This is a genomic window from Neorhizobium sp. R1-B, from assembly GCF_004368875.1.
GTDB lineage: Bacteria > Pseudomonadota > Alphaproteobacteria > Rhizobiales > Rhizobiaceae > Neorhizobium > Neorhizobium huautlense.
The window spans coordinates 1-115246 of record NZ_SOEM01000015.1 but is presented as its reverse complement, the minus strand read 5'-3'; the positions used below and the strand labels follow the sequence as shown (position 1 = coordinate 115246).

The following is a 115246-nucleotide window of genomic DNA, read 5'->3' as shown; positions in this document are numbered from 1 at the left end:
GTCGCCCTTCCGCAGTTGCGCTTCACTTCGCTCGCCATGACCAGCTTACGGTGGGACTTCCACCCACAAGAATGCGCCCATGCTGGGCGCACAACAGCAAAAAGCTCCGGGATCGCCGGAGCTTCTCCTTAGGAATCGCTAAAAAATATTAGCGCGTCAGACGCTTGTAGGTCACGCGCCGAGGGTTGACCGAATCTGCTCCGAGCCGGCGAATCTTATCCTGCTCGTAATCCTCGAAATTGCCTTCGAACCACTCGACATGGCTGTCCCCTTCGAAAGCCAGGATATGGGTGGCCAGACGGTCGAGGAACATGCGGTCGTGGCTGATGATAACCGCGCATCCGGCAAAGTTTTCGAGCGCGTCTTCGAGGGCCGCCAGCGTTTCCGTGTCGAGGTCGTTGGTCGGTTCGTCGAGTAGCAGCACGTTGCCACCTGCCTTCAACATCTTGGCGAGATGCACGCGGTTGCGCTGGCCGCCCGAGAGATTGCCGACCTTCTGCTGCTGGTCGCCACCCTTGAAATTGAACGCGCCGCAATAAGCCCGCGAGTTCATGTCGTACTTGCCGAGCTTGATAATGTCGTTGCCGCCTGAGATCTCCTCCCAGACGGTCTTGTTGCCGTCGAGCGAATCGCGGCTCTGGTCAACGTACCCGAGATGTACGGTGTCGCCGATGCGGACGGTGCCCTCATCCGGCTTTTCCTGGCCGGTGATCAGGCGAAAGAGTGTCGTTTTACCCGCACCGTTCGGACCGATGACGCCGACGATACCGCCAGGCGGCAGCTTGAAGGTCAGGCCTTCGAAGAGAACGCGATCGCCATAGCTCTTCGAGATGTTCTCGGCCTCGATCACGACCTGCCCGAGGCGCTCGCCGATCGGGATGATGATCTGCGCGTCGCCGGGACGGCGGTCCTCGGCGGCTGCGACCAGTTCGTCATAGGCGCGGATACGCGCCTTCGACTTCGCCTGGCGCGCCTTGGGGCTGGCGGAAATCCATTCCTGCTCGCGGGAGATCGCCTTCTGACGGGAGGCCTCTTCGCGGCCTTCCTGCGCCATGCGCTTGGCCTTGGCCTGCAGATAGGCCGTATAGTTACCCTCATAGGGAATGCCGCGGCCGCGATCGAGTTCGAGAATCCAGCCCGTGACGTTGTCGAGGAAATAGCGGTCGTGGGTGATCATCAGCACCGAGCCCGGATATTCTCGCAGGTGTTTTTCCAGCCAGGCGATCGTCTCGGCATCGAGGTGGTTGGTCGGCTCGTCGAGCAGCAGCAGGTCCGGCTGGGACAACAGCAGCTTGCAGAGCGCCACGCGGCGCTTTTCACCGCCGGACAGATTGTCAACGGGGGAATCGCCCGGCGGGCAGCGCAGTGCATCCATGGCCATCTCGACCTGACTTTCGAGATCCCACAGATTCTGGCTGTCGATGATATCCTGCAGCTTGGCGCCCTCTTCCGCCGTCTCGTCGGAATAGTTCATCATCAGCTCGTTGTAGCGGTCGAGGATCGCCTTCTTGTCGGCGACGCCCTCCATCACATTGCCCATGACATCCTTGGAGGGATCGAGTTGCGGCTCCTGCGGCAGATAACCGAGCGTCGCGCCCTCTGCGAGCCAAGCCTCGCCGGTATATTCCTTGTCGAGCCCGGCCATGATCTTCAGCACAGTGGATTTACCAGCGCCGTTCGGGCCGAGGATGCCGATCTTCGCATCCGGATAGAAAGAAAGATGGATGTTTTCCAATACCTTCTTGTTGCCGTAGGCCTTGTTGAGGCCGGCCATGTGATAAATGAACTGACGTGCCATAGGATGAACTGCTCCGGGAGGGGGATCTGTTTTGCCGCTATGTAGTGCATCCAACCGAAGAGTGTGAAGCACTTTTCGGAAAAAACCGATGCACAAGCTGGAAAATCGCGCATAAACGGTGAGGCAGACGGGAGGATCCGCATGTTCGACGAAACCAGACAGCTCGCAAGCGCCACGGGAGCGAGCCTTGCCTATCACCATCAGCCGGGCGCCGAGCCGGTGACGGCAATCCTCCTCATCTGTCATGGCCTTGCCGAGCACTCGAAGCGCTACGGACCATTTGCCGAAGCCATGGCCGGCCACGGCTTTCATGTCTACGCGTTCGATCATCGCGGCCACGGAGAAACGACGGCACCGGATGCGCCACTCGGACGTTTCGGCAGACGAGACGGCGTTCGGCTCGTTTCGGAGGATGTTAAAGCCATGCGCGACATGGCGGCTCAAAATCATCCCGGTTTGCCCGTCCTGCTCTTCGGCCATTCCATGGGAGGTCTGATCGCGCTCAACGCAGCGGTCGATCGTCCCGATAGTTATGATGCCGTCGCTGTCTGGAATTCGAATTTTAATCCCGGCATAGCCGGGCGTGCGGCGCAGGCAATCCTTCTTACGGAAAAAGCGCTCAAGGGCTCCGACGTGCCGAGCGGCCTCTTGCCCAAACTGACCTTCGAGGCCTGGGGCCGTTCAATTCCCGGCCATCGAACCGCCTTCGACTGGCTGAGCCACGATCGGGAGATCGTCGATGCCTATATCGCCGATCCTCTTTGCGGTTTCGATGCCAGCGTCTCGCTCTGGCTCGACCTCTTCGAAATGACTTTTCGGGCTCCGAAGCTCATCGGCAGGCTGCGGAAGGATCTGCCGATTCACCTGATCGGCGGAGCCGAGGACCCGGCCACCAACAGGGGACGCGAGGTCCTCTGGCTCTCTGGGCATTTGAAGAAGAACGGGCTTTCCAACGTCACGACGAAAATCTGGCCGGCGACCCGCCACGAGACGCTGAACGATACGGTCCGCGTTCGCGCTGCCGCCGAATTCGCCGCCTGGGCAAAAGCCGTGCTTCCCCTCCCGACGATGGCGAAATTGGAATGAGTTCATGACATTTCATCAAGTGCTTCCGATGCCTCCCCCCGCTATAGGAAGAACATGAGTTCGCAGCCCAGAAGCCTCGCCGGATCGATACCCGAGAGCCGCACCGTTCACGGCCTCGGTCTGATGATCCTTGCAATGCTGCTCGCGCCGCTCATCGACATCTTCTCCAAGCTCGCGACCGAGGCCGCCTCGCCAACCTTCATCACCGCAGCCCGGTTCGTTTTCCAGGCACTCTTTATGCTGCCGATCGTCCTCTGGAATGGGTCCTGGCGCACATTCTCCTGGCGGCTCAGTGGCTACCACGCCATCCGCGCCGGCCTGATCACCCTAGCCATGATCTGCTTCGTCGCAACCCTCGCCGTCATGGAGGTGGCCGATGCGGTCGCCATCTTCTTCGTTGAGCCGATCATCCTGACGGTGCTGTCCAGTATCTTCCTCAAGGAGATTATCGGCTGGCGCCGTTATACTGCCTGCACCATCGGCTTTCTCGGCGCAATGATCGTCATTCGCCCGAGCTTCGAGGAAATCGGCTTCGTTGCCATGCTGCCGATCGTCACCGCTTTCTGCATAGCGATCTTCGCCCTGATGACCCGCGCTCTTTCGCATCGCGAGGACCCCTGGTCGATGCAGTTCCAGATGGCGCTTTGGGGAATCCCAATCTCCGCCGTCCTGCTGCTTGTCGGCGCCCAGACAGACATCACCTTCCTCGCGCCATCGATACCGGATTGGCTAACCCTCACATGGCTGATCGGGGTCGGCGCCTTCGCGGCACTTTCCGGCATCCTGGCCGTTTATGCCTACCGGGCGGCGCCCGCCTCCGTCATCGCGCCGCTGCAATATTTCGAGATCGTCTCCGCCACCCTGTTCGGCTGGCTGGTCTTCGGCGATTTTCCTGATCCTATGAAATGGCTCGGCATTTCCATCATCATCGGCTCCGGCCTCTACATCATCTGGCGCGAACGGCGGGTCGCCTCCACGAAACCCGTGACCCGCACAGCAAAGACATCCGTGACCCCATGACCGAGACGAAAAAGAAGCCGCCGCTGGACGGTATACGCGTCATCGAACTGGCCCGCGTGCTCGCCGGCCCCTGGGCGGGCCAGATGCTGGCCGATATGGGCGCCGATGTCATCAAGGTCGAAAATCCCGACGGCGGCGACGATACGCGTGCCTGGGGACCGCCCTTCGTCGAAGGCACGAACGGCGAGAACCTTTCCGCCGCCTATTATCATTCGACAAACCGCGGCAAGCGCTCGATTGCCGTCGACCTGAAGAGCGAGGAGGGCCAGGACATCGTCCGCCGTCTCGCGGCGACGGCGGACGTGCTGATCGAAAACTTCAAGCTCGGTGGCTTGGCGAAATATGGCCTCGACTACGAGAGCCTGCGGAAAATCAATCCGAAACTGGTCTATTGCTCGATTACCGGGTTCGGCCAGAATGGGCCTTATGCAAACCTGGCGGGCTACGACTACATCGTCCAGGGCATGTCGGGCTTCATGTCGATCACCGGCGCACCGGACGGCGAACCGATGAAGGCAGGTGTCGCGATCGCCGACATCTTTACCGGCGTCTACGCCGTGACGGCAATCCAGGCAGCACTGATCCACGCCATGAGGAGCGGCGAAGGCCAGCTCATCGACATGGCCCTGCTCGACGTGCAGGCCGGCGTACTCGCCAACCAGAATATGAATTACCTGGTTTCGGGCAAGGCGCCGAAGCGGTTGGGCAACGCCCATCCCAACATTTCTCCTTACGAGGTCGTGCCGACCGAGGATGGCCATCTCATCCTTGCCATTGGAAACGACGGCCAGTTCCGTCGCCTCTGCCGCATCCTCGCCATCGAAGCCGTCGCCGACGACGAGCGTTTCTCCACCAACAAGGCGCGCGTCGCCAACCGCGACGAGGTCCGGCGCCTGGTTTTGGCGCAGACGGGTAAATGGAAAAAGGCGGATCTGTTGGCCGCTTGCGGCGAGAATGCCGTGCCGGCAGGTCCGATCAATTCTATCCAGGAAATGTTCGACGACCCACAGATCAAGGCGCGCGGGCTTCGGATCGATCTCGAAGCAGCCGACGGCACGGTCATCCCGGGTGTCCGCAGCCCGATTGTATTGTCCGAGACGCCGCTCGCCTATCACCGTCCAAGCCCGGCACTTGGGGAGCATACAGCCGAGATCCTCGGCGAACTGGAAGAAATGCAAAAAAGGGGGAAACAGAAATGAAGACCGGCGGCCAGCTTATCGTCGAGGCGCTCAAGGCGAACGGCGTCAAACGCGTCTCCTGCGTGCCGGGCGAAAGCTATCTCGCCGTCCTCGACGCGCTCTATGACAGCGGCATCGACGTGCTCGTATGCCGCCAGGAAGGCGGCGCGGCGATGATGGCCGACAGTTGGGGCCGGCTGACGGGAGAGCCCGGCATCTGCATGGTGACCCGCGGCCCTGGCGCCACCAATGCCTCCGCCGGCCTGCACATCGCAAGGCAGGATTCAGTCCCGATGATCCTGTTCATCGGCCAGGTTCAGCGCGAAGCGCGCGAGCGCGAGGCTTTCCAGGAGGTCGAGTACCGCCGCGCCTTCACCGAATTCGCCAAATGGGTCGGCGAAATCGATGATGCCCGACGCATTCCCGAATTCGTCACCCGTGCTTTTGCCGTCGCCACCTCCGGCCGCCCCGGCCCGGTGGTGCTGACGCTGCCGGAAGACATGCTGGTCGAGGAAGTCGAGGCGCCGAAAGCCCGCGCTTACATGCCGGTCGAGAGTCATCCGGGCAAAAGCCAGATCGCCGCCTTCGAAACCATGCTGAAGAGTGCTCAGCGTCCGATGTTCATCCTTGGCGGCACCCGCTGGAGCGAACAGGCGGTGGCCGATTTCCAGGCTTTCGCCAGCCGTTTCAAAATCCCGGTCGGCTGCTCCTTCCGCCGCCAGATGCTCTTCGATCACCTGCACCCCTCTTATGCAGGCGATGTCGGCATCGGCATCAATCCAGCACTGGCCAAGGAAATCCGGGAATCGGACCTGCTGGTGCTGCTCGGCAGCCGCATGTCGGAAATGCCCTCCTCCAGCTACACGCTGATCGACATTCCCTATCCCAAGCAGAAGCTCGTCCATATCTTCCCCGATCCGGAGGAACTCGGCCGCATGTACCGCCCCGACCTGGCGATCTGTGCCGCTCCCACGGAATTTGTCGCGGCGCTCAACGACCTCGAACCGCCGGCCTTGCCCCTCTGGGCCGAACGGAAATCGGCGATGCACGACGCCTATCTCAAGTGGTCGACGCCGCCGGAAGCCGGCCCGGGTGCCGTCAAGATGGGTCCGATCATGCAGTGGATCGAAAAGAACGTACCGGACGACGCGATCTTTACCAATGGCGCGGGCAACTACGCCACCTGGCTGCACCGCTTCCACCGCTTCCGGAAATACAACACCCAGTCCGCCCCGACCTCAGGCTCCATGGGTTATGGCCTGCCGGCGGCGGTCGCGGCAAAACAGCTCTTTCCGGAGCGTGAGGTGGTTTGCTTTGCGGGAGACGGCTGCTTCATGATGCATGGACAGGAGTTCATCACCGCCGTCCGTTATGGGCTGCCGATCATCACGGTGCTGGTCAACAACGGCATCTACGGCACGATCCGTATGCATCAGGAGCGCGAATATCCCGGCCGCGTCAGCGCCACCGACCTCGTCAATCCGGACTTCGTCGCTTACGCCGAAGCCTTCGGCGGTCACGGTGAACTGGTGGAGAAGACCGAAGAGTTCGGCCCCGCCTATTTGCGGGCCCGCGCCAGCGGCAAGCCGGCGATTATTGAAGTGAAACTCGATCCGGAAGCAATTACACCGAGCAGAACGCTCACCCAGATCCGCCAGGGCTCCTAGTCCGAATGCTACAATAGCGGCTTGCCGGAACCGATCATTTGATCCGTCGTTGATGGGCTATGGCAAAGGATACGAAACGCAAGGCACTCGGCGGAATGACGACCTTCGTCGTCGTCATCTTCCTGATCGCGATTGCGCTGGCCGCCTTTTATTTCTTCGGCCTCACCCCGGGTGAAGCCTGAATCACTGAAGAAGAATCGGGACCGGCTTATGCCGATCCCGATTCCTCGATTAAATCGCGGCCGTGACGATGAATTCAACTTTATACTTCGGAGCGGCAAGCTTGGCTTCGCTAGTGGCGCGGGCCGGCGGATTGGCCGGATCGATCCAGGCCTCCCAGACGGCATTCATCTCGCCGAAGGTAGCCATATCCGACAGGTAGATAATCGTCTGCAGGATCTTGGACTTGTCGCTACCGGCGGCAGCGAGCAGGCGATCGACTTCTGCGAGTGCCGATTTGCACTGGTCGGTGACGCTTTCGCCTTCTCCCACCTGACCGGCGAGATAGACCGTATTGCCGTGGGTCACGGCGCCGCTCATGCGGGCGCCCGGCTCGATGCGCTTGATGCTCATGGAACTACTCCTGAAATTTGAGCTGGGGAAGGTCTCGCGCTCCAGGCACGAGACACGATGAAATCTCAGCCGCGGATATGCTGGCTCTTTTCGTAGATTGCCGTCGAACGGGCGCCGGACCGGCAGAAGCCGAGCATCGGGCGCGGGAATTCGTCGAGCGCGTCGACCATGGCGCGGACGCCCTCCGCATCGACGCCCATACGACCGACCGGAATGTGGCGGATATCGAGACCAAGCTCCTTGGCGCGTGCCGCGATATCCGCAAAACGCGGTTGACCAGGCTCTTCGTCATCGGGACGGTGGCAAACGAGGGATTTGAAGCCCATCGCCTTGATCTGATCGAGCTCTTCGACGGTGATCTGACCGGTGACGGAATATTCGTCGTTGATCTGGCGGATATCCAAGGCTGAGCCCTCCGTTTTCAATGAGGCGCAAGCATTACGACGGTGCCGCGGAGGCGTCAATCACGGAACGGCTGCGCCTCAGCCGAAGCTGAGGCGCAATCCATACTCGATGCTTTCCCCCGGCTTCAGCAACCCCAGCTCCCCCTTTTCCGCCAGCTCGTATCGGCTTACCCAGCGATGCGAAACCGGTTCTATGCCAAGGACATGCGCCGGCGCCTTCTGGTTCCGCCAGATCTGCAGGTGCGGCAGCGTCTCCGTCTTGAACTTGACCTTGAGAGTGAGGCCGCCGATTGCGGCTATGGGTCCAAGGGCAATCTCTGCCCATTGTTCGCCACCGTCTTTCGCAGGCACGCAGAAGACACCTCCGGGGTCTGCACCGAACCTCCAGGGAAACCCTCCCCCCTCCAGCATTTTCCCTTTAAGGCGGACATGATCGTCGAGCAGCCATGCTCCAATATTCATGTGATACATGTGCACAGGGGCAAAAGCCTTCGTGCCGCTATTTGTGATCTTGTCCGAAAGCGTCACTTCGCCCGTGGCGCCGTCGATCCTCCAGTGGCGTTCGAGCAACGCGGGCTCGCCGGTCGCCATGGTGACTCGCACCCGGCCTCGGCATTCGGCATCGCCACCCTGGTTATCCCAGAAGACTATCTCCGCAGGGTGGGAAGAGAAGGAACCGTGGAGCGGATATTTCCGTCCGTCGGCCGCACCTTCGATCGGTTCGGGGTGGCGAATATGGTCGGGTCCACATGTAAAGAGGAAACCCTCCAGCGAATGGTCGATTCGCGGATCGCCGTCATCGGGAATGGCGCGGCCGGGAGACAGATCGATATCGCCGATCACGCACCCCCCGATGTCGAGCATGGATGTCTCGTCGAGGAAAAGCGTCGGACCTCTGGCAGTGGAAAACGCCTTCATAATCATTCCCTTCACGGTTTTGTCAAAAGTTCTACCCGATCGTGATACGATTTTAACGGGACATTCATGACGAATTCACTTTTTCCACACTACGGTCAAATTTACCTTGTCTGTGGCGACGGGTGCGGGCTGGGAACGAACACGCGAGTTCCCGATTTTACATATATTAGGAAACCAGGAAGTCGGTGACACAGTGAAGCGGCTATTTTTTGCAGGCATCAGCCTCGTCGTTTTGACAGCTGCCCAAGGCATTCCATTTGCAGAGGCGCAGAGCCGGTATCGTTACCCGGCGGAAACGATCCTCGTTTCCCCCGATGGTGCGATCCTGGACTATGTCCCAGATCGCGGGGATGTCGTCATCAGCCGTGACGGCATGGGGCGGCGCGTATTTATCGACCGCTACGGTAATGTCCTCGCCACCGAAATACGCCAGGAGACCTACCGCCCCGCCCGCGCCGACGACTATCCGCCGGCACCCGGCGGGTATCGCAACTCCCGCAATTCCGGGGGCTATCAGGACGGTTACGGCTATCGCGATTTCCGCGAATACCGGCCGGGCGAGCCGGGAGACGTGACCGGCACCGTTCCCGATCGCGGCACGATCACCCGGCTGCCACTGGAGGACCAGCCGTTGCCGGGTGCCGACAGCGACTACCCGCAAGAAGCCTCCATCGAGCCGGACCAGCAAGCCATCGAGGCCCTGCATCCGCAGAAACCGATCATTACCGTGACCAAGAAGCCGCAGGCGGAAATCGCCGCCCTTCAGGTCTTTCTTGATCGCGAGGGCATCTCTCCGGGCGTGATCGACGGGCATCTCGGCGACAACGTCAACAAGGCCATAGCCGCCTGGCAGGAAATGACGGGCGAAACGCTCGATCCGAACAATTCCGAAGATATCATGCAGCGCCTGACCTATTCAGGCGGCCTGCCGATCATCGATTACACGATCACGCCGGCGGACGCCGCCGGCCCCTATGTTGCGTCGATCCCGGACGACTACGCGCACAAGGCGCAGCTCCCCGCCATGTCTTATATGTCGGTGACGGAAAAGCTCGCCGAGCAGTTCCATATGGACGAGAACTACCTGAAGGCGCTCAATCCCGGAGTCGATTTCACGATCCCCGGCTCCACCATAAAGGTCATCAACCCCGGTCAGCCAAAGGTCGGCCAGGTGACGCGGATCGTCGCCGACAAGGGCAGAAAGCAAGTCTTCGCCTACGGCGAAGACGGACGACTGGTTTCGGCTTATCCGGCAACCATCGGCTCCACCGACACGCCGTCCCCAACCGGTACCCACACGGTCCAGCGCATAGCCCTGGATCCGGGTTATACTTACAATCCGAAAATTAACTTCCAGCAGGGCAAGAACGATCAGATCCTGCAGATTCCACCAGGCCCCAATGGACCGGTCGGGACAGTCTGGATCGCATTGTCAAAGCCCACCTACGGCATACACGGCACACCGGATCCCTCCAAGATCGGCAAGACCAACAGCCACGGTTGCGTCCGCCTGACCAATTGGGATGCGACCGAACTTGCCAAGATGGTGAAGCCCGGAACGACGGTGGAATTCGTCGAATAGCCCGCACCGATAGCTGAGCTGTGTTTCTGAATTGTCGGAGCTTCTACCGACACTTCAGTGCCAAGATCGCTCAGAAAGAAGGCCGGTTCGTTGGAACCGGCCCTTTTTCACAACAAGTCGTGAGCTGGACGCGCCCGGATTCCGATCAGGCGGCGTAGCGGTTCAATCCGAAGAGGCGCGACGCGACGGACCGGGTAACCTTGACGGGCATCAGACGCATCACTTCTTGCGCAAAAGACCGCGCGTTTTCCTTCGCCTTGTCGACATTGCTGACCTTCGCCGGATCCAGCGTGTGGAGCGTACCACCGATCTCGAACAGTTCCTTGAAGGCGATGCGCTCGCCGATCGGCGTATCCAGCACATGCACGCCGCGTGCAGCGAGCAGACCCTTGATGGTCAATAGCGCCTTGGTGGTGACCATCGAGGTGACGCGGGTCAGCACGACCGAATGCGCGATGTCGAGGTTTGCCTTTTCCTTGAGGAAGGAGAGAAGATCAAGGATCTGCGCAGCACCCTTGGCGTCCATGGCCGATCCTTGGACCGGGATCATCACGTGATCGGAAAGGCCGATCGCGGTGGTGACCAGCGCATCGCGGGCGCCGGCGAGGTCGATGATGAAATAGTCGGTCTGCGGTCCCATCTCCCGAAGATGACACTGCAACGAGGCGATAGTCACTTCCGAGATGACCTCGATATTGCGGACTTTCCCGGACGTCTCGGCCCATTGGCTTATCCAGCGCTGCGGATCGGCATCGATGACTGTGACGCGAAAGCCCTGGTGGGCGAGTTCGGTAGCGAGCAGCAGCGCGGCAGTCGTTTTTCCGGCGCCACCCTTGGCATTTGCAAATGATATTACAGGCATTTTCGGTCCTCGAAGAAGTCCTGAGCCGCATCGCTCACGAGGACACCGGGAAGCATGGTGTCATGAAGCCATCCTTTCCAAACATGGTTAACGAATTGTAAAATTAGACCTCATGAAAATAAACCGAAAGATTTAGCTCGACTTGCTAAAACGCAGAAAAGCCCGGAGATTTTGCCCTCCGGGCTTTGTTTAAGCCGATCCTGCCAAGGCGAAAAAGTATTAAAAGCAGTCGAGGAAAAGCGCCCTGGTGTTCTCCATCGTCATCGTGACGGGATTGCCGCCGCAACTCGGGTCCTCCATCGCCATGGCTGTCAGTTCATCGATTCGGTCGGACTTGATTCCCATGGCCGTAAGATTTTCCGGCACGCCGAGCTCGGAGCGCAGTGAAAGCACATAGTCGTAAAAACCGTCGAACCCGCCGGCAATCCCCAGATAGGCGGCAGCGCGGGCGATCTTTTCCTCGATCGCCGGCCGGTTGAAACGCAGCACCGGCGGCATGACGACAGCATTCGTCATGCCGTGATGGGTATTGTAGACGGCGCCGATCGGGTGGGAGAGCGAGTGGATCGCGCCGAGCCCCTTCTGGAAGGCAACGGCGCCCATCGCGGCGGCCGACATCATATTGGTGCGCGCCTCGATATCAGTGCCATCCTTGTAGGCGCGCGGCAGGAATTCCTTGACGAGCCGCATCCCTTCGAGTGCTATGCCCCCGGACATCGGATGGTAGAAAGGCGACGAATAGGCTTCCAGGCAATGGGCAAAGGCGTCCATTCCGGTGCCGGCCGTGATCGCCTTCGGCATTCCCATCGTCAATTCCGGATCGCAGATGACGACGCCCGGCAGCAGTTTCGGGTGGAAAATGATCTTCTTCACATGGGTGACCGAGTTGGTGAGAACCCCTGCCCGCCCGACTTCGGAACCGGTCCCTGCCGTGGTCGGCACGGCAACGATCGGCGCGATCTTCGAGGCATCGGCGCGCGTCCACCAGTCGCCGATATCCTCAAAATCCCAGACGGGCCGGGTCTGGCCGGCCATGAAGGCAATCAGCTTGCCGAGATCGAGGCCCGAGCCGCCGCCGAATGCCACCACGCCATCATGGCCGCCATCCTTGTATGCCTTGATACCGGCTTCGAGGTTTTTCTCGTTCGGGTTCGGATCGACATCGGCAAAGATCGCCCGGCTAAGACCTGCCTCTTCGAGAACGTCGAGGGCATGGCCGGTGATCGCCATCGGAGCGAGTCCGCGGTCGGTGACGAGCAGCGGCTTCCTCAGACCCAGCGTCTTGCAGGCGTCCGCCAGTTCCTTGATGCGGCCGCGGCCGAGCTTGATGGCGGTCGGATAACTCCAGTTCGCGACGATATTCATTTCGTGACCTTTTTCAGGTGATAGGATTTGGGACGGGTCAGGTTGTGGAAACCGAGGACGGAAAGCGAGCCACCCCGGCCGGTTTCCTTGACGCCTGTCCAGACGAGCGCCGGATCGAGATAGTCGGCGCGGTTCATGAACACAGTGCCGGTTTCAAGCTCCTGCCCGAGCCGGCCGGCGCGTTCGGCATCCTTTGTCCAGAGCGACGCGGTCAAACCATACTGGCTGTCGTTCATCAGGCCGAGCGCCTCTTCGTCGCTCTTGACCTTCATGATGCCGACTGCCGGACCAAAGGTTTCCTCCCGCATGAACGGCATGGAATGATCGACATCGACGAGGATCTGTGGAGCGAGATAGGCGCCGCCATCATCGGCCGGAAAGAGTTTCGGATCGATCAGTGCCTTGGCCCCCTTGGAGACGGCGTCGGCGATCTGTTCGCGCACCACCTTGGCGAAACGTTTGTTCGCCATCGGACCCAACGTCGTTTCCGTGTCCAGAGGATTGCCGAGCTTGTAGTTGGAAACCCAGGCGACCGACTTCTCGACGAACCGGTCGTAAAGCGATTCGTGCACATAGATACGCTCGATGCCGCAGCAGCACTGGCCGGAATTGTAGGTGGCGCCATCCATCAACACGTCGACGGCCGCATCGAGATCGGCATCCTCCATGACGTAACCGGGATCCTTGCCACCAAGTTCGAGGCCGAGGCCGGTGAACGTGCCGGCGGCGGCGCGCTCGATCGATCGACCGCCTTCGACGGAGCCGGTGAAGTTGATGAAGTTGAAGAGTCCCTGCGAAATCAGTTTCGCCGTCGTATCGTGATCCAGGAAGAGGTTCTGGAAGACGTCTTCCGGCACACCCGCTTCGATGAAAGCGCGCACCAGGCGTTCACCGACCAGCAGCGTTTGGGAGGCATGTTTGATGACGACGGTATTGCCGGCCATCAACGCCGGCGCGACAGTGTTGATCGCCGTCATATAGGGATAGTTCCACGGCGCGATGACGAAGACGACGCCATGGGGCTCGCGCTCGATGCGCCGTTCGAATGTCGCGCTATCTTCGATCACCATCGGCTTTAGCGCATCGGCGGCGATCGACGCGACATAGTTCGAGCGTTCGTTGAAGCCCTTGAATTCGCCGCCATAACGGACCGGCCGACCCATCATCCAGGCAAGCTCCGGAACCACCTCGTCGGCCATCTCGTTCAGCCGCGCGACGCCTTTCAGCACCAATTGCACGCGCTCTTCGAGCGGCCGTTTCGCCCAGGCCTTCTGTGCATGCCGAGCCCGGCCGATCGCTTCCGCCGCCGCCTGCAGCGACATGGCCTCGCGCTCGGCATAAACCGAGCCATCCACCGGCGAGATACATTGGATCATCGTCATGATCTCACTTCCCATTACGTTTTTGATTTGTGCGGAGAGGTCTACACCCTCTCGAATCCGCGCGCCACTTCCCAATCTGTCACACGGCGGTCATATTCCTCCTGCTCCCAGTGAGCCGCCCGCACATAGTGGTCGATCACTTCGTCGCCGAAGGCGGTGCGAAGCAACTCGGAACCGTGCAGCAGATGGGTCGCGTCGCGCAGGGTTTTCGGGATTTCCCTGATGTCCTTGCCGGCATAGGCATCCCCGACAAAGGCCGGCTCGAGCTCCATCTTCTTCTCTATTCCGTCGATGCCGGCCGCAAGCAGCGCCGCCATGGCGAGATAGGGATTGAGGTCGGAGCCGCCGACGCGGCATTCGACCCGGATCCCGCGGGTAGCCTCGCCGCAGAGCCGGTAGCCAGCGGTGCGATTGTCTTTCGACCAGACGGCCTTGGTCGGCGCGAAGGTTCCCGCCATGAAACGCTTGTAGGAATTGATATAGGGCGCCAGGAAATAGGTGATCTCGCTTGCATGGTTCAGCAGACCGGCCACGTAATGCTTCATGACCGAAGACATGCCGTATTCACCGTCCTTGTCGTGGAACAGCGATGTCTTGCCGTCGGCGCTCCACAGGGATTGGTGAATATGGGAGGAACTGCCGGCTGCGCTGTAATTCCATTTTGCGAGAAAGGTAATGGCTTTGCCCTTCGCCCAGGCGATCTCCTTGGCCGCATTCTTGATGATCACGTGCCGGTCGGCCATGGTCAGAGCATCGGCGTAACGCACGTTGATTTCTTCCTGGCCGGGAGACGCTTCGCCTTTGGAATTTTCGACGGGAATGCCGGCCCCTTGCAGGCCGGTGCGGATCGCCCGCATCACCTCCTCCTCCTTGGTCGTCTGGAAGATGTGATAATCCTCGTTATAGGCGCTTGCCAGCTTGAGATTGCGGTAGCCGCTCTCGCGTGCGCTGTCATAGGTCTGGTCGAACAGGAAGAACTCCAATTCGGTTGCCATGAAGGCCTTCATGCCCATGGCTTCCAGGCGCTTTACCTGCTTCTTCAGGATGGCGCGCGGCGAATGCGGCACCTCCTCATGGGTATGATGATCAAGCACGTCGCAGAGGACCAGCGCGGTGCCTTCCAGCCAGGGCAGTTTCCTCAGCGTCGAAAGATCCGGCTTCATGGTGTAGTCGCCGTACCCCTTTTCCCAGCTGGACGCCTTGTAGCCTGGGACAGTCTCCATCTCGATGTCAGTGGCGAGCAGATAATTGCAGCTGTGGGTCTCTTCGTAAGCGCTCGCGACGAAATATTCTGCCTGGAACCGCTTGCCCATCAGGCGGCCCTGCATGTCGACCAAAGCAGCGATAACGGTGTCGATACGGCCTTCGGCTACATCGCGCTTCAAATCGTCGAAAGAATAGTTGGCGGTCATGCCCTGCATCCGTTCCTATTAAAAACTGGGAGGCGTGGCCAGCGGAGTGCGGGCCACGCCGATAAGTGGATTAATCAGGCGAGCGAAGCCGCTTGCTTGTGTTCCATCGCAAACTCCTCTTCCGGGGAGAGGATCAGGCGGTGGCGGCCGACGAATGCGAAATAGGCAATCGCGATCGCAAACCAGATGACGACCCAGAGCACGCCCTTGGTGAAGTTCGGATCCTGGATCTGGTAGAGCAGCGTGACGATGGCAATGATGATCGTCAACACCGCCCCCGGGATACCCAGCGGCGAGCGGAAAGGCCGTTCGATATTCGGGAGCTTCTTGCGCAGGATGATGAACGAGATCGCCTGCATGATGTAGGAGAACATCGCCCCGAACACTGCCATGTTGAGAAGCACGCTGCCAATGATGCTGCCGCCCTGCTCCGCACCGAGCGCGAACCAGATCACGAGCATCACAGCAAGGCCGACGACGGAACCGGTGATCATCGCCACATACGGTGTCTTGTAGACCGAATGGGTGACGGACAGTACCGTCGGGAAATAGCCGGCGCGAGACAGCGAATAAACCTGCCGCCCCTGCGCGTAAAGGATCGTGTGGAAGCTCGCGATGAGGCCGGTCAGCGCCACGAGGCCGAGGATCACCACGCCGCTATCGCCGTATACTGCCTTGAACCCGTCGAGCAGCGGTTCCAGCGACGAGCCGAGATGGAACGAGCCGACGCCCGGCACGGACGGATTGAGCAGGACGATCATGAAGGCGGAGACCATTAATGTCACCATGCCGAGGATAATACCCTTCGGCATGTCCCGCTTGGGATCGACGGATTCTTCGGCCGCCAGCGGCAATTGCTCAATGGCGAGGAAGAGCCAGACGGCGAAGGGAAGCGTGGCAAGCACGCCGGAAAAGCCGAAGGGGAACCATTCGCCGTTGCCTTCCGGCAGTTCGACGGCTGCCCCGTCCGGTCCCACGCCGATATTCAGCGCCCAGCGCGAGAAATCCATGCTCGGAATTGCGCTGATCCAGAAGAACACCAGAACCGCCAGCGAAAGAACGGTGATGACCAATGTCACCTTGAACGACAGTTCCAGCCCGAAGACATTGAGAGCGAGAAAGATCGCGTAGAAGATCATCCACACGAGCGGCGAATAGGCCGGATCAAGTCCGAGGATCGAATTCACATAGGCCGTGATGAATGTCACGATAACCGCTGGCGTCAGCACATATTCGACATTTTCGCAGAGCCCGGTGATGAAGCCCCCCCAGGGCCCCATGGCCGTGCGGGCGAAGGAATAGGCCGCGCCCGTGTGTGGCAGCGCCGGGCTCATCTCGGCAATCGAGAACGTGAGGCCGAGATACATCACCGCGATGATGATGCCCGCAACCAGCATGCCACCCCAACCGCCGGTCGCAAAACCGAAGTTCCAGCCGGAAAAGTGTCCGGAAATGACCGCTCCGACGCCGAGCGCCCAGAGCGACCATACGCCCGCATAGCGGGAGAGCCCGCGCTTTTCGAAATAGGAAGCGTCTGCCTTCTTGTAGCTGACGCCCGCAGATGAATTTTCCATGCCCTTCTCTCCTGATCAAAGAATCGGGCGGCCGATCATCATGATCAACCCCCACCCCAGTCGACATATGTTGACGCCGCCCGTTCTTTTCCGGTGTCGGCGCCTGCAGCTTTCACTGCTCCCCCGGGTCTTATCTTGGGATGTCTGCGAGACTTTCCCGCAGCAGTCCTGTCAAGAAATCGGCCGCGACCCCCTGGCCGGTTTCGTCTGCAATCAAATCGTTTCTCACCTCGATCATCACATTGAGCAGCCCCGCGGGCAAAGCGTGAACTTCAAGCGTGTGGGTGACGCCATCGGCTGGTCCATAGGGCTCGTTGCGCTCGACCCGATAGAGATGAGTATCGGAGGCTGCCTTGAGCATCCGATCCGCAAGACGGCTGTCCGCATCGTGCAGAATGCCGATCTCGACCGGACGCGCCTTGCCGAAATAGACGGGCGTGAAACTGTGGACCGTGACCAGCACGCTCGCCTGACCCCTTGCCCGCCTGGCGGCGATCTCTTCCCGAATGCGGCCGTGGAACGGCATGTAGAGCGCCGTGGTGCGCCGGGACTTTTCGGCATCGGAAAGGTTTTCGTTGCCCGGAATGCGAAAGACTTCCGAAACATCGCGCATCGCCGCAGGCGAGTCCGGCGGACGGTTGCAGTCATAAATGAGGCGGGAGAAGCGCTGGTGGATGAGCGTGGCATCAAGCCCCTTTGACATCAATCGCGCAACGGCAAGCGCGCCCGGATCCCACGCGATGTGGGAAGCGAGCGCCTCCTCCGGCAGACCGAGATTGCCGTAACTTTCAGGCAAACGCCGCGAGGCATGCTCGCAGATCAATAAGACCTCACCCTTGCCGCCGGCATTTTCCACGGCAACGGGTTCACCGTCCGCCGCCGTGAAAAATTCCGATTGGACCAGCATGGAAGGCTTCCCGCGAAATTTGAGTAAAATCGACCCAAGAAGAGAATTCTTCACTTTTTGATGATCGTCAACGTGAAACTGAAAAATTCTCTTCAAACGAGCCGTTGACTTCTCTCCAGAAACAATCGTTAATCCTGTCATAAACCGGCGAAGACCGGAGGGAACAGCTTTCGTGCCACCAACAGCACGCACCGTATCGGATGTCATTCGTCGTCGTTACGACGGGCTGACGCGTGCGGAAAAACAGTTGGCGGACAGCTTATTGGAGAATTATCCCGTGTCGGGGCTGGGCAGCATCACGACGATCGCGGAAAACGCCGGCGTCTCGACGCCGACTGTTGCACGCATGGTGCAGAAACTCGGTTACAAGGGTTATCCGGAATTCCAATCCCACCTTCACCAGGAGCTGGAAGAGACGATCTCCAATCCGATCGCCAAGCACGACCGCTGGGCCTCCAATGTGCCCGGAACCCATATCCTGAACCGCTTTGCCGAGGCCATCACCGCAAACCTGCGTGATACCCTTTCGGATTTGGATACCCGGACGTTTGAGGGGGCCGCCGCGCTGCTCAAAGATCGGGAGCGAAGCATCTACTTCGTCGGCGGCCGCATCACCGGTTCGCTGGCGGAATATTTCTTCACCCACATGCAGGTCATCCGCCCGAAAACGACGTTGATCACCAACAATTCCAGCTCCTGGCCGCAGCACGTGCTCAACATGAACGCGGGCGACATCCTGGTGATTTTCGATATCCGCCGTTACGAGCAGGAGATGGCGACGCTGGCAGAGGCCGCCAGGGCCAATGGCGTCGTCATCATCTTGTTTACCGATGTCTGGGCCTCGCCGGTCGCCCAGCAGGCACAGCACATATTCAAGGTGCGTACCGAGGCTCCTTCCGCGTGGGATTCGTCCGTCGTCACGCTCTTTGTTGTCGAAGCTCTGATCGAGGCGGTTCAAAACGCCACATGGGAGGAAACCCGCGAACGCATGAATTCTCTTGAGGGCCTTTTCGAACGGAGCCGCCTCTTCCGCAGACCGGGCCGTCAGAGCTTTTCTTGAACGAGGACAATGAGGCTGAAAACTGCAGGCAGATCAGGAGCTTCATAAGCGGATGCTGATGCGCCCGAGCTGTCATAGACGATACATAAACTGACTCTACGAGTCGCGCCCGACACGACCTGAACCCTAGGAGGATACCGTGCTCAACAAGACCCAACGTCTTCTTTCGATGACGACCGCGATCGTCGTCGCTTCGGCCAGCCTTGCAGCCGCCGAGCCGAGCGCCGAACTGATTGCTGCCGCAAAGAAGGAAGGAACGCTCACCACGATCGCGCTGCCCCACAGCTGGTGCGGTTACGGCGACGTGATCGCCGCGTTCAAGACCAAATACGGGATCGAGGTCAACGAACTGAACCCCGACGCCGGTTCCGGGGACGAAATCGAAGCCATCAAGGCCAACAAGGGCAACAAAGGCCCGCAGGCTCCCGACGTGATCGACGTCGGCCTTTCCTTCGGACCGTCGGCAAAGGCTGAAGGCCTGCTCATGCCCTATAAGGTCTCGACCTGGGACAGCATCCCCGATAGCGCCAAGGATGCCGAAGGCTACTGGTACGGCGATTATTACGGCGTCCTCTCCTTCGTCGTGAACACGGACATCGTCAAGGACGTGCCCAAGGACTGGGCCGACCTGAAGAAGTCGGAGCTGGCAAATTCCGTAGCGCTTGCCGGTGACCCGCGCGCCTCCAACCAGGCCGTCCAGGCCGTTTATGCGGCTGGATTGGCAGCAGGCGAAAAAGACGCGGCCAAGGCTGGGGAAGCCGGTCTCTCCTTCTTCGCGGAAGTCAACAAGGCCGGCAACTTCGTGCCCGTTATCGGCAAGTCCGCCTCGCTCGCCCAGGGATCGACCCCGATCGTGATTGCCTGGGATTACAACGGTCTTTCCTGGCGCGACAGCCTCAAGGGCAACCCGCCGGTCGAGGTCGTGGTCCCGGCTTCGGGCGTCGTGGCCGGCGTTTACGTGCAGGCGATTTCGGCTTTCGCTCCGCATCCAAACGCGGCAAAGCTCTGGATGGAGCATCTTTATTCGGACGAAGGTCAGCTTGGCTGGCTGAAGGGTTACTGCCACCCGATCCGCTTCAACGATCTTGCCAAGAACAACAAGATCCCGAAGGCGCTTCTCGACGCGCTGCCGCCGGCTGCAGCCTATGAAAAGGCTGTTTTCCCGACGCTCGATGAACAGGCCGCAGGCAAGGCCGCCATCACCACCAAGTGGGACAGCGTTGTCGGCGCCAACGTCAAGTAATCTTGCGATCCTCGGTCTTCCCGCCTATGCGGGAAGACCTCCCTTCCTGCGAAAGACCTCCGCATCATGAGCGCCGCAACGACGTCCTTCATCGACCGCCGCACTGTCGTCGACTGGCTCGGCATCGTTCCGTTCATGATCTTCGCATTGATGTTCCTGATCATTCCGACGCTTTATCTGGTGATGGGGGCATTCTTTACCCCTGACGGCCAGTTCACCTTCAGGAACATCGCCGACCTCTTCACGCCGTCCATCATCAGCGCCTACTGGATCAGCATCAAGGTCTCCGTCGCCTCTTCGCTCGGAGGCGCGCTGATCGGCTTCTTTCTTGCCTGGGCAATCGTGCTCGGCGGCGTCCCCTCCTGGGTGCGCTCCGGGCTTTTGACCTTTTCCGGCGTTGCGTCCAATTTTGCGGGGGTTCCCCTTGCCTTCGCCTTTCTCGCCACCCTCGGGCGAACCGGCCTTGTCACGGTCCTGTTGCGGGACTGGCTGGGCTTCAATCTCTATTCCACCGGCTTCAATATCCTGTCCTTCTTCGGGCTGACCATCACCTACATGTTCTTCCAGATCCCGTTGATGGTGCTGATCCTGACGCCGGCCCTCGATGGCATGAAAAAGGAATGGCGCGAGGCTTCGGAAATACTCGGAGCTTCCACATGGCAATATTGGCGCATGGTGGCGCTGCCCATCCTCTGGCCGAGCCTGATGGGTACGACGCTTCTTCTTTTTGCAAACGCGTTTGGAGCGATCGCGACCGCCTACGCCCTCACCGGCTCCTCGCTCAATATCGTGCCGATCCTGCTCTACGCGCAGATCCGCGGCGACGTCTTGCACAATGCCAATCTCGGTTATGCGCTGGCGCTCGGCATGATCGTCATCACCGGCATCTCCAATCTCCTCTACATCCTGCTGCGCATGCGCGCTGAACGGTGGCAGAAATGAAGACGCAGAAGATACTGGCCTGGATCGCCATCGCCATCGGCGTCATCTACTTCTTCGTTCCGCTGATCGGCACCTTCGAATTTTCGCTGCGCATGCGGCGCGGCGAATATTCCGCCGACGCTTACCAGTCCGTCTTTTCGGACATGCAGTTCCGGGAGACCTTCGGCTTTTCGATGGTGATGGCGCTGCTCACCATCATCTTCGGAATGTTGCTCGTCGTGCCGACCGCCTACTGGGTGCGGCTACGTCTGCCGCAAATCCGCCCGGTTATCGAATTCATTACGCTGCTGCCGCTCGTCATCCCTGCGATTGTCATCGTCTTCGGTTACCTGAGGCTCTACAATTCATCCTCCTGGATACCCTTCACGGGCTCCACGTCCGGCACCAATGCGCTGCTGGTATTGTCCTATATAACGCTCTCCCTGCCCTACATGTACCGTGCGGTGGATACCGCCATGCGCGCCATCGATGTGAGGACGCTGACCGAGGCAGCGGAAATTCTGGGGGCCAAGTGGCCGACCATCATGCTTCGCTGCATATTCCCCAACGTGATGTCGGGTGTGCTCTCGGGGGCCTTCATCACCTTTGCGATCGTCATGGGCGAATTCACGATGGCCGCCCTTCTCAATCGCCCGGCCTTTGGACCTTACCTGCAGCTCGTCGGCGCCAACAAGGCTTATGAGCCTGCGGCCCTCGCCGTTATCGCATTTGCGATCACCTGGCTATCGATGGGGCTCCTTCAGCTCGTTTCCCGTTTCAGCAAGATGGCACCCTCCCGGCCATAAGGAATTCCTCGCATGTCTTTCCTCGTCCTTGACAACATCAAGAAGAGTTTCGGTCAGACGCAGGTCGTCAAGGACTTCAACATGTCCATCGAGAAAGGCGAATTCGTTTCCTTTCTCGGACCGTCCGGCTGCGGAAAGACGACGGTGCTGCGCATGATCGCGGGTTTCGAAAACCCGAGCGACGGCACGATTTCCATCAACGGCAAGAACCAGAACCGCCTCAAGACCAATCAGCGCAACATCGGCATGGTTTTCCAGGCCTATGCACTTTTCCCCAACATGAACGTCTTCGACAACGTCGCCTTCGGCCTCAAGGTCGCCGGCAAGCCGAAAGAGGAAATCGAAACCCGCGTGAAGGAGATGCTTGCCCTGATCCGGCTGGACCATCTTGCGGACCGGTATCCCTATCAGATGTCGGGCGGCCAGCAGCAGCGTGTTGCCCTCGCCCGCGCGCTTGCCCCCAAACCACAGGTCCTCCTGCTCGACGAACCCCTGTCCGCGCTCGACGCAAAGATCCGCGTTTCCCTGCGCGAGGAAATCCGCCAGATCCAGCGGCAGCTCGGCATCACCACGGTATTCGTCACCCACGACCAGGAAGAAGCCCTGTCGATCTCGGACCGCATCGTTGTGATGAACGCCGGCCGCGCCGAACAGATCGGCACGCCGTCGGAAATCTACAACCGACCGAACACCCGTTTCGTCGCCTCCTTCGTGGGTACGCTTAACATCATCGAGGCGACCGTCGCCGATCCGTCCGCCAATACCGTCAAGGTGGGCGACAATACGGTGAGACTGCGCGAACCGATCGGCGCATTGAACGTAGACGACAAGATTTCGATCGCGCTTCGTCCAGAAGCCGGTTCTCTCTCGGAAAGCGCCAAGGGAGACACTGCGATCGTCGGCAAAGTCATCTCTTCGCATTTCCTGGGGTCGGTGATCCGCACAAAAATGGATGTTGGCGGCAACCAGATTTCCTTCGACATGTTCAATGCCCCGGACGCCGTATTGCCGCAACCGGGCGAAGTACTGACCCTTCGCTTCTCGTCAGGAGATTTCCTGATCGTCAGGGACTGATCCAGCCGCCTGGAGAAAAGGTGATCGAATTCGCCGATCACCTTTCAGGTAACGTCGTCGATTTCAGGCGGCATCCTCGACCAGCGAGGAAGGCACATAGTTGAGGACCGGGCCGAGCCAGCGCTCGACCTCCTCAACCGACATGCCCTTGCGCTTGGCATAGTCCTCGACCTGGTCGCGCTCGACCTTGGCAACTCCGAAATAATACGAAGCGGGATGGCCGATATAGAGGCCCGAGACCGACGAACCGGGCCACATGGCGTAGCTGTCGGTAAGCGCCACACCGGTTGCGTTCTCGGCGTCCAGCAGCCGGAAAAGCGTCGACTTTTCGGTATGATCCGGCTGTGCCGGATAGCCGGGCGCCGGACGGATGCCGGCATAGGCTTCGGTGACCAGTTCGTCCGAGGAAAAATTCTCGTCCGGCGCATATCCCCAGAATTCCTTGCGCACGCGCTCGTGCATGCATTCCGCAAAGGCTTCCGCGAAACGGTCCGCCAGCGCCTTCACCAGGATGGACGAATAGTCGTCGTTGGCCCGCTCGAAGCGCTCGGCGATGGCGATCTCCTCGATACCCGCGGTAACGACGAAGCCGCCCACATAGTCCTGAACGCCGCTTGCCAGCGGCGCCACGAAGTCAGAAAGCGCCACATTCGGCCGCCCGTCCCGCTTCGACAGTTGCTGACGCAGCGTGAAGAAGGTCGCAAGCTCTTGGCTCCGGCTGTCGTCGGTAAAGAGGCGGATGTCATCCCCTACCGTATTGGCCGGCCAGAAGCCGATCACCGCCCGCGGCCTGAACCACTTTTCCGCGATGATCTTGTCGAGCATCGCCTGTGCATCGGCATAGAGCTGGCGCGCCGCCTCGCCCTGAGCTTCATCCTCCAGGATCGCAGGGAAACGCCCCTTCAGTTCCCAGGTCTGGAAGAATGGGGTCCAGTCGATATACTTCGCAAGTTCGGCAAGATCGTAGGTTTCGAACACTTTTGTGCCGGTGAACTGCGGCCTGACCGGTTTGTAGCCGGTCCAGTCGAGCTTTTCCGGATTGTCGCGGGCACGGGCGATCGGCAAACGGGTCTTCTCCGCTTCCGAGCGTGCATGGGCAGCGGCCACTTTGCTGTATTCCGCCTGAATGGTGCTGATGTAGTTCTGCTTTGCCTCCGGCGACAGCAGCGAAGATACGACTCCCACGGCGCGGCTTGCGTCGGTAACGTAGATCGCCTGGCCCCGATTGTAACGCGGATGGATCTTGACCGCAGTATGGACACGGCTGGTCGTAGCGCCGCCGATCAGCAGTGGAATATCGAAGCCCTGACGCTCCATCTCCGAAGCCACGTGCGCCATCTCGTCAAGCGACGGCGTGATGAGGCCGGAAAGCCCGATGATGTCGACCTTCTCGGCAATCGCCGTTTCCAGGATCTTGGTCGAGGGCACCATGACGCCGAGATCGATGATCTCGTAATTGTTGCAGGCGAGTACGACACCGACGATGTTCTTGCCGATATCGTGGACGTCGCCCTTCACGGTTGCCATCAACACCTTGCCGGCAGACTTCCTCTGGTCGCCACCCTTCAGCCGCTTCTCTTCCTCCATATACGGCAGCAGCACCGCCACCGCCTGCTTCATGACCCGCGCCGACTTCACCACCTGCGGCAGGAACATCTTGCCCGAGCCGAAAAGATCGCCAACCACGTTCATGCCGGCCATCAGCGGCCCTTCGATGACGTCGAGCGGCCTTGCAGCCTGTTGCCTTGCTTCCTCGGTATCCTGTTCGATGAAATCGGTGTTGCCGATAACCAGCGCATGGGAAAGGCGCTTTTCGACAGGCCATTCGCGCCAGGCGAGATCCTGCGCCTTGGCTTCCTTGGTGCCGGTGCCGCGATAGCGCTCGGCGATATCGAGCATCCGCTCCGTCGCATCGTCGCGCCGATTGAGCACGACATCCTCACAGGCTTCGCGGAGCTCCGGGTCTATGTTCTCGTAGATTGCCAGCTGACCGGCATTGACGATGCCCATGTCCATGCCCGCCTGGATGGCATGGTAGAGAAATACGGCATGCATCGCCTCGCGCACCGGCTCGTTGCCGCGGAAGGAAAAGGAGAGGTTCGAAACGCCGCCGGAGATATGTACCAGCGGCATCCGCTCGCGGATCGTTCGGGTCGCCTCGATGAAGGCAAGTCCGTAGCCGTTATGTTCCTCCATCCCCGTGGCGACCGCAAAAATGTTCGGGTCGAAGATGATGTCTTCCGGCGGAAAGTCCGCCTCTTCTGTCAACAGCTTGTAAGCGCGCTCGCTGATTGCCACCTTCCGCTCGTAGGTGTCGGCCTGCCCCTGTTCGTCGAATGCCATGACGACCACGGCAGCACCGTAATTGCGAAGCAGACGCGCCTGGGCCAGGAACTTCTCCTCGCCTTCCTTGAGCGAGATCGAATTGACGACGGGCTTGCCTTGCACACACTTGAGGCCGGCCTCCATAATCTCGAACTTCGAGGAGTCGAGCATTACCGGAACACGGGCGATATCCGGTTCGGCGGCGATGAGGTTCAGGAAATCCACCATCGCCTTTTCAGAATCGATAAGCCCCTCGTCCATGTTGATGTCGATCACGGACGCGCCGTTTTCCACCTGATCCCTCGCAACGGCGAGAGCCGCCGTAAGATCGCCAGCGGTGATCAGCTTGCGGAATTTTGCCGAGCCGGTGACGTTGGTGCGCTCGCCGACGTTCACGAAAGGGATGTCCTTCGTGAAGACGAAGGGTTCGAGGCCGGCAAGCGACATAAAAGGCTTGTGCTCGGGGACTTCACGCGGCCTGTGCGGGGCAACCGCTTCGGCAATCGCGCGTATATGCTCCGGCGTCGAGCCGCAGCAGCCGCCGACCACATTGACGATTCCCTCTTCGGCAAATCCCCGGATCTGCCGCGCCATATCGTCGGGCGTCTCGTCGTAGCGACCGAACTCGTTCGGCAGGCCCGCATTCGGATAGGCGGAGATGAATGTGTCGGCGACCGCTGAAAGCTCTTGCAGATGCGGCCGCATCGCGTCGGCGCCGAGTGCGCAGTTCAGCCCGATCGTGAAAGGCTTGGCGTGGCGGACCGAATACCAGAAGGCCGATGGTGTCTGGCCGGACAGCGTACGCCCCGACAGGTCGGTGATCGTGCCGGAGATCATCACCGGCAGGTGAATACCCTTTTCTGCAAACCGCTCGGCACAGGCGAAAATGGCCGCCTTGGCGTTCAGCGTGTCGAAGATCGTCTCGATCAGGATGATATCGGCACCGCCATCGACGAGCCCGTCGATCTGCTCACCATACGCAATTCGCAGATCATCGAATGTCACCGCGCGGTAACCGGGATTATTGACATCAGGCGAGATCGACGCCGTGCGGTTGGTGGGCCCGATGGCACCGGCGACGAAACGACGGCGGCCGTCCTCCCTCTCTGCACGAAGCGCTGCACGGCGCGCCAGGCGGGCACCGTCACGGTTCAGATCGTAAACCGCATTCTCCATCTGATAATCGGCCTGGGCGATCCGGGTGGAGGAGAAGGTGTTTGTCTCGATGATGTCGGCCCCGGCCTTGGCGTAGCGATAGTGGATCTCTTCGATCGCCTGCGGCTGGGAAAGGATCAGGAGATCGTTGTTGCCCTGCTGATGACAGGCGCATCCGATAAAGCGCTCTCCACGGAACTGCTCCTCGTCGAAGCCAAGGCCTTGAATTTGAGTCCCCATGGCGCCGTCGATAACAAGGATTTTCTCCCTGGCGGCAGCCTGAAGCGCGGCAAGAATTTCGGCGCCATCCCGGCGGGCATCTTCCGGACCAAACAGATCATCCAACATAGGCGCACTCCCAAATCGCAGCAGGTGACTTAATGATATAAAGATGTCTTTATGTGAAGTCCAGCACGGTTGACGCATTCTGTCCAAGTTTTGCCGATGACAGACTATTGCGGGGACGTTATAGCCTCCAGTCAGAAACGACGAGTGCATCAGGGAGACCAGCATGAGCGACGGCGGAGCGACGGCAGAAAAATGGAACAATCTTCCATACCATCGCCGTTGGCTGCTCGATCAGGCCGACGGACTTTTCGATTTCTTCCAGTACCGTGCGGTCAATCCAGCCGGCGGCTTTTTCGACCTCGATGACACCGGCCTTCCCTTGGGCGGAGCCAATCCTACCCGCGGTATCCATGCATCCGCTCGTATGGTGCATTGTTTTTCGATCGGCTACCTGCTCGGCCGTCCAGGCGCAGGTGAGATCATCGATCACGGCATGCGCTACCTCTGGGAGCGGCATCGAGACAGCGAGCACGGCGGCTATTTCTGGCAGGTCAACGACGACGGCGCCGTGGATGCCGCCAAACAGGGTTACGGACACGCCTTCGTCCTGCTCGCCGCATCCTCTGCCAAGGTCGCCGGCCATCCGCTCGCAGACAAGATGCTGGCGGATATCAGCGAAATTCTCGATACGAAATTCTGGGAAGCCTCGCACGGTGCGATTGCGGAAGAATTCAATCGCGATTGGTCGCCGATCGATGGCGGCGGCTATCGCGGGCAAAACTCCAATATGCATCTTACCGAGGCCCTGATGGCGGCCTACGAGGCGACCGGAGAGAAGACCTATCTCGCCAAGGCGGAGAGTATCGCGGATCTTGTCATCTGTCGTCTGGCCGGCAGCGTCGGCTTCCGCGTCGCCGAGCATTTCGACCAGGAATGGACCATCGACAAGTCCTATTACCACCCCGACGAGATGTTCCGCCCGGCCGGCACCACGCCAGGGCACTGGCTGGAATGGGCACGTCTCCTGCTCCAGTTGTGGGTGCTGGGGGACAAACGGCACGGCTGGATGCCGGATGCCGCAAAATCACTCTTCGTCCAGTCCATGTCACTGGGCTGGGACAGGGAGAAAGGCGGCTTTTTCTATACGCTCGACTGGAATGACAATCCGGCCAAGACCAACAAGCTCTGGTGGCCGATGTGCGAAGGTGCCGGCGCGGCCCATTTCCTCAATGAACATCTTCCCGCAGACCGCTTCTACGAAGACAGCTATCGCCTGATCTGGGGCACGATCGCCAACCGCTTCCTCGATCATGAGAACGGCGGCTGGCACGAAGAACTGACGGAAGATCTTATCCCGGCCCACACGCTCTTTCCGGGTAAGGGCGATATCTACCACGCATTGCAGGCATGCCTCATCCCGCTGTTCCCGGCCACCGGCAGCCTGACGAAGGTGATTGCGGAAGCCAAGGGGCCTATCTGACGTCGTCCCGCAAGGTGACGGAACCATCCCCGCCCGGATCAGTTTTTTCGAAAGTCACAAAACCGTAACATTCGGAAGACGATCAACGATGCTGAGCAGCCTTGCCGAGGAGTTTTCCCACGAGGCCCCCGTGGCGATTGAAGTGCTTCTGGCGAGGCTGGTGGGGGCGACAATTCTCTGTGGCCTCATTGGACTGGAGAGAGAATTCAGGAAAAATCCTGCCGGACTGCGAACCAATATGCTGATCGGCTTAGCCGCAGCGGTTTTCGCACTCGTGGGATTGCAGCTGATGCACGATTTCGGCGACCGACCGAACACGGTCCAGTTCGATCCGATCCGCCTCATCGAAGCGATCACCGCCGGCATAGCCTTCCTGGCGGCCGGAGTCGTCATCTACACGCGTGGCGACGTGAAGGGGTTGACGACCGGCGCCAGCATGTGGCTCTCGGGTGCAATCGGCCTTTGTGCAGGCCTCGGCATGTGGCTTGTGGCAGTCGGTGCCACGATCGCCGGCGTCATCATCCTTTGGCTACTGCGCAAGACCGAGGTCGCCGCCGGAATGAAGGAAGATTGACGATGACGGCCTTATCACGGCGCAACCATGCCGCGGATAAGGGAGGCCAGTGCTTCATAGTCGTAGGGCTTGGTGATAAGCGCCGTTTTGCTCAAGCCCTCCGCCTCGGGAACGTCGGAATCGCCCGTTGCAAATACGACGGGAAGATCCGGCAATACCTCGCGTATTTTCAGGACGAGCTGCGGTCCGCTCATTTCTGGCAGATGGACATCGGTCACGGCAATATCGATCCGCACGTCGTCGTCGACGGCAGCGAGCGCCTCCTTCGCTGATCCCGCCTCCACGACGGTCAGGCCCGAGTCCTGAAGAAAATCCGCGGCGGAGATACGGATCAACGCCTCGTCCTCCACAAACAGCACTGTGATCTGCCGACCCTCCGGGACAGGTCCTTCGACAGCCGGATTGGTTGCCGGTGTTGAGCCCGACGGTACTTTTTCACCGCCCTGCATACCGGAAAGATTGCTCAGATCATCCTTGCCGACCGGAGGCAGTTCTCCATCGAGACCCGCAACCGGATAGGATGTCGAGGATGGGAGCTCCACCTCGGGCATCAGTGGATCGTGCGCGAAAGATCGCGGCTTCGGATCGATGTTGAAAAGCTCCGTCAAACGGAACATGGGCCGCCCCCGATGCTGACACGTACCGGGAGGTTATAGAGGTTCGGGGATCGTTGACAATTGAAATCAAATGCCGGCGAACAAAATCACACCTATTATTATGAATATCTAAAAAATATCTGATTTCATCACGTTGTCTTTGGTTCTGGCACAGTCATCGCGCTCGAGGGACGCAAGACGGGTCACCAGATACTCATGCGCTGGTTGGTCGTCGGGCGGGCGATGAGACGGGCAACAGCCTCCGCCGGCATCGCCTTTCCATAACGGAAACCCTGCCCCGCCTCGCATCCCATCAGCCTCAGCGCTTTCTCCTGCTCCAGTGTTTCAATTCCCTCGGCGATCGTCCGCAGTCCAAGCTCGGTGCTGAGCATGATGAGGGCGCGGGTGATGGCTGCGTCCTTCGGCTTGGTCAGGAGGTCGCGGACAAAGCCCCGATCGATCTTCAACGTCGTCAAGGGATAACGCTGCAGCGATCCGAGCGAGGCGTAACCGGTGCCGAAATCGTCAAAGGCAACGCCGACCCCCATTTCCCGCAGGGCCTGGATCGTTTCCAGCGACTGATCGTCATCCTTGAGCGTGACGGTCTCGGTGATCTCGATCTCCAGAAAATGCGGATCGAGATTGTAGCGCGAGATCAGGTTTTCCACGAAACGCGGCAAATCGCCCGCACGCACCTGCGCGGGAAAGAGATTGATGCCCATCTTGATCGGCGGGTAGCCGACCTGTCTCCAGGCAGCCATCTGGCGTGCGGCTTCCTCGAGCACCCAGAAACCGACGTCGAGGGCGATCGAACTTTGTTCCAGGGCAGGCAGGAAGGCCGCCGGCGACAACAGGCCGCGCTCGGGATGCCGCCAACGGATCAGCGCTTCGACGCCGAACACGTCGCCCGTTTCGAGGATCACCTGCGGCTGATAGTGCAAAACGAGCTCCTGCCTGTTCAAGGCGCGAAGCAACCCATCTCTGAGCGTGCGGCGAACCAGCGTCTCGTTCCGCATCGAAGGCTCGAACATTCGCGAAACGCGCCCACCGGCCTGCTTGGCGCGATACAAGGCGAAATCAGCGCCTGCGATAAGCTCATCCGCGTCGGATCCGTGGGACGGAGCAAGCGAGAAGCCCACGCTTGCTCCGACGCGCAGCGTATGACCGCCAACCTCGAAAGGCGCCTTGAACGCCTCGATTACGGTGTTGGCATTTTCCTGTGCGATGCGAGGATCACCGGTGCCCGGCACGAGTATGGCAAATTCGTCGCCGCCGAAACGGGAGACCGTGACGTGGCGGTCGAGAACCGCTGGCAGCCGGACGCCGATCGCCTGCAACAGGGAATCTCCGACGGCATGGCCCAGCCGGTCGTTGACATCCTTGAAGCCGTCCAGGTCGAAGAGCAAAACCGCAAGCGGTCTGCCCTGCCCGAGCTCTTCGCGCAGCAGATCCTCGAAGCGGGGCCTGTTGCAAAGCCCCGTCAGAGTATCCTGGCTGGCGAGCCTCAGAAGCCGCATGTCGCGGTCCCGCCGCTCCGATATGTCCTTGATGATGGCACCGACACCGACCCCTTGTTCGTCGCGCCAGATAGACAGGGCCAGTTCGATCGGAAATTCCTCGCCATCCTTTCGCCGTGCCGAAATCTCGACCGTTTTGCCGCGGAGGTTGGAATTGCCGCCCGAAATGACGCGCGCAAAGCCGGCATTGTGAGCGGCCCGAAAACGTTCCGGAACGATAAGATCGAGCGGATTCCCAATCATCTCGTCGCGTTCATAGCCGAACATGTCGAGCGCAGCCTGGTTCACGAACTCAATGCGGCCCTTCGGATCGGCGGTAATCAGAGAAAGATCGGTGGAATCTGCAAACTTCGCCGCCGTGGCCTGAGGTATTCCCTCGCGGCGCAGCTCGATATGCTCCATCACCATCGATGCCAGGCCGGCCAGTGCCTTTCTCTCGCGTTCCGAGAAGTTTGCTCGGGCCTTGGTATCTGCGATGCAAAGAGCCCCGATCCGCCATCCGTCCGGCGTGGTCAAGGGCGCTCCGGCGTAAAAGCGGATGAATGGCTTGCTCGTCACGATCGGCAGGCCCGAAAAACGCGGATCGAGCCTTGCATCCGGGACGACCAGAACATCATGCGTGGTGATTGTATGCTGGCAGAAGGATTCCGATCGGAGGGTCTGCTCGAACTCGTAGCCGGCGCAGGACTTGAACCACTGCCGATCCTCTTCGATCAGCGTCACAAAGGCCATGCGGGTGGAAAAAAGCTCCGACGCAAAGCGGCATATCCGGTCGAAGCGATTTTCCGAGGCAGTGCCCGCGATCCGGTAGCGATCCAGAACATCGAGCCGTCTGCGCTCCGCAATGTCCATGCTATCGGCGTTAGACATCTCTCCTCCGCAAAAGGGCTGTGGAGCCGCAACATAGGCATTCATGAATTAGAAAAGCGATAACAACGAACCTCGAAAATGCAGGATTTCCGAAGAAGACTCGGATTTTTCTAGCTGCGACCACTTTCATCGATTATTCGGCCGCCGGGCTCGCAATGGCCCGCTGCAAGCACGCCGTCCACTGGCGCAGGAATGCAGGAAAAAGCATGTGTATCACATGTTTGTCCTCGGTTCCGCGGTTGGACGCGCAGCCGTTCGGCGTGCTAATATATGTTCTGGATAACCTGTCAGGTTTCATATGAACGAACAGAGACTTTCTGTGAGAGACCGGCGGCGGGCGGGCGCCGTTGACATGCGAATGGCCGCAGACGGGAAGAATGGCCTCATCCAGTCTTTTTTAAGCCACCGCTTTTCTACCGCAGAAATCTATTTCATCGCGGTCGCCTGTGTGTTGACCGCCTTCGTCTTGCGCCTTGCTCTGCACGGCCTGCTCGATGACCGGGCGACCTTTACTTTCTTCATTCCGCCCATTCTGATTGCCGCGGTCATCGGCGGCATTCCGGCATCGATCTTCTCGGTCGCCCTTTCCGTCCTGGCCGTCTACGTCATCAAGGAATTTACCCCACGCGGACCGACCCTTTCGGAAATGGCCGCCATCGGAATCGTGGGGGTTGCGATCGCGCTTGTCGGCGAGATTCTTCATTCCGCGCGCAAGACCATCGAGAAGGTCCAGGCCAGGGCGGATTCGCGCGAAGCGCATCTGCGCTCCGTGCTCGATACGGTGCTCGACGCCAGCATCGTCAGCACCAAGGACGGGACGATCGTGTCCTTCAATGCGGCGGCCGTCCGACAGTTCGGCTACACCGAAGAGGAGGCGATCGGGCAAAACCTTCGTATATTGATGCCGGAGCCCTATCACCGCGAGCATGACGGATATCTCGCCCGGTATCTGTCGACCGGCGAAAGGCGGATCATCGGAATCGATCGGGTCGTCGTCGGGCGCCGCAAGGACGGCTCCACGTTTCCGATGAAGCTCGCCGTTGCCGAAACCCAGTCCGATGGAGAAGTCTTTTTCACCGGTTTTGTGCGCGATCTGACGGAGCGGGAGGAATATGCCGCCCGCCTTCAGGAAATTCAGGGGGAACTGGCCCGGCTCGCCCGCCTTAACGAAATGGGAGAAATGGCTTCGACGCTCGCCCACGAGCTGAACCAGCCACTCTCGGCAATCTCCAACTACGTGCATGGCTGCGCGCGCCTGCTGCGCGACGTCGACGAGCCGATCGCGATGAGGATGCGCGAAGCCTTGGAGGAAACGGCCAGACAATCGCTCAGGGCCGGCCAGATCATCAAGCACCTCAGAGAGTTCGTCACCAAGGGAGAGACGGAAAAGGCGCCTGAGAACATTCGCCGGCTGGTCGAGGAGGCCGGAGCGCTGGCATTGGTCGGTTCACGCGAGAAAGGCGTCAGGGTGGTCTTCGAATTCGCACCCGGTCCAGAAATAGTGGTGGCCGACCGTATTCAGATCCAGCAGGTTTTGACGAATCTGATGCGCAACGCGATCGAGGCCATGAGCGAGAGTGAACGGCGCGAATTGGTCATCCGCACCGAACCCGAGAGCAACAACCTCATGATGATCACCGTACGCGACACGGGACCAGGCATTCCGGGTGAAATTGCCGAACAGCTATTCAGGCCCTTCGTCACCACCAAACCGGGCGGGATGGGGATAGGCCTCTCTATCTCGAAGCGTATTGTGGAAGCCCATGGCGGCGATATGATCGTATCGAGCAATCCGGCGGGAGGAGCGACGTTCCGCTTCACGCTTCCGATCTACAAGGGGGACAGCGAGAATGCAGACAGGTGACTATACGGTTCATATCGTCGACGACGAGGAGCCGGTCAGGAAATCTCTTGCATTCATGCTGACGATGAACGGCTTTGCCGTGCGTATCCATGAAACGGCGTCGTCCTTCCTGCAGTTCGCACCCAGCATCCGCAACGGCGTCTTGATAACGGATCTGCGCATGCCGGACATGACCGGCGTTGAGCTGATCCGTAAACTCGTGACAGGACGTACAAATGTCCCGGCCATCGTGATCACCGGCCACGGCGACGTACCCCTGGCCGTGGAAGCGATGAAAGCCGGCGCCGTGGATTTCATAGAAAAGCCCTTCGAAGATACGGTCATCATTGAAGCGATAGAACGTGCCGCGGCTCAATTCCGGGAGAAAACCGCCGATCCCGGCGATATGGACGAAGTCAGGAGCCGCCTTAAGAGCTTGAGCGATCGGGAGCGGCAGGTATTGGCGGCAGTGGTCGCCGGCCAGCCGAACAAATCGATCGCATATGATCTCGACATCAGCCCTCGAACGGTCGAGGTGCATCGGGCAAACGTCATGGCAAAGATGAAAGCAAGGAGCCTGCCACAGCTCGTTCGCATGGCCATTGCCGCCGGCTCGCCCCTCGGTGAAGCGGATAATTAATTTTCATTTCTTGATCCAGCGCAAAGCGGACCTGCCCTGAAGGCGCTAGGAACCGGATGTCGGAGGTAATTTGCCATCCAAGCTTGCGGATAGTCTGGTGCACTCATCGTTGAGAAACATCGTCATCATCGAACCGGATCTCGGCCTCCGGCAATCGTTGACGTTTGCGCTCGAGGTGGAGGGATATCGGGTCGAAGCCCTCGATACGTGGCGCAAGGCGTATATTCCGATCACCCCAACCCTCTGCATGATCATCGACGACAACCTGTTGCGGAGCCGCGAGGATGCGAGGCGGTACCTGCGCGATTTGGGCCAGACCGTCATCCTCCTCACCGATGGCGTATATCCTGCCGTAAACGATGACGGTCTCATCCTCACAAAACCCTTCGAGGGCGCCGATCTGCTGCGGCTCGTAAGAAGCCTCGAGACGGTAGACTGATATCCCCAATCCTTTCGTTACCCCGCGGCTACGTACATCCCCCTAGTGAGAGAACCGAATTTTTCACTGGTCCGTCTTGAGGCATCCTGAAACCTCAGAACGGGAGAATGCAGTATGCAAACCGCCGCCGCCCACAATCAAAGGCAACCCGGATCGACGGCAAACTCTCCCAAGACTGCCGGCTTTTGCAGGCCATATCCCGTCGTGGGCTTTACGGCAGGCGCGGAAATCTACGCTCCGGGCAGCAGGGCTGGTACGTTCTATCAGGTCGAATTCGGCGCGGTACGCGTCCACAGGCTGCTGTCGGACGGAAGACGGCAGATCATCGCCTTCTACCTGGCTGGAGAGACCTTCGGCTATGATGCAGACCGGACCCACAGTTTCTTCGCGGAAGCCATCACGCAAACGGGGCTGCGCGCCATGACCCGCCCTGCCAACGACGAAGCCTCGCCCGAACTTCTCAGCCTGGCATTGCGCGGGATGCTGCGTGCCCAGGAACACATCATGATGATCGGTCGACAGACCGCGGTCGAACGGATCGCCAGCTTCCTGATCGACATGGCAAACCGCCAGGGCGACCTCGAACATTTCGATCTGCCGATGAGCCGGCTGGACATCGCCGACCATCTCGGTCTGACGATAGAAACGGTGTCGCGGGTATTCGCGAAGCTTCGTTCGGGCGGGTTCATCAGGCTGAAGAGCACTCGCCGCGTCGAATTCAAGAGGCCCGACGCGCTCCGCAGCCTCTGCGCATAGATTAGGCCTCACTTCCAGACCAGCGGCTCAACCGATCTCGTCCAGCATGGCGCGCATGCTGCGGACGATCCCGCTGTCGGTCGCGTAGGAGGCGGAAGCCTGGAAGCCGAAAGCAATGGCTTTTGGGCTAACGCCGTCAATCGGTCGGCGGCAGGAACTATGAATCTCGCGGGCTCCGGTCTGCCGCACGATCTGCTCGGCATTCATTAGGTTGATGCCGCTGCCTGGCATGATCGACAGACGTCCCTTCGCCTGTTCCACCAGTCTGCCAAGCCGATCGAGGCCATTGGGCGCGCTAACCTCGAGGCCCGATGTCAGGACGCGTTCCACGCCCAGTTCGACGGCCTGCTCAAGCGCCTCGTCGGCATTCGGCACCAGGTCGAAAGCCCGATGCAGGGTGACCCCAAGACCCGTTGCATGATCCGTCAACCGCGTTAGGAGAGCCAGGTCGAGCGTGTCGTCGGGACGGCTTGCTCCGAGCACGACGCCCGCCAGGCCAGCGGCGCGCACTGCATCGATATCGGCCAGCATTGCCGTTTCGTCGTCGGCGCCGAAGACGAAGTCTCCGGCACGCGGTCGTATCATTGCATAGACCGGAATCGGCGCTTTTGCCGCAAGCGTCAGGAGGCCTGGCGTAGGGGTCAATCCGCTGACATCGAGCGCCGAGCAGAGTTCGACCCGGTCCGCGCCTCCGGCGATCGCGGCGGCTAGGCTCTGCGGGCTGTCGACACAGACTTCGAGGAGAATACCCACATCAACCTCCCTGATGGCCGAGCACGGCGGCACCCACCAGTCCGCCGTCATCCTGCCGAAGCGCCGGCGTCACCAGGGGGTGACCGAAGCGATTGAGAATGCGCCTGCGCACGGCCTGATCCAGCGCATCGATTAGCGGTATCACTGATGCAAGGCCGCCCCCGACCGGCACGATCGACGCACCCGTGACGTTGACCGCCAGCGCCAGCGGATCGGCGACAAGTTCGAGATAAACCGCCACCGTTTTGACCGCCCGCGCCTCGCCCGCCTGCCAGCTTCCGAGGATATCGTGGCTGGTCTCTTCGCAGCCATGCAGGAAATCGTGCAGCCGTTCGATGCCGCGAGCCCCACCAATCGTATCGACGCAGCCGGATTGACCGCAGCCACAGGGAAACCGCGGCACATGCAGCGTTTCGCCGTAGAGCTCGACCGTCGTGTTGAGGATCGGGCCATGCCCCCATTCGCCGGTCACGCCGCCGGCACCCCGCACCAGACGGCCATCGATCGCCAGTCCACCACCGATCCCGGTGCCCATGATGGCGCAGAAGACGACCGAATGCCCCCGCCCTGCCCCCTCATTGGCTTCCGCCAATGTCAGGCAGTCGGCGTCGTTGGCCGCCAGCACCCGCCGGCCAAGCATGACCGACAGTTCGTCAACGAGCCGTCTTCCGGTTATGCAGGGAATGTTCGCCGATGTGGCCCTGCCATCACGGGGGTCGACGAGACCGGCGATCGACAATGCCAGAGGCGATTCCGGATCACCTGCACCTTGGTGACGCTCGATCAGCGCCGACAGCGAAGCAGCCAGGTCACCCCAGTTTGCAGCGGGCGTCGCTACCTTCTCCAATGGCACCAACGCACCCGGCGCCGGCGACACGGCAAACTTCATGAACGAACCGCCGACATCGGCGCAGAAGACCGGCTTTCCCGACCCCCGCCTATCCGCCCATTCAGATTCCGCCGCGATCATACTCATTTGCGCGGATCCAGCAGATCGCGCAGTCCGTCACCGAGGATGTTGAAGCCAAGCACCGTGATCATGATTGCGAGGCCGGGAAACAGCGACATGTAGATATTGAGGCCGAGATAATTCCGGCCGTCGCTCATCATCGCGCCCCATTCGGGAAGCGGCGGCTGCGCCCCGAGGCCAAGGAAGGAAAGGCTCGCGGCAGAAAGGATGACGGTTCCGGCCGTCAGCGTCGACTGGACGATGATCGGCCCGATCGCATTGCGCAGGATATAATGGGTCATGATGCGGCGGCGCGAAATCCCGAGCGAGATCGCAGCTTCGACATAGTCCATGCTCTTCAGCCCAAGCGTGAGGTTCCGGCTGAGCCGGGCGTAGACCGGCACGGAGAAGATGGCAATGGCGATCAGAAGGTTGATCAGGCTGCTGCCGAGCACGCTGACGATCAGGATTGCAAGCACGATGCCCGGAAAGGCGAATAGAATGTCCATGACCCACATGACCGCCTGGTCGACATAACGGCCGCTCATGCCCGACAAAATGCCGAGCGGCACGCCAACGATCACCGCCAGGCCGACGCTGAGCACCACCTCGAGCAACGAAATACGCGCTCCATAGAGGACGCGGGCAAATATGTCGCGGCCGTTGTCGTCCGTCCCGAACGGATGTGCCCAGGAGGGTGGCTCCATGGTCGCAAGCAGGTCCTGCGCATAAGGGTCGACGGAAGCGATCAGCGGCGCAAGGATTGCGGCAGGCACGATCAGGCCGACGAGGAAACCGCCGAGAGCGATGCTGCGGTGGACCGCCATCCAGCGCAAAGCCCGCGATAACGCCCGGCGGCGCGGTGCAATCTCCGTTTCGATCGACGCCATCAGTCGAACCTTATCTTCGGGTTGAGAACCGCGATCAGAAGTTCCGCGAGCAGGTTCATGACGACCACGCCGGTCACGGCGACGAGCGTCACGCCCTGGATGACCGGATAATCCCGATAACGGACGGCATCGACAAGGAAACGACCGATACCCGGCCAGTTGAAGACGGATTCGGTGACGACTGCGCCACCGACGAGACTGCCGAAATTGAGGCCGACGATGGTGATGATCGGGATCAGCGCGTTGCGCAGCGCGTGGCTCCAGTAGATCGTCTGGGGAGCGACGCCTTTCGCGTAGGCGGTGCGGATATAGTCCTGAGACATGACCTCGATCATGCTGGAGCGGGTCATGCGGGCAATGACGGCGGTCGGCAGCACGGCGAGCGTGATCGAGGGAAGAATGAAGCTCCTCCATGAAGAGGCGCCGAGCAGCGGCAGCCAGCCGAGCTGGACGGAGAACGTGTTCATCGCCATCAGCGCCAGCCAGAAATTGGCGATCGACGCGCCGGCAATGGCAAGGATCATGACGATCTGATCAGGCCAGCCGTGACGGTAGATCGCGGCAATCATGCCGGCCGGCACGCCGATGCCGATCGCCAGGAGATAAGCGGTGATTGCAAGTCCAAGCGTAAACGGCAAACGCTCGGCAATCTCGTCGACCACCGGCAGCTTGGACTTGATGGAGATCCCGAGATCGCCTCTCACGGCTCCATAGGCAAAGGAGGCATATTGCTCCGGCAGGCTGCGGTCGAGACCGAGCCGGCGAGTCATGTTGTCCACGGCTTCCTGGGTCGCTTCCGGCCCCGCCATCAGCCGTGCAGGATCGCCGGGCAGCGCGCGTATGGCGACAAAGACCAGAAGGGATACCCCGATGAGGATCAACGGCAAGGCCAGCAGCTTCTTGGCGATATAGGCTTTCATCCGCTCGCTCGGTCAATTCATCTAAAGGAGTGGCGGGCGAATCTCCTTGCCCGCCCGCACCTCAGTTATTTCCTGGCGTCTTTGACGATGATCAGGCCGCCCGGAATGACCCAGGTGCCCTTGACGCCTGCCCGCGTCGCAAAAAGATCCTGCTTCGTGAAGAGAAGCACATGCGGTGCCTGTTCATTCACGAGCTTCTGTGCATCCACGTAGATGGCGTTGCGCGCTTTCTCATCGAGGGTCGAAGCCGCCTTGTCGATCAACTCGTCGAGCTTCGGATCGGAGAAGAAACCGAGATTGGCGCCGGCCGGTGACGCGCTCTTCGAGTGGTAGAGAGGACGGAATTGAAGATCCGCACCGTTCACCCCTGAGGACCAGGAGGCGATCGAGGAACCGATAGTGTCTTTTTCCTTGCCAGCCGGGTCGAGAAATGCCGCCTTGGACCAGACGCCGCCTTCCATCTTGCGCACTTCGAGCTTGACCCCGGCTTTCGCCCACATGGCCTGCAGCAGCTCGCCGATGCGGGATTCCTGCTCCTGCACGATGGTCGACATGGAGAAGCCTTCCGGGTAGCCGGCCTCCTTCAACAACTGCTTCGCCTTCTCGACGTCATAGCTATAGGGTGCGAGCGATTTGTCGTAGCCGGGCGTCACCGGCGCCAGCGGCGAGTTGGCCGGCGTCGCAAAACCCTGCATGAAGGCCTTTACGATCCCTTCGCGGTCGGTCGCGTAGTTCAGTGCCTGACGAACGCGCACATCGTCGAGCGGCTTCATCTTGGTGTTCAGCGAAACCCAGAACACCGCCGAACCGTCGGTGGCGCTGAGCGTCATGTCCGGATTGGCCTTGATCTGCTGGGCAAAGGCCGCAGGGAACGGATTGACCACATCGGCATCGCCTGTCTGCAGCGCCATGTTCATGACCGACGGCTCCGGCGTCCAGGTCCACTTGATCTCGTCTTCGCCCTTCGGCGCGCCACCCCACCATTCAGTGTTCTTGGTCTGCAGCACGTATTCGCCGGATTTATATTCGGCGAGTTTATAGGGACCGGTTCCCACCGCTTTGCTGCCGATCGTTCCCGCGGTCTCCGCGGCAGGGCTCACCATCAGGCAGGGACCGGTGGCAAGCAGCGCCAGGAAGGCCGGATACTGGGTCTTCAGCTTGAATTGCACGGTCATCGGATCGACGGCAGTCACGCCTTCGAGAAAGGTGCGCAGACGGCCGCTCGCGGCAAGCCCGCGTTTGGTGTCGAGGTGGCGGGTGAAGTTCTTGACCACGGCATCGGCGTCAAAGGGGGTGCCATCATGGAACTTGACGCCCGGGCGCAGCTTGAAAGTCCACACCAGACCTGCAGCATCCGAGGACCATTCGGTGGCAAGCGCCGGTTTGAGCGAAAGATCCGGATCCCGCTTGGTCAGGCCCTCATACATCGGATCGAGCAAAGCGGCTGTGTAGGTGGCAGTCTGGTCGCCCGGATCCATGGAACGCGGCGCTTCGGTCTGCATCACGTTCAGCGTCGCAGCGCCCGCAACGATCGGAAACATGAGAGCGCCCGCAACCGCCGAGGCGAGTACAAAGCGACGATTTTTCAGAAACATGGCCATGATTGTTCACCCTTGTTTTTTGTTGACGTCAGGGCATGCTGTGCCCCTTAGATCACTTTTATAATTTATTACCGTTGATTTGTTCACTTTCTAAACTTAGTGTCAAGGCACAATCCATAGGGGCCGAAGCCGCTTGACCGCCATGCTCACTTCCTCGCAACGCCAACTGCTGCGCGCCATCAGCGAGTCCGGCCCCCTCAGCCGGACAGAGATGGCTCAGATGCTGGGATTGAGCAAAGCGGCGATGAGCGGCATTGCGCGCGACCTGATCGATCTCGGCGTGCTGCACGAGACAGAAATCATCTACGGCCAGGGCCGGCCTTCGGTACTGCTCGACCTGCATCCCGAATGCGCCTTCTTCGTCGGCATTTCGCTGCTGGAAGACCCGGCGCCGATGATCCTCAGCGACCTCAACGGCAAGATCATCGCCCGTCAAGCAATGCCGCTGTCGCGCGACCCGAAGGTCATTGCCGAGGCGATTTCGGAAGGGCTGCCGAGCCTTCTCGAAGCTCATCCGGACGCGAAGGAAAAACTCTCCGGCATCGGCGTCGCGCTCTCGGGCTTCGTTGATGAGACCCAGGCCCATTGCGTCCAGTCGACGCTTCTGAACTGGCAGGATGTACCGCTCGCGAAAATCATCCGCGAACGCTCCGGCATCGAAACCTTTATCGAGAACGACGCGAAGGCAGTCGCGGTCAGCGAGAAACTGTTCGGCAGCGCCCGCGAAATCCAGAATTTCAGCGTGGTTTCGCTCGGCGACGGCATCGGCTGCGCCCATTTCATCGACGGCAGGCTCTATCGCGGCAATCACGGCGGCGCAGGCGAAATTGCCCATTGCACCATCGAGCCCGGCGGCGCCCCCTGCCGATGCGGCAAACGCGGCTGCCTCGATACTGTCGCCTCGATGAAAGCGATCAAGGAAATGTCGCGCGCCGAGGGGCTCGAATGCGTTTCGCTGTCGGACATCGAAGACGAAGCTTCGACCGGCAATGCAGCGGCAATCCGCATCCTGCACCGCGCCGGCTCGGCGCTCGGGCTTGCGATAGCCAACCTCATCCAGATGAACGACCCCGGCCTCATCCTGATCACGCACACGGAAGGTTCGTTCGAGGGTCTTTTCGGCACCGTGGTCAACCAGGCGATCGAGACCAATGTTCTGCCGCGTTACGCCGGCCAGACGCCCATCCGCATCAAGCGCGTCGACGGCGATGTCTGGGCACGCGGGGCGGCAAGCATTGCCGCCCATAATTTCCTGATCGGTTCCCATACGAGTTGAGGTTTTTCCATGCGTATTGCTGTCGGCGGCATCCATATCGAATGCAGCACCTACAACCCCGTCCTGAACGAGGAGAAGGACTTTCGCGTCGTGCGAGGCGAGGAGCTGACGGCATCGCCCTATTTTGCCTTTCTCAAGGACTATGAAGCCGAATTCCTGCCGACTATCCATTGCCGGGCCATCGCGGGCGGTCCGGTCGCCCGCTCCACATATGAGCGTTTCAAGGCCGAATTCCTGGAGCGCCTGAAGCCGCTGCTGCCTTTGGACGGCCTCTATCTGGCAATGCATGGCGCCATGTATGTCCAGGGCATGGAGGACGCCGAAGGCGACTGGATTACCGCTGCACGCGATCTCGTCGGCCCCGACTGCACGGTTTCTGCAAGCTACGACCTGCACGGCAATGTCAGCCAGCGCATCATCGACGCGCTCGATATGTATTCCACCTATCGCACCGCGCCCCATATCGATGTCGAGGAGACGATGCGCCGGTCGGTGAAGATGCTGGTCGAAAGCCTGAAGACCGGCGTAAAGCCGCTACTGCTCTGGGCACCGATACCGGTTCTGCTGCCAGGCGAGCGCACCAGCACGGTCGACGAGCCGGCAAAGAGCCTTTACGCGATGATGCCTGAAATCGATGCGATCGACGGCGTGTGGGACGCCTCGCTGATGGTCGGCTACGTCTGGGCCGACGAACCGCGCGCCACAGCGGCCGCGATCCTGACCGGCACGGACCGCGCCGTTCTGGAACGCGAGGCCAGGCGCGTCGCAGCGGCCTACTGGAATGCGCGAGGAAAATTCGTCTTCGGCTGCGAAACCGGCTCGATTCAGGAATGCGTCGCAAGGGCCGTGGCCAGCAAGACCGCTCCGGTGGTGCTTGCAGAATCCGGCGACAACCCGACCGGCGGTGGCGTCGGCGACCGGGCCGAGGTGCTCGCCGAACTGATCACCAGGAGCGCCACCGGCGTTGTGTTCGCCGGCATTGCCGACAAGGCCGCGGCCGAGGCCTGCTACGCCGCCGGCGTCGGCGCGGAACTCGATCTTTCCGTCGGCGCCTCGCTCGATACGATCGGCAGCAAACCGGTACAGGCCAGGGTCAAGGTGAAATTCCTGCACGAAACGACCGACCTTGCCGATCGCCAGGCGGTGGTTGCAATCGGCGGCATCGATCTGGTGCTGTCAGCGAAGCGCCGGCCCTATCACAACATTGCCGACTTCACCCGTCTCGGCCTGGATCCGAAGAAGGCCAAGATCATCGTCGTAAAATCCGGTTATCTCTCGCCGGAATTGGCGCCGATCGCCAATCCTAACCTGATGGCACTCTCGCCGGGCGTTGTCGACCAGTTCGTCGAACGGCTGGAGCGCCACCGCAAGCAGCGCCCGACCTATCCCTTCGACAGGGATTTCGCCTACGAGCCGCAGGTGTTTTTGTCGGCGCGTTCGGCGGGACGGTGAGGACTGCACAAGCCAACCGCCGCTCCGGCGGCAGGATTGCCTCCCGAAGACGGACGGCGGGTGAGGAAAAATCTCGTCCCGCTGGAAAGTTTTCATATTTTAATTCAAATACTTAGCAATCTTCTTTTCCCCACTTCGTCCCCGCATCCCGCACCACCCGCATAATCCTTCCCGTCATCGGATGGGAAACCGGGTTCGCGAACCGGTCGCATCCACGGTCTTGCAAAGTCCGGTTCCCGATGATGGTCGATGAAGTGGTCGAAGGGGGCTGGGAAATCCCCGGAAACCACTGAGACGGTCGGGGCAGGTGGAAACCTGAATACCCAATACCCGAATACCCCGCCTGCCCCATTCCCACAAAAACCGAACCGCGCCGGATTTTTATCCGCGCGGCCAAAGGTGCTTGCCGGCAAAGCTGGCTGACGCCGGGGTCAGGAACAAGAGGCCGCTCCCGCGTGTTTCATTGGATCCCATGAGGATGCAGGAGGAAGCAGGATGGGTATCGAACAGGCACCGACCGAAAAGGGTCGTGAATCGGCCCGTGGGCTGAAGCAGAGCACTCGGAAGGAAGAAAAGAAGGTCGAAGCCCAAAAAGGCTCCGATCTCCCAAAGGGTAAGGATCGTTTCGAGGAACGTTCGAAGAGTTCCGACGGCAAGAGCGCCGGCGCCAAACAGCGTTAGGTGACGGTCCGTCGGGCCGGAATACGAAAAGCGGCGACCGGAGGTCGCCGCTTCACATTTTGTCACTAGAAATCAGCTTCTCTTCGTGCGCCAGCTTTCGGCGTAGTTCTCGCGGGCTTCCCGCGCATAAGGCGTCGGGGAGACACGCACGCGGATTTCGGCCTGCTTGTGCCCCTTCTCGATCGAGGTCTTGCCCGTCCCCCCGTTCGGCTCACCCCAGATGAGTGTCAGCACGTCGCCTTCCTGGATGTCCGCATCGACGACACCGAGCGAGAGCATGCAGCGTTCGTTGTAGCTGTAGCCGTTGAACATCGACATGCCGACAACTTTGTCGCCATGCATGATCCTGTCGGCGCTGGAGGATGCGTAGTTCGGCTGCGGCAGGTCGATCCACTTGTAGGCCTGCTCGCCCGGAACGAAGCTCGATGCGATGACTTTCATGACATCTTCGGCGTTCCATTCGAAGGTGACCTTCTTGCGATGCGGCTTGCCCTTCATCTTTTCCAGCGCCTCGCGCCCGACAAAGTCGTGGTCGAACTTGATATAGATGCCGTAGCCGAGTTCGTAAGGGGTGACGTAATAGTCCTCGATGTTATCGGAAACGAGGCTGCCGCCGATCGAACCCATGGCTTCGTAGCTGTCCTCCGTCAGCCAGTCGCGGTATCCCTGCAGTTCAGGCCCGGTATAGATTGCCGGAAGAGGCGACGGGATCCAGCCGGATTCCAGCGTATTGGTGGAATAGGCACGCGCGCCTACAAGATAGAGGTCGACGCCTGCATCTTTCGCGGCCTGAACCACGATCTCGCGTACCTCGTCCTTTTCCGCGTAGGGCCCCCATATCTCGAGACCCGGGGCACCGGCCATGCCGTGGCGCAGCGCCTGAACCTTCCGGTTGCCGACATTGATCCAGTCGACATGAAAGAACTTGATGTCGGGGATCGGACCTCCGTTCATTTTCTCGAAGATCTTCGGCGCATCCGGTCCCTGGATCTGGAAACGGTAGTGAACCCGGTTGACCTCCTTGCCATCGGGACGCGAAGGCGAGCGCGGGTCATGGGTAAGCTTCACATCATGCTTGCCGAGCGAGGCGTTGTAGCGCAACCAGTTGGCGGTCGGCGCCCGGCCGACGAGCACGAACTTGTCTTCCCGCTCCCGAAAGATGATCATGTCGCCGATGACATACCCCGCCGGCGTGACCGGCACGTAGTGCTTGGCGCGATTGGTGCCGAAATTCGCAAAGCTGTTGATCGCGAGGCTTTCGAGAAATTTTGCCGCGTCCGGGCCCTCAACGATCAATTCGTCCATGTGGTGCGACTGATCAAAGAGAACGGCCGACTCGCGCCACGCGACCTGTTCCGTCCGCCAGTTGGAAAACTCGGGCGCGACGACCGGATAGATATACATGCCGATGCGCGAATTGCGCAGCATCTCGACCGGATTTCCCTTTTCCTTCAGGACCTGCGTCAGATTCTTTGTCATAAACCTTTCCCTCTGTTGCTCCCCGATTAGGCCGTCCGCACCGAAGGAAGGAGCGACCGAACAGGTCAAGATTGCCAATGCATGTGAGGGGCCGCGGTTCTCCTCCCGCCATTCTCCTCTCGCCGGCCGGTCTCGCTCCGCGACTGTCGCCAACGGCGAAAGCTTCGTCCGCCCCCCGGTTCCAAGATTCATAGAACAAGGATTCGGCATACACAACAATAAATAGACGACAATGCATACACGAATGAATCAGAAAGCTGACATTCCGCGCGGATTTTTTCCGATAATGACCTTATCAAGCCAATTATGTATACAAAGCAAGGCTGCGACGGACGGCGCTCGTCCTCGTGCAACGCGTCACCGTTCACGGCAGACGAAATCGCGTGGCGTGCCAAAGACGCAGGTCACGGTTGGAGGACCGCTGTCCTCGTATCCATTGATAAGAGAGAGCCTGCTTAGCTGCGGACAGCCCAGGCGGCGTCCGAGGGCGCGGCTACCGTCACCGCACGGCCGATGCCGACATCGGCCAGCGACGGCGTTTCGATATGCAGCGTCTGGTCGGCGGTCTTGACCATGACGGAACGATGGGGCCCGCGAAAAATAGCCTGGCTGATCTCGCCTGCCCAGGAAAGACCGCCATTTGCCGCTCCCGCCTCGCCGAGTTGCAGGTTTTCCGGCCTCACCATAACGGTCACGTCCGCTCCCGCCGGTATCTCGATGGCCGCGTGACATTCGCCCGACCATCCCCTCCCTTCGACGTCCAGCTTGTAATACTGGCCGCCGTTCGGGCGGCAATTCCTGACCTTCGCCTGCAGGAGGTTCGGCGTACCGAAGAATGCCGCAACCTGCCGGCTTTCCGGCCGCCGGTAAATGTCCTCCGGTGCGCCGACCTGCAGGATCTTGCCGCCATGCATCACGACGACCCGATCGGAAAGCGCCATGGCCTCCGACTGGTCATGCGTGACGTAAAGGGTCGTGATCTTGAGGCGCTGCTGGAGCTGGCGGAATTCGTCGCCCATCTGCGTGCGCAGCCGCGCATCGAGGTTCGACAGCGGCTCGTCAAGCAGCAGCACCTCAGGCTCGAACACCAGGGCGCGCGCGATCGCCACGCGCTGTTGCTGACCGCCCGATAGTGCCGGCGACGGGCGTTCGGCATATTGCTCCATCTCGACGAGGCGCAACGCATTCATCACCCGGTCCTGGATCTCCTTGTCGGTCCGGCGACGGATGCGCAACGGATAGGCGACATTGTCGAACACCGTCATATGCGGCCAGATCGCATAGGACTGGAAAACCATGCCGAGCCTGCGCCGTTCGGAGGGAACGAAATAGCCCTTGTCCGCATCCGACACCACATTGTCGCCGATGCTGATGCGCCCACCGGTGTTCTTCTCCAGTCCCGCCACCATGCGCAGCGTCGTCGTCTTGCCGCAGCCGGACGGGCCGAGCAGCGTGACGAATTCACCGCTTTTGACCCTCAGGTTCACCTGATCCACGGCCGTGACTGCGCCGTACATGCGGGTCACATTCTCAAGGGTTACCGAAGCCATACTTTTTCTTCCTTTCGGTGCGGACAGCTCTGTCCGCCAACTGAAAACCGGCCTGCCAAGGGGGCAAAATCCCTGGCCCTAAAGCTTGCTGATGCGCGCCTTGATGAATCGGAGCTGCACCCAGCGGAACAGAATGACGAGCAGCATCATCATCAGGCCGATGACGCTCACCTGCTCGGCGTTGCCGTTCGCCCAGAGCTTGAGGAGCACGACGGCAAGCGTTTCGGAACCGACCGAATAGAGCAGGATCGACGCCGACAGCTCCCTCATGATGCCGAAAAAGGTCAGCACCCAGCCGACCGCAAACGCCGGCCATGCCAGCGCCACCATGATGCGCCACATGGTCTGGAACCAGCTCGCGCCATGGACACGGGAACATTCCTCGAGGTCGTAGGAAAGCTGGTGGTAGGCCCCGGTCATCACGCGCACGGCGACCGGCGTGCCGAGCGCCAGATAGGCGAGCAGGAGCGCCCACACCGTCCCATAGATCGGGATCGGCCCCGGCAGCATGGCGAAGGCCCATAGGAACCCCACGCCGAGCACCATGCCGGGCATCATCCACGGCAGCCAGGCCATGCCGTCGATCAGGCTGCGGCCGCGCCATCGGGTGCGGACCGAGACATAGGCGACCACTGCGCCAAGCGCCATGGTGGCGGTGGCGCCAAGCAGCCCCAGCATCATTGTATTGCGCACCGCCCGCCAGAATTCCGAATTGGAAAAGACCGCTCTGTAATGCTCGAGCGTCAGCATCTCGTAGGTGTAAAAACCGAAGAACCGGAAGAACGAGCCGAGCAGAAGCTGGCCGACCGGCAGGACCACGGTGATGATGAAGAACAGCACGCAGAAGCCGAAGGTCACCCAGCGCCAGGGGCCGAGTTCCATCACGTTCGGCCGAAACCCCTTTCCGGTGACGGTCTGGAAACTCTTGCCGCGCAGCAGCGCCCATTGCCAGATGACCAGCAGGAACATCAGCCCCATGATCGCGAAGGACAGCGACGTGGCATATTGATAGTCAGGCGTGGCGCGGTGGTTGATCGACTCGTAGATGTCGGTGGTGATCACCTTGATGCCGGCGGGAAGTCCGAAAAACAGCGGCGATTCGAAGGATTCGATGCCGCGAATGAAGCTCAGCATAAAAGAGCTCGTCAGCACCGGCAGCATCAGCAGCAGCGTGATCTTGCGGAATGTCGTCCACCGCGAGGCGCCGCACATCCGGCTCGATTCCTCCAGCGAAGGATCCATGGTCCGGAAGGCGTCGACGGTGAAGAGGAACAGGAACGGGATAGAATACTGGCACATGTGCCAGACGACGCCGCCATAGGAATAGACGTTGACGAGCGGATCCGTCGAGCCGCTGATCGAACGCCAGACGAGGTTGATGACGCCAACCTGCGGATTGCCAAGCATGCCCCAGGCCATCGCCGTCAGGATCGGCGGGATGAAGAAGGGCAGCGTGATCAACACTTCTAGGGTGCCGCGGAAGGGCGTGTCGGTGCGAGCGATAATCCAGGCCAGAAACACCGCGATCGTAAGCGAGGGAACGGTCTTGGCCAGCGAGATGCCGACCGTGTTGATCAGGACCAGAAAATTCTGGGTCGTCATGATGGCGCGATAGCCGTTGAGGTTGAACTCACCCGCAAGGCCCGGCGGAGTCGAATGGAGGCTGCCGTAAAGCAGCATGGCCAAGGGATAGATCGTCAGGAAGCCCAGTATGGCGATCAGCGCCAGCATGCCGATCAATCGCCCGATCGAGCCGCCGGAAAAAGCGCGGGTAACGGCGTTGCCGCCAAGCGTGGGGCCGGTCTCGGCAATATCATCGAGCGAGCGATTATGAATTATGGTCATGCGGTCCTCGTGGCTCCACGGCATTGGATATCGCGCCCTTGCCGCTCATATCGCGGCAACGGCGCGACACCGTCACTTGAAGATTTCTTTTGCCTTGGCGAGCATCTCGTTCTGCCGGCGCGAGTCGCTCGTGCCGTAGAGCTTGGCCTCCGAGATCGCCTTGATGTCTGCAGGCAATCCCTCGGTCACTCCGTCGATCACCGGACCGTAACCGAGGCTGGCATAGATCTTCTGCGCAGTCGGCCCCTGAAGGAAATCAAGGTAAAGCTTGGCAGCGTTCGGATGGGGCGCCTTCTTCAAAAGGACGTTGCCGTAAAGGACATAACCGACGCCCTCTTCCGGTATGATGAACTTGACCGGCAGCCCCTTCAAGTCGGACATGTCCGTCAGGATAACGGGCATATAGATCGAATATTCGCCACGCGCCGTACGGCGCTGGGATTCCCGCTGGTCGCGGGTAAAGACGAGCTTCTGTCCGGCGACCTTCTTGAGGTAATCTTCGCCGATCCGGTCATAGGTTGAAAAGAACCACAGGTAACCGGCTCCGATTGCGCGGGGATCGTCGGCGAGAATCTTTCCCTGCCATTTCGGATCGGCGAGATCCTTCCAGCTCTTCGGTTCATCGGCCGGCTTGACGAGCCCGGTATTGACCATGATGCCGTAGGGGATGGTCATGACCGAAGCCATCGGCACCTGTAGCTTGAACTGCGGTTTGATCTTCTGAGAATTCGGCGTCACGGGGAGCGGATCGATGGACTTGTCCTCCGCATCATAGAGCCGCGTCTGCCCTTCGCTGGTGAACATCACGTCCGCGGCAAAGCGACCCGCAGCCTGCTCGACGCGCACGCGCTCACGGATTTCGCTGGCGCGAGCTTCCAGAACCTCGACGGCAATTCCATATTCCTCGGTGAAGGCTTCGGCGATCTTCTTGGTGCTCGGCTGCCCGACAAGCGCGGTGTAAAGGACGACCGTACCTTCTTTTTTGGCCGCCCCGACCACCTTGTCCCACTCGGCATCCTGCGCCTGCACCGGCTGCCACACCGCCGCTGCGACCGCGATTCCGCCTGCGGCCGTCAGAAAACATCGCCTCGACCATTGCCGAATGGCCGCCGCCGTCATCGATCTGTTGCTCGTCACGTGTCTCTCCTCCCTGGAACTGACGACTGAGCGCAATCGCAGGGCCGCGCCCTGCTCTCGACACCGAACTATACGCGGCTCGATCGCCGCCCTCTCCTTCTCCGCTTTGGTGGCGCCGTTTTCCCGACCGGCACCGCCTTATTCTTCCGACATCGACTTTCCCGAGCCATTATCCCGGCGGATACATCGACCGCATAAGAACAGGCTTCCGCTTAACAAACTCCTGCCCCTGGAATCCGCAGGCAAGCCCATGCGTCCGACGACGTATAGCGCTCGCTGGAAGCCAAGTTCCCTCTCCTGCTAGATTGACCTTTTCCCCCGCAGTGGAAAAGCATCATTTTTTTACATTCACTTTTCTCGAAAGCAGAAAGATGAAGCGTGCTAAGCTGGCAGCAGATTTGCACCATAGCGCTGGGTGGGGAGGCCTAAAGCATTGGACACGCTCATCAACATCCGCACCTTTCTCGCGGTCGCCCGCTCCGGAAGCTTCTCCGCAGCCGGCCGTCATCTGGGCGTCGCGCCCTCGGTGGTCACAAAGCGGATCAGCCGGCTCGAGGACCAGATGCGGGTAAAACTGTTTGTTCGTTCGACGCGCCAACTCATTTTGACGGAGGTGGGAGAACGCTACCTGCCGCGCTATCAGTCGCTGGTAAAGGACATCGACGACGCGATCGGCGGCGCCGCAGCGGTCGCGCAGCGGATCGAAGGACATCTGCGCATCAAAGCTCCGACGACGGTGACGATCGCCTTTCTGGCGCGGATCTTGAGCGACTTTCAGCAAGAGAACCCCAACGTGACGATGGATGTTGCTCTGGTCGACCGTTCGGTCAATCCTGCCGAAGAGGGATATGACATCGCGCTTGGCGCACTTCCGGCTTCCTACTCCAACGTGGTCGACGAACCGCTCTGTCCCTACCCCCGCAAACTTTGCGCCGCTCCATCCTATCTGGAGAGCCGCGGCATCCCGAAACACCCGCGCGACCTTGTCGATCACATCTGCCTGACCTTTCATGCCACCGGATCTACCTGGTCGTTCGTGAGCCCCGGCGGACCGGTCGACGTCGAGGTCCGCTCCGCCTTCAGCGCCAACGACACCCAGGTCCTGCACGACTTGGCCTTGCGCGGTCGAGGCGTAGCCATGGTTGCGACCTATGTCGCGGAAGACTCGATCAGAACCGGCAAACTGATCGAACTGCTGCCGGAATATCCTGTCGCCGAACTCTGGCTGAAGGCGCTGATCCCGCAAACCCAGGCCCGTAAGCCGACTGTGAGAGCAGTCATGGAATGGCTTCGGGTTCATATGCACACGGCGCTCGTTCTCGGCGAGAAACCCGCATGAGAAACACTGACCTTTGCCTCCAGGGAAAAGACCAACCCCTTGCAGCTTTCTCGATTCGAGAAAACCGCTAGGACGAAAAAGCGTATTCTCTCCGGCGCCCCTGCCCCTTACCCTTCCACATCGAGGATACGCATCGCCAACGCGTGCTTGCCTTGCGCCGTTCAGCGCATCGCATGGGAGTGAAGTCGGCAACGTCCGGGAAGAGGACGTGTCGACCGGCGAAAACAGGGAGGTCTTGTGTGGTGGATACCGCTGTCGCCCGGCAGCGCTCTGTGCTCTCGCAACTGGGCGCAATCGACTGTGATGTTCATCCCGATGCGCCGCAGCGTTCTGATCTGCTGCCCTACTTCGACGATTATTGGAAGGAGATCGTCACCACTCGAGACGTGGATCGGCTGGAGCTCACCAATTTTCCGACCCGGACAAAGCCGTTCTTCCGCGAAGACTGGAAGGCAGCCGAAGGCAGAGGCGTCGAAAAGCTGCGTCGCAATCTGCTCGATCCGTTCGGCCTCAAATACGCGATCCTGAACTGCGTCACCGGCGTGCATGCGATCTACGATCCGTATCTGGCGGCCGCGGTCTGCCGCGCTACCAACGATTGGCTGAAGGCGGAATGGCTGGACCGGGATCCGCGGTTGCGCGCCTCTCTGGTCCTCCCGATGCAAAATCCGGAAGCCGCCGTCGAAGAGATCGAGCGTTTCGCGAATGACCGGCGCTTTGTCCAGGTCCTTGCGCTCTGCATGGGCGAAATGCCCCTTGGTCGCCGCTATTACTGGCCGATCTACGAGGCCGCCCAACGCCACGGTTTTTCGCTCGGCGTCCATGCCGGCAGCGCCTATCGCCATGCGCCAAGTCAAAGCGGCTTCCTCTCGTATCTCGCCGAAGATTACGTGCACCAGGTTCAGGGTTTTGCGGCCCAGGTCGGCAGCTTCGTCGCCGAAGGCGTGCTCGGCAAATTCCCCGACATGAAGATCGTGCTGATCGAATCCGGCGTCTCCTGGCTGCCCGGCCAGATGTGGCGGATGAGCAAGGACTGGCGCGGCGCACGCATCGAGGTGCCATGGGTCAAGGAGCCGCCGTCGGCGCTGGTCCGGCGTCAGATCCGCATGACGACACAGCCCTTCGACGCGCCTTCCGACCCCGCGGAACTCGAGCGCATCATCGAACATCTCGACGCCGACGACATGCTGCTGTTTTCCACCGACTATCCGCATGCACAGTTTGAAGGCGACGCTGCCATCCCGGACGGCTTCCCTGAGCGGCTGATCGATCGGCTGGCGCGGGAGAACGCGCTTGCCACCTATCCACGACTGGAGGAGCGGCCATGAACCAAGCTGTTCTCGAAAAGGAAACCGGTACAGAAGCCAAACTCGGAATCGTCGACTGCGACATCCATCCGGCGTTCAGCACACCCGACGAGCTTGCGAAATTCCTGCCCCAACGCTGGCGCAACCACCTGGCGGATTACGGCCAGCGAAGCGCCAATCCGCTGGTGGGCACCCTGCCCTATCCGCGCATGACGCCCGGCAACGGCATGCGCCGCGACGCCTGGCCGCCGAATGGCGGGCCGCCGGCCTCGGACCTTTCCTTCCTGCGCGAACAGCTCCTCGATCCGCTCGGCATCGAATACGGGATCCTTCAGCCGCTCGCCGCCGGATCCTCAACGCTCAACCAGGATCTGGGTGCGGCCATGTGCACTGCGGTCAACGACTGGCAGCTCGACAAATGGACCGGTCCGGAACCACGTCTCAAGGCCTCCATTTCCGTTGCCCAGGAAGATGCAACCGCAGCGATCGCCGAGATCGAGGCACGCATCGGCAACAGAAGCTTCGTCCAGATCGCCATCCCGCCCCGCACGATCGAGCCGGCAGGTCGGCGCCGCTACTGGCCGATCTACGAAGTCGCCGAACACTACGACATGCCGATCGGTATGCATTCCGCCGCTTTCGGCTGGCACACCAATAGCGGCGCCGGCTGGCTGAATTTCTATATCGAGGAACACTACGCCTTCTCGCACAGCCTGCAGAGTGTCGTCGCCAGCATGGTTTTCGAAGGTGTCTTCGAGCGTTTTCCCAAACTGAAACTCATTGTCGTCGAGGGTGGTTTTGCCTGGGCGGCACCCTTGATGTGGCGGCTCGACAGACAATGGAATCGGATGCGCTCGGAAGTTCCGCATGTGAAGCGGCCCCCATCCGAATATATCCGGCAAAACGTCTGGTTCACCACCCAGCCGATCGAGGAGCCGGAAAACAACCGCCACCTGCTCGATACGCTGCGCTGGGTCGGGACCGACCGGCTGATGTTCTCGACCGACTATCCGCACTGGGATTTCGACGACCCGCGCTACGCCTTCAAGGTGCCGCTGTCGCCGGCCGAGCGCGAGAAGATCTTTCGCGAAAACGCAAAACAGGTTTACCGCCTGCCTTGATCCTGGGAGTGCCCGCATGAACGAGATGATCCGATCATTGGAAAGCAAGCTGGGGCTTTCGACCGTCGGCGGCATAGACTGCGACCTCCACCCGGCATCGCCAGCAACGAAGACGCTGCTTCCCTACCTTGATGAGTACTGGCGCGAAACCTTCGTCATGCGCGGCGTCGATCGTTTAAGCCTTGCCATGACGTCCTCGCCGCCACGGGCGCCAATCAACGTCCGCTCCGACTGGAAGGCCGAGAGCGGCTTTGCCGGCGATACGCTGGAGGCGGTTCGCGCCCAAGCGCTCGATCCGTTCGGCACGCGACTGGCGATCTGCAATGTCCTGCATGGCGCGATGATCATGCATTCAGACGACATGGCTGCAGCCCTGTGCGGCGCCGCCAACGAATGGCTGGCACGGGAATGGCTCGACAGGGAACCGCGGCTGCGAGGCTCGATCATCGTCTCCGCCCAGAATGCCGAGCTTGCCGTCGCCGAGATCGAGAGACGGGCTGCGGACCACCGTTTCGTGCAGGTCCTGATCCTCGCCCAGAACGACGAGCCGCTCGGTCGCCGCCGTTACTGGCCGATCTACGAGGCGGCCGCCCGCAACCATCTGCCCCTCTGCATCCATGCAGGAGGCAGCAACCGCCATGCGCCCACCGCCACCGGCTGGCCGAGCTATTTCGTCGAATCCTATGTGGCGCAGGCATCGATTTTCGAAAGCCAGTTGTTGAGCCTCGTCGCCGAAGGGGTCTTCCAAAAGGTGCCGGACCTCAAGGTGGTCTTCGCCGAAAGCGGTTTCACATGGCTGCCGTCCTTCTTCTGGCGGGCCGACAAGACCTGGCGTGGCGTGCGTGCCGAAACGCCGTGGCTGACGGAACAGCCGAGCGATATCGTCAAGCGGCATGTCCGCTTCACGCTGCAACCCATCGAAGCTCCGCCGGACCAGGACGCGCTCGCCCGCACGCTCGAACACATCGACTGCGACGACATCCTGCTCTTCTCGACAGATTATCCGCATGCGCAGTTCGAGGGCTTGAACGCCCTGCCGGTCGCCTTTGGCGAGACGCTTGCCAAGAAGATCCTGATCGACAATCCGCTTGCCACCTATCCGCGGATCGCCGCGGATTTTTAACGAGGAGGTCGCGAAATGACGGAAACCGGCACATTGGAACGCCCGGTCGAGACGAAGGCCAAATACAATCTGATCGACTGCGACATCCATCCGTCGATGAAGACGCCGGCGGAAATACAGCCCTATCTGTCGCAGCGTTGGCGGGATCATCTCGCGACCTATGGCGGCCATACGCGCCAGGGATTGTCGGAAACGCTCTCCCATCCGCGCATGGTGCCGGAAGTCTCGCGCGTCGATAGCTGGCCTCCGTCGGGAGGCCCGCCGGGCTCCGACCTGCCCTTCCTGCGCGAACAGCATCTCGACAACCTCGGCATCGATATCGGCGTCCTCGTGCCGCTGCGCTTTAATGCCAGCGGCCAACGCCATCCCGATTTTGCCATCGCCATCGCCACCGCCATCAACGACTGGCAGGTCGGCAAGTTTTTGGATCCAGAACCCCGTCTGCGCGGATCGATCATCGCCACGCAGGAAGATCCGGCCAATGCCGTCGCGGAGATCAATCGGCGCGCTTCGGACAAGCGCTTCGTGCAGGTCCTGCTGCCGCCGCGCTCCATTGAGCCCCTGGGGAAACGCCGCCACTGGCCGATCTTCGAGGCTGCCGTCAGACATAGCCTGCCGTTATCGCTGCATGTCGGCGGCGTCGGCGGACACCAGGCGACCGGCGCCGGCTGGCCTTCCTATTATCTCGAAGAACATCACAGCCAGGTGCAGACCATGCAGGCGGTGATCGCAAGCCTCATCTTCGAAGGCGTCTTCGAACATTTCCCGGAACTGAAAATCTCCTTCGTCGAAGGCGGCTTCTCCTGGGTGCCGTCATTCGGGTGGCGGATGGACAAGGCCTGGCAAACGATGCGCGACGAGGTCCCGCATGTGAAGCGTCCGCCGTCCGGATATCTGCGGCAGAACGTCTGGTTCACCACCCAGCCGATGGAGGAGCCGAACCCGGCGAAGAACCTGGCCGATACACTGAGGTGGATCGGAACCGACCGGCTGATGTTCTCGACCGACTATCCCCATTGGGATTTCGACGATCCCCGCTTTGCCTTCAAGGTGCCGCTCACGGCGATCGAAAAGGCGGCAATCTTCGCCGGAAATGCTGTCAACTTCTATGGATTGAACTGAGAATGGCTCGTCACGTCGTCGCCAAGGTCGATGAACTCGATATCGGCAAGTCCAAGCTGGTGAAAGTCGCCGGCCGCGACATCGCCCTCTTCAACGTCAAGGGCGAATTCTTCGCCATCGCCAATCGCTGCCCGCACGAGGGCGCCGATCTCTGCCGCGGCCAGGTGGTGGGCCTCGCCGAATCCGATGAACCCGGCCACTACCGCATGACGCGGCACGGCGAACTGGTGCGCTGCCCCTGGCACGGTTGGGAATTCGACATTCGCACGGGAAAGTCCTGGTGCGACCCGGCCCGCACCCGTGTCAAGAGCTTCGACGTCTCCGTCGCAAAAGGCGGAGCGCTCGCGGAGGGTCCTTATCAGGCCGAGGTCTTTCCGGTTTCCATCGATGAGGACTACGTCATCGTGGAGATCTGAACACAGACTGCAAGATAGCGAAGATTCTAGGGAGGAGAAAATGTCGCTTATCCGTCAATTGGCAGCCCTTGCGGTTGCCGCGTTGATCGCAAATCCGGCCTTGGCGCAAGATGCCGAATGGGACAAGGTGGTGGAGGCCGCCAAGAAGGAAGGCACCGTCACCGTCTACAATTCGCAGCTCGGCGCCCCGAACTTCGTAGCGGTGACCGAGTCCTTTCAGAAGAAATACGGCATCAAGGTCGAATCCCTCGATGTCCGCGCCAGCGAACTCACCGAGCGCCTGCGCTCCGAGCATGCCGCCGGACGCTATCTGGCCGACATCCAGATGCACTCCGCCAATTCGATCGAAACGGGCAAGACCCAAGGCATCCTGGTCGAGCCTCTGGGCAAGATACCGAACGTCGCCAATATCCGCGACGACATGAAGAAGGAAGTCACCGCCGACCATGTGCCGGGTTTCCTGCAGGCCTACGGCATCCTGGTGAATACCGGACTTGTGAAGCCCGAGGACGAACCGAAGAGCTGGAAGGACCTCGCCGACCCCAGATGGAAGGGCAAGATCCTGTCCGATGACATGCGCCCGCTGGGGTCCGGCGGCACCATGTTCGTGGTCTTCAACAAGACTTACGGACAGGCCTTTAACGAGAAGCTCGCCGAGAACAAGCCGGTCTTCAGCCGCGATCTGCGCAATGACGCGCGGCGCGTCGCCCGCGGCGAATATCCGGTCTATATCCCGCAGATGTTCGCCTTTGCCAATGATCTGAAGGGCCTGCCGATCAAGGTGATCGTGCCGGAGGAAGGCGTACCCTATGTATCGATCCACTTCGCGATCATGAAGAACGCACCGCATCCGAATGCCGCCAAACTCTTCATCAACCACTTCCTCGACATGGAGCAGCAGGTTACCTACGCCAAGGCCTGGATGCTGCCAGTCGCCAAGGGCGTCGAGGATCAACTCGATCCGGAATCGAAACGCTTTGCGAGCGCCAAGCTGCTCGGCACCCGCGAGATGAACGAATACGGTCCGCTGATGGAGCTGGCGAAAAAGATCTATCCCTGACCCTCCTCCCAGGGCACCTGCCCCGGCGGCTCCGGCTGCCGGGGCCTTTTTGCGTTCGCCTCAACATCCGGCGAGAATTTGTTCCCGAATGCGCGGGGGAAGAAATTCCTGTCTGTGCGGGAAGAAAATTCGCTGCCAATATGCTGCCGAAAGACCGCACCGAGGAGCCAACCATGACGATCGCCAACCTATCCCGACGCACTCTTTTGCAGGCAGGCGCTGGCTTGCTCGCCTCGACCGCCTTGCCGACGCTGGCGCGCGCTCAAGATGCTCCCTCGGGCGGCCGGCTGATCGTCGCGGCGGATTCGGAACCGAAGAATCTCAATCCGGCGATCGTCGCCTCGAACGGCGTCTTCTTCATCGCGAGCAAGGTTATCGAGCCGCTGGCGGAGGCCTCTTTCGAGGGCAAGGACGGGCTTTCGCCGCGCCTTGCGACCTCATGGGAAGGATCGGCGGACGGGAAATCGGTGACGTTCAAGCTGCGCGAAGGCGTGAAATGGCACGACGGCAAGCCGTTCACCTCCGCCGATGTCGCCTATTCGGCGCTCAACATCTGGAAGCCGCTGCAAAATCTCGGCCGCCTCGTCTTCGCCAATCTCGAAGCGGTCGACACGCCGGATGCGGCGACCGCCGTTTTCCGCTTCTCAAAGCCGACGCCCTTCCAGCTGATCCGCAATGCCCTCCCGGTAGTCAGCAGCGTCGTACCGAAACACCTCTACGAAGGCACCGACATCGCCACTAATCCTGCCAATGTAAAGCTCGTCGGCACCGGCCCGTTCAAGTTCACGGAATACAAGCCGGGGGAATATTATCGCCTGACGAGGAATGCCGACTACTGGAACAAAGGCGAACCGAAGCTGGACGAGGTGATCTTCCGCGTTCTGCCGGATCGCGCCGGCGCAGGCGCGGCGCTGGAAGCGGAAGAGATCCAGCTCGCCGCCTTCTCGGCCATACCGCTCACCGATCTCGCCCGCATTTCCAAGGTGCCGGGTATCAAGGTCATCTCCAAGGGCTACGAAGCACTGACTTACCAGCTTGTGGTGGAGATCAACCACCGCCGCAAGGAACTCGCCGATCTCAAGGTGCGCCAGGCAATCGCGCATGCCATCGACAAAAAGTTTGTCGTCGACACCATCTTCCTCGGCTATGCGGCTGCCTCGACCGGGCCAGTGCCGAAGAACGCCCCGGAATTCTACGACGCCAGCGTGCCGGCCTATGATTTCGACGTCGCCAAGGCCAATGCCCTGCTTGACGAAGCCGGTTATCCGAAAGGCGCCGACGGCAACCGCCTCTCGCTCAAGCTGCGCCCGGCTCCCTATTTCAACGAGACCAAACAGTTCGGCGCCTATCTTCGCCAGGCGCTCGCCGCAATCGGCATCGATGCGCAACTCGTCAATGCGGATTCCGCTGCTCACCAGAAAGCGGTCTACACGGACCACGATTTCGATCTCGCAGTCGCTCCGCCGGTTTTCCGCGGCGATCCGGCAATCTCGACGACAATTCTCGTGAAGTCCGGCACCCCCGCCGGAGTGCCCTTCTCCAACCAGGGCGGCTACGCCAACAAGGAACTGGACGACGTCATCTCCGAGGCGGCAGAGACGGTCGACACCAAGGCCCGCACCGACCTCTACAAGCAGTTCCAGAGATTGGTCGCCACCGACTTGCCATTGATCAACGTCGCCGAGTGGGGCTTCATCACCGTGGCGCGCGACAGCGTGCTCAACGTCTCCAACAATCCGCGCTGGGCAGTCTCCAACTGGGCGGATACGGCGCTGCAATCGTGATAGGTTCGGATTTCAAAAAACGAGTCCAAAGGCCTTCCGCAGCGTGAACCGTGCCCTTCGATTGATCAGGCGACGCGCGATCAGCAGCATTCCGGTGCTGCTGATCGTCATCGTCCTGACTTTCCTGCTGCTCGAATCCGCCTCCGGCGACGCCGTGGACGCCTATCTGCTGTCTATCGGCGGCGGGGATGCGACAGTGGCGCAATCGCTGCGCCAGGCCTACGGCCTCGACCAGTCCATGCTCGCCCGTCTCTGGCTCTACATCTCTTCGCTCTCACGACTTGACCTCGGCTGGTCCGTCGCCTTCGACCGGCCGGTCCTCCTCCTCGTTCTCGAACGCCTGCCTAATACCCTGCTCCTGATGGGAAGCGCCACCGCGCTTGCCTTTGGGCTCGGTTCCGCACTTGGCATCGTCGCCGGTGCAAAGCCAGAAAGCGCAAGCGACAGAGTGCTTTCCACCGTTTCCCTGATTCTCTACGCGATCCCGAGCTTCTGGCTCGGCCTGGTGCTCAGCATCGTCTTTGCCGTTCAGCTTCGCTGGCTGCCGACTTCCGGGATCGAAACGATCGCCTCCGGCAAGACCGGCCTCACCCGCGCCGCCGATATCGCGTCCCATCTCGTGCTGCCGGTCGGGGCATTGGCGCTAATCTATACGGCGCTTTTCCTGCGGGTGATGCGTGCCGGGATGGCCGATGTCTGGGCGCTGGATTTCGTGCTCTTCGCCCGCTCCAAGGGTCTGTCCCGCAGCCGCATCGTGCTGCGCCACGTTGCCCGCAACGCGCTCCTGCCGCTCGTCACCATGCTCGGCCTTCAGTCGGCAGCCATGCTCGGCGGCAGCGTCGTCATCGAGAGCATTTTTGCGGTACCCGGCTTCGGCAGGCTGGCTCAGGAAGCGGTGAGCGGTCGCGATGCGCCGCTTCTGATGGGTATCATCCTTGTCAGCGCAGTGCTGGTCATCTGCATCAACCTCGTGATCGACCTCCTTTACGCCGCACTCGATCCACGCGTCGGCGCCTCGGAGCCGGCAGCATGAGGCGGATTCGAAATCTCATGAAAACGCCGGAAGGTATGGCCGGGTTTGGCATTTTGGCCACGCTGATACTCGTCGCGCTGTTCGCACCGGTGCTGTCGCCCGGTGATCCTCTGCGCATTGCGGGCGACCCGTTGCTGGCGCCCTTCGTCGATCCCGCCTTCCCGCTCGGCACGGATCGACTCGGCCGGGATGTACTCGCCGGCATCATACATGGAACCCGCACCTCGCTTGCGGTCGGCATTGCGGCGGCCATTGCTGCCATTGCCATCGGCCTCTGTGTCGGGCTGGCGGCCGGCTTTGCCGGCGGGCTCGTCGAAGAGGCGCTGATGCGGGTGGTCGACGCCTTCCAGATCGTGCCGAGCTTCCTCCTGGCGCTTGCCTTCGTCAGCGTCATCGGCGCCTCCGTTCCCGTCGTGGTGCTGGCAATCGCTTTGGGCGCATGGGCCGACCCGGCCCGGCTGACCAGGGCGCAGGTGCTTTCGATCCGGGAAAGGGACTACGTCGCCGCCGCCCGGGTGATCGGCATGCATCCGGTCGAGATCGCCTGGAAGGAAATCCTGCCGAACGCCCTGCCGCCGGTGCTGGCGCTGTCGGCGATCATCGTCGCTGCCGCGATCCTCACGGAGGCCGCACTTTCCTTTCTGGGCCTGGGTGATCCCAATATCGTCACCTGGGGTTCGATGATTGCCGAAGGCCGCAATGTCCTGCGCTCGTCGCCGTCGCTGTCGATCTTTCCGGGCATCGCTCTAGTGGTGACGGTTATCGGCGTCTATCTGCTCAGTGAGGGCTTCGGGAAAACGCTCGCCGGGAGCGAGGCATGAGCGCGCTTTGCGAAATCAGAGAGCTCGAGGTCGCCTATCGAGGCAATTCCGTGCCCGCGCTGACGAATATCGATCTCGATATCCACGCCGGCGAGCGGCTGGCAATCATCGGCGAAAGCGGGTCCGGCAAGAGTACGCTTGCGCGAACAATTGCAAGGCTTCTGCCGGCTGGCGCGAGGGTGCGCGGAGAGATGCGCTGGTCCATCGGCCAGGTGCCGCTTCCCGGCCGGGACTTAGGATTCGTCTTCCAGGACCCCTCCGCAAGCCTCAACCCCGTGCTGACGATCGGCGAACAGGTGGCCGAAGGCGCGCGCCGCCATCTCGGACTGACCTGGAGAACTGCCTATGAGCGGGCTCTCGACATGCTGGAACGAGTCCGGATTCCCGATCCGGCAAAAGTGTTGAAGGCTTTCCCGCATCAGCTTTCCGGTGGACAAAGGCAGCGGGTGGCGATCGCGGCCGCTCTCGCGGCCGGGCCCGGCATTCTGATCGCGGACGAAGTAACCAGCGCGCTCGACATGATCGTCCAGGCCGAAATCGTCTCGCTCCTCGACGAATTGGTTCGCGAAGCCGGGATGACGCTGATCTTCATCACCCACGACATCGCGCTTGCGTCTGGCTTTGCAGACCGGGTGGCAATCTTTAGGGACGGCGGATTGGTCGAGGCCGGACCAACCGGGGCCATCCTCACCTCGCCGAAGGATGTCTATACCAGGGCGCTGCTTGCCAGCCATCGGGATCTCTCCACACCCCCTCTCATCCGCGAGGCGACGTCCTGATGTTGCTCGATATCGCAAACCTCTCGAAACGCTTCTCCTCCGGCGGCCGCGACGTGGCGGCGCTGAACGATGTTTCGTTGACGCTCGACCCCGGAGAGACGCTTGGTCTCGTCGGTGCGTCGGGAAGCGGAAAATCGACGCTCGCCCGCATTCTCCTGCGGCTGACGTCCGCCGATGCAGGCAGTATCCGGTTTGAAGGGAAAGACTGGCTGGCGCTTTCGGGCGCTGAACTGCGCCGCCGTCGCGCAAAAATGCAGATGGTGTTTCAGGACGTGCTCGGCGCCTTCAATCCCCGCGCCACCGTCGCCTCGGTCCTGGGCGACCCGCTGCGGATCCACGATATCGTCCCGAAGGTGGAGAGGCCGAGGGAGATAGCGACCCTGCTCGAACGGGTCGGACTGCCGGCAAGTTACGCTAGCCGCTCGATCCGCGAGGTTTCAGGCGGTCAGCGGCAGCGGATCGCGATAGCCAGAGCGATCGCCACGCGGCCATCCCTGATCGTGCTTGACGAGGCCGTCTCGGCGCTCGATGTCTCCATCCGCGGAAAGATCCTCGAACTCCTGGTCGAACTGCAGCAGGAGCGCGGCATCGCCTGCCTCTTCGTTTCCCACGACCTTGCGGTGCTGCGGGCCGTCTCCCACCGCATCGCAGTCATGGAAGCCGGCCGACTGGTGGAAATCGCCTCCGCTCGCCAGGTGATCGAAAATCCGCAATCGTCCGCCGCGCGGGCGCTGATCGCCGCCGTGCCGCGTCTCGTCACCGGAATGCCAGAGAGACCCCATCATGACGTTTGAATCGTGGAACCCGCTCAACGATCCGCCCGCATTTCCCGCAGCGCGCTATGGCGCCGTCGCCGATCGGTTGAAGAACATCCTGAAGACACGGATGGATGTGCTGCTCATCCAGGCGGAAGCCGTCGTGGCGCTGGAGGCGGCGGCTGCCAGCGTCGCGCGGCCCGGCATGAAGGTCCTCAACATCGTTACGAGCCTTTACGGCGCCTGGATCGGCAACTGGCTGAGACGTGCCGGTGCCGAGGTGATCGAACTCAGGGCCGAACCGGCGCGCCCCATCGATGCGGCGGCCGTCGAAGCGAACCTCAAGGTTCATCCGGACATTGCGGTCCTGTCACTCGTCCATGCGGAATCGGCGAGCGGCATCCGCAATCCGCTCGAGGAGATCATGCTGCTTGCGCGTGCCCGCGGTATAGTGACGATCGTCGATGCGGTCGCTTCCGTCGGCGGCCATGCCTTGAACGTCGATGAGCTCGGCATCGACGTCGCCGTGATCGGCGCTCAGAAATCGCTGGCTGGCCCGGCCGGCATTTCCGCCATGTCGATCAGCCCCGCCGCCTGGAAACTGATTTCTCAAGAAGGCGGACCAAGGGATTCCATTCTTTCGCTTTTCGACCAGAGGGCATGGCTCGAAACCGGCCGCGGCCAATTGCCCGGGACGGCGGCGCCGCTGGAATTCTTCGCGCTCGAGGCGGCGCTGGATCGGGTGGAGGCAGAGGGCCTGGAGCAGATGATCGCCCGGCATGTCCGGGCTGCCCGGGCAACTCGAGCAGCACTGGCCGCCATGGGAGCCGAGCTGTGGGTCCCTCCCGCCGGACGTTCCAATCTGGTCACCACGGCCAGGCTGCCTGCGGGTGCCGATACCTCCGCCTTGCTGGCTGTCGCGCCCGGCGTCATGGAGCTCTCTGCCGGGGTCGGCCCTGGCGCCGAACGGCTCATCCGGCTGAACCATACCGGCCGCCGCGCCCGCTTCGACAGCGTGCTCGGCAATGTCACGGCCTTCGGCATGGGTCTGAGGCGCCTCGGCTTCAAGGCGGATATCGCCGCAGCCGTCGATGCGGTCTCCCTCCACTACGGCGACTGACCGGGCCGACATCTCGTAAGGCACGCGGCCGGACGAAAATTTACATCCCGGCGTCGCTCAGCCAGTTGCGAGCGATCGTCTCGTCCTCCCACCCGATCCCGTGGTTGGCATCGAGTTTCATCGCGGTGACCTCCGCACCGGCAGTCCGCAGCCGCTCCTCCAGTTCCTCCGCGAGAGATCCGTAGAAATCGTCCGTGGCGCTCAATGAAAGAACCTTGCTGCCGGAAAGAACAACGGACGGTTTCTCTTCCAGGCAGTTCATCGAACGCAGCAGCACCGCCTTGCGGATCAGTTTCGGATGAAGCTGCATGACCGCGCCGATCATGTTGCCGCCGTTCGACCAGCCTGCAAAAGCCGTACGGTCGGGATCGACGCCATAGGCCGGCCCCAGTTCCTGCACGAAGGCCGCGAAAGCTTCCGCTTCGGATACGATCTCCCTCTGGTCGAACGTCGTTTGGCTAAAGCGGCGGAAGTAACGGGGATGTCCCTCGTCGGTCGACCGTCCCCGGATCCCGATCAGCATCGCATTCGGCGCAGCGCTGCGGCCGAAGGGAAGCATTGTCGTCTCGTTGCCGCCCGTTCCATGCATCACGATCAGTGTGGAACCGTCCCACGTTTCGGGCATGTGGATACGATGCACGAAAGGCAGGTCGCGATAGATGATGCGCTCCTCTCCCGGCAGGCCGAATTGCGGCAGCATGACCCGGAGCACCTCATGGTCTTCCTTGAAATGCGCCGGAATGAAAAGACGGCTGCCAAGCGTTTCCAGAGGTTCGTCGGCCGTGAAACCCGGCCCGTCGGTTGCCAATTCGATCAGCGTTCCGGCAGGCTCACGCACATAGAGCGAATAGAAATAATGGCGGTCGTGCATGTTCATCTCGCCGCTGCTTTCCGCTTCCAGCGCCGAATACACCGCCTCCACCCGTGCCCGGTCAGGCGCCCGGAAGGCGATATGATCGATCGTTCCTGTGCCCGGAGCCGCGGTCCAGAAGCCGCCCGCATCGCGGACATCGACGATGTCCTGCGCCTCCGAGGTGAGCCGCTGGATAGTGCCCTCCTTCGGTCCAGGCGTAAGTCCCATGTGACGCGCCAGGAAATCCGCCGTCGCCGCCGGCTTTTCCGATAGGATTGTCACGCCGCGCAGTCTGCGGATCGCGTCAGCCTCGGCAATGCCGCCGCCGGCCCACCAGATCCAGGGCGCGGCTTCCTCGACCCCAACCAGTTTCACGATAATGCCGTCAGGATCCGTCAGCCGCAGAACCGGTTCGCCAAACTCCTGTGTGGGGCCGCTGAGCTTGACATTGTACTGCAGTGCCCGCGTCAGCCAGAAACCGATCGCGTCCGGCGCGATCGAAAAGCTGATTTCGCTCGGCGCGCCATGGCCTACCCGGCCGAGCGATCCGTCCTCCCAGGCAAGAAACGTCACCAATGAGCCGGGAGATGCGCCGCCGTCACCGTAGAAGAGGTGAAGCTGACGCGCATCCTCGAAACCCGCCGTCCGCTTTACGAGCCTCAGACCGAGGAAACCCACGTAGAAATCGACATTGGCCTGGATCTTCCGGGTTATCGCCGTGACGTGATGAAGGCCGCTGGTCATGCGTATTCTCCCGCCCTCAGGCCGCCTGGATGGTCTTGATACGGTCGATCCCGCCGACAGTGGCCGCAAACTCCTGCCAAACCCCTTGCGCTCCCTTTTGCCATTCGTCGAGCGCCTCCGGCTTCAAGACCTTGCCGCCGTTCCCCAACGCCTGCTGCACCGACCTGGCTTCGTCTTCGACGATAAGGCGGTCGAAATAACCCGCCGCCTCCTGCGAAGCATCGCGAAAAACCGTCTTCTGCTCGTCCGTCAGCCGGTTCCAGAAGTTCGCTGCGTAGAAAACCACCCCCGAGGCCCAGATATGGCCCGTCTCGGTCATATAGGGCACGACCTCGTAGAGCTTGAATCCGGCATAGGCGGACTTGGTGAGATCCATGGCATCCGCCACGCCGGTCGACAGGGCATTGTAGGTTTCGGTGATCGGGATGCCCACGGGCGTGGTGCCGAAGGCGCTCCAGAGCTTGGTGTGCAGCGGGCTTTGGATGACCCGGATCTTCTTGCCCTTGAGCTGATCGGGGCGCGTTACGGGCTCCTTGGTAAGCAGGTGCCTGGCACCGTAATTTATGAAATCTCCGACGACGAAACCCTGCGCAGCAAGCTTCTCTTTCAGGTTGCCGCCGATCTCCCCATCCACGGTCCGGCGCACATGGTCGCGATCACGGTAGAGGAAGGGAAGATCGAGGATCTGCAATTCCGGCACCCATCCGGAGAGCGAGGAAACTGTCGAGAGGCTTGCTTGCACCGAACCCAGCCGGGCGCCCTCGGCAACTTCCTTCTCGCCTCCAAGTGCGCCGTTCTTGACCACATTGAACCTGAACTGGCCGGGAAGCCTTGCCTCCACCAGTTCGCCGATCTTCACCCAGATCTTGGTCTCAGGCTTGTCGTCGCCCAGAAGCGAGGCGACCGTGATCGCAGTCGCGCGAGCGTTGGCGGTGCGGACATAGGCCGGAGCGGCGAGCGCCAACCCGGTGGCAACCGAAGTCTTCAGAAAGCGGCGGCGGTCCAATTTGTTCATATCCGGATCCTCGGGTTCAAAAACGACGGCACCGGCGGATTGAATTGCCTGGCTCAGCCGACCCGACCTTTTCACCCATGAGATCCGTTTCTTCAAGTTCTCAGATGAGCACCTTTCCAACCATTCACTCGGAAAATGCCGGATCGTCCCATCGAAGTACCTGCATTTTGTCAATTATGTTGACTGGCAATTACGGTTGTGCACGCTAGGTCTTCTACCGAGTCTCATCTCATAGTGGTCTTTCCGGATATTTTAACCGGCCCAGTGATTCATTTTGGAATAAAACCGTGAGCAGCGAAGCAAAACTTCGCGTCGCGAAGCCGTCGGCTTCGTTGGCGTTCGTGAATGCGACAGGCTGGGGCAAGGGCCTCTCGATCCTCACCCGCATCACCGTCATGGCCTTCCGCCATCCCTGGCAATCAAGTCTCGCGATCGGCGCGACCCTGGTCGCCTCGACGTTTCAGCTGATGATCCCGCAGCTGCTCGGCGAGGCGGTGGATCACACGCAGGTCGTGCTCACCGGCGGTGATGCCGGCCGCGCGGCTCAGGATGCACTCCTGACCACGGCACTGCTTCTGCTGGGCGCGAGCGTATTGCGCGGCATCTTCACGCTCGTGCAAAACTACTACAGCGAATCCGTCGGCCACCACATGGGCTATCGGCTGAGGCTCGCGTGTTACGAAAAGATCCAGCGCCTGTCCTTCAGCTTTCACGACAGCATGCATTCCGGAGACCTGATCACCGTCGGGCTTCTCGACCTCGAAGGCGTCCGCATGTATTTCTCGACGGCACTGGTGCGTATGGTGCTTCTCACCATGCTGATCGGCATCGGTGCCTACCTGTTGCTCTCCACCGATGTCGTCCTCGGTCTGCTCGCCTTGAGCTTCGTTCCCTTCGTCGGCTGGCGGTCGTCCGTGACCCAGCTCAGGCTGCGCGCCACCTGGCTGGAACTACAGGAGCGGCTGTCGGTGCTGACCCGCGTCATGGAGGAAAACCTCGGCGGCATTCGCGTCGTCCGGGCATTCGCCGCGCAGAAACATGAACTCGACAAGTTCGAGACAGCCTCGCAGAGCGCCGTGACGCTGGCGCATCAACGCGTCGGCATTCGGGTCGCAAACACCAGCGCCATGACCTTCTCGTTCTTCCTCGCCATGGTGCTCGTTCTCTGGCTCGGCGGAGCCAAGGTGATGGCCGGCGAGATGACGGTCGGCACGCTCACCTCGTTCCTGACCTTCATGACGATCATGCAGATGCCGGTGCGCCAGCTCGGCCTGATGGTCAATGCCTTTGCCCGTGCTTCTACCTGCGGGGCGCGGCTCTTCGAGCTGCTCGATCTCGATATTGCGATCAAGGACGAAAAGGACGCCAAGGACCTTGCCGTTTCTCAAGGCACGCTGCGCTTCGAACACGTCGATTTCGCCTATCCCGGCGCAGAAGAGCACAAAGTGCTGACGGACATCTCCTTTGAAGCAAAACGCGGCGAAACAATCGGCATCGTCGGACCTCCCGGTAGCGGCAAGTCGACCCTGGCTCATCTGATCCCGCGCTTCTATGACGTGACAGCCGGACGCATCACCATGGACGGACAGGACATTCGCAGCGTGACGCTGCAATCCCTGCGCCGCAAGGTCGTCGTGGTGCAGCAGGATTCCTTCCTTTTCACCACTACCATCGAAAACAACATCGCCTACGGCGATCCCTGGGCGAAGGAAGGCCGGATCGAGCGCGCCAGCGAAAGCGCCCAGCTGCATAACTATGTGCTCGGCCTTCCCAGCGGATATGACACTGTCGTCGGTGAACGCGGCGTCTCTCTTTCCGGCGGCCAGCGCCAGCGCCTGTCGATCGCCCGCACCCTGATGCTGCGCCCCGCCGTGATGGTGCTGGACGATTCCACCGCCGCGATCGATGCCGGCACCGAGCAGCGCATCCGCAGCGCCATGCGCAGATACGCTTCGGATCGCGTCACGATCATCGTCGCGCACCGCCTGAGTTCGCTGATGCATGCCGACCGGATCCTCTTCATGGAGGAAGGGCGGATCGTCGAAAGCGGCACGCACGAGGAGTTGCTCGCTTTGGGCGGTCGCTACAAGGCGCTTTACGATCTGCAGATTCGCCCCGACGACGACGCGCTGACCGCTTGATGACGGCCTGAGGAGGAGCCGGGAATGGCCGATGAACTGGAAACCGAACGCGCCGACGTGCGCGACGACGGCAGGCGGCCGCCCCGGGCGGTCGTCGGCTCACACCGGATCGAAGAGGAAATCTTCGGCAAGGTCTTCGACGGCGATATCGTCAAGCGGATATGGGCCTTCGTGCGCCCCTATCGGGTGAAAATCTACTGGGCGGTTGTCGCCGTCCTGATCTTCACCGCCATGCAGTTGGTGATCCCGCTGATCATCCGTTACGCGATCGACAACGGCATGCAGTCCGGCAGCGCCGATCACGGCGTGCTCATCGGGGCCATCGGTGCCTTTCTCGTGGCGATCGTCATCAATTTCGGCGCGAGCTATGCACAGGAAATGCTGGTCGGAAATGCCGCAGAGGACGTTCTCTTCGACATCCGCAAGGCGATGTTCAGCCATCTCCAACGCGTTTCTCTTTCGTGGATGGACAAGACCGAAGTCGGCCGGCTGATGTCGCGGCTGCAGGGCGACGTCAATTCCATGCAGGAATTTCTGGAAACCTCGGTGCTGTCGGTGGGCGATATCGCCCTGCTCTTTGGCATCGTTTTCGTGATGCTCTACCTTGATTTCAAACTGGGCCTGCTGACGCTTTCGGCCTTGCCGGTCCTTTTTGTCGTCCGCATCTTCTGGCTGCCGAGGGCACGCAAGTCCTTCATGGCCGCGCACGAGACCAATTCCGTCGCGAACGGCGCCCTTGCCGAAGCAATCCATGGCGTTCGTGCCATCCAGAGCATGGACCGCGAACGGGTCAACTTCATGCTCTACGACGACAAGGCGCGGGCGAACCTCAGGACCCATCTGACGGCCGCGAAATACGCCCAAGTCATGGTGCCGATCGTCGATACGCTCACCGGCCTCGCCATGGCGCTGGTCATCGTCGTGGGAGGCGCCCGCGTCCTCAACCAGGCGCTGGATGTCGGTGTGATGATCGCCTTCCTGTTCTACATCCAGCGCTTCTTCGACCCGATCCGTTCACTGACGCTGCAATATTCCGTGATGCAGCGCGCCATGGCCTCGGGCCAGAGGCTGACCGAAGTGCTGGACGTGCCAGTCGACATCAAGGACGCGCCAAATGCCAAAGTCCTCTCGCCGGACATGGATGGTTCGGTCGAATTCCGTGACGTTGTCTTCGGCTACAATCCGAAACATCCGGTGCTGAAACATGTGAGTTTCAAGGTCAATCCTGGAGAAACGGTGGCTCTTGTTGGGCCGACAGGCTCAGGCAAATCGAGCTGCATGTCGCTCATTCATCGTTTCTACGATGTCCAGCAGGGCCAGGTCCTGGTCGGCGGCCACGACGTCCGGGACCTGACGCAGGATTCGCTCGGCCGGCAGATCGCCATGGTGCTGCAGGAACCCTTCCTGTTCACCGGCACCGTCTTCGACAACATCCGCTACCACAAGACCGAAGCGACGCGGGAGCAGGTGATCGAGGCGGCCAAGGCCGTGGGCGCCCATGACTTCATCATGCGCATGCCGGGCGGCTACGATGCCGAACTCGGCCAGCGCGGCGGCAACCTTTCGCTCGGTCAGCGGCAATTGATCAGTTTTGCCCGCGCGCTTGTGGCCGATGCCAAGATCCTGGTGCTCGACGAGGCGACCGCCAACATCGACAGCTATACCGAAATGCTGATCCAGAAGGCGCTGGTGAAGCTGCTCGAAGGCCGCACCGGCCTGGTCATTGCCCACCGTCTCGCCACCATCCGCGAGGCAGATCGCATCATCGTGCTGCAGAACGGCGAGCTGATCGAAAGCGGCAACCACGCGGATCTGATGCGCAACCGCAAGCTCTATGCCAAGCTCTACAATCTCAACTACGCGTCCTTCGATGATATCCCCGAGGAGATAATAGAAGACGCGGTGACGGAATCGGCGACCTGATGCGCCGGGACGTTCAGTCCGAGTTGCGAGACGAAACGCGACATTTTCGCCGTGCCGTTCTGCTCCTTCCAACTTATGATATTATGAGTCAGACCAGAACGTGAAGCTCCGACCTACAGGCAGATGTGAAACGTCAACGCGAGCGCTCTCCCGATGCGGCCGAGTTGAGATGGAGAAAGAAATGAGACGTAGGCAATTCATCTGCATGGCAGCGTCCGCGGCATTCCTGCCACGCGCCGCAGCAGCTGAAGGCACGGCGCTGGTTGTGCACAAGGACCCGTACTGCGGCTGCTGCGGTGCTTGGGCATCGGCCTACGAGGCAGCAGGCTTCGTGGTGACTATCCGCAACGAAGACGACATGGATATGATCAAGGCACAACTGAAGGTGCCGAACGAGGTTCATGGCTGCCACACTGCCATCGTCGACGGCTATTACCTGGAAGGGCACGTGCCCCTTGAGGCGGCGGAAAGGCTCCTGAATGAGCGACCGCCGATCGCTGGGCTGGCGGTCGCGGGCATGCCCAAGGGATCGCTGGGAATGGGAACAGATCCCAACGCCTCTTATGACGTGATGGCCGTACCGCGCGACGGATCGAAGCCCTTCGTCTATCTGGCGGTGCGCCCTTCCTGATGCTTTGTCGTCGCGGCCGTGCGGGATTGGTGGACATTGCCGCCGATCCCGCCGTCGCCGGTCCGATGCTTATTGCTGCCAGAACGCCAGCATCTCTTTGGGCGTTACCTTGCTGTCCTTGTTCGCATCCACGCTGTCGAAGATCCGCTTGTGGACTGCCGCCACCTCCTCGAAGGACAGCGCGCCGTCCCCGTCGGTGTCGGCGATCGCGAACATGATCTTCATCATCTGTCCGCGCATGCCCATCTGCGGCATTCCTCCCATCATGCCGGGCTGCATCATCATGCCTCGCCCCATCATTCCGCCCGGCATCATGTCGGAGCCGGGCATGGTCCCCTGGCTTTGTCCGGCCATGCCGTCCGTCCCCGAAGGCGGGGCGGCCTGCGACGACTCCGCCGGGTGATGCGGATCCGCTCCGCTGGTCTGCGCGAGGGCAAAACCTGCACTCCCGAAGGCGATCGCCGCGGCAAGCAGGACAGCGGTTGGAATTGTTGTGGTTCTCATGTCGTTTCTCCTCTAGATTGGTCTGTATCCGCCTGCCCCCTGAAGTGGGACAGGATGAATTCGAATGTCGTGTCCGGCGAACGCGCCGCCGGGCCACCTAGTCGATCGATGAACGGCGCAGTCTGAGCGAGTTGGCGATGACGCTTACCGAGGAGAGCGCCATGGCGGCCGCCGCAATGATCGGCGACAACAGCAGCCCGAAGGCCGGGTAGAGCACGCCCGCCGCGACGGGCACGCCCGCGGCGTTGTAGAAGAAGGCGAAGAACAGGTTCTGGCGGATGTTGCTCATGGTCGCGTGACTGAGCTTGCGCGCCCTAGCGATCCCTTGCAGGTCGCCCTTCAGCAGCGTGACGCCGGCGCTCTCGATCGCAACGTCCGTTCCCGTGCCCATGGCGATGCCGACATCGGCCGCGGCAAGCGCCGGCGCATCGTTGACCCCGTCTCCAGCCATGGCCACGACACGCCCTTCGCTTCGAAGCCGCGCAACCACCCTTCCCTTGTCCTCCGGCAGGATCTCGGCTTCCACCTCGTCAATGCCGAGTCTTCTCGCCACCGCCTGTGCCGTCGTTCTGTTATCGCCAGTCAGCATGACGACCCGGATATTCTCCTCCTTGAGCGAGCGCAGGGCGGCGGGCGTCGTCGCCTTGACGGGATCGGCAATCGCAATAAGGCCGCCGACTTTGCCGTCGACGGCGACGTAGATCACCGTTGCCCCCTCTCCTCGCAACATCTCGGCCTCGCCCATGAGAACCGACAGGTCGATCCCCATTTCCGCCATGATCCGATGGCTGCCGATGACGAGCTTTTTGCCGTCGACGGTCCCGGTGACGCCTTTACCGACCGGGCTGTCGAAGTCGCGCGCCTCGCCCAAAGCGATCTCTCTCTCCTTGGCTGCAGCGACGATGGCCGCGGCAAGCGGATGCTCGCTGGCACGTTCGAGGGTGGCGGCCAGTCTCAGAAGCTCCGTCTCCTTAAAGCCGTCGATGGCCTTCAGCGCCGTGACCTTCGGCCGGCCTTCCGTCAGGGTGCCGGTCTTGTCGACCACCAGCGTGTCGATCTTCTCGAAACGCTCCAGCGCCTCGGCGTTCTTGATGAGGACACCCATCCCCGCGCCGCGCCCGACACCAACCATGATCGACATCGGGGTCGCCAGTCCGAGAGCGCAGGGGCAGGCGATGATCAGCACGGCGACGGCAGCGACGAGGCCGTGGGCGAAGCGAGGTTCCGGTCCCCAGATGCCCCAGGCGACGAAGGCGGCGACCGCGATAAGGATCACCACGGGAACGAACCAGCCCGACACTTGGTCGGCCAGGCGTTGTATCGGTGCGCGGGAGCGCTGGGCATCCGCGACCATGTGCACGATCTGCGCAAGCATGGTATCGCGTCCGACCTTGCCCGCCCGCATAACGAAACCGCCGCTCTGGTTGAGCGTGCCGCCGATCAGCTTTGCGCCGACCTCCTTCGTCACCGGCATGGATTCCCCGGTGATCATGGATTCGTCGACGGAGCTGCGCCCCTCGACCAGTTCCCCGTCAACCGGCACCTTTTCGCCCGGCCGGACCCGCAGGCGGTCGCCGACCTCCACGACGTCGAGGCTGACGTCCTCGTCCGAGCCGTCATTTCCGACACGGCGGGCCGTCTTCGGCGCGAGGTCCAGCAGCGCCCGGATGGCGCCGCCGGTCTGCTCCCGCGCCCTGAGTTCCAGAACCTGCCCCAAGAGCACGAGGATTGTGATGACAGACGCCGCCTCGAAGTAGATCGCAACGGAACCGTCAGCGGCGCGGAAGGTGTCCGGAAAGATGCCGGGTACGGCCGTGGCGACGACGCTGTAGACCCAGGCGACACCCGTTCCCATCGCGATCAGCGTGAACATGTTAAGGCTGCGATTGACGAGCGAGGCCCAGGCTCGCTCGAAGAACGGCCATCCCGCCCAGAGGACGACTGGCGTCGCAAGCGCGAGCTGGATCCAGTTCGAAAGCTGCGCCCCGAGCAGCATGTGAAGGTTGGTGAGATGGCTCCCGATCTCCAGAGCGAGCACCGGCAACGTCAGCACAAGTCCGATCCAGAACCTGCGGGTCATGTCCAAGAGTTCAGGACTTGCTCCCGTCGCTTCGGTCGCGACTTCCGGCTCCAGCGTCATCCCGCAAATCGGGCAGTTGCCGGGGCCAAGCTGCCGGATCTGCGGATGCATCGGGCAGGTGTAGATCACGTCCGCCTCAGGCTCTGGTTTGACGCTCGTCTTCGAGGCGGGCTTCTTCTCTTCGTGGAGGTGGCCGCTTCGGGAAAGGGAATGGCTTGCATGCGTGTGATGATCAGTCATGGATTGCTCCTTCCCGATGAGAACCGGCTGCATCCGTCCCACGGCCGAGCTTTGGAAGGAACCTCGGTACCGCTCTTGCATAGGCGTCCCATGCGGCTCCGAACTCGGCTCGCGAGGCTTCCTCTTCCCGCTTCGCCAGCCGCACATAGACCCAGACGAGGACCGGGAACATGGCGAGCGTTACAAGCGTCGGCCATTGAAGCAGGAATCCTATCATGATCACGACGAAGGCATCGTATTGTGGATGCCGGACGCGGGCATACGGCCCCGAGGTCGCCAGACGGTGATCGCGCTGGGCGGCGTGGAGTACGTGCCAGCTTGACGCAAGCAGCCAGAAGCCTGCGACGATCAGGAGATTGCTCAGGAGATGGAACGGTCCGAAATGCGGGTTGACCCGCCATCCGAACATCATCTCCAGCAGATGGCCGGCGTCATGCGACCAGAAGTCGATGCCGGGGAATTGCCGCCCGAGCCAGCCGGACAGCAGGTATACGGTGAGCGGGAAGCCGTACATCTCCGTGAAGAGCGCGACGACGAAGGCGGAGAAGGCGCCGAGCGAGCGCCAGTCCCGTTTTGTCTCAAGCTTCGTGAAGCTCGCGGCGAAGATGATGAACACCAGGGAATTGATGAACACCAGACTCCAGAACCCGTAGGCCGGAACATCAAACATCGCGGGTCTCCTTCGTCTTCTGTTGGGCCGCGCCCAGTCTGTGGCCGGCATGATCATGGCCGGGATGGCCGCCGTGACCGTGGCCGTGATGCATGACGACGTGCATCAGAGGGCAGATCAGGATGAGGAGCCACGGCAGAACGCCAAGGACGTGCACGCGGTGCTCGTAGGCAACGAGCGCCAGCGCGATCGCGGTGAAGGCGATGAAGACGGTCCGGCTGTAAGTGCTCCAGGCAGATGGGGAGTTTTTGTTGTCCATGAGAATGTCTCGTCGATTTGTTTCGGGAAGGGCTTCGCAGTCATCAACCGCGTCAACCGATGCCGTCATAGGTCACGTAAGCCATCATGCCCGTCGCCATGTGGTAGAGGTGATGGCAGTGAAGCGGCCAGCGGCCGGGATTGTCGGCGTCGAATGCCAGGACGACGCTCGCCATCGGCGGCAGCAGCACGGTATCCCTGACGGCTCCTGCGACCGGCGCTCCATTGACGGCGCGTACCTGGAAATGGTGGCCGTGCAGGTGCATCGGATGCGCCATCATCGAGGTATTGCTGATCACCACTTCGATCCGCTCGCCGCGCTTCACGACAAGACCGTCCGCGCCATCGATTCCCCAGGTGTAGGCTGCCATGTCGCCCGTCAACGAAAGTTCGAAGCGGCGGTCCGCCGCGCGGGCTGCCAGCGGGATGACGGGATGCAGCCGCTGTTCGAGATCGAGCCCGAGGACCGGCCCCCTCGCCTCGCCATCAACGGCGATCCTGCGAATATCCGCACCCGCGGTGGCAAGGATGATGCCCGTCCGTTCCACGGCTCCCTCGCGCAACGCGAGGACGGGAAACGCACCGCCGTTCTTCGGAATGCTGATGCGGATATCGAGACGCTGACCCATGGAGACAGGGAAAGACGTCCCCGTGACCGGCTGCACGCCCTGCCCGTCGACGGCGACCAATTCCGCGGAAAGGCTGCCCGTGTCGATGGTGAAGGCAGTCGCCGTGGCGCCGTTGATGATGCGCAAACGAACCTGGCCGCCTTTCTCGACCCTTACGACATCGGGATCGTCGAGCGTCCGGTCGTTGGCGAGATAGGCGTCATATTCGATGTCGTTGAGGTCCATCGCCGACGTGGCCGCCATCGGCATGCCCATCGTCGACATGCCCGTCATCGGCATCTGATGCCCCTGCATAGTCTTCATTGTCTGCATCATGCCCTGATGGCCAGACCGCATGCCATGCCCGGCGCTCACACCCTTCAGCCCTTCAAGCAGTTCCTCCGGGGATTTGAACGAGAAGTCATGGAGCAGGATCACGACCTCCTGCTCGTCGCGGGCGCGATCTTCGGCAGTCCGCACGATCAGCGGTGCAGCGAGGAGGTTCTGCTCCTGCAGCGTATGGGCATGCATCCAATGCGTGCCACCCGCGCCGACCGGGAAGATGTAGCGGCGGGTCTCGGACGGCTTCAGGAGTGCGGCCGGGTTGTCGGGTACGCCGTCGGCCGCCCAGGGCGGCGTCAGACCGTGCCAGTGGATCAGAGTGGGCTGGTCGATAGCGCTCGACAGCGCGACATCGAATTCCGTTCCGGCATCCAGCGTCAGCCCCGAACTGCTGTCTGGCTGGACGAGGCCGAAGACTCGGGCAGACTTGCCCCTGACGTCTATGGTCCTGTATCCGACGGAGAGGCTGCGAGGCGCTCCCTGTGCAGATGTGGATCTTGCGTCCTGCGAAAAGGCGCGGACGGGACGGAGGGCGGCCGATGTGCCAAGCGCTGCTGCGCCGACCATCAGACCGTTAAGAAAATCACGGCGGTTCATTGCAATTGGTCCTGTTTCCGGATCGGCTGCGCCGATCATTGGTCTTGGGCACCCGTGAGGAAGCCCGTCGAAATGGCCGGATGCCGCAACGGAGCGGCTTCCGGAATCCTCAGACCGGAAAACGGGGGGGACCAAGCGTCGGCGGAAGCGCCAGACCGTGACCGGTCTGGTCGCGCCATGCAAAACGGAGGAAGGAGCCAATGGCTGCCGGCGCCTCCGGCCTGTCCATATTCGTCAGGACGACACAGAAGCCGCATGGAACGGCGCAGCAGCTCTTGTGGTCGGGAATGTGAAGGCCGCCCTTGACCGAGGCGTGGACGGCCTCCTGGATCGAGGAGCGTTCGAAGCCGGAGTGCTCGTGAACGGAATGTTCATGGCACTGCATCGCCTGCACGCCTGCCGTCGGCGCGAAGAGAAGCGCAAGCCCGACCAGCACGGTCAGCACTGCGTTCATCCATGCGAACCTGCGGCGATCGGCTGCCATGCGTGCGGCTCCGTTCCCCTGATCAGCCGAAGCGACGGCTGATGGCGTTGAAGATAGTGCCGATCAACGCTCCCGCATAGCCCCCGAAGACGATACTCTGAACAACGCCCAGCGCCAGGCTCTGCAGATCGAAGCCGGTCAGTCCCAGATAGAACTGCAGCCAAGTCCGGTGCAGACCCCATTCCGGAGCGACGAAGCCGAGCAGCATGCACAGCAGAAACGAGATGGTAGCGAAGGAGGCAAGTGTGGCGGCAAGGACTGGAACGGAGACATGCGCGGACACTGCCGGAGACGCCTCGGAACCAGGGTGCAGGATCGTGTTCACCATTGTAGATCCTCCGATGGGGCTGTTCGCGCAGCCATCACGACCCGACTACTTTGGACCCTTCCGACCGCGCATTCCTTGATTCAAGTCAACAATGCCGGAGCCCGCCGGACAAGAGTTACCACAGCCCTGGATGTAGCCATTCGAAGTGGCGTATCCCCTCAAAAGCAGCATCATGATCGGCATGTCGGCGGCGTCGAACCAATGGGCGCAGCCGGCGCCGAGCTCCGTGCACGACACCAGGACCGGCGCCCGGCGCCCCCGCTACAAAAGGCATGCGTTGGCTTTCCACGGGACAGATTTCGACCTGAACGCGAATAACGGCCGCTCGTCATCCAGATGTATTATTCCGGAAGTACGCCGCTTGTTGCGATTGTTCCGAAAGCAACGATGGAGAACCACCATGACTGACGTCGACACCAGCAAACTGTCTTGGGACGAGTGGGACGAACTGCACAATCCGCCGCCGGCCGAGACCGAATTCGACCGCGTGGTGGAAAGTGCCCTTTCGCGGCGCGGCTTCCTCGGCGGTGTCCTTGCCATCGGCTCCGCCGCGGCTGCGATGGGCACGCTCGGCAACCTGATGTCGTCCACCTCTGCCCAGGCACAGCAGGCAGCCTCGGCCGGCCGCTTCGCGTTCAAGCCGATCCCCGTCTTCACCGACAATACGATCCATGTACCCGAAGGTTACAGCTGGAAGCCGCTCGCCAAGTGGGGGCAGCCGCTGTTTAAGGGCGTGCCGGACGTTGACCCTGTGAAGGGTGTGAGCCTCAAAAACTCCGATAAGGTGTTTGGTGAAAACACCGACGGCATGGAACTCTTCGTCGTCGGCGACCACCAGCTGATCGCCGTCAACCACGAATATGTGAACCCCGAAATCAACCTGCCGCATCGCGAAAAGGGCACTCCGGCCAATCTCGATGAAGTGCGCATCCTGCAGAACATGCAGGGCGTCACCGTCATGGAAGTGGCCGAAGGGGAAAATGGCTGGGAGATCGTGCTCGACAGCCCGTTCAACCGTCGCATCCATCACAACACGCCGATGAAGCTCTCCGGCCCGGCCGCCGGCTCGGATCTCATCAAGACCGCAGCCGACCCGAACGGCACCGACTGTCTTGGGACCTTCAACAATTGCGGCGCCGGCCGCACGCCGTGGGGCACCTACCTCACCTGCGAAGAGAACTTCAACGGCTATTTCGGCACGACCGACGCCGCCTTCAAGCTGCCCGATGACTACAAGCGCTACGGCATCGTCGCCGAGACGCGTTATGCCTACGAGAAGTTCGACGAACGCTTCGACGTCGCCAAGAACCCGAACGAACCCCGCCGCGCCGGCTATATCGTCGAGATCGATCCGTCGGACGCCTCCTCGACCCCGGTCAAGCGCACGGCGCTCGGCCGCATCAAGCATGAGAACGCCGCCGCCGTGGTCGCACGCGACGGCCGTGTGGTCGTCTACATGGGCGACGACGAGCGTGGCGAATTCCTCTACAAGTTCGTCTCCAACGGCATCTACGTACCGGGCGGCGACACCTCGAAGCTGCTCGACGAAGGCACGCTCTTCGTCGCCAAGTTCTCCGACGACGGTACGGGCGAATGGGTCGCGCTGACGCCGGAATCGACCGGCATGAAGATGGACGAGATCTGCGTCTTCACCCGCCAGGCCGCCTCCAAGGTCGGCGCCACGACGATGGACCGTCCGGAATGGGTCGCCGTCAACCCGGTCGCCATCGAGGCCTATTGCGCGCTGACCAACAATTCGAACCGCGCCGTGAGCAAGGACGGCAAGATGAAGTCGAACGCCGGCGGCGACGTCATGGCGCTCAACGCGGCCAATCCGCGCGAGAAGAACGAGTACGGCCAGATCGTGCGCTGGTATCCGGAAAACGACGACCATGCCGACGGCAAGTTCAAGTGGGACCTGTTCGTCATGGCCGGCAATCCGGACGTGCACAAGGAAGGCCCCTATGCCGGTTCGTCCAACATCAACTCCGGCAACATGTTCAACTCGCCTGATGGCATGATGTTCGACTCGACCGGTCTCTTGTGGATCCAGACCGACGGCGAGGACACCAATGAGGGCGAATTCCTCGGTCAGGGCAACAACCAGATGCTCGCCGGCGATCCGGTCACCGGCCGCATCGAGCGTTTCCTGACCGCGCCCAAGGGCGCGGAAGTCACCGGCCAGACCTGGTCGGCCGACAAGCGCACCCACTTCGTCGGCATTCAGCATCCCGATGCTCCCTTCCCGGATGGCGAAGGCAAACTGCCACGCTCGACCGTGGTCGCAATCAAGCGCGACGACAATGCGCTCGTTGGATAGCCGCTAGATGCCACGAAACGGTTTGGGGGCGCTGACGTCAGCGCCCCCAACACGGGCTGCGATGGCGTTGCCCTGGCCAGGGAGTGCGTAGGCGATACCTCGCTATGCCGCTGAATCTCATCTTCCGTCATTTGAAACTTGTTATCGCGGGACACTGATCCGCCCGGTCACGCCGCCCTCTCCGGCGCAGATCAATGCAAAAACGCCCGGAAGCGGCAGCCGCTTCCGGGCGTTTTTTTGATTGCCGATGCCTGTGTCAGGCTCTCAACGGCGCTGGTTATAGACGTCTACGCAGACGGCACCGAGAAGCACCAGCCCCTTGATGACCTGCTGGTAGTCGATGCCGATGCCGAGGATCGACATGCCGTTGTTCATCACGCCCATCAGGAATGCGCCGATGACGGCACCCGTCACCTTGCCGACGCCGCCATAGGCCGAGGCACCGCCGATGAAGCAGGCAGCGATGACGTCAAGCTCGAAGCCGGAGCCGGCCTTCGGGGTTGCACTGTTGAGGCGGGCCGCGACGACGAGGCCGCCGAGCGCTGCCAGAACGCCCATGTTGACGAATGTCCAGAAGACGAGGCGCGTGGTCTTGATGCCGGAGAGTTCGGCAGCGCGGGCGTTGCCGCCGACCGCGTAGATCTGCCGCCCGATGATGGTGCGGTTGGTGAAGAAGCCGTAGGCCGCGACCAGCACCGCCATGATGATCAGCACGTTCGGCATGCCGCGGTGCGACGAGATCAGATAAGCGACATAGCCGATCGCGGCCAGAACCACGATGTTCTTGCCGATGAAGAAGCCCATCGGTTCGCTCTCCACGCCGTGCGAGATGCGGCGGGCGCGGCTGCGGAAGTTCTGCCAGACGAGCGCTGCGGCAAGCAGCAGGCCGAGAATGAACGAGGTCAGGTAGACGCCGCCATCGGAGGAGATGAGCTCGACGACATAGCCGGACGACAGCTTCTGAAAGATCGGCGGGAACGGACCGATAGCCTGGCTGCCGAGAATGGCGATCATGAAGCCGCGGAAGACAAGCATGCCCGCCAGCGTCACGATGAAGGACGGTATCTTGAAATAGGCGACAAAGTAGCCTTGAATGGCGCCGATGAGCCCGCCGACCACGAGGCAGATCACGATCGAGCTCGCGAAATCAAAGCCCCACCGGACCATCAGAAGCCCGGCCAGGCCGCCGATGAAGCCGGCAACCGAGCCGACCGAGAGGTCGATATGGCCCGTCACGATCACCATCAGCATACCAAGCGCCATGATGACGATATAGCTGTTTTGCAGGACGATATTGGTTACGTTGAGCGGCTTGAGGAGAATGCCACCGGTCGCGAACTGGAAGAAGATGACGATCACGACCAGCGAGATCAGCATCCCATAGTCGCGCAGGTTATCTTTCCAGAAACTCGTTGCCAGCTTGGGAGCGGTGATTGCTTCCTGCGGGGTGGTCATGATTATCTCCCTTTGCGACGCATGATGGCGCGCATGATATTTTCCTGCGTTGCCTGCTCGCCGGCCACTTCGCCGACGAACTCACCCTCATGCATCACCATGATTCTATCACAGGTGCCGATCAGTTCTGGCATTTCGGACGAGATCACGATGACGGCTTTTCCGGCATCCGCAAGTTCGTTGATGATGGAATAGATTTCGTACTTTGCGCCGACATCAATGCCACGCGTTGGCTCATCCAGGATCAGGATGTCGGGCCCGGTGAACAGCCATTTCGACAGCACCACCTTCTGCTGGTTGCCGCCGGAGAGCTTGCCGGTTTCCTGGTAAACGGTATGGCTGCGGATCCGCATCCGGGTGCGGAACTCCTGGGCCACCTTCATTTCCTGGATGTCGTCGATGACCCCGCGGTTCGAGACGCCGCCGAGATGCGCAAGCGAGATGTTCTTGCGGATGTCTTCCGCCAGAATGAGCCCCAGGTGCTTGCGGTCTTCGGTCACATAGGCGAGACCCGCCTTGATGGCGCGATGCACGTCCGACGTATCGACTTCCTTGCCGTGGATCTTCACCGTGCCCGTGATGTCGCGGCCGTAAGTGCGGCCGAAGACGCTCATGGCGAATTCGGTGCGGCCGGCGCCCATGAGGCCCGAAATACCGACGACCTCGCCGGCGCGGACCTTCATGGATACATTCTTGACAACCTGCCGGCTTGCGTGCAGCGGATGATAGACGGACCAGTTTTCGACTTCGAAGATGACCTCGCCGATCTTGGGGGTGCGGGCCGGATAACGGCTTTCGAGGTCGCGGTCGACCATTCGGCGGACGATCTCATCCTCGTCGACGGTGCCTTCGTGGCAGTCGAGCGTGCCGACGGTCCGGCCGTCGCGCAGAACGGTGATGCGGTCAGCGACCTCTGTGATCTCGTTCAGCTTGTGGCTGATCATGATCGAGGTGATGCCGTTGCGGCGGAATTCCTTGAGCAGTTCGAGAAGTGCTGCGCTGTCGGTTTCGTTGAGCGACGCAGTCGGCTCGTCCAGGATCAGCAGGCGCACTTCCTTCGACAGCGCCTTGGCAATTTCGACCAGCTGCTGCTTGCCGACGCCAAGATTGGTGATGAGTGTTTCCGGCGCTTCGGTGAGCCCGACCTTGGCCAGGAGCTGCTTGGTGAGCCTGTAGCGCTCGTCGCGGTCGATCACGCCGTATTTGGATGGCGCCTTGGCGAGAAAGATATTCTCGGCAATCGACATCAGCGGAATGAGGGCAAGCTCCTGGTGAATGATGATGATGCCGAGCTTTTCGGAATCGTTGATGTCGCGGAAGTGCCGCTCCTCCCCATCGAAGAGGATCGAACCTTCGTAGGAGCCATGCGGATAGACTCCCGAAAGCACCTTCATCAACGTTGATTTACCGGCTCCGTTTTCGCCGACGAGCGCATGGATCTCGCCTTCCTTGACGGTGAAGCTGACATCGGAAAGCGCCTTGACGGCGCCAAAGCTCTTCGAAATGCCCCGCATCTCGAGGATCGGCGGCTTTTCGGGAAGAGAGACGGGATCGAGCATGATCACTCCGCAATAAGAAAGCCCGCGCAGCGGATTGCTCCGCTGCGCGGGTCGATGAGATTACTTGACCTGAGCTTCGGTGTAGTAACCGCTGCCGATCAGGATTTCTTTCCAGTTGGTCTTGTCGACGATAACCGGCTTCAGCAGGTAGGACGGAACGACCTTCTTGCCGTTGTCGTAGGTCTTCGTGTCATTCACCTGGGGCTCCTTGCCGCTCATGACCGCATCCACCATGTCGACAGTCACTTTAGCAAGTTCGCGGGTATCCTTGAAGATGGTGGAATACTGCTCGCCAGCAAGGATCGACTTGACCGACGGAACTTCCGCGTCCTGGCCGGTTACGATCGGCATCGGCATGTCGCCGCTGCCGTAACCGACACCCTTCAGGGAAGACAGGATGCCGATGGAGATGCCGTCATAGGGAGACAGAACGCCGTTCAGCTTCTTGTCGGAATAGGTGGACGACAGGATTGCGTCCATGCGAGCCTGTGCCGTCGCGCCATCCCAACGAAGGGTCGCAACCTGGTCCATGCCGGTCTGGCCGCTGCCGACGACCAGCGTACCCTTGTCGATCAGTGGCTGAAGCACGCTCATCGCGCCGTTGTAGAAGAAGTAGGCGTTGTTATCGTCCGGAGAACCGCCGAAGAGTTCGATGTTGAACGGACCCTTTTCGGTGTCGGCCTTCAGGCCCTTCACGAGCGACGTCGCCTGCTGCACGCCGACCTGGAAGTTGTCGAAGGTGGCGTAGTAGTCGACGTTCGGCGTGTCACGGATCAGGCGGTCATAAGCGATGACCTTGATCTTCTGGTCGGCAGCCTGCTGCAGAACGTCAGAAAGCGTCGTGCCGTCGATCGACGCAACGACGAGAACCTTGGCACCTTTGGTGATCATGTTCTCGATCTGGGAAAGCTGGTTCGGAACGTCGTCTTCCGCATACTGCAGATCGACCTGATAGCCGCGCTCCTTGAGAACCTTCACCATGTTGTCGCCGTCGGCGATCCAGCGCGCCGAAGACTTGGTCGGCATAGCGACGCCGACGAGACCCTTTTCCTGAGCTGCGGCAGGCGCAGCAAAGGCCAGGCCCGCCAGCATGGCGGCCGTGGTCATATATTTCAAGATGCTCATGTAGTACTCCTCCTTGAGGTCGGCTCCCCTTGAGCCGCCGTAGCTAAGGTTAGGGCGGCCCCCCGCCGCCCCTGGGGATCGTTACCGATCAGTGGTTATCGCGCGGCAGCCCGGCTGTCTGGGCGATCCGCTGGTATTTGACGGCCGGTTCAAGAACCGCGCCGGTTTCCATCTGACCCACGATGCCTCGCTGGATTTCCTGCCAGGGGGTCTGATGCTTCGGATAGTGGTAACCACCGTTTGCTTCCAAAGCCTTACGGCGTTCGGTTAATTCTTCGTCAGAGATCAGGATGTTGGCCGTGCCCCGTCCGAGATCGATGCGCACGCGGTCACCGGTCCGCAGCAGCGCAAGGCCGCCACCCGCCGCCGCTTCCGGCGAAGCATTAAGGATGGACGGGCTGCCCGACGTGCCGGACTGACGTCCGTCGCCGATGCAGGCGAGCGACGAAATACCCTTCTTCAGGAGGTAATCGGGCGCGCGCATGTTCACGACTTCCGCCGCTCCAGGATAACCGATCGGACCGGCGCCGCGCATGAAGAGGACGGTATGCTCGTCGATCTCCAGCGACGGATCGTCGATCCGGTGGTGATAATCCTCCGGTCCGTCGAATACCACGGCCCGGCCCTCGAATGCCTCCGGGTCGGCCGGGTTCGACAGATAACGTTCGCGGAATTCCGGCGAAATGACGCTGGTCTTCATGATCGCGGACGAGAAGAGATTGCCGCGCAGCACGCGGAAGCCGGCCCGCTCCTTGAGCGGCTCTTCGTAGCGGCGGATAACCTTGGCATCCTCGATAATGGCGCCGCGGCAGTTCTCGCCGATCGTCTTGCCGTTCACGGTCATAGCGTCCTCGTGAATGAGGCCCTGTTCCATGAGCTGGTTGACGACCGCCGGCACGCCGCCCGCGTGGTAATAATCTTCGCCGAGATATTCGCCGGCCGGCTGGAGGTTGACCAGCAGCGGCACCTCTTCACCATAGGTCTGCCAGTCGTCGACGGTGAGTTCGACGCCGATATGGCGGGCGAGCGCATTCAGATGGATCGGGGCATTGGTGGAGCCGCCGATCGCGGAATTGACGCGGATCGCGTTGATGAAGGCTTCCTTGGTCAGGATATCGGAAGGCTTCAGATCTTCCTTCACCATCTCGACGATGCGAAGGCCGGTCAGATAGGAAACCTCCTGGCGGTCGCGGTAAGGTGCCGGGATGGCCGCCGAACCCGGCAGCTGCATGCCCAGCGCCTCGGCCAGCGAATTCATCGTCGTTGCCGTGCCCATGGTGTTGCAGTAACCGGTAGACGGCGCCGACGACGCGACCAGCTTGACGAAGCCTGCATAATCGATCTCGCCCTTTGCGAGCAGCTCGCGGGCTTTCCAGACGATCGTGCCCGAACCGGTGCGCTCGCCGCGGAACCATCCGTTCAGCATTGGTCCGACCGACAGAGCGATCGCGGGAATGTTGACCGTGGCGGCGGCCATGAGACAGGCCGGGGTCGTCTTGTCGCAACCGATGGTGAGGACGACGCCATCGAGCGGATAACCGTAGAGCACCTCGACGAGGCCGAGATAGGCCAGGTTACGGTCGAGACCTGCTGTCGGACGCTTGCCGGTCTCCTGGATCGGATGAACCGGGAATTCGATCGCGATGCCGCCGGCCTCCCGGATGCCTTCGCGCAAGCGATGAGCAAGCTCGAGGTGATGGCGGTTGCACGGAGAGAGGTCGGAGCCGGTCTGCGCGATACCGATGATCGGCCGATCCGACTGAAGTTCTGCCTGGCTGAGGCCGAAATTCATGTAGCGCTCAAGATAAAGCGCCGTCATGTCGACATTCGCCGGGTTGTCGAACCAGGCGCGCGAGCGGAGCTTCTTCACCTCCTGGCGGCGGTGCTCGGTTTCGGCGATCTCATTGGATGGAGCGTTCTCTGAATTGCTCATAATCAGTCCTCGAATGCATCTGTTTGAATGCGCCGGCCCAGCATGAAGGCATCGGCGACATGCACCAGCGGCGAAAAGTCGGCATCGCTCCGGCCGGCAGCCACCAATGCTACGAAATCACGATAAAGGTTACGGTACTCGCGGTCCTCTTCGAGAATCGCGTTTTGACCATCGACAAAAAGCCGGCTGCCGCCATGCGTCAAAACGACCGGGCCCTCGTCGGTCTCAACCCGGATATCCCATGTCTGTGGGCCAGTCTGCCGCCAGTCGAATTCCGCCGCCACCGGAAGCCCGCTATCGGTCTCGAATGCAAGGCTGGCGGCGATCGGTGCCGCGCGGTTGGCCGGGAAGGTCAGCTCGGACCGGGTGAGGTGGAATTTTTCCGGCATGATTTGAGTGACGATCGACAATGCATTGATGCCCGGATCGAATACCCCGAGACCGCCCGGCTCCCAAATCCAGGCTTGACCCGGATGCCAGTGACGGACGTCTTCCTTCCACTCCACAGCCACGCTGCGGATCTTTCGCTTGGCGAGCAGCGCGCGTGCCGGCTCGACTGCGGCAGCGGCGCGCGAATGCCAGGTCGAAAACAGCGTCAACCCTTTCGCCCTTGCGAGTGCCTCCAAGGCGTAGACCTCGGACAGCGTCGCGCCCGGCGGCTTTTCGAGCATCACGTGCTTGCCGGCGTCGAGCGCCGCCTTGGCCTGCTCGAAGCGGCCTTGCGGCGGCGTACAGAGAGAAACGGCGTCAACTTCCACGCCCGATGCAAGCAGATCGCCGATTTCGTGGAAACAGGCGACGCCGTCGAGCTGGGCATGGCGGCTTGCGACGGCTACAAGCTCGATGCCGTCGGTCGCCTTGATCGCGCCGAGATGCTGATCTCTTGCGATTTTTCCGAGACCGACGATGGCAAGACGAATAGAAGCCATGGGACCCTCAGAGCTTCTTGATCGTAACCGGCTTGTCGGCGGCAACCGTCAGGCGGTTGACGAGCGGCAGCTTGAAGGGAGCCGCAGCGATCTCGAACACGTCACCTGGCTCCGTCTTGACCCCTTCCGAGAAGGAAAGCGTAGCCGTACCGAAGAAGTGGACATGCAGATCGCCCGGTTCGCGGAACAGCTCATATTTGAAATTGTGATGCTCGAGATTGGCGATCGTATGAGACATGTTCGCCTCCCCGGAAAGGAAGGGCTTCTCGAAGATCACCTGATCGCCGCGACGCACCCGCGACGTGCCCTCTACATGATCGGGCAGATCGCCGACAAGAAGCTCAGCGCCCAGCGAGGCCTGCCGAAGCTTCGAGTGGGCAAGCCAGAGATAGTTGCCTTTTTCGGTCACATGGTCGGAAAATTCGTTGGCAAGGCAGAAGCCGATGCGGAAGGGCGTACCGTCCGGTCCGATCAGATAGATGCCGGCAAGCTCCGGCTCTTCGCCGCCATCGAGCGCGAAGGCGGGCGAAACGAGATTTTCGCCGGTTGCGCGCAACTGCGAGCCATTGCCCTTGTAGAACCATTCCGGCTGCGCGCCGATCTGCCCCAGATCAGGCTTGCCGCCCTCGACACCCATGAGGAACATGCGCATGGAATCGGTGGGCTTTTCCGAGGACTGAGCGGCCTTGTGCATCTTGTCGCGGCCGTCCGCGGAACCGAGATGGGTGAGCCCCGTCCCGGCTACGACGAAATGGCCGGGATCCGGATGCGTGATCGGCAGAGCAAGACGGCCCTCCTCGGCAGCCTTTTGAACATCCACGGCATCGCCCAGGCCCGCGGCATCGATGCGCTGCGCCAGCGTCTGGCCGGCGGCAATTGCCTGCTGAGCGAGCTCATATGTCGAAGAAACGCCCTGCACTATACGTGCAGCCCCTTCTCCATCCCATGCGACGACCTGCAGCTTGCCGCTGCCATCTTTAACCTGAAGAACGCGCAACATCGATTCCGTTACCCAATGATTTCATATTCTGCATGGCGTCTCCTGCCACCATGCGCCTCCCACCAGAACCTTCGGATCCGATGCAGTCATAAATACGACTATTGGATTGGTCGCCCGCTTGTCAAGAACGATTGGGCAGCCCTTCAGACGCCATGGAAATTTTTCCACATACAGATTCTTTATATATATCAATGCGTTAAAAAACAAGCACAGGTGCTCGAACTGAAGTTTCCCGCAACTTCATCAAAAATGCCTCTTGAAAAAGTAATATTATATGCTCATCCTCGGCTCCGTCAGTTTGCTTCATCTCTGGGAGGATTATAGATGAAAAGAGCACTCGCGGCGGTTACCGTCGCATTCGGCCTGGCACTTGCTTCAGGCGTATCCGCACAATCACTCACCGTTGGCTTCTCGCAGATCGGCTCCGAATCGGGCTGGCGTGCGGCTGAAACCACCGTTACCAAGCAGGAAGCGCAAAAACGTGGCGTGAATCTGAAATTTGCCGATGCGCAGCAGAAGCAGGAAAACCAGATCAAGGCCATCCGCGGCTTCATCGCCCAGGGCGTTGACGCCATCTTCGTGGCACCGGTCGTGGCGACCGGCTGGGACGCAGTCCTGAAGGAAGCCAAGGAAGAGAAAATCCCGGTCATCCTGCTCGATCGTGAGATCGATGCGCCGAAGGACCTCTACCTGACCGCTGTTACGTCCGACACCGTCTTCGAAGGCAAGGTCGCCGGCGAGTGGCTGGTCAAGGAAGTCGGCTCCAAGGATTGCAAGGTTGTTGAGCTTCAGGGCACGACTGGCTCCTCGCCCGCCATCAACCGCAAGAAAGGTTTTGATCAAGCGATTGCCGGCAAGAGCAATATCAAGATCGTCCGCTCGCAGACCGGCGACTTTACCCGCACCAAGGGTAAGGAAGTCATGGAAAGCTTCATCAAGGCCGAAGGCGGCGGCAAGGGTATCTGCGCCGTCTATGCCCACAACGACGACATGGCCGTCGGCGCCATCCAGGCTATCAAGGAAGCCGGCCTGAAGCCCGGCACCGACATCAAGATCGTCTCGATCGATGCCGTGCCGGATATCTTCCAGGCAATGGCCAAGGGCGAAGCCAACGCGACGGTGGAATTGACGCCGAACATGGCCGGCCCTGCATTCGATGCGCTCGAAGCCTATCTGAAGAACAAGAAAGAGCCGCCGAAGTGGATCCAGACGGAATCCAAGCTCTATACGGCCAAGGATGATCCAATGAAGGTCTATGAGGCCAAGAAGGGTCTCGGCTACTAAGTCCTCCCGCTGCCCGGCCTGCTCTTCATTCTGGGCCGGGCGCTAACTGAAACCGGAGCGGAGCCCCCATACCGCTCCGGTTCTTTGATACGTGCGGGAATTATCGGCATGTCAGATTCCAATTCTCTTCTGGAAGCCCGAGGCATAGGCAAGGCCTTTCTCGGCATCACGGCGCTCGACGGCGTCGACTTCTCCCTGAACCGGGGCGAAATCCACGCGCTGCTCGGCGAAAACGGCGCCGGCAAATCGACGCTGATCAAGATTTTGACCGGGGTCTACAGCCGTGACCGCGGAACCATGCAACTTGACGGAAGCGACGTGACCCCGGCAAACGTGGCTGAGGCTCAGGCACTCGGCATCGGTACGGTTTACCAGGAAGTCAATCTGCTGGAAAACCTGACGGTAGCCGAAAACCTCTTTCTGGGGCGCCAGCCGCACCGCTTCGGTCTGATCGACCGCCGCGAAATGCGCCGGCGTTCGAAGGCGCTGCTTGCCCGCTATGGCCTGGACATCGATGTCGACGCCCTGCTCTCCTCCTATTCGGTGGCCGTCCGCCAGATCGTCGCGATCGCCCGTGCAGTGGATCTGTCCGGCAAGGTCCTGGTTCTCGACGAACCGACCGCCAGCCTCGATTCCCATGAGGTCGAGATGCTGTTTTCGGTGCTGCGCCGGCTCCGCGAAGAAGGCCTCGGCATCATCATCATCACCCATTTCCTGAACCAGGTCTATGCGATTGCCGACCGCGTCACGGTTTTGCGCAACGGGCGGTTGGTTGGCACGCGAAAACTTTCGGAACTGCCGCAGCTGGAACTTATCTCGATGATGCTCGGCCGCGAATTGCAGCACATCACCCGCGAACATCAGGCCCAGGACGAGACGGTTGCGGCAACCGCCGAGGCGCCCATACGCTTCGCAAATTATGGCAAGCGCGGCAGCGTGGCGCCCTTCGACCTTGATATTCGCCCCGGCGAAGTGGTCGGCATTGCGGGCCTCCTCGGCTCCGGGCGGACCGAGACCGCGTTCTTGCTCTTCGGCATCGATCGGGCCGACAGCGGCACTGCGACGATAGACGGCCGGCCGGTTTCCTTGACTTCCCCCGAGGCGGCGATCGTCAACGGCTTCGGCTTCTGCCCCGAGGAACGCAAGACCGATGGCATCATCGGCGACTTCTCGGTTGCCGATAATATCGCTCTGGCGCTGCAGGCCCGGCAAGGCTGGTCAAAGCCGATCTCCTCGCGTGAAAAGCACGCTCTGGCCGAAAGCTTCATCAAATCCCTCGATATCCGCCCGCCGGATGCCAACCGGCCGATCAAATTCCTGTCCGGCGGCAACCAGCAGAAGGCGATCCTCGCCCGCTGGCTGGCGACCGAGCCGCGCCTGCTGATCCTCGACGAACCGACACGCGGCATCGATATCGGCGCGCATGCGGAAATCCTCAAGATGATAGAACGCCTGTGTTCGGAGGGCATGTCCCTGGTGGTGATCTCGTCGGAACTTGAGGAACTGACGGCGGTCGCCCACCGGGTCATCGTGCTTTCCGACCGGCGGCATGTGGCGGAACTGTCCGGCGACGCCTTGACGGCCGACAATATCATGCAGGCAATCGCCACCTCCGCCCGTACGGAGGCCGCGTGATGAACCGTCTCACCCGCCGCCTGCGCCGCCTCGCCCCGCAGATGGTCGCGCTGGCGATCATTCTCGCGCTGATCACGGCGATCGCCCCCGGCTTTCTGACGATCTCCTTCCAGAACGGCCGCCTCTACGGCAGCCTGATCGACATTCTGGTGCGTGCCGCCCCGGTAGCACTGCTGACGATCGGCATGACACTGGTGATCGCGACCCGAGGCATCGACCTTTCGATCGGCGCGGTGATCGCCATTTGCGGCGCCGTTGCTGCAACCCTCATCAGCAAGGACTATCCGCTCTCGGTGGTGATCCTCACATCGCTCTGCGTCGGCCTGGTGTGCGGCTTGTGGAATGGCGTCCTCGTCGCACTCCTCGACATTCAGCCGATCATTGCCACCCTGATCCTGATGGTGGCCGGGCGCGGCATTGCGCAGCTGATCACCGAGGGCGTCATTCTCACCTTCAACAATGACGGCTTTTCTGCCCTGGGCTCCGGTTCGCTGGCCGGCATCCCGGTTCCGATCCTGATCTGGATCCTGGCGGCGCTTCTGATCGGCGTGCTCGTCAGGCGCTCTGCCCTGGGCTTCCTGATCGAAGCGACCGGCATCAACCGGCGCGCCGCGACCCTTGCCGGCGTACGGGCGCGGTTCCTGCTGTTCTTCGTCTATGCCATATCCGGTATCTGCGCAGCCGTAGCCGGCCTGATCGTGACCGCCGACATCCGCGGCGCCGACGCCAACAATGCCGGTCTCTGGCTGGAGCTGGATGCAATTCTGGCAGTCGTCATCGGCGGAACATCGCTCAATGGCGGCCGGTTCTCGATCACCGCTTCGTTGATCGGCGCGCTGATCATCCAGTCGATCAATACCGGCATCCTGGTTTCGGGCTTCCCGCCGGAATTCAACCTCATCATCAAGGCGGGCATCATCATCGTCGTGCTGACACTCCAATCTCCGGCGATCATGAACCTGCTCGGCTTCGTGAAAGCGGCGAAGACCCGGCCGGAAACGGCAGCCAGCAAAGTGGAGGGAGCAGCGCGATGATCCATACCCGCAACCTGCCCTTCGTCACCACGCTCGGCATCTTCGTCATCGCCTACGCGCTCTGCATCCTGCAGTTCCCGAACATGCTGTCGACCCGGGTGATCGGCAATCTCCTGACCGACAATGCCTTCCTCGGCATTGCGGCGGTCGGGATGACATTCGTCATACTTTCGGGCGGCATAGACCTGTCCATCGGTTCGGTTATTGCATTCACCAGTGTCTTCGTCGCCGTGCTGGTCGGATCGCTGGGAGTCCATCCGCTCGCCGCCTTTACCGTAGTGCTGGTGATCTCAACGCTGTTCGGCAGCTTAATGGGAGCGATGATCCGCTATCTCGGCATCCCGCCCTTCGTCGTCACCCTTGCGGGAATGTTTCTTGCCCGCGGCGCGGCCTACCTCATCTCGACGGAGTCGGTACCGATTTCGCACGAGGTCATCGATACGATCCAGGGCTTCTATTTCCGATTTCCGGGCGGAGGCAGGCTGACGGCGCTCGCCATGCTGATGCTGCTGGTGTTTGTCGTCGGCGCCTTCGTTGCCGGCCGGACCCGCTTTGGCGCCAATGTCTATGCGATCGGCGGCAGCGAACAATCTGCGGAACTGATGGGGGTGGCGGTCGGACCGACGACCATCGGTATCTATGCCCTTTCGGGCTTTCTCTCCGGCCTTTCCGGCATCGCCTATACGCTCTACACGTCTTCGGGCTATTCGCTGGCGACCGTCGGCGTCGAGCTGGATGCGATCGCGGCGGTCGTTATCGGTGGCACGCTGTTAACGGGCGGCGTCGGTCTTGTTGCAGGGACATTCGTCGGAATCCTGATCCAGGGCCTGATCCAGACCTACATCGTCTTCGACGGCACGCTGTCTTCCTGGTGGACCAAGATCGTCATTGGCATTCTGCTCTTCATCTTCATTGTATTGCAGCGCGGGATCATCTGGTATTCGAACAGGCGATTGGCCGAGGGACGGCTTAGGGAGGTTTAATTGGGTCTTCTGGAAACGACGATCAGTGGTCGAAAGCGCCGCAGCAACCACGCGCATGTGGTAGCGGAGCTGGGCCGCGGAATCGTGTCCGGGAAGATACCGGAAGGCTCGCTGCTACCGGGCGATGCAGAACTTTCGGCGCGCTTCGGGGTGTCCCGCACCGTACTTCGGGAAGCCATGAAGACGCTGGCGGCCAAACGGCTTGTCGAAGCGAAAGCAAAGGTCGGAACCCGCGTCCTCGACAAGGCAAGCTGGAACTTCTTCGATCCTGACGTTCTCGGCTGGCGCTTCGAGTCGGGGCTGGACTACGAGTTCATCGAGCACCTGGCGGAAATGCGCATGGCGCTCGAACCAGCCGCGGCAGCTGCTGCTTCCTTGCGTGCTTCCAGCGACGACATTATCGCGCTCTATGCGATCGCCGCCAAGTTCGATGATCTCTCGCACACGCCGGAAACGATCGCCAACGTGGATCTGGAATTCCATCTCGCAATCGCCCGGATGTCCGGCAATCCGTTCATGCGCTCGGCAAGCGCGCTGATCGAGGCAGCGCTGGCCATATCGTTCCAGCTCTCCTCACCGGCCGCTTCTCCCGAAATGATCGACGAGGTGGCCGATAATCATTTGAAGATCGCCCATGCGATAGCATCGCGCGATCCTCAGAAAGCCATTGCCGCCATGCGTCACGTCATCGAGGTCGGCAAGAGCCGTATCCGCAACTCCTTCGAGGTGCCCCTGCCGGCCTGAGCTCATCTTGCCCGGAGTGAAAGCATCAAATTGGCGAGCAGCGCGGTGCGCGGAGCAATGCTGCTCAAGAAGATATGCTCTTCGAATGTGTGAGCACCGGCGCCATCCGCGCCGAGGCCGTCGAGTGTCGGCACGCCTAGGGCTGCTGTAAAATTGCCATCCGACCCGCCGCCGGTCGCCATGCCTTCAAGCTTGATACCGAGATTGCCGGCAATATCGGCCGCGACATCGAACAATCTCCGCCCCTCTTCCGATTGCGCGAAGGGCGGCCGGTTCATCTGCCCGACGATTTCGAAGGTGATGTCGGGATCGACCGGCCGCACCGCCTCGATCCTGCCCGTCACCTCCCTGCCTACGGCATCGTTGGGGACACGGACATCGACCTGCAGCCGGCATTCTGCAGGAACGGTATTGCGTCCCGTCCCGCCGTGGATCGTTCCGACGGTGACCGTCACGCCGCGTTCCGCATCGTTGAGCGCATCCAGCTCGAGCACCAGACGGGCAGCGGCGCGGATGGCGCTCCGGCCCTCCTGCGGCCTCACCCCCGCATGAGCCGCGCGTCCATTCACGGTGATGTCGTACATGGCGACGCCCTTGCGGGCGACGACGATCTTGCCGCCGTCGCGCGCCGGTTCCACAACGAGCGAATATCCGGCTCTCCGCGCGGCCTCCTCCATAAAGGCACGCGAGGACAGGCTGCCCGTCTCTTCGTCCGGCACGAAGATCAGGTCGATCGGCATGTGGTTTCCCTGCTTGACGGCAAGCTTCATGGCTTCGAACGCCATCAGGGCACCGGACTTCATGTCATAGATGCCGGGGCCGTAGAGTCTGTCGCCCTCCTGCCGCAATGGCAGCTGCTTGGCGATGACACCCTCCGCATGTACCGTATCCAGGTGGGCAAGGACGAGCAGGGTCTTTTCATTGCTGCCGGCCGGACGCGGAGAACGGACAGCCAGGATATCGCCGAAGCCGAGGGTGCCTGCCAGCCGCTCCACTTCCAAACCCGCCAGCCTGCTCAAAACCTCGACACGATCTGCAAGACGATTGACGGCGCTCGCGTTGGACGTCGGCGTTTCCATTTCGACCCAGCGCTTCAACTCTTCGATCAGCGCAAGGTCGTCGATGTCTTTGGCGGAAATGGCAAGTGTCATGGAAGAACTACCTGGGAAAGCATGGCGGGCAATGCGAGGCCGCAAAAGCGCGGCCGGCCCACTATAATTAGCCGCCCAAGGATCACCAGAGTTAAATCCGCTCGGCGCTGCCGATACGGACAATCAAGCAGTCATAGTCTCGAAATGCCGTATCATCCGGCCTACATCGGGCTCGTGCCCGGTAAATAGCCGGAAGGCGCCCACCGCCTGAAAGACGGCCATTCCCCCACCATTGAGAACCTTGCATCCACGCTCTCTAGCCTTCTTCAGGAGCGTCGTCTCCAGCGGAAAATAAACGATCTCCGCAACCCAATGATGCGGCTTCAGCAGCTCCGGCGGCAGCGGCATGCCCGGATATTTCGCCATGCCGGTCGGAGTCGCGTGAATGAGGCCCGACGTCGTCTCCATTGCGGAAGCGACATCGCTCGAAGCCGAAATCGTCGTATCCGGAAAGAGTACCGACATGCTTTCCGCCAGCTGCTCTGCCCTCTCCGGCTCTCGGTCGACAACCGTAAGCGTCTTCAGGCCGAGGGAAAGAATGGCGTAAGCGGTGGCAACACCGGCGCCACCGGCACCAAGCTGAACCGCCGCCTGCAAATCTGCATCCGGCAGACCACGCTTGAAACTCTCGGCAAATCCCCACCAGTCGGTGTTATGGCCAAAGCGCTTTCCGTCCTTCAGCACGACGGTGTTGACCGCTCCCAGTGCCCTCGCCTCTTCGGACAGCTCATCGAGATAAGGAATGACGAGCTGCTTGCAGGGATGGGTGATATTCAGTCCGATCAGCCCCCTCGCCTCGGCATCGCGAAGCAGGTCCGGAAGGCTCTCCGGCGTTCGGCCGATCTGATTCAGATCGATGAGCTCGTAGTCGTAGCGGATGCCCTGCGCAGCGCCTTCCACCATGTGCATGGCGGGCGTCAGCGAGGCCTGGATGCCGGCGCCGATCAGCGCGGCCTTCAACGGTTTCAGCAATGTCTCGGCCATGGTTTATGCCTTGTATGCCTGGATGGATCGGCCCGCCCGGTGAAGACGGGCCGATGGAACGGTCACTTCTTGCGTACGGCTTCGAGTTCCCTGAAGAGCAGCGAGACGGTGTCAGCACCGATGTCGGCGCTGAACTTGTCGATCAGCGGCTTCACGGCATCACGCAGCTTCTGGGTTTCGGCCGCGCTGAGCTCATCGACCTGCATGCCTTTCTCCTTGATCTCGGCGACGGCCTTCGCATCCGCCTCGCGCGAGACCTTACGCTGGAAGTCGCGTGCCTCGGTCGCTGCCGACTGGAGGACCGCCTTCTCCTCGTCATTCAGGTTGTCCCAGAACTTCTTGCTGATCAGCACGATCTGCGGATTGTACTGGTGACGGGTGAGCGTCATGTATTTCTGGACTTCGTAGAACTTGGCGTTGATGATGTTGGCGGCCGGATTTTCCTGGCCGTCGACCGTGCCGGTTTCGAGTGCCGTATAGAGTTCGGTATAAGGCAGCGGCACGGCGTTGGCGCCCAGGCTGTTGAACATCTCGATCGGGATCGGCGACTGCAGAGTGCGGATCTTCAGGCCCTTGATGTCTTCGAGCTTGGTGACCGGCCGGCGTTCATTGGTCAGGTTGCGGAAACCGAGTTCCCAGTAGGCAAGTCCGACCAGACCGGTCGCCGGCAGCTTGTCGGCGAGGCTCTTGCCGAATGCGCCGTCCATCACCTTGTCGGCTTCTTCGCCGCTGTTGAAGAGGAACGGCAGGTCGACGGCGCCGAATGCCTTGACGTTGCTTGCCAGAATGCCGGCGTTCAGCACCAGCATTTCCACCACGCCCCCCTGGAGCGCCGAGACGGTCTGGACGTCGCCGCCGAGGACGCCGCCCGGGAACAGCTTCACCTCGATCTTGCCGCCGCTCTTTTCCTTGACGATCTCGGCAAACTTCTCCATCCCGGTGACCTGCGGATGGCCCTTGTTGTTGGCGGCTGCGAATTTGAGCGTATGCGCGCCGATTTCGGCGGACGCCGTACCGGCAAACAACAACGCCGGCAGCGCGATCCCCAGCGCCAGTTTCTTCATCGTGTCGAACATAGTTTCCTCCCAGAGAATGGCCGGGTTCCCCACGGCCGGTTGACATGCATTTTAAAAAGGCACCCCTCGGTCTCACCGCGCGAACCAAGCGACCGGCACGGTCACCAGCTGCGGAAAGAGGACGAGAAGGAAAAGGACGATCAGCTCGGCGATCATGAACGGCATCACGCCCTTCATGAGGTCTTCCATCGACAGCTTGGACACGCCGCAGATGACGTTGAGCACGGTGCCGACCGGCGGCGTGATCAGCCCGATCGAATTGTTGATGATGAACAGCACGCCGAAGTAAACAGGATCGATGCCGGCCTGCTTGATGATCGGCATCAGCACGGGGGTCATGACGAGGATGGTGGGCGTCATGTCCATCGCCGTGCCGACGACGACGATCAGCACCATGATCGCCAGAAGCAGAAGCGTCTGGTTGTCCATCAGAGGTTCGATGAGCGCAACGAGACTGCCCGGCACGTCGGCGACCGTGATAAGCCAGGCGGAGACTGCCGCACAGGCAACCAGGAACATGACCACCGCCGTGATTTTTCCGGCCGCGACGAAGACGGAAAAGAGCTGTGAGGGCGCCAGTTCGCGATAGACGACCATCGACACGAAGAGCGAATAAACGGCTGCCACCACGCCAGCTTCGGTCGGCGTAAAGACGCCGAATTTCAGCCCGACGATGATGATGACCGGCAGCATCAGCGCCCAGATGCTTTCCAGGAAAGCCTCAATGCGAACTTGCCGGCTCTGTCTTTGCGGAAGCTCGAACTGTTCCCTGCGCGCAACGATCAGCCAGGTAATGCAAAGGGCCCCGGCAATCATGAGGCCCGGCACGATGCCGGCGAGGAAAAGCTTGGTGATCGAAACGCCGCCGATAACGCCATAGAGGATGAAACCGATAGAGGGAGGAATGATCGGACCGATGACCGAGGCTGAAGCCAGGAGACCGCCGGTGCGGGCCGGATCATGACCGGACTTGATCATCATCGGAAAGAGCAGCGCGCCGAGCGCTGCGGCATCCGCCACCGCCGAGCCGGAAAGGCTCGACAGAATGCAGGCGGCAAAGATTGCAACGAAGCCGAGACCGCCGCGAATATGGCCGACCATCGCCATGGCGAGGTTGACGATGCGCTTCGAGAGACCGCCGGTATTCATGATCTCGCCGGCAAGCAGGAAGAAGGGCACTGCCATCAGGGGGAAACTGTCCGCACCGTTCAGCACGTTCTGAGCGACGATCTGCGCGTCGAAAATGTCCATATACATCATCAGCGCGACGCCGCTGAGAATGAGCGCGAACGCGATCGGCACGCCGAGTGCCATTGGGCCGAGAAGTGCGCCGAGGAAGATGGTCAGTGTCATGGCGGCTCTCCTCAGACCTTGTTAACGCCGGCAACGGCCGCTTCCGGGTGGCTATCGAGCGCGATCTCCTCCTCGCTGTCACGGACCAGATGGGCCGTCGCGAGATCGATGCGCCCCGTCGCTACCTGGAAGGCGTCATAAAGAATGATGAGGAAGGTCGGGACACCGAAGGCAAGCCCGGCTCCGTAGAACCAGCCCATGGAAATGCCCGTGGCCGGCATGCTGGCCGGAAGGTTTATAAGCGTCTGGGTCCAGCTCCCGCTCACCATCAGCCATGTGGCGGCTAGCATCAGCCCCTGGCCGAGAAGTACTGCGATCTTCGCGGATGCGGGCGGCAGGCGCTTCAGGAGCGAATCCACGCCGAGATGCCCGTGCTCACGCATTGCGACGACTGCACCAAGGAAGGTCAGCCAGACGAAGAAAACGCGCGACAGCTCTTCGGAAGCGGTAATGCCCTGGTTGAAGGCGTAACGCAGCACCACATTGCCGAAGACAAGCACCACCATGGCCGCCAGCAGCAGCGCGATGATCACCTTCAAGGCAAGGAAATACCAGTCGATAATTCGTGTCATTCAGTCCTCCCGAAGCTTCGCCGCCCAATTGCCAAGGTGACGCGTGGAACGTCACCACTTTGCACCTGACAGGAAGCTCTCACCAGCGCCCCCTCCTCAGGACCGCTGATTGGATGATAAAATGTACTAACTAGTGAGTATGTCAAGCATGATCTGTTGAAATTGCCGGTACGGATCGCTATGACTTTGGAAAAGATGCGTAAATTTAAGAAGGCGGGTTGGGGATGGCAGCGAAACGCCAAAACACCAGGAAGAACGATCCGCAGCGCACGCAGGAGGATATTCTGGAGGTCGCGACGGAAGAGTTTTCCACCAACGGCCTTGCCGGCGGCAGGGTCGATGCGATTGCGGAAAAGACCCGCACCTCGAAGCGGATGATCTACTATTATTTCGGCAGCAAGGAAGGCCTTTATCTTTCCGTTCTGGAACGCGCCTACCGCAAGATCCGTACATTGGAAGCCGATCTGCAGCTTTCCAATCTACCGCCGGAACAGGCGTTGCGAACGCTGATCTTCACCACGTTCGAACACGACGAAACCAATCCGGACTTCGTGCGCCTGGTCAGTATCGAAAACATACATCACGCGGCCCACATGCTGCGTTCCGATGCCATCCGTGACCTGAACGTTTCCATCATCGAGACGATCGCAGCAATCCTCGACCGCGGCATAGCCGACGGCGTCTTCACGAGAAGAGCCGATCCGATGGACGTGCACATGCTGATAAGCGCCTTCTGCTTTTTCCGGGTCTCGAACCGATACACCTTCGGCACGATCTTCCGTCGCGATCTCTCCGAACCGGAGACAATGCAGCGCCATAAGGGGATGATCGCCGACGCGGTGATCAGCTATCTCCAGTCCGGAGCCGCGTGAGCGCCCTCACTTAGTTTTTTCGATCGATGAGGATCCTGGTGATTGCTACTCTCTCGGGCAGCGCGATGAGGAATTCGGGATCGCGGTCGAGGTGATGCACCTTGTCGGGATCGCCACCCGTAAACGCTGCCATGGATTCAAAATCGGGCCAGTAGGAGGTGGTGATGAATTCGGTTTCCGCGCCGATGTCATCCCGAAAGAGCTGCACGGCAAGAGCCGTTTTCTCAAGCGGCGGAATGCCTGCCTCCCGCAGATAAGCCTCATATTCATCGGCCACTTCGGCCAGCGTTCGGCCCCGCCAGATTCGTGCGATCGTTGCTTTGGTATCCATGGATGCTCCTCGGCTTCGTCTGCCGGAGGAAGTAGAACAGCGCTAGGAAGAGACAACCTGCTATTCCTTACGAAAAATGGAGCTTCCATTCGAGAAGACTGTCATGCCCGTCACCGCCCCCGCCCCGGCGACAGGAAGGCGGCGATTGCTGCCTCGTCGTGCCCTGCCTCGGATAAAAACCGGTGGGCAAATTGTGCCGCCGCCCCGCGCAACGCATCGTTTGATCGGATAAGATGAAAGGCGACGTGATGTTCGATCGTCCTTTCCGAAACCCGCACGATCCTGCCGCTGGCAAGTGCCGCATCGGCGAGCGGTGGACGGGCGAGCGCAATACCCAGGCCGTGCGAGCAGGCATCGACCACGAGGTTATAGTCCTCGAAGCGCCGGTCATGCCCACGCGGCACGTAGTCCAAACCTTCGGCCGCCAGCCAGCGCCGCCAGGCTTCGATGTTGGAATCATGCAGGATCGGATAATCGAGCAGGGACTTGGCGTCGGGATGCGGGCCTAGTCGTTCCGCCAGCATGGGTGCCGCGATCGGGTAGAGCTCCTCCTGCCAGAGCGGCAAGCTGCGGACGCCGGCCCACGGCCCTTTTCCGCAGCGAATCGCAAGATCGATCCCCTCGCTGAAATCAGCCAGCCGATGTTCGAGCACCAGTTCGAGATGAATGTCCTCGGTCTCCAGCCTGGACAGTCGTGGGAACAACCAGAGCGATGCGACGGATGGTGTCACCGAAAGCCGCACCGCTGTCCTGTTGCGCCGAGGGAGCCATCTCTCGTCCATGTTGGCCAGGATTCCAAGCGCATCTTCGGTGCGGGCCAAAAACCGGATTCCTTCGGGCGTCAGCGTCACGCCCCGCGCTTCACGCAGGAAAAGCCGGACCCCCATCCAGCGTTCCAGCCGCGCGACCTGACGAGAGACGGCCCCGTGTGTCACACCGCCCTCTTCCGCCGCAGCCGAAAAGGACCCGAGGCGAGCGGCCCGGGCAAACGTTTCCAAAGTATCGAGAGGCGGCAAAGTCTGCGAGCTGTGAACCATGCGCACATATGATCATCGATCGCGTTGCTTTTCAAGCATAGATCAACGGCCTAAACCAATGTCGACTACGCCAGACGGAGGCAGACATGAGCACTGTTGCAATGGACTCACCAGCAATGAATGAAAGACAGGGATTTGACTGGATTGCCTTCGCCGCGATCCTCGTGACGATCGTTTTCTGGGCTTCCTCCTTCGCCGCCATCCGCATCGGTCTGGGGGCATTGACCCCGATCGAACTCGCCACCGCACGCTATGTTTCCGCGGCCTTGATCGCAGTCCTTTATCTCGCTGCGGCAAGGCCGGTACTTCCCGCAAGGCGGGATGTCGTGAGGCTTTCCGTCGCAGCGATCCTGTTCATCGCAGCTTATGCGGTCCTGCTGAACATGGGCGAGCGGACGGTCGCCGCGGGGCCGGCAAGCTTCATCATCAACACGATGCCTGTCTTTACTGCGCTGATTGCGACCTTCGTTCTCGGCGAGCGGTTCGGGAAGTGGGGTTGGCTTGGCACGGCGGTCTCGTTTGCCGGCGTCGCTCTTATCGCTGCATCGAGCGAAAACGGCTTCGATCTCGATCCCAACGCCATCCTTATTCTCGGCGCCGCCCTCTGCTCCGCCGTCGCGAGCGTGTTGCAGAAGCCGATCCTTGGTCGGATGCCGGTGCTTGCCGTCACCGCATGGCTGATGCTGATCGGTTCCATTCCCCTGCTCCCGGCGGTACCTTTCACGATACAGGCGCTTGCCGTTGCGCCCGCCGACGTGAACTGGAGCGTCGCATATCTGGTCGTCTTTCCGACCGTGATCGGCTACGTCACCTGGGCAGTCGCCTTGAAGCGCCTGTCCGCAGCCCGGGCCGCAAACTTCCTCTATGGCGTCCCCCCGACCGCCACCTTGATCGGTTTCCTGTGGCTTGGCGAAGTGCCCACCGTAATCGGGGCCGCAGGCGGCATCATAGCGATCCTCGGCGTGCTGATCGTCAATCTGATGCGCAGGAGGTGAAGTACTGCGCTTAGTCAGCCTTAACAGATAGCTACGCCACTTTGTTGAATCGTTCTGGCAGCCGCCCTTGCGGCTGCCTCGACTATTTGCCGTTCACCAGGTTCAGGATGAGTTGATGGACGTTGCCGCCCTCGCTCATCTCGACCTTGTCGAAATCGCTGTTGCGCTTGCGGTGAGTCCTGGAAATCTCGCCGAGTTTCGCGGTCAGCTCCGTCCGGATTTTAGAGCACCTCGGATCGTTGGCGACCGTGAGGCCGACGCTCACCCGCTCGATCTCCTTCACCATGTCGACGATCATAACCCCGTGCACATTTTCGTGCCGACGGACCCCCGCGATGAAGATATCCCATTTCCTCTTAATCTCCGGCGACAAGGGAGAAACGGGCTTTGGCAGCACGTAAGTGATGATCAGCTTCGGTTTTGCCGAGACCAGGGTACAGGCACCATCTGGCTGTGGTTCGTATTTCCTAGTCCAGGTGAGTTTGAAGTTGGTGTGGGCAATGGCCCGAACCTCCTTGCCCACTTTTGGGCCTCTTTCACCGATCGATCCATAGAGATCGATCCCGGAATCGCCGGTAACGGGATAGGTCTGCACCTGTTCGACCGGCTGCCACTGAGCCTGCGCTGATGCCTCCATCGGGAGGAGCGCAAAAGAGGCTGCAGCCCAAAGTCCAATGCCTTTCGTCAACCGATTCCCCTTGCGTGTTTGCGCAAAATCGTAGCGAGAACCGCCACAAGTTTCAATTTCCACCGCCGCCCGTCACCGCATCTGCTCCATACATATAGCCGGCGACAATCCTGATCGGGAAGCGACAACCAGCGCCGACTCGGCCGATTATCAGGTCTTCGGCCTCGCTGCTGGAACCAGCACCCGGTGGGTGATCCGTGAATCGAGATCATACAGGGTAATCGGCGTTTCCCTGCCTATTCGCGTTCCATCCAGGAGACGGATAAGATCATCCCCGCCGCTGACCGGCTGGCCGTCGATCGCCAGGATGAAATCCCCCTCCTTCAACCCGGCCCGCTCCGCGGGACTGCCCGGATCGATGCGGCGAATGCGTACCGTCGTCTCCTGGGTCATCCCAGCCTTCAACGCTATCCGACGCGGCAGCGCGATCGTATCGACGACGATCCCGACAAAAGCCCGGCGTACATGCCCGAAGCGCAGGATTTCGGAGACCACAAAATTCGCCGTGTTAGAGGCGACGGCGAAGGCGATGCCCTGCGCACCGCGGATGACGGCCGTGTTGACGCCGACGACTTCGCCGGCAGCCGAGACGAGCGGACCTCCGGAATTGCCGGGATTAAGTGCTGCATCCGTCTGTATGACGTCCTCGATCAGCCGGCCGGTCGACGCCCTCATCGAGCGTCCGAGTGCCGAAACCACGCCGGCCGTGACCGACCAGTCGAAGCCGAGCGGATTGCCGATGGCAATCGCGACATGGCCGCGGCGCAGTCTCTTCGAATCGCCGAGCCTGGCCCAGGCCTGGACGTCCATGTCGGCACGAACAAGTGCGATATCGGTATCCGCATCGCGCCCGAGCACGCTCGCCTGCCCCACCGCGCCGTCGGCGCTGCGGATGCGCACGGCCTTCGCGTCGCCGACGACATGGTGATTGGTGATGATCAGCCCGTCGGGCGATATGGCAAAGCCGGACCCATGGCCGTTGTCGCCGAGCCGTTCGATGCGGCTGACGGCAGGGCCGACGCGATCAACCGCGCCGGCAACAGTCTCCGAATAGACGTCAAGCAGGGCGCCATCCTCGGGAACAGGAGGATTGATGTCGATGAAACCCATGGCAAGAACTCCAGAAATCCGCGCTTCTGGAAATGGAAGAAGCGGAAGAAGAACAGCATGTGGTGGGTAGGCCGTCGCGAAACAAGAATGCGCTGCGACAGGCCTGAAGCGGACGCCGATTTCATCCCTCGCCATCTGATGCTTACCGGATACACCAGCCGATATCTTCGAATTGCCCCCGTTCGAACCGCCATTAATACTCGACAGACAGTATCATATTTGTGAGCTCGAACTATTCATGAGTCTAGGGGCAAGTTATGAGAATCAAAGTGCGGGTGGGCCTGCTGGCGGCAGGCGTGGTCATCACTTCCATTGGCTGGGCGAAGGCTCAGGATCCCAACGCCGATACGACGCTCGCGCCGATCATTCTCGAGTCGGAAAGCGACGACATCCTCGTTCAGGAAGGATATGTCGCAAAATCCGACCGGATCGGCACGAAGGTGGACACCCCGATCGTCAAAATTCCCCAAGCCGTTTCGGTCGTTACGCAAGATCAGATCGAGGACCAGAAGCCGCGCACCCTCAACGAATCGCTGAGCTATACCGCGGGCGCCAATCCGAACACGTTCGGCTACGATTCCCGCTATGATGCTTTTTATCTTCGCGGCTTCCCGGCCTATTATACCGGTCTCTTCCGCGACGGGTTGAAGCAGTTTAATGGCCCCTCGGCCTGGTTTCGGACCGAACCTTACGGATTGGAGGGTATCACCGTCCTCAAAGGACCGGCCTCATCGCTCTATGGTGTGAGCGGCCCCGGCGGCATCGTCAATCTGGTCACCAAGCGTCCCAAGGACGAGCCCTTCCATGAGGTCGAGACGGTGATCGGGCAAGACAACAGGTATCAGGCGGCAATCGATCTGTCGGGGCCTGTGGATGAAGAAGGCACGCTCCTCTACCGCCTGACAGCGCTCGGCCGGAAGAGCGACACCCATATTGATGGCTATCCCGACGACACGTTCTATATTGCCCCGGCCTTTACCTGGAAGCCGGATGAAGACACCAAGCTAACGGTGCTCGGCGAATATTCCCGCTCGGTCACGGGCGGCACGGCTTTCTACGACAATCCAACCTACGGAACTGTCTCGCGAACCTATGCCGGCGACCCGGACTGGAACGATTTCACCACCAAGCAGGGCCGCATCGGATACGAATTCGAGCACCGCCTGAACGAAGTCGTCACCTTGCGGCAGAACCTGCGTTATCACGACGTCGATGCCGATCTGCAGTATAGCGGCTTTTATCCGGCTGCTCCCACCCGCTATTGGGGACATTACAAGGAACACGTGAAGAACTTCTCGATCGACAACATGGCGCAGTTCGAGTTCGACACCGGCCCGGTCAGCCACACGGCCGTCGCCGGCTTCAACTACAGCTGGACCGACTACAGCGCACGTTCCGCCTCCTCCTTCGTATCGGTCGACGACCTGAAGTCGCAGCCCTTCTTCTTCTCCGGCAGCCAGGAAATGAACCAGTACGGCCTCTATCTCCACGACCAGATGGAATGGGACAAATGGACGTTCTTCGTGACCGGTCGACAGGATTGGGCGAAGTCGCACAGCGTCACGGCTGCCCTGACCGAGATCGACAGTACCGATAGCGCCTTCTCCGGCCGAGTTGGAATATCCTACGAAACCGAATGGGGCGTAATTCCCTATGCCAACTATTCGCGGTCCTTCTCGCCAAACCTCGGCTTCGTGTACGACACCTCCGGCGTTCGATCTGTTGCCAGACCCACGCTCGCCGACCAGGTCGAAGTGGGCGTCAAATATGAGATCCCGGATACGAACGCCGTCATCACCGCCAACTACTTCGATATCAAGCAGACCGACGGCGTGGTCTATGACGGTACGTTCGACGCGGACGGCAATCAGGTTCAGCGCCAGCTCGACTTGCATTCGCGCGGCATCGAACTCGAGGCAAACGCCTCGTTCGACAACGGCTTCAGCCTGATCGCCTCCTATACCTACATGCGCATGGAGATCGACAAGGGACTGGCAGGCACGGTCGGCAATCAGCTTTCCGCTACACCGAACCACATCGCTTCGCTGTGGGGGCACTATCTGTTCGAAGACGGTCCGCTCGCCGGTCTCGGTCTCGGCGCCGGCGTCCGCTATATCGGCGAAAGCTATGGCGACGACACGAATACATTCAAGAATGATTCCCGCACGTTGATGGACGCTGCCTTGTCCTACGACTTCGGCTATCAGAACCCGGACCTGAAGGGTCTGACCCTTCAGGTGAACGCCAAGAACCTGTTCGACACCCAGAAGGCGGTTTGCTCTGCCGGAAATTGCTATTGGGACGAAGGACGCACGGTCTATGGCAGCCTGCGTTATCGCTTCTGATGGCTGAGACAGCGATCCGCAACCCGCCCTCGCCGCTCCTCGTGCTCACGGGGATCGGTGGGCTTTACGTCGCGCAGAGCGTCATCGGCGGCGTTACCTGGGCCGGCCTTCCCGCGATCATGCGCTCCGAGGGCGTACCGCTCGACCAGATCGGCTATGTTTCGCTGATCGCGCTGCCCTGGGCGCTCAAATTCCTCTGGTCGCCCTGGGTGGAGCGCTACCGGCTGCCGCCAAGAGGAAAAAACCGCTCTGCCGAAATCGTTGCGACAGGCGGACTGATCTCGATCGTCGGCATGTTGCTGGTCGGCAGCCTGACGCCGAGTGAAGCCTTTCCGTTGCTTGCCTGCCTGACGGTTGTGGCCTTTGCTGCCTCGACGGTCGACATCGCCTGTGACGGTTTTGCGGTTCAGACGCTGTCCAAGGCGCAGCATGGCTGGGGCAACGCCGCACAGGTCGGCGGCGCCTATCTCGGTTCGGCGATAGGCGGTGGCCTGTTCCTTTACCTGGTCGGGGCCTTCGGCTGGTCTCAGGCATCCTGGACGATATCAGCGATCCTGCTCCTTCTCGGCCTGCCCTTCCTGTTCGGCGCCGCACGGAACCTGCCGGAGGAAACCCGTCAGCACGTTCCATCGCTCGGCGCTCCGCTGAGGCGGCCGGAGCTGCGTCGCGGCCTCCTGGTTTCGGCGATCTTTGTGATCGCGCAGAAAACAGCGCTCGGGATGATCGGCCCCTTCCTCGTCGATTCCGGGTTCGACGTGGCGACGATAGGCCTGTTGAACGGAGTGGGAAGCCTTTTCGTGGGCTTGGCCGCGGCACTTCTTGGCGGGCTCTGCGTCAGGTTGTGGGGCGTGCGGCCCGTGCTGGCGCTCTCACTCCTTGTCCAGGCGGCGTTTCTCGCGCTGTTCAGCCTTGCAGGTTTTACCAAACTGCTGCCGGAAAGCCTGCTGGTCGTCGCAGCGATCGGCAGTTCGTCCGGCATCATGGCTTTTGGCTTCGTCGCGCTTTACGCCCAGTTCATGCGCTGGTCGGATCCACGGCAGGCTGGAATCGACTTTACCCTCTTTCAGTGCATGGACGCTTTGGTGAGCATCCTCGGCGGAATCCTGGCCGGCCAGATTGCAAACGCCTTCGGCTACGGAATATTCTTTGCCTCTGCTGCGGCACTTGCTCTCGTTGCCGCCCCCGCGATTGCGGCATCGGCCAGACCTGAAAACGCTTTGGCTTCGTAAGGCGGAAGCGGCATCTGTGCCGCTTGTTCCTGCCCACTTTCCGGCGGCGAGCGCGCCGCGCCTTCCTGCAATACGAACGTTGTTGATGACAACCACCCAAAGTTATCATACATCTTGCACAACAGGGCACCGGAAATAGACGCTATCCCGAGTGGAATACTCGGCGTGGCTGGAGAAGGATGAGGGAACCTATGAGCGTGGAGACGAATGCGGATACCGGGAAGAAATCAGGAACGCTCGTATCCCGGCTTGACGAAACGCTCAGGCGGGCGATCGCCAGCGGTCAGTTTCCGCCTGGTTCGAAACTGCCGAGCGAGGCCCAGCTGACGGCGGCCCATGGCGTCAGCCGCACCGTTGTCCGCGAGGCGATAGCCGCACTTCGGGCCGACCGGCTGGTGGAGGCACGGCAAGGCGCCGGCGTCTTCGTGCTGGAGACCTCCGCGCCGAATCGTCCCGCAATGTTATCACTTTCCAATACCGACCTCGCTCGCGTGTCGTCGATGATCGAGCTGCTCGAGCTCAGAACTGCAGTGGAGGTGGAGGCTGCGGGGCTCGCAGCGCTCCGGCGGTCACCGGCGCAGGAGGAAGTTATCCTCGAACGACATGACGCAGTTCGCGCCTGTCTGGAGGCCTCGAAGCCGACGAGCGAGGCGGATTTCGCACTGCATCTCGCGATCGCGGAAGCGACAAACAATCCCCGCTTCCGCGAATTTCTCACGATGATCGGACGCAATCTCATCCCCCGCGCTGCTCTGCGACCGGACGACTCCGAGGCCGATCAGGCGGCCTATATCAAGCTCCTGGACGATGAACATAACGCCATCGTGAGCGCGATCTCCATGGGCGACGAGGAAGGCGCTCGCGAGGCGATGCGACGGCACCTGCGCGGTGCCCAACTGCGCTACCGGACCCTCCTGAGAGAGATGCGGGAATCTGTAAGATAACTTGTTGACACAAGTAACTCCGACCTGTACGACAATTTCCGTCCGGAGGAGACGTTTACAGAGGAAATACAGATCATGACGCCTGAAGAAATCAAGGCTACGCTTGGGGCCGGCCTGCTGTCCTTTCCCGTCACCCATTTCGACAAGGAAGGCCAGTTTCAACCGGAAAGTTATCGCCGCCATATCGAATGGCTGTCTGGTTTCGAGGCGCCGGTTCTCTTTGCCGCCGGCGGCACCGGCGAGTTCTTCTCGCTCTCTCCGAACGAAATTCCCGGTATCGTCGCAGCCGCCAAGGAAGCCTCCGGCAAGACTGCGATCGTTTCCGGCTGCGGCTTCGGCACCCATGTGGGCGTCGAACTCGCCCGCGCCGTCGAAAAGGCCGGCGCCGATGGCATCCTGCTGCTGCCCCATTACCTCATCGATGCGCCACAGGAAGGGCTCTATCATCATGTGAAGCGCATCTGCCAGTCGGTCGGCATCGGCGTCATGGTCTACAACCGCGACAATTCCGTCCTGCAGGTCGACACGCTGAAGCGCTTGTGTGATGAGTGCCCGAACCTCATCGCCTTCAAGGACGGCACCGGCGACATCGGACTGGTCCGGCAGATCACCGCCACCATGGGCGATCGGCTGATGTATCTCGGCGGTATGCCGACTGCCGAACTTTTTGCGGAAGCTTATCTCGGGGCCGGTTTCACGACCTATTCCTCAGCAGTCTTCAACTTCGTGCCGGGACTGGCCGTCGAGTTCTACAAGGCTCTTCGGGCGGGCAATCGCGCACGCTGCGAGGAGATCCTGAGGGACTTCTTCTACCCGTTCATGGCGCTGCGCAGCCGTCGCAAGGGTTATGCGGTTTCGGCAATCAAGGCTGGCGTTCGCCTCCAGGGCTTCGATGCGGGCAAGGTACGCCCGCCGCTGGACGATCTGACAGCGGACGAAGAAGACATGCTTCTGCAACTCATCGGCTCCCACAAGCGGTAATGCCATGAAGATCGCATCGGTTCGCACCCATCTTCTCGAACACAAGCTCGATGTCGCCTTCGAAAGCGCTTCCATGCGCTTCGATCGCCGCGCGCATATTCTGGTGGAGATCGAGTGCGACGACGGCACGATCGGCTGGGGCGAGTGTCTTGGCCCTGCCCGACCGAATGCTGCGGTCGTCGCAGCCTATGCAAATTGGCTGGTCGACGAAAATCCGCTGGAAACCGAAAAGATCTGGGCGCGGCTCTACAATGCGCTTCGCGACCAGGGCCAGCGTGGCCTTGCCGTCACAGCATTGTCCGGCATCGACATCGCGCTCTGGGACATAAAGGGCAAGCATTTCGGTGTCCCGGTCTCGATCCTGCTCGGCGGTCGCTTTCGCGAGTCCGTCAAGGCCTACGCAACCGGCAGCTTCAAGCGCGACGGTGTCGACCGGGTCGAGGACAATGCGACGGATGTCGCCCGCTACCGCCAAGAGGGTTTTCACGCCACCAAGATCAAGATCGGCTTCGGCGTCGAGGAAGATCTGCGCGTCATACGCGCAGTCCGCGATGCCGCCGGCCCGGACATGCGCCTGATGATCGATGCCAATCACGGATATGACGCGGTGGAAGCCATCAGGCTCGGCAACGCAGCATCGCAGTTCGGAATCGACTGGTTCGAGGAGCCCGTCGTCCCGGAACAGCTCGCTGCCTATCGAGAAGTCCGCGCCAGACAGCCGATCCCGGTTGCCGGCGGCGAGACTTGGCACAGCCGCTGGGGTATACGCGAACCGGTGGAAACCCGTGCGGTAGACATTCTGCAGCCCGATTTGGCTGGCGTGGGCGGTTTCACGGAGGCCAAGCGCGTCGCCGACCTCGCCGCATTGCATGGCATCCGCGTCGTGCCGCACGTCTGGGGTACGGCGGTGCATATCGCGGCAGCCTTGCAATTCATGGCAGCAATGATTCCAAGCCCGGTCCGCGTCAACCCGATCGAACCGATCCTCGAATTCGACCGCACCGATAACCCGTTCCGGCAAGCGGTGATCAAAACGCCGATCGAACACGAGCGCGGCGTGGTGCAGATTCCGAACGGCCCAGGCCTCGGGATCGAGATCAACCGCGATGCGCTCGCTGAATTCCGCATGGGAGACATCTGATGCTCGTCCGCACCCTTTCCGGCAATCCTCCCAAGACTAAACTGCCCAAGGGCGCGGTCGATACCCAGATGCATGCCTATCTGCCGGGTTACCCTTCCCTGCCCGGCGGCCCAGGCCTGCCGGCAGGAGATTTACCGACGCCTGCCCAGTATCTTGAATTCATGCGCTGGATCGGCATCGATCGGGTCATCGTCACCCAGGGCAATGCCCAGCAGCGCGACAATTCCAACCTCAATGCCTGCCTTGCCGAGTTCGGCTCGATCGCCCGCGGTGTCTGCGTCATCGACTCGACCACGTCGGACCCAGAACTGGAGCGCCTTTCCGCAGCGGGCAATGTCGGCGCGCGGATCATGGATCTTCCCGGCGGCGCGGTGAACCTCGGCGAATTGGAAGCGGTGGATTCGAAAGCAGCCTCCCAGGGATGGATGCTCGCGATACAATTCGACGGCAGCAACATTCTTGACCACGAGGCAAGACTGGCCAAGCTCAAGTCCCGCTGGGTGCTCGATCATCATGGCAAATTCTTTGCGGGCGTCACGCCCGACAGTCCGCAGGTCGCAGCGGTCAAGCGGCTGATCGACGGCGGCAGGTGCTGGTTCAAATTCGCCGGCGTCTACGAGTCGTCCAAGTCCGGCGGCCCGGACTATGCCGATGTGGCGGCAGTGGCGCGCGAAATCGCAGCCTATGCGCCCGAGCGCATCGTCTGGGGCACCAACTGGCCCCACAATCTCGCCCGCGAGCAGGCCGATTATCCGAACGATGCGGCGCTGACTGATACCGTGCTCGGCTGGCTCCCAGACGACACGGCCCGTCACCTCGCGCTCGTGAAGAATCCAGAAGAACTTTACGGCCTTCCCGCGTGGACGGCTGAAAGAGACTGACGACAGAACGACCGGAGCATGGAGGCTCCGGCGTGTTACCAGAGGAGGAAAACATGAAACTCACCAAAATGCTCGGCCTTGCACTAGGCCTGGCGCTCGCCGCGACAACCGCCCATTCGCAGGAAGTAACGCTGCGTTCCGCCGACATCCATCCGGACGGCTATCCGACCGTGGAAGCGGTCAAGTATATGGGCGAACTGATTTCGCAGCGCACCAACGGCCGCATCAAGATCCAGGTCATGAACAACTCGGTGCTTGGCAGCGAGAAGGACACGATCGAACAGACCCGCTTCGGCGTCATCGACATGAACCGCGTGAACGCCGCTCCGTTCAACAACCTGGTGCCCGAGACAGCCGTTTTGGGCCTTCCCTTCCTGTTCCGTTCGACCGAACATATGCACAAGGTCGTCGACGGCCCGATTGGCGATGAGGTTCTGAAAGCCTTCGAACCCCATGGTCTCGTTGGTCTCGCCTATTATGATTCCGGCGCACGTTCCTTTTATACGACCAAGAAGCCGGTGGAGAAGCTCGCCGATCTTAAGGGTATGAAGATTCGCGTCCAGCAGTCGGACATGTGGATTGCAATGATGCAGGCCTTCGGCGCCAATCCTACGCCGATGCCGATGGGTGAGGTCTATTCCTCGCTCGAGACCGGCGTCGTCGACGGGGCGGAAAACAACTGGCCTTCCTATGAATCGGCTCGTCACTACGAGGTGGCCAAGAACTATTCCCTGACGCAGCACTCCATGACCCCGGAAATTCTGGTCATGTCGAAAACGTCCTGGGACAAGCTGAGCCCGGAAGACCAGAAGGCCGTCAAGGAATCCGCCAAGGAATCCGTCGGCAAGATGCGGGAACTGTGGGCGGCCCGTGAAAAGAGCTCGGAACAGAAGGTCCGCGACGGCGGCGTCAAGGTGATCGAGGTCAACAAGGAAGAATTCTCCGCGGCCATGAAGCCGGTCTACGACCGCTTCGTTACCGATGCGAAGATGAAGGATCTCCTGAAGCGCATCCAGGACGTAAAGTAAGTTCAAGCGGTAGACCGGCCCTCCTTCGAGGGCCGGTTTTTTTGTAGGCCGGTTTTTCGCAGACACCGGCGGGAGGACGTAATCATGAGAAACTTCATGCTGGCCATAAGACCCCTTCTGGGCGGGCTCAGTCGCATGTCACTTTACATCGCCGGCATTGGCATGGTCACCATGACCCTCATCGTCGGTTGGCAGGTTTTCGGCCGCTACGTGCTGAACGATTCCCCGACATGGTCCGAGCCGCTGTCACTTTATCTGATGTCCTGGTTCATCATGCTCGGAGCAGCCGTCGGCGTTCGCGAGAGCGTGCATCTCGGGCTCGATATCGTCCGTTACGTCATGCCGCCGGTGATCCAGAAAACGATGGATCTCATAAGTCTCGGCCTCATCGTGCTCTTTGGCATCGGAATGGCCTATTACTCGACGCTACTCGCGATCGGCACGTGGTCGGCCACCATTCCCGTTCTCGGCTGGCCGGGTGGCACGGATTTCTTCCCGATGATCGTCGGCGGCGCGATGATCTCTCTGTTCGCTCTGGAGCGCTTTGTCGATGTCGTTGTCGGCATTGAAGTGGCTGCCGACGTCCTCGTGCAGGAGGCTGCGTAATGGCCTACGCCATCCTTTTTGGTTCTTTTACTGTCCTGATGCTGATTGGCATGCCGATCGCGTTCTGCCTGGGGATCGCATCCTTCGCCACGGTCCTCTACATAGGTCTGCCGCCGATCGTCGTCTTCCAGCAGCTGAATTCCGGCATGAACGTCTTTGCGATGATGGCGATCCCGTTCTTCATCTTCGCGGGCGACCTGATGGTGCGCGGCGGTATTGCCCATCGACTGATCCGCTTTGCAGCCGGCCTCGTCGGGCATCTGCGCGGAGGCCTGGGCCAGGTAAACGTCGTCGCCTCAACGCTGTTCGGTGGTATTTCCGGTTCAGCGGTTGCGGATGCCTCGGCTGTCGGCGGACTCATGATCCCGCAAATGGCGGCCCGCGGCTATGACAAGGACTACGCCGTCAACGTGACCGCCAATGCCGCCATCATCGCGCTGATGATCCCGCCCTCGCACAACATGATCCTCTATTCGATCGCAGCCGGCGGCAACGTCTCCGTCGCAGATCTCTTCACCGCCGGCATCATTCCCGGCCTGCTGCTCGCCGGTGCGCTGATGTTCACGGCCTGGTGGGTTGCCGTTAAGCGTGGTTATCCGGCTGACCCGTTCCCCGGCCTCGCCCGCGTCGGTTATTACCTGCTGGCCTCGCTGCCCGGTATCCTGTTGATCGCCATCATCTTCGGCGGCGTCCGCTCCGGTGTGTTCACGGCGACGGAGAGCTCCTGCATCGCAGTCCTCTACGCCTTCTTGGTCGCCATGCTCGTCTATCGCGAATTGAACTGGGAAGGTTTTGTCGAGGCTGTCATGGGCGCGGTGCGCACCACGGCGATGGTGCTGCTGGTCATCGGCACCGCGGCCGCGTTCGGCTGGCTGATGGCATTCCTGCAGGTTCAGTCGCTGATCATCTCAGCAATCAGCGCGATCTCGGACAATCCGATCGTCGTTCTGCTGATGATCAACCTTATCCTGCTGGTCCTTGGCACGTTCATGGACATGGCACCGATGGTTATCATCTCAACGCCGATCCTGCTGCCCGTCGTCAAGGCTTTCGGCGTCGATCCAGTGCACTTCGGCGTCATCATGATCCTCAATGCCGGGATCGGCCTCAACACGCCGCCGGTCGGAACCGTGCTATTCGTCAGTTGCGCGGTGGGCGGCATCACGATACGTGAAGCGATGCGCACGATCTGGCCTTTCTTCGGAGCCAGCATAGCAGTATTGCTGCTCGTGACTTACATCCCTGCCCTGTCGCTCTGGCTGCCAAGCATTTTCAGGTGAGCGACTGAACAAGCTTTATCTGACGGTCCCGTCCCATGACGGGGCCTTTCACATGAAAGGAGAGGTCAATGACCATCTACCAGAACCTGATCGCCGGCGAATGGGTCGGCTCCGACGCTTCGAAGAACATCAATCCCTCCGACACGAATGATGTGGTGGGCATGTATGCCCAGGGCAGCGCCGAAGACGCCAAAGAGGCGATCGCCGCGGCAAAGGCAGCCTTCCCCGCTTGGTCCCGCTCCGGCATCCTCGAACGCCACGCGATCCTCAGAAAGACTTCCGACGAAATCCTCGCCCGAAAGGACGAGCTCGGCGCGCTCCTGGCCCGCGAGGAAGGCAAGATCCTTCCCGAAGCAACCGGCGAAGTCATCCGCGCCGCCCAGATCTTCGATTTCTTCGCCGGCGAAGCCCTGCGCCTCACCGGTGAAATGGTGCCCTCCGCCCGTCCGAACATCGGTGTCGAGATCACCCGCGAACCGCTTGGCGTCATCGGCATCATCACGCCCTGGAATTTCCCGATCGCCATTCCGGCCTGGAAGATCGCGCCAGCCCTCTGCTACGGCAATACCGTGGTCTTCAAGCCTGCCGATCTTGTACCCGGATGTGGCTGGGCGATCGTCGACATCCTGCACCGCGCCGGTCTCCCGAAGGGCGTGCTGAATCTCGTCATGGGCCGCGGCTCGGTGGTCGGCCAGGCCATGCTCGACAGCCCGGACCTCGCCGGCATCACGTTTACCGGCTCCACCGGCACCGGCAAGCGCGTCGCGCTCGCTTCGATCGAGCATAACCGCAAGTTCCAGCTGGAAATGGGCGGCAAGAACCCGATGGTCGTCCTTGATGACGCGGATTTGACCGTCGCTGTCGAAGCAGCCGCCAATTCCGGCTTCTTCTCGACCGGCCAGCGCTGCACCGCCTCCTCGCGGCTGATCGTCACCGAAGGCATCCACGACAAGTTTGTCGCGGCGCTGACCGAAAAGCTGAAGACGCTCAACGTCGACAACGCCATGAAGGCCGGCAGCCATATCGGCCCGGTCGTCGACGACAAGCAGCTGAAGCAGGACACTGACTATATCGACATCGGCAAGTCGGAAGGCGCCAAGCTCGCCTTCGGCGGCGAAGTTATCAAGCGCGATACCCCCGGCTTCTATCTGCAGCCAACGCTGTTTACCGAAGCGACCAACCAGATGCGGATTTCCCGCGAGGAAATCTTCGGACCGGTCGCAAGCGTCATCCGCGCCAAGAACTACGAAGAAGCGCTGGCAATTGCCAATGACACGCCCTTCGGTCTCTCGGCCGGCATCGCCACCACCAGCCTGAAATATGCCACCCATTTCAAGCGCAACTCGGAAGCAGGCATGGTGATGGTCAACCTGCCGACCGCAGGCGTCGATTTCCACGTCCCGTTCGGCGGCCGCAAGGCTTCCTCTTTCGGCCCACGCGAACAGGGTAAGTACGCCGCGGAATTCTTCACCGTCGTGAAGACCGCCTACACCTTGGCCTAATCGGCATAGGGGGCGATTTAATCAATCGCACCCCTGCCACACCACCCGGCATGCGGGTCCGCACCGGGCGGTTTGAGAGATTGAGGCTAAGCG

100 protein-coding genes are annotated in these 115246 nt (G+C 61.0%); 54 read left to right on the top strand and 46 right to left on the bottom strand.

Annotation, left to right across the window (positions count from 1 at the left end; all coding sequences use genetic code 11):
• Nucleotides 1-148: 148 nt before the first annotated feature.
• Nucleotides 149-1798, bottom strand: coding sequence for an energy-dependent translational throttle protein EttA (gene ettA, locus EDE05_RS19295; RefSeq protein WP_112798483.1), 1650 nt, complete (start codon nucleotides 1796-1798; stop codon nucleotides 149-151).
• Between the two features lie 141 nt (nucleotides 1799-1939).
• Between ettA and EDE05_RS19290 the strand changes: the two genes are divergently transcribed.
• The 5 genes from EDE05_RS19290 to EDE05_RS27430 are packed head-to-tail and all read left to right on the top strand — an operon-like array spanning nucleotide 1940 to nucleotide 6931.
• Nucleotides 1940-2884 (top strand): alpha/beta hydrolase, encoded by a 945-nt coding sequence (locus EDE05_RS19290; protein WP_112798485.1) that lies wholly within the window; start codon nucleotides 1940-1942, stop codon nucleotides 2882-2884.
• Nucleotides 2885-2938: 54 nt separating this feature from the next.
• Nucleotides 2939-3904, top strand: a complete 966-nt coding sequence (locus tag EDE05_RS19285) for a DMT family transporter (protein ID WP_112798488.1) — start codon at nucleotides 2939-2941, stop codon at nucleotides 3902-3904.
• Nucleotides 3901-5103, top strand: a complete 1203-nt coding sequence (locus EDE05_RS19280) for a CaiB/BaiF CoA-transferase family protein (protein WP_112798490.1) — start codon at nucleotides 3901-3903, stop codon at nucleotides 5101-5103. The genes EDE05_RS19285 and EDE05_RS19280 overlap by 4 nt, the downstream gene beginning before the upstream one ends.
• The gene (locus EDE05_RS19275) at nucleotides 5100-6749 is read left to right on the top strand and encodes a thiamine pyrophosphate-binding protein (RefSeq protein ID WP_112798492.1); all 1650 of its coding nucleotides are present in this window, start codon (nucleotides 5100-5102) and stop codon (nucleotides 6747-6749) included. The genes EDE05_RS19280 and EDE05_RS19275 overlap by 4 nt, the downstream gene beginning before the upstream one ends.
• A 59-nt stretch (nucleotides 6750-6808) precedes the next feature.
• Entirely contained in the window at nucleotides 6809-6931 is a 123-nt protein-coding gene (locus tag EDE05_RS27430) for a hypothetical protein (protein WP_280952503.1), read from the top strand.
• Between the two features lie 49 nt (nucleotides 6932-6980).
• On the opposite strand, the gene EDE05_RS19270 is transcribed toward EDE05_RS27430, so the two are convergent.
• The 3 genes from EDE05_RS19270 to EDE05_RS19260 all read right to left on the bottom strand — a co-directional run bounded on the left by EDE05_RS19270 (nucleotide 6981) and on the right by EDE05_RS19260 (nucleotide 8644).
• Nucleotides 6981-7322, bottom strand: a complete 342-nt coding sequence (locus tag EDE05_RS19270) for a RidA family protein (RefSeq protein WP_112798494.1) — start codon at nucleotides 7320-7322, stop codon at nucleotides 6981-6983.
• A 65-nt stretch (nucleotides 7323-7387) separates the two neighbouring features.
• The gene (locus tag EDE05_RS19265; RefSeq protein WP_105370092.1) at nucleotides 7388-7726 is read right to left on the bottom strand and encodes a TIGR01244 family sulfur transferase; all 339 of its coding nucleotides are present in this window, start codon (nucleotides 7724-7726) and stop codon (nucleotides 7388-7390) included.
• A 78-nt stretch (nucleotides 7727-7804) separates the two neighbouring features.
• The gene (locus tag EDE05_RS19260) at nucleotides 7805-8644 is read right to left on the bottom strand and encodes a DUF4432 family protein (protein WP_112798496.1); all 840 of its coding nucleotides are present in this window, start codon (nucleotides 8642-8644) and stop codon (nucleotides 7805-7807) included.
• Between the two features lie 232 nt (nucleotides 8645-8876).
• Between EDE05_RS19260 and EDE05_RS19255 the strand changes: the two genes are divergently transcribed.
• Nucleotides 8877-10226, top strand: coding sequence for a L,D-transpeptidase (locus EDE05_RS19255; RefSeq protein ID WP_245505215.1), 1350 nt, complete (start codon nucleotides 8877-8879; stop codon nucleotides 10224-10226).
• Between the two features lie 145 nt (nucleotides 10227-10371).
• Here the strand turns inward: EDE05_RS19255 and EDE05_RS19250 are convergent, their stop codons facing one another.
• The 6 genes from EDE05_RS19250 to EDE05_RS19225 all read right to left on the bottom strand — a co-directional run bounded on the left by EDE05_RS19250 (nucleotide 10372) and on the right by EDE05_RS19225 (nucleotide 17728).
• Entirely contained in the window at nucleotides 10372-11088 is a 717-nt protein-coding gene (locus EDE05_RS19250) for a ParA family protein (RefSeq protein WP_112798498.1), read from the bottom strand.
• 219 nt (nucleotides 11089-11307) lie between these two features.
• Complete coding sequence (locus EDE05_RS19245; protein ID WP_112798501.1) at nucleotides 11308-12453, bottom strand: iron-containing alcohol dehydrogenase; 1146 nt, start codon at nucleotides 12451-12453, stop codon at nucleotides 11308-11310.
• Complete coding sequence (locus EDE05_RS19240) at nucleotides 12450-13835, bottom strand: aldehyde dehydrogenase family protein (protein WP_105370096.1); 1386 nt, start codon at nucleotides 13833-13835, stop codon at nucleotides 12450-12452. Before EDE05_RS19240 ends, EDE05_RS19245 begins: the two co-directional genes overlap by 4 nt.
• A 41-nt stretch (nucleotides 13836-13876) precedes the next feature.
• Complete coding sequence (locus EDE05_RS19235) at nucleotides 13877-15247, bottom strand: glutamine synthetase family protein (protein WP_105370348.1); 1371 nt, start codon at nucleotides 15245-15247, stop codon at nucleotides 13877-13879.
• Nucleotides 15248-15321: 74 nt separating this feature from the next.
• Nucleotides 15322-16821, bottom strand: coding sequence for an amino acid permease (locus tag EDE05_RS19230; protein WP_105370097.1), 1500 nt, complete (start codon nucleotides 16819-16821; stop codon nucleotides 15322-15324).
• Between the two features lie 130 nt (nucleotides 16822-16951).
• A complete protein-coding gene (locus tag EDE05_RS19225; RefSeq protein ID WP_112798503.1) occupies nucleotides 16952-17728 on the bottom strand; it encodes an N-formylglutamate amidohydrolase in 777 nt (258 codons plus the stop codon).
• A 172-nt stretch (nucleotides 17729-17900) separates the two neighbouring features.
• Between EDE05_RS19225 and EDE05_RS19220 the strand changes: the two genes are divergently transcribed.
• The 5 genes from EDE05_RS19220 to EDE05_RS19200 all read left to right on the top strand — a co-directional run bounded on the left by EDE05_RS19220 (nucleotide 17901) and on the right by EDE05_RS19200 (nucleotide 22832).
• The gene (locus EDE05_RS19220) at nucleotides 17901-18788 is read left to right on the top strand and encodes a MurR/RpiR family transcriptional regulator (RefSeq protein ID WP_105370099.1); all 888 of its coding nucleotides are present in this window, start codon (nucleotides 17901-17903) and stop codon (nucleotides 18786-18788) included.
• A gap of 139 nt (nucleotides 18789-18927) precedes the next feature.
• Nucleotides 18928-20031, top strand: coding sequence for an ABC transporter substrate-binding protein (locus EDE05_RS19215; RefSeq protein ID WP_105370100.1), 1104 nt, complete (start codon nucleotides 18928-18930; stop codon nucleotides 20029-20031).
• Between the two features lie 66 nt (nucleotides 20032-20097).
• Nucleotides 20098-20973 carry an ABC transporter permease subunit gene (locus tag EDE05_RS19210; protein ID WP_105370101.1) on the top strand — a complete coding sequence of 292 codons (876 nt, stop codon included), beginning with the start codon at nucleotides 20098-20100 and terminating at the stop codon, nucleotides 20971-20973.
• Complete coding sequence (locus EDE05_RS19205) at nucleotides 20970-21758, top strand: ABC transporter permease (RefSeq protein ID WP_112798505.1); 789 nt, start codon at nucleotides 20970-20972, stop codon at nucleotides 21756-21758. The genes EDE05_RS19210 and EDE05_RS19205 overlap by 4 nt, the downstream gene beginning before the upstream one ends.
• A 12-nt stretch (nucleotides 21759-21770) precedes the next feature.
• Nucleotides 21771-22832, top strand: a complete 1062-nt coding sequence (locus EDE05_RS19200; RefSeq protein ID WP_105370103.1) for an ABC transporter ATP-binding protein — start codon at nucleotides 21771-21773, stop codon at nucleotides 22830-22832.
• Between the two features lie 63 nt (nucleotides 22833-22895).
• Here the strand turns inward: EDE05_RS19200 and metH are convergent, their stop codons facing one another.
• Nucleotides 22896-26660, bottom strand: coding sequence for a methionine synthase (gene metH / locus EDE05_RS19195; protein ID WP_132412793.1), 3765 nt, complete (start codon nucleotides 26658-26660; stop codon nucleotides 22896-22898).
• A gap of 163 nt (nucleotides 26661-26823) precedes the next feature.
• Between metH and EDE05_RS19190 the strand changes: the two genes are divergently transcribed.
• The gene (locus EDE05_RS19190; RefSeq protein WP_112798509.1) at nucleotides 26824-28080 is read left to right on the top strand and encodes an AGE family epimerase/isomerase; all 1257 of its coding nucleotides are present in this window, start codon (nucleotides 26824-26826) and stop codon (nucleotides 28078-28080) included.
• An 88-nt stretch (nucleotides 28081-28168) separates the two neighbouring features.
• On the top strand, nucleotides 28169-28654 hold the full coding sequence (locus EDE05_RS19185; RefSeq protein ID WP_105370106.1) for an MgtC/SapB family protein: 486 nt from the start codon (nucleotides 28169-28171) through the stop codon (nucleotides 28652-28654).
• Nucleotides 28655-28668: 14 nt separating this feature from the next.
• Here the strand turns inward: EDE05_RS19185 and EDE05_RS19180 are convergent, their stop codons facing one another.
• Nucleotides 28669-29271 (bottom strand): response regulator, encoded by a 603-nt coding sequence (locus tag EDE05_RS19180; protein ID WP_112798511.1) that lies wholly within the window; start codon nucleotides 29269-29271, stop codon nucleotides 28669-28671.
• Between the two features lie 182 nt (nucleotides 29272-29453).
• Nucleotides 29454-31637: an EAL domain-containing protein gene (locus tag EDE05_RS19175; protein ID WP_112798513.1), complete on the bottom strand. Its 2184-nt coding sequence runs from the start codon at nucleotides 31635-31637 to the stop codon at nucleotides 29454-29456.
• Nucleotides 31638-31995: 358 nt separating this feature from the next.
• Here EDE05_RS19175 and EDE05_RS19170 point away from each other — a divergent pair, with 358 nt between their 5' ends.
• The 4 genes from EDE05_RS19170 (at nucleotide 31996) to EDE05_RS19155 (ending at nucleotide 35315) form a co-directional block, all read left to right on the top strand.
• A complete protein-coding gene (locus EDE05_RS19170; RefSeq protein ID WP_280952507.1) occupies nucleotides 31996-33501 on the top strand; it encodes a PAS domain S-box protein in 1506 nt (501 codons plus the stop codon).
• Nucleotides 33488-34120, top strand: coding sequence for a response regulator FixJ (gene fixJ, locus EDE05_RS19165; RefSeq protein WP_132412791.1), 633 nt, complete (start codon nucleotides 33488-33490; stop codon nucleotides 34118-34120). Before EDE05_RS19170 ends, fixJ begins: the two co-directional genes overlap by 14 nt.
• Before the next feature lie 70 nt (nucleotides 34121-34190).
• A complete protein-coding gene (locus EDE05_RS19160) occupies nucleotides 34191-34559 on the top strand; it encodes a response regulator transcription factor (RefSeq protein WP_132412789.1) in 369 nt (122 codons plus the stop codon).
• 114 nt (nucleotides 34560-34673) lie between these two features.
• A complete protein-coding gene (locus EDE05_RS19155) occupies nucleotides 34674-35315 on the top strand; it encodes a helix-turn-helix domain-containing protein (RefSeq protein ID WP_112798517.1) in 642 nt (213 codons plus the stop codon).
• Between the two features lie 27 nt (nucleotides 35316-35342).
• Here the strand turns inward: EDE05_RS19155 and EDE05_RS19150 are convergent, their stop codons facing one another.
• The 5 genes from EDE05_RS19150 to EDE05_RS19130 all read right to left on the bottom strand — a co-directional run bounded on the left by EDE05_RS19150 (nucleotide 35343) and on the right by EDE05_RS19130 (nucleotide 40428).
• Nucleotides 35343-36068, bottom strand: coding sequence for a copper homeostasis protein CutC (locus EDE05_RS19150; protein ID WP_112798518.1), 726 nt, complete (start codon nucleotides 36066-36068; stop codon nucleotides 35343-35345).
• A gap of 1 nt (nucleotide 36069) precedes the next feature.
• Nucleotides 36070-37038: an ROK family protein gene (locus EDE05_RS19145; RefSeq protein ID WP_112798520.1), complete on the bottom strand. Its 969-nt coding sequence runs from the start codon at nucleotides 37036-37038 to the stop codon at nucleotides 36070-36072.
• A gap of 2 nt (nucleotides 37039-37040) precedes the next feature.
• On the bottom strand, nucleotides 37041-37907 hold the full coding sequence (locus EDE05_RS19140) for an ABC transporter permease (protein WP_134102422.1): 867 nt from the start codon (nucleotides 37905-37907) through the stop codon (nucleotides 37041-37043).
• The gene (locus tag EDE05_RS19135; protein WP_105370116.1) at nucleotides 37907-38827 is read right to left on the bottom strand and encodes an ABC transporter permease; all 921 of its coding nucleotides are present in this window, start codon (nucleotides 38825-38827) and stop codon (nucleotides 37907-37909) included. The genes EDE05_RS19140 and EDE05_RS19135 overlap by 1 nt, the downstream gene beginning before the upstream one ends.
• 65 nt (nucleotides 38828-38892) lie before the next feature.
• A complete protein-coding gene (locus EDE05_RS19130; RefSeq protein ID WP_112798524.1) occupies nucleotides 38893-40428 on the bottom strand; it encodes an ABC transporter substrate-binding protein in 1536 nt (511 codons plus the stop codon).
• Between the two features lie 142 nt (nucleotides 40429-40570).
• On the opposite strand from EDE05_RS19130, the gene EDE05_RS19125 reads away from it, so the two are divergent.
• From EDE05_RS19125 to EDE05_RS19115, 3 genes are all read left to right on the top strand, one after another.
• Entirely contained in the window at nucleotides 40571-41704 is a 1134-nt protein-coding gene (locus EDE05_RS19125; protein ID WP_112798526.1) for an ROK family transcriptional regulator, read from the top strand.
• Between the two features lie 9 nt (nucleotides 41705-41713).
• Nucleotides 41714-43156, top strand: coding sequence for a M81 family metallopeptidase (locus EDE05_RS19120; protein WP_112798528.1), 1443 nt, complete (start codon nucleotides 41714-41716; stop codon nucleotides 43154-43156).
• 495 nt (nucleotides 43157-43651) lie between these two features.
• A complete protein-coding gene (locus EDE05_RS19115; protein ID WP_105370120.1) occupies nucleotides 43652-43837 on the top strand; it encodes a hypothetical protein in 186 nt (61 codons plus the stop codon).
• A gap of 72 nt (nucleotides 43838-43909) precedes the next feature.
• Here the strand turns inward: EDE05_RS19115 and EDE05_RS19110 are convergent, their stop codons facing one another.
• The 4 genes from EDE05_RS19110 to EDE05_RS19095 form a co-directional block, all read right to left on the bottom strand.
• Complete coding sequence (locus EDE05_RS19110; protein WP_112801336.1) at nucleotides 43910-45316, bottom strand: aminomethyltransferase family protein; 1407 nt, start codon at nucleotides 45314-45316, stop codon at nucleotides 43910-43912.
• A gap of 455 nt (nucleotides 45317-45771) precedes the next feature.
• The gene (locus EDE05_RS19105) at nucleotides 45772-46866 is read right to left on the bottom strand and encodes an ABC transporter ATP-binding protein (RefSeq protein ID WP_112801283.1); all 1095 of its coding nucleotides are present in this window, start codon (nucleotides 46864-46866) and stop codon (nucleotides 45772-45774) included.
• A gap of 78 nt (nucleotides 46867-46944) precedes the next feature.
• Nucleotides 46945-48711, bottom strand: coding sequence for an iron ABC transporter permease (locus EDE05_RS19100; protein WP_245505214.1), 1767 nt, complete (start codon nucleotides 48709-48711; stop codon nucleotides 46945-46947).
• A gap of 72 nt (nucleotides 48712-48783) precedes the next feature.
• On the bottom strand, nucleotides 48784-49848 hold the full coding sequence (locus EDE05_RS19095) for an extracellular solute-binding protein (protein WP_132412787.1): 1065 nt from the start codon (nucleotides 49846-49848) through the stop codon (nucleotides 48784-48786).
• 433 nt (nucleotides 49849-50281) lie between these two features.
• Here EDE05_RS19095 and EDE05_RS19090 point away from each other — a divergent pair, with 433 nt between their 5' ends.
• The 13 genes from EDE05_RS19090 (at nucleotide 50282) to EDE05_RS19030 (ending at nucleotide 63628) form a co-directional block, all read left to right on the top strand.
• Nucleotides 50282-51187: a LysR family transcriptional regulator gene (locus tag EDE05_RS19090; protein WP_112801279.1), complete on the top strand. Its 906-nt coding sequence runs from the start codon at nucleotides 50282-50284 to the stop codon at nucleotides 51185-51187.
• 239 nt (nucleotides 51188-51426) lie between these two features.
• Complete coding sequence (locus EDE05_RS19085) at nucleotides 51427-52515, top strand: amidohydrolase family protein (protein ID WP_348631329.1); 1089 nt, start codon at nucleotides 51427-51429, stop codon at nucleotides 52513-52515.
• Nucleotides 52512-53615 carry an amidohydrolase family protein gene (locus EDE05_RS19080; protein WP_112801277.1) on the top strand — a complete coding sequence of 368 codons (1104 nt, stop codon included), beginning with the start codon at nucleotides 52512-52514 and terminating at the stop codon, nucleotides 53613-53615. The genes EDE05_RS19085 and EDE05_RS19080 overlap by 4 nt, the downstream gene beginning before the upstream one ends.
• 16 nt (nucleotides 53616-53631) lie before the next feature.
• Entirely contained in the window at nucleotides 53632-54738 is a 1107-nt protein-coding gene (locus EDE05_RS19075) for an amidohydrolase family protein (RefSeq protein WP_132412785.1), read from the top strand.
• A 15-nt stretch (nucleotides 54739-54753) separates the two neighbouring features.
• On the top strand, nucleotides 54754-55860 hold the full coding sequence (locus EDE05_RS19070; RefSeq protein WP_112801274.1) for an amidohydrolase family protein: 1107 nt from the start codon (nucleotides 54754-54756) through the stop codon (nucleotides 55858-55860).
• A 2-nt stretch (nucleotides 55861-55862) separates the two neighbouring features.
• On the top strand, nucleotides 55863-56276 hold the full coding sequence (locus EDE05_RS19065; protein WP_112801271.1) for a Rieske (2Fe-2S) protein: 414 nt from the start codon (nucleotides 55863-55865) through the stop codon (nucleotides 56274-56276).
• Between the two features lie 40 nt (nucleotides 56277-56316).
• On the top strand, nucleotides 56317-57336 hold the full coding sequence (locus EDE05_RS19060; RefSeq protein ID WP_112801269.1) for an extracellular solute-binding protein: 1020 nt from the start codon (nucleotides 56317-56319) through the stop codon (nucleotides 57334-57336).
• A gap of 173 nt (nucleotides 57337-57509) precedes the next feature.
• Nucleotides 57510-59120 (top strand): ABC transporter substrate-binding protein, encoded by a 1611-nt coding sequence (locus EDE05_RS19055; protein ID WP_112801330.1) that lies wholly within the window; start codon nucleotides 57510-57512, stop codon nucleotides 59118-59120.
• Between the two features lie 43 nt (nucleotides 59121-59163).
• Complete coding sequence (locus tag EDE05_RS19050) at nucleotides 59164-60153, top strand: ABC transporter permease (protein ID WP_112801267.1); 990 nt, start codon at nucleotides 59164-59166, stop codon at nucleotides 60151-60153.
• Entirely contained in the window at nucleotides 60150-60974 is an 825-nt protein-coding gene (locus EDE05_RS19045) for an ABC transporter permease (protein ID WP_112801265.1), read from the top strand. The genes EDE05_RS19050 and EDE05_RS19045 overlap by 4 nt, the downstream gene beginning before the upstream one ends.
• Complete coding sequence (locus EDE05_RS19040; RefSeq protein WP_112801263.1) at nucleotides 60971-61753, top strand: ABC transporter ATP-binding protein; 783 nt, start codon at nucleotides 60971-60973, stop codon at nucleotides 61751-61753. Before EDE05_RS19045 ends, EDE05_RS19040 begins: the two co-directional genes overlap by 4 nt.
• Nucleotides 61753-62547, top strand: a complete 795-nt coding sequence (locus tag EDE05_RS19035) for an ATP-binding cassette domain-containing protein (protein WP_132412779.1) — start codon at nucleotides 61753-61755, stop codon at nucleotides 62545-62547. Before EDE05_RS19040 ends, EDE05_RS19035 begins: the two co-directional genes overlap by 1 nt.
• Nucleotides 62537-63628 (top strand): aminotransferase class V-fold PLP-dependent enzyme, encoded by a 1092-nt coding sequence (locus EDE05_RS19030; protein WP_112801261.1) that lies wholly within the window; start codon nucleotides 62537-62539, stop codon nucleotides 63626-63628. Before EDE05_RS19035 ends, EDE05_RS19030 begins: the two co-directional genes overlap by 11 nt.
• Nucleotides 63629-63668: 40 nt before the next feature.
• Here the strand turns inward: EDE05_RS19030 and EDE05_RS19025 are convergent, their stop codons facing one another.
• Together EDE05_RS19025 and EDE05_RS19020 are read right to left on the bottom strand one after the other, a co-directional pair.
• The gene (locus tag EDE05_RS19025) at nucleotides 63669-65225 is read right to left on the bottom strand and encodes a VOC family protein (protein ID WP_112801260.1); all 1557 of its coding nucleotides are present in this window, start codon (nucleotides 65223-65225) and stop codon (nucleotides 63669-63671) included.
• 16 nt (nucleotides 65226-65241) lie between these two features.
• Complete coding sequence (locus EDE05_RS19020; RefSeq protein WP_112801328.1) at nucleotides 65242-66240, bottom strand: TRAP transporter substrate-binding protein; 999 nt, start codon at nucleotides 66238-66240, stop codon at nucleotides 65242-65244.
• A gap of 287 nt (nucleotides 66241-66527) precedes the next feature.
• On the opposite strand from EDE05_RS19020, the gene EDE05_RS19015 reads away from it, so the two are divergent.
• The 3 genes from EDE05_RS19015 to EDE05_RS19005 all read left to right on the top strand — a co-directional run bounded on the left by EDE05_RS19015 (nucleotide 66528) and on the right by EDE05_RS19005 (nucleotide 70935).
• Nucleotides 66528-68381, top strand: coding sequence for an ABC transporter ATP-binding protein (locus EDE05_RS19015; protein WP_207914880.1), 1854 nt, complete (start codon nucleotides 66528-66530; stop codon nucleotides 68379-68381).
• A gap of 24 nt (nucleotides 68382-68405) precedes the next feature.
• Nucleotides 68406-70304: an ABC transporter ATP-binding protein gene (locus EDE05_RS19010; RefSeq protein ID WP_112801259.1), complete on the top strand. Its 1899-nt coding sequence runs from the start codon at nucleotides 68406-68408 to the stop codon at nucleotides 70302-70304.
• Between the two features lie 181 nt (nucleotides 70305-70485).
• Nucleotides 70486-70935, top strand: a complete 450-nt coding sequence (locus EDE05_RS19005; protein ID WP_112801258.1) for a DUF411 domain-containing protein — start codon at nucleotides 70486-70488, stop codon at nucleotides 70933-70935.
• A gap of 69 nt (nucleotides 70936-71004) precedes the next feature.
• Here the strand turns inward: EDE05_RS19005 and EDE05_RS19000 are convergent, their stop codons facing one another.
• The 7 genes from EDE05_RS19000 to EDE05_RS18970 all read right to left on the bottom strand — a co-directional run bounded on the left by EDE05_RS19000 (nucleotide 71005) and on the right by EDE05_RS18970 (nucleotide 77046).
• Nucleotides 71005-71439, bottom strand: coding sequence for an EF-hand domain-containing protein (locus tag EDE05_RS19000; protein WP_112801257.1), 435 nt, complete (start codon nucleotides 71437-71439; stop codon nucleotides 71005-71007).
• Nucleotides 71440-71536: 97 nt separating this feature from the next.
• Nucleotides 71537-73759, bottom strand: a complete 2223-nt coding sequence (locus EDE05_RS18995; RefSeq protein ID WP_162712484.1) for a copper-translocating P-type ATPase — start codon at nucleotides 73757-73759, stop codon at nucleotides 71537-71539.
• Nucleotides 73752-74429: an isoprenylcysteine carboxylmethyltransferase family protein gene (locus tag EDE05_RS18990; RefSeq protein ID WP_132412777.1), complete on the bottom strand. Its 678-nt coding sequence runs from the start codon at nucleotides 74427-74429 to the stop codon at nucleotides 73752-73754. Before EDE05_RS18990 ends, EDE05_RS18995 begins: the two co-directional genes overlap by 8 nt.
• Nucleotides 74422-74688, bottom strand: a complete 267-nt coding sequence (locus tag EDE05_RS18985; protein WP_112801323.1) for a DUF2933 domain-containing protein — start codon at nucleotides 74686-74688, stop codon at nucleotides 74422-74424. The genes EDE05_RS18990 and EDE05_RS18985 overlap by 8 nt, the downstream gene beginning before the upstream one ends.
• A 52-nt stretch (nucleotides 74689-74740) precedes the next feature.
• Entirely contained in the window at nucleotides 74741-76234 is a 1494-nt protein-coding gene (locus EDE05_RS18980; protein ID WP_112801318.1) for a multicopper oxidase domain-containing protein, read from the bottom strand.
• Between the two features lie 109 nt (nucleotides 76235-76343).
• Complete coding sequence (locus EDE05_RS18975) at nucleotides 76344-76718, bottom strand: hypothetical protein (RefSeq protein WP_112801255.1); 375 nt, start codon at nucleotides 76716-76718, stop codon at nucleotides 76344-76346.
• 22 nt (nucleotides 76719-76740) lie between these two features.
• The gene (locus tag EDE05_RS18970; RefSeq protein ID WP_105370140.1) at nucleotides 76741-77046 is read right to left on the bottom strand and encodes a hypothetical protein; all 306 of its coding nucleotides are present in this window, start codon (nucleotides 77044-77046) and stop codon (nucleotides 76741-76743) included.
• Nucleotides 77047-77446: 400 nt separating this feature from the next.
• On the opposite strand from EDE05_RS18970, the gene EDE05_RS18965 reads away from it, so the two are divergent.
• Nucleotides 77447-79366 (top strand): PhoX family phosphatase, encoded by a 1920-nt coding sequence (locus EDE05_RS18965; RefSeq protein ID WP_112801253.1) that lies wholly within the window; start codon nucleotides 77447-77449, stop codon nucleotides 79364-79366.
• A 264-nt stretch (nucleotides 79367-79630) separates the two neighbouring features.
• Here EDE05_RS18965 and mmsB read toward each other — a convergent pair whose 3' ends face one another.
• From mmsB to araD1, 6 genes are all read right to left on the bottom strand, one after another.
• Complete coding sequence (mmsB, locus tag EDE05_RS18960; protein WP_105370142.1) at nucleotides 79631-80821, bottom strand: multiple monosaccharide ABC transporter permease; 1191 nt, start codon at nucleotides 80819-80821, stop codon at nucleotides 79631-79633.
• Between the two features lie 2 nt (nucleotides 80822-80823).
• Complete coding sequence (mmsA, locus tag EDE05_RS18955) at nucleotides 80824-82380, bottom strand: multiple monosaccharide ABC transporter ATP-binding protein (protein ID WP_105370143.1); 1557 nt, start codon at nucleotides 82378-82380, stop codon at nucleotides 80824-80826.
• Between the two features lie 60 nt (nucleotides 82381-82440).
• Nucleotides 82441-83505 carry a multiple monosaccharide ABC transporter substrate-binding protein gene (gene chvE / locus EDE05_RS18950; RefSeq protein ID WP_105370144.1) on the bottom strand — a complete coding sequence of 355 codons (1065 nt, stop codon included), beginning with the start codon at nucleotides 83503-83505 and terminating at the stop codon, nucleotides 82441-82443.
• A gap of 88 nt (nucleotides 83506-83593) precedes the next feature.
• Nucleotides 83594-85438: an IlvD/Edd family dehydratase gene (locus tag EDE05_RS18945; RefSeq protein WP_105370145.1), complete on the bottom strand. Its 1845-nt coding sequence runs from the start codon at nucleotides 85436-85438 to the stop codon at nucleotides 83594-83596.
• Between the two features lie 2 nt (nucleotides 85439-85440).
• Nucleotides 85441-86367 carry a Gfo/Idh/MocA family oxidoreductase gene (locus EDE05_RS18940; RefSeq protein ID WP_112801251.1) on the bottom strand — a complete coding sequence of 309 codons (927 nt, stop codon included), beginning with the start codon at nucleotides 86365-86367 and terminating at the stop codon, nucleotides 85441-85443.
• A 7-nt stretch (nucleotides 86368-86374) separates the two neighbouring features.
• On the bottom strand, nucleotides 86375-87367 hold the full coding sequence (araD1, locus tag EDE05_RS18935; RefSeq protein WP_112801249.1) for an AraD1 family protein: 993 nt from the start codon (nucleotides 87365-87367) through the stop codon (nucleotides 86375-86377).
• Between the two features lie 324 nt (nucleotides 87368-87691).
• Here araD1 and ytfQ point away from each other — a divergent pair, with 324 nt between their 5' ends.
• The 5 genes from ytfQ to EDE05_RS18910 all read left to right on the top strand — a co-directional run bounded on the left by ytfQ (nucleotide 87692) and on the right by EDE05_RS18910 (nucleotide 93047).
• Nucleotides 87692-88651, top strand: coding sequence for a galactofuranose ABC transporter, galactofuranose-binding protein YtfQ (gene ytfQ, locus EDE05_RS18930; RefSeq protein ID WP_105370148.1), 960 nt, complete (start codon nucleotides 87692-87694; stop codon nucleotides 88649-88651).
• A 108-nt stretch (nucleotides 88652-88759) separates the two neighbouring features.
• A complete protein-coding gene (ytfR, locus tag EDE05_RS18925; RefSeq protein WP_112801247.1) occupies nucleotides 88760-90286 on the top strand; it encodes a galactofuranose ABC transporter, ATP-binding protein YtfR in 1527 nt (508 codons plus the stop codon).
• Nucleotides 90286-91320, top strand: coding sequence for an ABC transporter permease (locus EDE05_RS18920; protein ID WP_162712483.1), 1035 nt, complete (start codon nucleotides 90286-90288; stop codon nucleotides 91318-91320). The genes ytfR and EDE05_RS18920 overlap by 1 nt, the downstream gene beginning before the upstream one ends.
• A complete protein-coding gene (gene yjfF, locus EDE05_RS18915) occupies nucleotides 91317-92303 on the top strand; it encodes a galactofuranose ABC transporter, permease protein YjfF (RefSeq protein WP_112801243.1) in 987 nt (328 codons plus the stop codon). Before EDE05_RS18920 ends, yjfF begins: the two co-directional genes overlap by 4 nt.
• Nucleotides 92304-93047 carry a FadR/GntR family transcriptional regulator gene (locus EDE05_RS18910; protein ID WP_105370152.1) on the top strand — a complete coding sequence of 248 codons (744 nt, stop codon included), beginning with the start codon at nucleotides 92304-92306 and terminating at the stop codon, nucleotides 93045-93047.
• A 2-nt stretch (nucleotides 93048-93049) separates the two neighbouring features.
• Here EDE05_RS18910 and EDE05_RS18905 read toward each other — a convergent pair whose 3' ends face one another.
• The 5 genes from EDE05_RS18905 to EDE05_RS18885 all read right to left on the bottom strand — a co-directional run bounded on the left by EDE05_RS18905 (nucleotide 93050) and on the right by EDE05_RS18885 (nucleotide 98183).
• A complete protein-coding gene (locus EDE05_RS18905) occupies nucleotides 93050-94198 on the bottom strand; it encodes a M20 family metallopeptidase (protein WP_112801241.1) in 1149 nt (382 codons plus the stop codon).
• Between the two features lie 123 nt (nucleotides 94199-94321).
• Complete coding sequence (locus tag EDE05_RS18900) at nucleotides 94322-95182, bottom strand: shikimate dehydrogenase (RefSeq protein WP_112801239.1); 861 nt, start codon at nucleotides 95180-95182, stop codon at nucleotides 94322-94324.
• Between the two features lie 62 nt (nucleotides 95183-95244).
• Nucleotides 95245-96258, bottom strand: a complete 1014-nt coding sequence (locus tag EDE05_RS18895) for a TRAP transporter substrate-binding protein (RefSeq protein ID WP_112801237.1) — start codon at nucleotides 96256-96258, stop codon at nucleotides 95245-95247.
• Between the two features lie 72 nt (nucleotides 96259-96330).
• A complete protein-coding gene (locus EDE05_RS18890; protein ID WP_112801235.1) occupies nucleotides 96331-97611 on the bottom strand; it encodes a TRAP transporter large permease subunit in 1281 nt (426 codons plus the stop codon).
• 11 nt (nucleotides 97612-97622) lie between these two features.
• Nucleotides 97623-98183, bottom strand: a complete 561-nt coding sequence (locus EDE05_RS18885) for a TRAP transporter small permease (RefSeq protein WP_105370157.1) — start codon at nucleotides 98181-98183, stop codon at nucleotides 97623-97625.
• 224 nt (nucleotides 98184-98407) lie between these two features.
• Between EDE05_RS18885 and EDE05_RS18880 the strand changes: the two genes are divergently transcribed.
• Nucleotides 98408-99055 (top strand): TetR family transcriptional regulator, encoded by a 648-nt coding sequence (locus EDE05_RS18880; RefSeq protein ID WP_105370158.1) that lies wholly within the window; start codon nucleotides 98408-98410, stop codon nucleotides 99053-99055.
• A gap of 10 nt (nucleotides 99056-99065) precedes the next feature.
• Here the strand turns inward: EDE05_RS18880 and EDE05_RS18875 are convergent, their stop codons facing one another.
• Both EDE05_RS18875 and EDE05_RS18870 read right to left on the bottom strand, forming a co-directional pair.
• Entirely contained in the window at nucleotides 99066-99386 is a 321-nt protein-coding gene (locus tag EDE05_RS18875) for a hypothetical protein (RefSeq protein WP_105370159.1), read from the bottom strand.
• Between the two features lie 110 nt (nucleotides 99387-99496).
• Entirely contained in the window at nucleotides 99497-100423 is a 927-nt protein-coding gene (locus tag EDE05_RS18870; RefSeq protein ID WP_105370160.1) for a LysR substrate-binding domain-containing protein, read from the bottom strand.
• 86 nt (nucleotides 100424-100509) lie between these two features.
• On the opposite strand from EDE05_RS18870, the gene EDE05_RS18865 reads away from it, so the two are divergent.
• Nucleotides 100510-101418: a DMT family transporter gene (locus tag EDE05_RS18865; protein WP_105370161.1), complete on the top strand. Its 909-nt coding sequence runs from the start codon at nucleotides 100510-100512 to the stop codon at nucleotides 101416-101418.
• A gap of 82 nt (nucleotides 101419-101500) precedes the next feature.
• Here EDE05_RS18865 and EDE05_RS18860 read toward each other — a convergent pair whose 3' ends face one another.
• Complete coding sequence (locus tag EDE05_RS18860) at nucleotides 101501-102055, bottom strand: DUF922 domain-containing protein (RefSeq protein WP_112801315.1); 555 nt, start codon at nucleotides 102053-102055, stop codon at nucleotides 101501-101503.
• Nucleotides 102056-102256: 201 nt separating this feature from the next.
• Nucleotides 102257-103216 carry a trypsin-like peptidase domain-containing protein gene (locus tag EDE05_RS18855; RefSeq protein ID WP_112801313.1) on the bottom strand — a complete coding sequence of 320 codons (960 nt, stop codon included), beginning with the start codon at nucleotides 103214-103216 and terminating at the stop codon, nucleotides 102257-102259.
• 257 nt (nucleotides 103217-103473) lie between these two features.
• On the opposite strand from EDE05_RS18855, the gene EDE05_RS18850 reads away from it, so the two are divergent.
• The 10 genes from EDE05_RS18850 to EDE05_RS18805 all read left to right on the top strand — a co-directional run bounded on the left by EDE05_RS18850 (nucleotide 103474) and on the right by EDE05_RS18805 (nucleotide 115153).
• Nucleotides 103474-105561 (top strand): TonB-dependent siderophore receptor, encoded by a 2088-nt coding sequence (locus EDE05_RS18850; RefSeq protein WP_112801233.1) that lies wholly within the window; start codon nucleotides 103474-103476, stop codon nucleotides 105559-105561.
• The gene (locus EDE05_RS18845; RefSeq protein WP_112801228.1) at nucleotides 105561-106790 is read left to right on the top strand and encodes an MFS transporter; all 1230 of its coding nucleotides are present in this window, start codon (nucleotides 105561-105563) and stop codon (nucleotides 106788-106790) included. Before EDE05_RS18850 ends, EDE05_RS18845 begins: the two co-directional genes overlap by 1 nt.
• A gap of 191 nt (nucleotides 106791-106981) precedes the next feature.
• Complete coding sequence (locus tag EDE05_RS18840; protein WP_105370164.1) at nucleotides 106982-107734, top strand: FadR/GntR family transcriptional regulator; 753 nt, start codon at nucleotides 106982-106984, stop codon at nucleotides 107732-107734.
• Nucleotides 107735-107809: 75 nt separating this feature from the next.
• Nucleotides 107810-108715 carry a 5-dehydro-4-deoxyglucarate dehydratase gene (gene kdgD, locus EDE05_RS18835; RefSeq protein ID WP_105370165.1) on the top strand — a complete coding sequence of 302 codons (906 nt, stop codon included), beginning with the start codon at nucleotides 107810-107812 and terminating at the stop codon, nucleotides 108713-108715.
• A gap of 4 nt (nucleotides 108716-108719) precedes the next feature.
• Nucleotides 108720-109856 (top strand): mandelate racemase/muconate lactonizing enzyme family protein, encoded by a 1137-nt coding sequence (locus tag EDE05_RS18830; protein WP_112801225.1) that lies wholly within the window; start codon nucleotides 108720-108722, stop codon nucleotides 109854-109856.
• Nucleotides 109856-110737: an amidohydrolase family protein gene (locus EDE05_RS18825; protein WP_132412773.1), complete on the top strand. Its 882-nt coding sequence runs from the start codon at nucleotides 109856-109858 to the stop codon at nucleotides 110735-110737. Before EDE05_RS18830 ends, EDE05_RS18825 begins: the two co-directional genes overlap by 1 nt.
• A gap of 53 nt (nucleotides 110738-110790) precedes the next feature.
• Nucleotides 110791-111765 carry a TRAP transporter substrate-binding protein gene (locus EDE05_RS18820; RefSeq protein ID WP_105370168.1) on the top strand — a complete coding sequence of 325 codons (975 nt, stop codon included), beginning with the start codon at nucleotides 110791-110793 and terminating at the stop codon, nucleotides 111763-111765.
• An 84-nt stretch (nucleotides 111766-111849) separates the two neighbouring features.
• Entirely contained in the window at nucleotides 111850-112371 is a 522-nt protein-coding gene (locus tag EDE05_RS18815; protein WP_105370169.1) for a TRAP transporter small permease, read from the top strand.
• Entirely contained in the window at nucleotides 112371-113651 is a 1281-nt protein-coding gene (locus EDE05_RS18810; RefSeq protein WP_112801221.1) for a TRAP transporter large permease, read from the top strand. The genes EDE05_RS18815 and EDE05_RS18810 overlap by 1 nt, the downstream gene beginning before the upstream one ends.
• Before the next feature lie 68 nt (nucleotides 113652-113719).
• Nucleotides 113720-115153, top strand: coding sequence for an aldehyde dehydrogenase family protein (locus EDE05_RS18805; protein WP_132412771.1), 1434 nt, complete (start codon nucleotides 113720-113722; stop codon nucleotides 115151-115153).
• Nucleotides 115154-115246: the final 93 nt, after the last annotated feature.

Bases quoted from the DNA above. Each gene is read 5' to 3' on its own strand.
- ettA (WP_112798483.1), bottom strand. From the start codon at position 1,798: ATGGCACGTCAGTTCATTTATCACATGGCCGGCCTCAACAAGGCCTAC.
- EDE05_RS19290 (WP_112798485.1), top strand. From the start codon at position 1,940: ATGTTCGACGAAACCAGACAGCTCGCAAGCGCCACGGGAGCGAGCCTT.
- EDE05_RS19285 (WP_112798488.1), top strand. From the start codon at position 2,939: ATGAGTTCGCAGCCCAGAAGCCTCGCCGGATCGATACCCGAGAGCCGC.
- EDE05_RS19280 (WP_112798490.1), top strand. From the start codon at position 3,901: ATGACCGAGACGAAAAAGAAGCCGCCGCTGGACGGTATACGCGTCATC.
- EDE05_RS19275 (WP_112798492.1), top strand. From the start codon at position 5,100: ATGAAGACCGGCGGCCAGCTTATCGTCGAGGCGCTCAAGGCGAACGGC.
- EDE05_RS27430 (WP_280952503.1), top strand. From the start codon at position 6,809: ATGGCAAAGGATACGAAACGCAAGGCACTCGGCGGAATGACGACCTTC.
- EDE05_RS19270 (WP_112798494.1), bottom strand. From the start codon at position 7,322: ATGAGCATCAAGCGCATCGAGCCGGGCGCCCGCATGAGCGGCGCCGTG.
- EDE05_RS19260 (WP_112798496.1), bottom strand. From the start codon at position 8,644: ATGAAGGCGTTTTCCACTGCCAGAGGTCCGACGCTTTTCCTCGACGAG.
- EDE05_RS19250 (WP_112798498.1), bottom strand. From the start codon at position 11,088: ATGCCTGTAATATCATTTGCAAATGCCAAGGGTGGCGCCGGAAAAACG.
- EDE05_RS19245 (WP_112798501.1), bottom strand. From the start codon at position 12,453: ATGAATATCGTCGCGAACTGGAGTTATCCGACCGCCATCAAGCTCGGC.
- EDE05_RS19240 (WP_105370096.1), bottom strand. From the start codon at position 13,835: ATGACGATGATCCAATGTATCTCGCCGGTGGATGGCTCGGTTTATGCC.
- EDE05_RS19235 (WP_105370348.1), bottom strand. From the start codon at position 15,247: ATGACCGCCAACTATTCTTTCGACGATTTGAAGCGCGATGTAGCCGAA.
- EDE05_RS19230 (WP_105370097.1), bottom strand. From the start codon at position 16,821: ATGGAAAATTCATCTGCGGGCGTCAGCTACAAGAAGGCAGACGCTTCC.
- EDE05_RS19225 (WP_112798503.1), bottom strand. From the start codon at position 17,728: ATGCTGGTCCAATCGGAATTTTTCACGGCGGCGGACGGTGAACCCGTT.
- EDE05_RS19210 (WP_105370101.1), top strand. From the start codon at position 20,098: ATGAGCGCCGCAACGACGTCCTTCATCGACCGCCGCACTGTCGTCGAC.
- EDE05_RS19205 (WP_112798505.1), top strand. From the start codon at position 20,970: ATGAAGACGCAGAAGATACTGGCCTGGATCGCCATCGCCATCGGCGTC.
- EDE05_RS19200 (WP_105370103.1), top strand. From the start codon at position 21,771: ATGTCTTTCCTCGTCCTTGACAACATCAAGAAGAGTTTCGGTCAGACG.
- metH (WP_132412793.1), bottom strand. From the start codon at position 26,660: ATGTTGGATGATCTGTTTGGTCCGGAAGATGCCCGCCGGGATGGCGCC.
- EDE05_RS19190 (WP_112798509.1), top strand. From the start codon at position 26,824: ATGAGCGACGGCGGAGCGACGGCAGAAAAATGGAACAATCTTCCATAC.
- EDE05_RS19185 (WP_105370106.1), top strand. From the start codon at position 28,169: ATGCTGAGCAGCCTTGCCGAGGAGTTTTCCCACGAGGCCCCCGTGGCG.
- EDE05_RS19180 (WP_112798511.1), bottom strand. From the start codon at position 29,271: ATGTTCCGTTTGACGGAGCTTTTCAACATCGATCCGAAGCCGCGATCT.
- EDE05_RS19175 (WP_112798513.1), bottom strand. From the start codon at position 31,637: ATGTCTAACGCCGATAGCATGGACATTGCGGAGCGCAGACGGCTCGAT.
- EDE05_RS19170 (WP_280952507.1), top strand. From the start codon at position 31,996: ATGGCCGCAGACGGGAAGAATGGCCTCATCCAGTCTTTTTTAAGCCAC.
- fixJ (WP_132412791.1), top strand. From the start codon at position 33,488: ATGCAGACAGGTGACTATACGGTTCATATCGTCGACGACGAGGAGCCG.
- EDE05_RS19155 (WP_112798517.1), top strand. From the start codon at position 34,674: ATGCAAACCGCCGCCGCCCACAATCAAAGGCAACCCGGATCGACGGCA.
- EDE05_RS19145 (WP_112798520.1), bottom strand. From the start codon at position 37,038: ATGATCGCGGCGGAATCTGAATGGGCGGATAGGCGGGGGTCGGGAAAG.
- EDE05_RS19140 (WP_134102422.1), bottom strand. From the start codon at position 37,907: ATGGCGTCGATCGAAACGGAGATTGCACCGCGCCGCCGGGCGTTATCG.
- EDE05_RS19135 (WP_105370116.1), bottom strand. From the start codon at position 38,827: ATGAAAGCCTATATCGCCAAGAAGCTGCTGGCCTTGCCGTTGATCCTC.
- EDE05_RS19130 (WP_112798524.1), bottom strand. From the start codon at position 40,428: ATGGCCATGTTTCTGAAAAATCGTCGCTTTGTACTCGCCTCGGCGGTT.
- EDE05_RS19125 (WP_112798526.1), top strand. From the start codon at position 40,571: ATGCTCACTTCCTCGCAACGCCAACTGCTGCGCGCCATCAGCGAGTCC.
- EDE05_RS19120 (WP_112798528.1), top strand. From the start codon at position 41,714: ATGCGTATTGCTGTCGGCGGCATCCATATCGAATGCAGCACCTACAAC.
- EDE05_RS19115 (WP_105370120.1), top strand. From the start codon at position 43,652: ATGGGTATCGAACAGGCACCGACCGAAAAGGGTCGTGAATCGGCCCGT.
- EDE05_RS19110 (WP_112801336.1), bottom strand. From the start codon at position 45,316: ATGACAAAGAATCTGACGCAGGTCCTGAAGGAAAAGGGAAATCCGGTC.
- EDE05_RS19105 (WP_112801283.1), bottom strand. From the start codon at position 46,866: ATGGCTTCGGTAACCCTTGAGAATGTGACCCGCATGTACGGCGCAGTC.
- EDE05_RS19100 (WP_245505214.1), bottom strand. From the start codon at position 48,711: ATGACCATAATTCATAATCGCTCGCTCGATGATATTGCCGAGACCGGC.
- EDE05_RS19080 (WP_112801277.1), top strand. From the start codon at position 52,512: ATGAACCAAGCTGTTCTCGAAAAGGAAACCGGTACAGAAGCCAAACTC.
- EDE05_RS19075 (WP_132412785.1), top strand. From the start codon at position 53,632: ATGAACGAGATGATCCGATCATTGGAAAGCAAGCTGGGGCTTTCGACC.
- EDE05_RS19070 (WP_112801274.1), top strand. From the start codon at position 54,754: ATGACGGAAACCGGCACATTGGAACGCCCGGTCGAGACGAAGGCCAAA.
- EDE05_RS19065 (WP_112801271.1), top strand. From the start codon at position 55,863: ATGGCTCGTCACGTCGTCGCCAAGGTCGATGAACTCGATATCGGCAAG.
- EDE05_RS19060 (WP_112801269.1), top strand. From the start codon at position 56,317: ATGTCGCTTATCCGTCAATTGGCAGCCCTTGCGGTTGCCGCGTTGATC.
- EDE05_RS19055 (WP_112801330.1), top strand. From the start codon at position 57,510: ATGACGATCGCCAACCTATCCCGACGCACTCTTTTGCAGGCAGGCGCT.
- EDE05_RS19045 (WP_112801265.1), top strand. From the start codon at position 60,150: ATGAGGCGGATTCGAAATCTCATGAAAACGCCGGAAGGTATGGCCGGG.
- EDE05_RS19040 (WP_112801263.1), top strand. From the start codon at position 60,971: ATGAGCGCGCTTTGCGAAATCAGAGAGCTCGAGGTCGCCTATCGAGGC.
- EDE05_RS19035 (WP_132412779.1), top strand. From the start codon at position 61,753: ATGTTGCTCGATATCGCAAACCTCTCGAAACGCTTCTCCTCCGGCGGC.
- EDE05_RS19030 (WP_112801261.1), top strand. From the start codon at position 62,537: ATGACGTTTGAATCGTGGAACCCGCTCAACGATCCGCCCGCATTTCCC.
- EDE05_RS19025 (WP_112801260.1), bottom strand. From the start codon at position 65,225: ATGACCAGCGGCCTTCATCACGTCACGGCGATAACCCGGAAGATCCAG.
- EDE05_RS19020 (WP_112801328.1), bottom strand. From the start codon at position 66,240: ATGAACAAATTGGACCGCCGCCGCTTTCTGAAGACTTCGGTTGCCACC.
- EDE05_RS19010 (WP_112801259.1), top strand. From the start codon at position 68,406: ATGGCCGATGAACTGGAAACCGAACGCGCCGACGTGCGCGACGACGGC.
- EDE05_RS19005 (WP_112801258.1), top strand. From the start codon at position 70,486: ATGAGACGTAGGCAATTCATCTGCATGGCAGCGTCCGCGGCATTCCTG.
- EDE05_RS19000 (WP_112801257.1), bottom strand. From the start codon at position 71,439: ATGAGAACCACAACAATTCCAACCGCTGTCCTGCTTGCCGCGGCGATC.
- EDE05_RS18995 (WP_162712484.1), bottom strand. From the start codon at position 73,759: ATGACTGATCATCACACGCATGCAAGCCATTCCCTTTCCCGAAGCGGC.
- EDE05_RS18990 (WP_132412777.1), bottom strand. From the start codon at position 74,429: ATGTTTGATGTTCCGGCCTACGGGTTCTGGAGTCTGGTGTTCATCAAT.
- EDE05_RS18985 (WP_112801323.1), bottom strand. From the start codon at position 74,688: ATGGACAACAAAAACTCCCCATCTGCCTGGAGCACTTACAGCCGGACC.
- EDE05_RS18980 (WP_112801318.1), bottom strand. From the start codon at position 76,234: ATGAACCGCCGTGATTTTCTTAACGGTCTGATGGTCGGCGCAGCAGCG.
- EDE05_RS18975 (WP_112801255.1), bottom strand. From the start codon at position 76,718: ATGGCAGCCGATCGCCGCAGGTTCGCATGGATGAACGCAGTGCTGACC.
- EDE05_RS18970 (WP_105370140.1), bottom strand. From the start codon at position 77,046: ATGGTGAACACGATCCTGCACCCTGGTTCCGAGGCGTCTCCGGCAGTG.
- EDE05_RS18965 (WP_112801253.1), top strand. From the start codon at position 77,447: ATGACTGACGTCGACACCAGCAAACTGTCTTGGGACGAGTGGGACGAA.
- mmsB (WP_105370142.1), bottom strand. From the start codon at position 80,821: ATGACCACCCCGCAGGAAGCAATCACCGCTCCCAAGCTGGCAACGAGT.
- mmsA (WP_105370143.1), bottom strand. From the start codon at position 82,380: ATGCTCGATCCCGTCTCTCTTCCCGAAAAGCCGCCGATCCTCGAGATG.
- chvE (WP_105370144.1), bottom strand. From the start codon at position 83,505: ATGAGCATCTTGAAATATATGACCACGGCCGCCATGCTGGCGGGCCTG.
- EDE05_RS18945 (WP_105370145.1), bottom strand. From the start codon at position 85,438: ATGAGCAATTCAGAGAACGCTCCATCCAATGAGATCGCCGAAACCGAG.
- EDE05_RS18940 (WP_112801251.1), bottom strand. From the start codon at position 86,367: ATGGCTTCTATTCGTCTTGCCATCGTCGGTCTCGGAAAAATCGCAAGA.
- araD1 (WP_112801249.1), bottom strand. From the start codon at position 87,367: ATGTTGCGCGTTCTTCAGGTTAAAGATGGCAGCGGCAAGCTGCAGGTC.
- ytfQ (WP_105370148.1), top strand. From the start codon at position 87,692: ATGAAAAGAGCACTCGCGGCGGTTACCGTCGCATTCGGCCTGGCACTT.
- ytfR (WP_112801247.1), top strand. From the start codon at position 88,760: ATGTCAGATTCCAATTCTCTTCTGGAAGCCCGAGGCATAGGCAAGGCC.
- EDE05_RS18920 (WP_162712483.1), top strand. From the start codon at position 90,286: ATGAACCGTCTCACCCGCCGCCTGCGCCGCCTCGCCCCGCAGATGGTC.
- yjfF (WP_112801243.1), top strand. From the start codon at position 91,317: ATGATCCATACCCGCAACCTGCCCTTCGTCACCACGCTCGGCATCTTC.
- EDE05_RS18905 (WP_112801241.1), bottom strand. From the start codon at position 94,198: ATGACACTTGCCATTTCCGCCAAAGACATCGACGACCTTGCGCTGATC.
- EDE05_RS18900 (WP_112801239.1), bottom strand. From the start codon at position 95,182: ATGGCCGAGACATTGCTGAAACCGTTGAAGGCCGCGCTGATCGGCGCC.
- EDE05_RS18895 (WP_112801237.1), bottom strand. From the start codon at position 96,258: ATGTTCGACACGATGAAGAAACTGGCGCTGGGGATCGCGCTGCCGGCG.
- EDE05_RS18890 (WP_112801235.1), bottom strand. From the start codon at position 97,611: ATGACACTGACCATCTTCCTCGGCGCACTTCTCGGCCCAATGGCACTC.
- EDE05_RS18885 (WP_105370157.1), bottom strand. From the start codon at position 98,183: ATGACACGAATTATCGACTGGTATTTCCTTGCCTTGAAGGTGATCATC.
- EDE05_RS18880 (WP_105370158.1), top strand. From the start codon at position 98,408: ATGGCAGCGAAACGCCAAAACACCAGGAAGAACGATCCGCAGCGCACG.
- EDE05_RS18875 (WP_105370159.1), bottom strand. From the start codon at position 99,386: ATGGATACCAAAGCAACGATCGCACGAATCTGGCGGGGCCGAACGCTG.
- EDE05_RS18870 (WP_105370160.1), bottom strand. From the start codon at position 100,423: ATGGTTCACAGCTCGCAGACTTTGCCGCCTCTCGATACTTTGGAAACG.
- EDE05_RS18865 (WP_105370161.1), top strand. From the start codon at position 100,510: ATGAGCACTGTTGCAATGGACTCACCAGCAATGAATGAAAGACAGGGA.
- EDE05_RS18860 (WP_112801315.1), bottom strand. From the start codon at position 102,055: ATGGAGGCATCAGCGCAGGCTCAGTGGCAGCCGGTCGAACAGGTGCAG.
- EDE05_RS18855 (WP_112801313.1), bottom strand. From the start codon at position 103,216: ATGGGTTTCATCGACATCAATCCTCCTGTTCCCGAGGATGGCGCCCTG.
- EDE05_RS18850 (WP_112801233.1), top strand. From the start codon at position 103,474: ATGAGAATCAAAGTGCGGGTGGGCCTGCTGGCGGCAGGCGTGGTCATC.
- EDE05_RS18845 (WP_112801228.1), top strand. From the start codon at position 105,561: ATGGCTGAGACAGCGATCCGCAACCCGCCCTCGCCGCTCCTCGTGCTC.
- EDE05_RS18840 (WP_105370164.1), top strand. From the start codon at position 106,982: ATGAGCGTGGAGACGAATGCGGATACCGGGAAGAAATCAGGAACGCTC.
- kdgD (WP_105370165.1), top strand. From the start codon at position 107,810: ATGACGCCTGAAGAAATCAAGGCTACGCTTGGGGCCGGCCTGCTGTCC.
- EDE05_RS18830 (WP_112801225.1), top strand. From the start codon at position 108,720: ATGAAGATCGCATCGGTTCGCACCCATCTTCTCGAACACAAGCTCGAT.
- EDE05_RS18825 (WP_132412773.1), top strand. From the start codon at position 109,856: ATGCTCGTCCGCACCCTTTCCGGCAATCCTCCCAAGACTAAACTGCCC.
- EDE05_RS18820 (WP_105370168.1), top strand. From the start codon at position 110,791: ATGAAACTCACCAAAATGCTCGGCCTTGCACTAGGCCTGGCGCTCGCC.
- EDE05_RS18815 (WP_105370169.1), top strand. From the start codon at position 111,850: ATGAGAAACTTCATGCTGGCCATAAGACCCCTTCTGGGCGGGCTCAGT.
- EDE05_RS18810 (WP_112801221.1), top strand. From the start codon at position 112,371: ATGGCCTACGCCATCCTTTTTGGTTCTTTTACTGTCCTGATGCTGATT.
- EDE05_RS18805 (WP_132412771.1), top strand. From the start codon at position 113,720: ATGACCATCTACCAGAACCTGATCGCCGGCGAATGGGTCGGCTCCGAC.